Source organism: Sphingomonas sp. Ag1 (assembly GCF_000980895.1).
Taxonomy (GTDB): domain Bacteria; phylum Pseudomonadota; class Alphaproteobacteria; order Sphingomonadales; family Sphingomonadaceae; genus Sphingomonas; species Sphingomonas panaciterrae.
In genome coordinates this window covers 54,459-168,264 of the sequence record NZ_LAZX01000093.1, presented here as the reverse complement: position 1 = coordinate 168,264, position 113,806 = coordinate 54,459, and the positions used below count along the sequence as shown (strand labels likewise).

The window sequence follows — 113,806 nt, the reverse complement described above, 5'->3', positions numbered from 1 at the left end:
TAGAAGCGCCACTTCTTCGCGCCGGTGCCGGCATCATAAGCGGTGACATAGCCGCGCACGCCGAACTCCGCGCCGCCATTGCCGATGACGACCATCCCCTTCACCACGCGCGGCGCGCCGGTGATGGTGTAGGGCTTTGAATTGTCGGTGGTCTGGACCGACCAGTCCTGCTTGCCGGTCGCCGCGTCGAGCGCGATCAGGCGGCCGTCGATCGTGCCGACGTACAGCCGCCCTTTCCACGCCGCGACACCGCGGTTGACCACATCGCAGCAGGCCTCGACACCCTTCGCCTTGTCGACGCCGGGGTCGAACTCCCACAATTTCTGCCCGGTTCCCGCGTCGTAAGCGAACACCTTGGACCAGGGACCCGTGACGAAGAGCTTGCCGTCGATGACGACCGGGGTCGCCTCCTGACCGCGCGCGTCGGGCATGTCCGCATACCAGGCGAGGCCCAGTTGACCGACATTGCCGGCGTTGATCTGGGTCAGCGGGGAGAAACGCTGTTCCTGATAGTTGAAGCCGGCCATCGCCCAATCGCGGCCGTCGCCGCCGGTGGTCAGAAGCGCGCCATCGACCTTGCCAACGCCGGTGGCGGCGCTGCGATCGGCTGCATTTTCGGTGGTTGTCGCCGCCTTGCACGCCGTCAGCGCGAGCGCCGCGACCAGCGCATATCCAAGCCGCATGTTCCTCTCCCCCGCCCCTTGCTGAGGCTTTGGCGCGGGAGACTGACGCAGGTTGGTTCGGAAGGGAAGTGGCGATCACCTGTCACAATGGACAGGTGATCTTAGTCAGCGCGCCGCCCTGAACGGCGCGGCGACGGTCCGGTCAAAGATACGGCGGCTTGTGCAGACCGGCGGGCGAGAGCGTGAAGATTTCGCATCCGTCCTCGGTGATGCCGATCGAATGCTCGAACTGCGCCGACAGCGACCGGTCGCGCGTCACCGCCGTCCAGCCATCGTCGAGCAGCTTCACATCGGGCCGCCCGATGTTGATCATTGGCTCGATGGTGAAGATCATCCCCGGCTTCAGCTCCGGCCCCGTTCCCGGCCGCCCGACATGAACCACTTCCGGCGCGTCGTGGAACAGGCGTCCCAGGCCATGGCCGCAGAAATCGCGCACCACGCCATAGCGGTGCGACTCTGCATGGCGCTGAATGACATGCGCCACATCGCCCATCGTGTTGCCCGGCTTCGCCTGCTCGATGCCGAGCATCAGGCATTCATAGGTCACGTCGACCAGGCGCCGCGCCTTCAGCGGCACGTCACCAATCAGGTACATCCGCGACGAATCGCCGTGCCAGCCATCGACGATCGGGGTCACGTCGACGTTGACGATGTCGCCCGACTTCAGCGTCTTGTCGCTGGGAATACCGTGGCAGACGACATGGTTGATCGAGATGCAGCAACTGTGCGTGTATCCGCGATAGCCCAGCGTCGCCGGCACCGCCCCACGGCTGGTGATGAAATCGTACACCAGCCGATCGATCTCGGCCGTGGTCACGCCGGGCACCATGTGCGGCACGATCATGTCGAGCGTTTCGGCCGCCAGCCGGCCGGCGGCGTGCATCCCGGCGAAGGCCTCTGGTCCATGAAGCTTGATCGCTCCATTGCGTCCCAGCGGCGCGTCGCTGGTCACGGTCACATATTCGGTCATGCCCGCGGATATAGCGTGACGGGCGCACTTTTGCGAGGCTATGCCAGTGCCGCATGGAAAGCGAACGCATCTGGACCGCCGCTCTCGTGGTGATCGGGGACGAGATTCTCTCCGGACGCACGCAGGACAAGAACGTCGCGCAGATCGCGCAATGGCTGAACGTCCAGGGCATCCGCCTGGTCGAGGTTCGCGTGGTGCCCGACCGGCAGGAGGCGATCGTCGAGGCGGTCAACATCCTGCGCGCGCGCAACGATTACCTGTTCACCACCGGCGGCATCGGGCCGACGCATGACGACATCACCGTCGATGCGATCGCCACGGCGCTTGGCGTCGGCGTCGTTCATCACCCCAAGGCGGTGGCGGTGCTGGAACGTTATTATGGATCGCGCGGCGGGATCACCGATGCGCGGCTTCGCATGGCGCGCGTGCCCGAGGGTGCGAGCCTGATCGAAAACCGCATGTCGGGTGCACCGGGCATCCACATCGGCAACATCTTCATCATGGCGGGCGTGCCCAACATCACGGCCGGAATGCTCGATTCGCTCACCGGCACGCTGGAGGGCGGCCGCCCCGTCGTCAGCCGGCAGATCGGTTGCTGGGTGGCGGAAAGCGAGATCGCGGAGCTACTCAGCCACGCGGAGCGCACCCATGCCGGCGTCGCGATCGGCAGCTACCCGTTCTTTCGCGAGGGGCGCACCGGCGCGAACTTCGTCGTTCGCTCGTCGGATCCTGCCGCCGTCGACGCCTGTGTCACCGATCTGACCGCCGCGCTGGAAGCGGCCGGCCACACGGTCTTTCCCGACGGCATCTGACTGCCGCTGCGCCGGTCAGATGCGCAGCTCCGCACTGCTCAGAATGCGGGCACGCCCGCGATGCTTCGCCTCGTACAGCGCTGCGTCCGCCCGTCGCGTCGCCTCGTCGAAGGTCCCGCGCGATGCAGCGGTGGTGCCGGCGGAGAAGCTGAGCGGCCGGTCCCCGACATGCGCCAGCGGATCGGCGCGCAGCCGCTCCGCGATCCGCATCAGCACAGCCTGCGCCACCGCCTCGGTCGCACCGGGAAAATAGATCAGGAATTCCTCGCCCCCCCAGCGCGCCACCATGTCCGTCCGGCGCACGGCGGCAACCAGCCTGTGCGCGAAATCGTGCAGCACCCGGTCGCCCGTCTCATGGCCAAGCAGGTCGTTGACCAGCTTGAAATGGTCGAGGTCGACCAAAGCCAGGGCGCCGGCGGTATGATGTTCGGGCATGGCGTCGAGCTGCGCCAGCAGGCCGCGGCGATTGAGCACGCTGGTCAGCGGATCCTGCACAGCGTCGCGCTGAAGCGACCGCATCCGTTCGGCGGTCGATTGCGCCGCGCGGTTGATCCCGGCGAGCAGGCGCGCGACCAGATCATTGCCCGATACCAACGGCACGCTCGGCACCTGGCCCTCCTCCGCCTCGTTCAGCGCCTTGGCCGCAAGATGGATCGGTGCGAGCAGCGCGAAGATACCCGCCAGCGCCAGCGCCAGACCCAGCACCGTCGCGCCGACGACCACCAACACCCCCGTCGGATCCAGCCGATGCGTCGCCGCCGCCCAGATGATGAAGCCCAGCAGCGGAAGATGAGTCGCAACGAAGCAGACGGCAAAGATCCGCAGCTGCAAGCTTCGTGGGAAAATGAATGAGCTTGCCCGGTACAAGCGCATACGAACCAGATCCTCCGTGCACACGCCAGTCTCAGCGTTGCCTGGCCGGCATGGCGACGCGAACCTTACTCAAAGATTGACGGTCAGCCGAGGATGCGGCCGAATGCGACCAATCGTTTCAGCTTTCGACCAGTCCCATCATCCGCTCCATCGCCTCGGCGAACTCCAGCTTGAAATCCTGCACCACTTGCCCCGCTGGCCGGACCTGATCGACAAGGCCGACGCCCTGCCCCACGAAGTATGTCACCATGTCGCGCGCGGCCGGGTCCCCTTTCTGCGCCGCGATATCGCACGCGCGGATCGCAGGTTCGCTGATCAGGCTCTGGTACGGCATCGGCAGCGGTCCGGGCGAGTTCGGCCCTTCCCACGCATCGGTCCACGCCGAGCGCAGCTGGCGGGAAGGCTTGCCGGTGCGGCTCTTCGACCGCACCGTGTCGCGTGACGTCGCCTCGACCATCTTCTCGCGGAACACGTCCGAACATTCGCTCTCCGGCGTCGCGAGCCAGACCGATCCGGTCCACACGCCGTCGGCCCCCATCGCCATTGCCCCCGCCATCTGGCTGCCGGTCATGATCCCACCCGCGGCAAGGATCGGCACGCGCTTCCCTTGCGCCTCCAGCGCGCGGATCACCTCGGGCACCAGCACCATGGTAGAAACCTCGCCGCAATGGCCGCCGGCCTCGCCGCCCTGCACCACCAGAATGTCGACGCCTGCGTCCACCTGCCGTAGGGCATGTTCCTTCGCCCCGACCAGCGCCGCGACCGGCACGCCGCGCTCGCGCCCCATGTCGATCATCGCCTGCGGCGGCACGCCCAGCGCATTGGCGATCAGCTTGATCGGGTGGCGGAACGCCACGTCGAGCATCGCCAGCGCCAGATTGGGATCGAACGGCGCCGGTGCGTCGCTGTCAGGGTGCTCGGGCGGCAACGAGAAGTGATGCTTTTCCGCCAGTTCGCCGACGAAGGCGCGGTGCTGCGGCGGCACCTTGTCCATGATCGACGCGCGGGTCAGCCCCTTCGCACCGCCGGTCGCGAGATTTTCGGGGATCAGCACGTCGAGGCCATAAGGCTTGCCGTCGACATGCGCGTCGATCCACGCCAGCTCGGTCTCTAGGCTTTCCAGCGTGTGCCCGGTCGCGCCCAGCACGCCAAACCCGCCAGCGCGGCTGACCGCGGCGACCACGTCGCGGCAGTGGCTGAAGGCGAGCAGCGGGAAATCGATTCCCAGCATCGCGCAGATTGGCGACTTCATACATCATCTCCCACGGTGTTTTGCAGCTTTGTTGCCGTTTCAGCGGGGGAAGAAAAGAGACCTCGTCATGAAATTTTGCGCCGGGGTGCAGCCCCGCTTCAGCGGGCTGAATTCCCGGCGCCTGTTGTCAGAAGCTGATCGCCAGCCGTGCCGACACCTTGTCGCCGGTGTGCCGCGGATTGGCGAAGGGGGAGGCGAGCACGCGATCATCGATGTCGGTGCCGGTGTACAGCACGCCGATGCTGAATGGCCCGGTGATATGGTCGACGCCCAGCGACCAGTCGGTGTAATTTCCGCCGGGGCGAAGCCGCGCCGCGCGCTGCCAGTCATCCACGCTGCCGGACGAATGCCCGACGGAGGCGTTCACGGTAAACGGCGTCGCCGGCACGCCCACGCGCGCGCGCGCGCCGATCCATAGATTGTCGCCGCCGATCGCGGACTGGCTGGGTGCGTAGCGCGCGTCCACGCCAAGCTCTGCCGGGCCCAGCGCATAGCTCGCGCCAAGGCCGCCCTCGACATAGTCCATGCCGCCCCTCGCCCCGGCAAACAGGTGCCCGGCGACGAAACCGTCCAGCCGCAGCCCGCCGCCAATGTCACGCGTGAAGCCGCCCGTCACGTCGAACACGGCGTCAGCGCCGCCATGTCGTGGGTCGCCCCGCGTGCCGGTGGCCCGCACGCCCAGGTCCAGCCCGAACGGCACACTGGCCCGCACGCTCGCCGCGGGCGCCACCTTTCCGTCGCTCCAGCTGATGCCACGACGACGCTCATCCGTCGCGATCTCGACACTGCCGCCAACCGCAACCTGCGCGATCGCGGGCGAGGCCAGGGCACACAGGCCCGCGGCCGCCATCATCCCGACTGCGCGCACTTAGCTGCGCCCCGCGGCATGGGCGGTATCAAGCTCTAGCGCCAGAACCTCACGGTCCCGCTCAGCCACCGCGAGAAGATGCGCGCGCGTATCTGCGCTGCGGGCCGCAATGTCCTGCGCGATCGCGCCGCGCTGCGCCGAGCACCAGCCCGCGCGGCTGCCCTCCACCGGCGCATCGCCAGCGATCGTGCGGGCGAGAACATGGCCCGCCGTGCTGCGCGCCTCGCGTGCGACGCTGACGTTGGCACGCCAGACGCAACGCAGCGTGCTGCCGCGCCCGGCGGCGCCCACTGCGCCGACCTGCTTATGGATGACGTCAGTCGCGCTCTGGTACGTCACGTCGACCCGCTGGCCCTGATGATCAATCTCGACGTGGTGCGCCTCCGGCTGAGGCGCGCCGAGCAACAGCCCGGCAAGGATGGCAACATTCATGTTCGGTCTCCTGCGGTGCGTCCGGCTTGGTGCCCGATCGCCACTGCCGCACCGACCCGTGCAGCAATCCTCCCATGGCGCAGCGTCGCCGGGGGTTCAATCTGCGCCCCGTAACGCAACGATTTGATACACCCACCCTGTTCACGGACCGGCTGCTTTGTTAGCCCGCCGTGCATGATCCTGCGCACCGCCCTTGCCGCCCTCGCCCTGCTCACCACCGCCGCCACCAGCGCGCCGGAAAAGCGGATGGGGGAGGTGGTCGCGAGCGAAGCGCCGCGCCACGAGGCCTTGCTGGAAAAGCTGGTGCTGCAGAATTCGGGCAGCCTCAACCTTGCCGGGGTGAAGGCCGTCGGCGAGATGATGCGCGCCGAACTGGCGCCACTTGGCTTCACCGTTGACTGGATCGACATGACGGCGACGGGCCGCGCAGGCCACATCGTCGCGACCCACAAGGGTAACGGCCGTGGCAAGCGCATCCTGCTGATCGGCCACCTCGACACCGTGTTCGAACCCGACAGTCCCTTCACCGGCTGGAAGCGGGAGGGCGACCGCGTGACCGGCCCCGGCGTTGGCGATGACAAGGGCGGGCTGGTGGTGATCGTCGCCGCCTTGCGTGCGATGCAGGCCGCCGGAACCCTGCGCAATGCCGATATCAAGATCGTCCTGACCGGCGACGAGGAAAAGACCGGCGCCCCGCTGGAGGTCGCCCGCCGCGATCTCGTCGACGCCGGCAAATGGGCCGACATCGCACTGGAATATGAGAATGTCGCCCGCGATGGCGACCAGGAATATGCCACCACCGCGCGGCGAAGCTCGACCAACTGGGAACTCGTCACCACCGGCAAGACGGGCCATTCCAGCGGCATCTTCAATGCGTCGATGGGCTATGGCGCGGTGTACGAGATGGCGCGCATCCTCGACGAATTCCGCCGCACGCTGGCGGAACCGAACCTCACCTACAATGCCAGCGTCGTCGTCGGCGGCACGCCCGCCGCGCTCGACGATGCCGGCGTGAAGGGCACCGCGGAGGGCAAGACCAACGTGATCCCCGCCCGGGCGGTCGTGCGCGGCGATCTGCGCAGCCTGACGCCGGAACAGGATGCCAAGGCAAAGGCGGCGATGACGGCAATCGTTGCCCGCCACCTGCCCGGCACCCAGGCGTCGATCCGCTTCTTCGAAGGCTATCCCTCGATGCCGCCGACCGCGGCCAACCGCGCGCTGATGAACGAGCTGAACGCGGTCAATCGCGACCTCGGCCTGCCCGAGATGCTGGAAATGGACCCCGCCAAGCGCGGCGCGGCGGATTCCAGCTTCGTCGCCGCGGACGCGGTAACGCTGGGCGGCATGGGCGTGGCCGGGGGCGGCGCGCATGCGGTGGGCGAGTGGGTCGATCTCACCAGCCTGCCGCGCCAGGCGCTGCGGAGTGCGGTCCTCATCTCGCGCCTCGCCGCGCAGCCGCGCGGGAAATAAGCGCCGCACGCGGCGTTTGCGATCGGCCGGCCCCTCGGACATCTCGACCACCTTTAAGGACCACTTCATGCGCGACACCGTGATCTTTGACTTCGGCGGGGTAATCACCTCTTCGCCTTTCGAGGCCTTCAACCGGCTGGAGCGCGAACGTGGGCTGCCGGAGGATCTGATCCGGCAGATCAACGCCACCAACCCGGACGAAAACGCCTGGGCCTTGTTCGAGCGGGCGGAAATCGATGCTGCCGGTTTCGACGCGCAGTTCGCCGAAGAAGCGCGCGCCCTGGGCCATGAACTGCGCGGCGAGGATGTCCTGCTCCTGCTCTCCGGCGACATCCGTCCCCGCATGGTCCACGCGCTCGATTGGCTGAAGCGCAACGGCTATCGCCTTGGCTGCATCACTAACAATGTGCCCGCTGGCGAAGGTGCCGGCATGTCGCGCAGCGCCGAAAAGGCAGCCAAGGTCGCCGAGATCATGGCGCGGTTCGATCATGTGATCGAATCGAGCAAGGTGGGCATCCGCAAGCCCGATCCGCGTATCTATGAAATGATGCTCGAAACGCTGGGCAAGCCAGCCGACAAGTGCGTGTACCTCGATGACCTCGGCATCAACTGCAAGCCGGCTGCGCAGCTCGGCATTCACGCGATCAAGGTAAGCGACGAGACGCAGGCGCTGGCCGATCTTGCCGACGCCCTTGGGGTCGATCGCGCGGTTTTCTGATCGAGGGGCGGCACTACGCCAATGGCCCGGCGGGGCGCCTCGCCGGGAGGTTGGCTCTTGCCGCCGCTCGCCCGCGCATCTCGGCCGAGCCCGCCGCCTTGAACCCCTTTCGCCCAGCCGCTAACCGGCGCAAACCAGCGAAAAGAGGCGGCGTTTCATGAACAAGCTCTATCCCGATGCCGCGGCGGCGCTTGATGGTCTGCTGCATGACGGGATGTTGATCTGCGCCGGCGGCTTTGGCCTGTGCGGCATTCCCGAACGCCTGATCGACGCGGTGCAGGCGTCCGGCGTGAAGGATCTCACCGTCGCCAGCAACAATGCCGGCATCGATGGCGAGGGCCTCGGCAAGCTGCTGCGCACACGCCAGATCAAGAAGATGATATCCAGCTATGTCGGCGAGAACAAGGAGTTCGAGCGCCAGTATCTGTCGGGCGAGCTGGAGGTGGAATTCTGCCCGCAGGGAACGCTGGCCGAGCGGTGCCGCGCTGGCGGTGCGGGCATCCCGGGCTTCTACACCAAGACCGGCGTCGGCACGCTGGTCGCCGAGGGCAAGGAAGTGAAGGTGTTCGACGGCGAGGAATATATCCTCGAACGGGGCATCCGCGCTGACCTCAGCATCATCAAGGGCTGGAAGGCGGACGAGAGCGGCAACCTCATCTTCCGCAAGACGGCGCGCAACTTCAACCAGCCGATGGCGACCGCCGGCCGCATCTGCGTCGCCGAGGTGGAGGAAATCGTTTCCGTCGGCAGCCTTGATCCCGACGCGATCCACCTCCCCGGCATCTACGTCAACCGGCTGGTCGTCGGCGCGCCCTACGACAAGAAGATCGAATTCCGCATGACGCGTCCTCGCCCCACCGGCACTGCCGCGTGAGGAAGGTTCTGGCGCTTGCCGCCGCCGCATCGTTGGCGGGCTGCGCGACCATGCCGGCGCCGTCGCGCAGCGCCCGACCGGCGGTCGTGCCCGGCGCCATGCAATTTCTCTACGGTTCGGCTGAGGCGGCAGCGTTGAGCGAACAGGCCTATAATGCGCTGGTCGACAATGTCCGGCTGCGCATTGCCGGGCGGCGGCCCTCGGAATCGGCGATCGTGCTGCCAGCCGACGGTGCGCCGGTTGCGGTGCCGTGCGGCGACAAGCCCTTTGCCGCCGTGTTCGACATGGATGAGACCGCGATCCTCAATCTCGGCTACGAATATAACGATGCCGTGAGCGGCGCGGCATTCGACGCCGGTCGCTGGGCGCGGTGGGAAGCGGGTGGAGCCGACAAGGTGGTCGCAGTCCCGGGCGCCACGGCCGCCTTCGCCGCGCTGCGCGCGATGGGCGTGACGCCGATCATCAACACCAACCGCAATGTCGCCGCCGCAACGGAGACCGCTGACGCTCTGGCGCGCGCCGGTCTCGGCAGCTTCGTGCATGGCGAGACATTGTTCCTGAAGGGTGACGCAGACGGCAAGTCCGCAAAGGACGGCCGCCGTCGCGCGATCGCCGCGCGCTGGTGCGTGCTGGCGCTGGGCGGTGACCAGATCGGGGATTTCAGCGATGCGCTGGAGGGAACACCGGCAGCACGGCGCGTGGCCGCCTCGTCGCCCCCTTATGCGGCGCGCTGGGGCAGAAGCTGGTTCATCCTCCCCAATCCCGTTTACGGCACCGGCCTCGGCAGCGGCTGGGACGATACCTTCCCGGCGGACAAGCGCTGGACCGACATGCAAGGAGCGAAGTGATGGCGTGGGATCGCAACCAGATGGCAGCGCGCGCCGCCCAGGAATTGCGCGACGGCTATTATGTGAACCTGGGCATCGGCATCCCGACGCTGGTCGCGAACAACATCCCGGACGGCATGACGGTGACGCTGCAGAGCGAGAACGGCATGCTCGGCATCGGGCCGTTCCCCTATGAAGGCGAAGAGGATCCGGACCTCATCAACGCCGGCAAGCAGACGATCAGCGCACTGCCAAGCAGCGTCTATTTCGGCTCCGACCAGAGCTTCGCGATGATCCGCGGCGGGCATATCGACCTGACCGTGCTCGGCGCGATGGAAGTCGCGGAAAACGGCGACATCGCCAACTGGATGATCCCCGGCAAGATGATCAAGGGCATGGGCGGCGCGATGGATCTCGTCGCTGGCGTGAAGAAGATCATCGTCGTGATGGAGCATGTCGCCAAGGACGGCAGTCCGAAGTTCATCCCGGCATGCACGCTGCCGCTGACGGGCAGGAATGTGGTCGACATGATCGTCACCGACCTCGCCGTTTTCCAGCGCCCCGATCACCAGAGCCGCTTCCGGCTGGTCGAACTGGCGCCCGGTGTGACCGTAGAGGAGATCGCCGGAAAGACGACGGCCGCCTACGACGTCGCGCTCTGATCACCGACAGAAGGGCGGAAGGCGAACAGCTCGGCGCAATCTTTGTGCAGCGCAACGCCTAACGCTCTTCCATTTGTTGCGCATCTGCGGCTAAAGCGCGCGCGTCATGGCCAGTCGTTCGCTTACCCTCTACGAAAAGGTCTGGGCCGCGCATGTCGTCGAACGACGTGACGACGGCACGTGCCTGATCTACATCGATCGCCACCTCGTTCATGAGGTTACCAGCCCGCAGGCGTTCGAGGGGCTGCGCGTCGCCGGCCGCCGGGTGCGTCGTCCTGACCTGACGCTCGCCGTTCCCGATCACAACCTGCCCACGACGGCGCGGGTCGACGCCGAGGGCCGCGAACTGCCGATCGCCGACGCCGAAAGCGCGACGCAATTGTCGGCGCTGCGGCAGAATGTCGCTGACTTCGGCGTGCCGTACATCGATGCACTCGCTGCTGAACAGGGCATCGTCCATGTCGTCGGACCCGAACAGGGGTTCACCCTGCCCGGCACCACCGTCGTGTGCGGCGACAGCCACACCTCGGCGCACGGGGCACTCGGCGCGCTCGCCTTCGGTATCGGCACCAGCGAGGTGGAGCATGTGCTCGCCACGCAGACATTGCTGCTCAGCCCGTCGAAGACGATGGAAGTGCGGGTAGAGGGTACGCTCGGCTTCGGCGTGACTCCGAAGGACGTTATCCTGGCGATCATCGGCCGCATCGGCGCGGCGGGCGGCACCGGCTATGTCATCGAATATACCGGCAACGTCATCCGCGAGATGTCGGTCGAGGGACGGCTGACCGTCGCGAACATGTCGATCGAGGCGGGCGCGCGCGCCGGCATGATTGCCCCCGACGAAACCACCTTCGCCTATATCAAGGGGCGGCCGATGGCGCCCAAGGGCGCGGATTGGGACAAGGCCGTCGCCTGGTGGCGAACCCTCGCGACGGATCCGGGCGCGCGCTACGATCGCACCGTGGTGATCGACGCGTCGGAAATCGCGCCGGCGCTCACCTGGGGCACCAGCCCGGAGGACGTGGTGTCGATCACCGGCACCGTGCCGGAACCCGACAGCTTTGCCGATGCGTCGAAGCGCGAGGCAGCCAGGAAATCGCTCGACTATATGGGCCTGACGCCCGGCACCCGGCTTCAGGACGTCCCCGTCCAGCATGTCTTCATCGGATCGTGCACCAACAGCCGGATCGAGGATCTGCGCGCCGCCGCTGCCGTCGCGGATGGCCGGCGCGTCGCCGATGGCGTGCGCGCCATGGTGGTCCCTGGCTCTGGTCTGGTGAAGCGCCAGGCAGAGGCGGAGGGGCTCGATCGCATCTTCACCGCCGCCGGCTTCGAATGGCGGGAGCCGGGTTGCTCCATGTGCCTCGCGATGAACCCGGACAAGGTGCCGCCGGGCGAGCGCTGCGCCTCCACCTCCAACCGAAATTTCGTTGGCCGTCAGGGTCCTGGTGCGCGTACGCATCTGCTATCGCCCGCGATGGCCGCCGCCGCGGCTGTCACGGGGCACCTCGTCGACGTTCGCGAGTTGATGGCTTGAACAGGGGCTTGGCAACATGAAGAAAGTATTCGTCCTGCTGATCGCAGGCTCGCTGCTCAGCGGCGTCGCGGCCTATAGCGCGATCGCTACCCCCAGCACGCTGGCCACGGTCCAGCAACGCTGATGGAGGCCGTTCGTACCGTTGCGGGCAAGGCCTATCCGTGGGGCGCGAAGAACATCGACACCGATGTGATCATTCCCGCCCACTGGCTGAAGACCATTACGCGCGCCGGCCTTGGCCGCGGCGCGTTCGAGACGGTGCGCGCGCAGCCCGGCAACATCTTCGACGATCCCGCCTATGCCGGCAGCCCGATCCTGATCGCTGGCGACAATTTCGGCTGCGGATCCAGCCGCGAACATGCCGCCTGGGCGCTGGGCGACATGGGCATTAAGGCGGTGATCGCGCCCAGCTTCTCGGACATCTTCTCGGGCAACGCGTTCAAGAACGGGATCGTACCCGTTGTTCTGCCGCAGGAGGCGGTGGACCGCCTGATCGAAGTCGCAAAGACCGATGAGATCACCATCGACCTGGAAACGATGACCGTCACCACGCCCTTCCAGGATCGCTTCACCTTTGAACTGGACCCGTTCCGTCGCCAGTGCCTGATGGAGGGGCTGGACGAGGTCGGCCTGACGCTGGCAAGGGATACCGCGATTTCGAAATACGAGACGATGCTTGATGAGCATCGTCCGTGGATTGCGGGAGAGACGAATGCGAGCATTGCTGTCGAGGGCGCCGGGCGGACCTGAAACGCTGGAGATTGGGGAGCTTCCCGATCCCGTTGCCAAACCCGGTGAAGTGATCGTCGCCGTGAAGGCATGCGCGATCAATTATCCCGACGTGCTGATCATCCAGGACAAATATCAGTTCAAGCCGCCGCGCCCCTTCGCGCCGGGCGGTGAGGTGTCGGGCGTCGTCGAAAGCGTCGGCGAAGGCGTGACGGCGTGGAAGCCGGGCGACCGGGTGATGGGCAACACCGGCAACGGTGGCCTCGTCGAGAAGATCGCGATGAAGGCAGACAACATCTACGCCATCCCCGACGAGCGTTCGTTCGAGGAAGGGGCGGCGATGCTGCTCACCTATGGCACGACCATCCACGCGCTGGTCGATCGCGGTAACATCAAGGCGGGCGACAATCTGCTGGTCCTGGGCGCAGCGGGTGGCGTCGGCCTGGCCGCGGTCGAACTTGGCAAGGCGTTCGGCGCACGTGTTGTCGGCGCGGTGTCGAGCGAGGAAAAGGCACAGGCGGTGCGTGATGCAGGCGCCGATGACGTCATCATCTATGGCCGCGCGCCCTTCTCCAAGGACGAGAGCAAGGCACTGGCCGATACCTTCAAGGAAAAGGCCGGCAAGAACGGGTTCGACATCGTCTATGACGCGGTCGGCGGCGACTATGCCGAGCCTGCGCTCCGCTCGATCGCCTGGGAAGGCCGCTATCTCGTGATCGGCTTCCCCGCCGGCATTCCCAAGATCGCGCTGAACCTGACGCTGCTGAAGAGCTGCGACATCCGCGGCGTGTTCTGGGGCGCTTACGCGGCGCGCGAGCCGGTGAAGAACCGCGCCAGCATCAAACAGCTGTTTGATCTGTGGGCAGAGGGCAAGATTGCGCCCAAGGTGACCGAGATCTTCCCGTTCGACCGGGGCGGCGATGCAATCGCGAAGATGGAAAGCCGCGCGGCAATCGGCAAGCTGGTGGTGCGCGTCGCCGATTGATCGGCTCGCGCCCTCGCGGCGCGGCTGAGCAAACAAGGAAGAGCCCCTCCTCACCACGAGGAGGGGCTCTTTTTCTGGTCTAGCGGCCGAGCAACACCCGCGCTTGGCTGGCTACCTGCGCCAGCATCGCGGCGCTCGGTGCGGCAGCGCCGCGTGCGCGGCTCACCACGGCGGTGAAGCGGGCCACGGCCGCCTCATTCTCCGTCAGCCACGCATCCACCGCATCGATGTCGGCGCGATTGTCGCGGGCGAGGAAATCCAGCCGCATCTGCTCGAAGTCACGGGCGAGCCCCGCTACCAGCAGCCGCTCCCACGGGTCGGCCGGCACCAGCCGCGCCGCCATCGCCTGGGCCCAGTCGATGCCCAGCGCTGCGCCCAGCCGCGTATAAGCGCGGGTGAGCTTGGTTTCGTCGGTGTGGTTCTTGCCGCTCAGATCGACGAGGCCGATCGCGCCGTCCATTTCATGCAGCCGGACGACCCGCGCCACCAGCGACGCGGGCGCGCCGGTGGCGGTCAGCGATTCCGCCATCCGCGCGCTGGCGGCACGTGCCTCCTGCAGCAGCAGCTCGCTCGCCTGCCCTTCCAGCTTGGCGACGCCGCCGCCAATCCGCTTCAGCACCTCGCCCGGCATCGTGCCGGGATCGACCACCCGCAACAGGTCCGCCACCTGCCCGCGCACGGCGCGCGCCACGCCTTCGAACAGCGCGAGGCGGCCGTCCTCCGACATGGCGGTCGTCTCGATGTCGCGCCACAGCGCGCCGAGGTCGAACAGCCGCTCGACCACGACGAACATCGACGCCACATCGCCGAGTGCCGCGCCTTCCTCTTCCGCCAGTTCGAACGGGTTGAGCAGGCCGATGCGGTTGACAATGCGGTTGGCGAGCTTCGTCGCGACGATCTCGCCGCGCAGCTGGTGCTCGTCGATCGCCTTGCCGAACTTCTCCTGCATCGCCGTCGGGAAGGCTGCGCGCAGGTCCGGCTCCAGCAAGGCGTCGGCACCAAGGCCCGCCTGCTCGATCGCATCCTGAAGCGCGAGCTTGGCGGTCGACAGCAGCACCGCCAGTTCGGGCCGGGTCAGCCCCTCACCCTCCGCCGCGCGGCGCGACAGGTCGGCGTTGGACGCCAGCCCCTCGACGCGTCGATCCAGCCGGCCCGCCGCCTCGAAGATCTCGATCGCGCGGATGTAGCTGGGCACGGCGCGCACGCCGCCACGCTCGGCGATCGACAGCGCCAGCGTCTGGAGCCGGTTATCCTCCAGCACCAGATGGGCGACATCGTCGGTCATCGCCTCGAGCAGCGTGTTGCGATCGTCGAACGCGAGCCGCCCTTCGGCCATCTCGCGATTCAGCGCGATCTTGATGTTCACCTCATTGTCCGAACAATCGACGCCGGCCGAATTGTCGATGAAGTCGGTATTGATCCGGCCACCTTTGGCCGCGAACGCGATACGCGCGGCCTGGGTGACGCCCAGATTGGCCCCTTCGCCAACCGCGATCGCGCGAAGGTCCTCCGCGTCAACGCGCAGCCGGTCATTGGCGGGATCGCCGACGGTCGCATTGTTCTCCGACGCCGCCTTCACATAGGTGCCGATGCCGCCGAACCAGATGAGGTCGACCGGCGCCTTCAGGATCGCCGAGATCAACGCCGTGGGCTCGATCTCGTCCACCGCGATGTCGAGCGCCGCCTTCACCTCCGGGGTCAGGCGGATGGTCTTCGCGGTGCGCGAGAAGACGCCGCCGCCAGCCGAGATCAGCCCCTTGTCATAATCCTCCCAGCTCGACCGTGGCAGCGCGAACAGCCGCGCCCGTTCGGTCCAGCTTGCCGCCGGATCGGGATCGGGATCGAGGAAGATGTGACGGTGGTCGAACGCCGCGACGATCTTGAGCGTCTTGGACAGCAGCATGCCGTTGCCGAACACGTCGCCCGACATGTCGCCGCAGCCAACCACGCGGATCGGCTCGCGCTGCACGTCGACGCCGCGCTCCGCAAAGTGGCGCTGTACCGATACCCAGGCGCCCCGCGCGGTGATGCCCATCGCCTTGTGGTCATAGCCGTGGCTGCCACCGCTGGCGAAGGCGTCGCCGAGCCAGAACCCACGCTCCAGCGCAATCGCATTGGCAACGTCACTGAACGTCGCCGTGCCCTTGTCCGCCGCGACCACGAAATAGGGATCCTCGCCGTCGTGGACCCGCACGCCGTCCGGATGCACCACCTTGCCCGCGACCACATTGTCGGTGATCGACAACAAGGTGCGGATGAAGATGCGGTAGCTCTCGGTACCCTCCGCCAGCCATGCATCGCGATCGACCGCCGGACTGGGCAATTGCTTCGGATAGAAGCCGCCCTTCGCGCCGCTCGGCACGATGACCGCGTTCTTGACCCGCTGCGCCTTCATCAGGCCGAGGATCTCGGTGCGGAAATCGTCGCGCCGGTCGGACCAGCGCAGGCCGCCGCGCGCGACCGGGCCGGAGCGCAGGTGGATGCCCTCCACGCGCGGGGAATAGACCCACACCTCGCGCCACGGCAGCGGTGCCGGCAGCCCGGGGATGCGGCTGCTGTCGAGCTTGAACGCCAGCGCCTCTGCCGCCGCCGGCGCGAAGGCGTTGGTGCGCAGCGTCGCGGCGATCACCGCCTTGAACGCGCGCAGGATGCGGTCGTCGTCGATCGCCACGATCGTGTCGAGGCCGGCCGCGATTTCCGCATCGATCGCCTCGACATCCCCGGTCGCGGCAGGATCATGCGCCAGCGTGAAGCGGTCGATCAGCGCCTTGGCCAGCACCGGTGCACGGCCGAGCGCATCGGCCACCGTCGACAGGCCGTAGGTCATCCCCGCCTGACGCAGATAGCGGAACCAGGCGCGGTACAGCAGCACCGCGGACGGGGTAAGGCCAGCCACCAGCATCAAGCGGTTGAAGGCATCATTCTCCGCCACGCCCTTCAGCACCGCGGTGATCGCCTCTTCCAGGACGACGCGGTCGATGTTGGCGACATCGCCCTGCGGCTGAACCATGAAATCGTGGACGAAGCTGTCGCTGTCATCGCGCAGCCGCGTCGGCAGTTCGCCGATCACGCGGTAGCCGAAATTCTCCAGCACCGGCACCGCTTCGGACAGCGCCAGCGCGCCATGCGACTTGTAGATCTTCAGCCGGTGATCATCGCCCGCCACCGTCGGGTAGATGTGCACCGCCCGATCATTCTCGTCCGCCAGGTCGGAGACGCGCAGCACGTCCTCCGCCGCTTCCTCCGCGGTCGACAGGTTGCGATAGTTGGGCGGGAAAGCCCCGGCCCAGCGGATCGCCAGCCGGGCCGCGCGCGAAGGCGTGATACGCTCGGCCAGCGCCGCCTCCACGTCGCGCTCCCAGCCGCGCACCATCTTTTCGAGCCGCGCGTCGAGCGGCGCGACATCGGGAACGACGCCGGACTGGCGTAGGTCGATGGTGTAGCGGATTAGCGCGACACGGCCGTCCTCCAGCGCGATCGACCAGTTGAGGATCGACCCGTTGGCCGCTTCCGCCAGCATATCGCCGATCGCCACGCGCCGCGCGGTCGACAGGTCGTCACGCGGCACCCAGGCGAAGGCGAACAGGTGCCGGCCCAGTGCGGAGCGGACCAGCACCAGCTTGGGCCGCGGGCGATCGGCAAGGCCCATTGCCGCGAGCGCCAGTTCCTCGACCGATTCCGCGGACACGGCGGTGACCAGATCGTGCGGCAGGGTGGCCAGCGCGTGGGTCAGCGCCTTGCCGGTATGGCCGAGCGGATCGAACCCGAGCTTTGCCTCCAGGTCAGCCAGCCGCTGGCGCAGCACCGGCACGCTGCGCGGCGGGGCGTTGAGCGCGGCCGAAGTCCACAGGCCCGCGTGGATCGACAGCCCGGCGACCGTCGCGCCGCGACAGATCGGCACGACGACCAGGTCAAGCGGTACGCGCCGGTGCACCGGCGACAGCAGGCTGGACTTGAGCAGCAATGGCGCGGACTTGCCGCTGTTGAAGTAATCCATCGCCAGCCGGCGCGACCGTTCGGCGAGCAGCGGCGGCTCATGCTCATGACGGCTGATGCCCAGCGGCTCGCCATCGCTGCTGCCGTCGGCGAGCCAACGCTCGTGACCCAGCAGGGTGAAATGCCGATCGAGGAACCAGCGAATCAGCGCGGCGCCTTCCGCATCGCCGCCAACATCCTCGATGCTGGCGGCATCGGCCGCGAGCGTCGCCTGCATCCGGCGCCAATCGGCCACCGCCACGCGCACATCGGCCAGAGCGGCCGTCAGATCGTCAACCAGTTCACGTCGTTCACGCGCATCGGCGCGCTCGGTTTCGATATAGATCATCGATTCGCGGTTGCCCGCTTCGTCCACGCTCTCCAGCGCGCCGTCGGCATCGCGGCGCACCGGCACCACGGGATGAAGGATCCGGTCGATGGCAAGGCCGTGCGCCCCGATCATGCCGGCAATCGAATCGACCAGGAAGGGCATGTCGTCATTGACGATCGCCAGCCGCATCCGGCGCTGGGGGCCGTCGCCCGGCAGCTGCTCCAGCGTTACCGCCGCAGTCCCCGCCGCGCGGGTCTGCGCGGTCGCGGCAAGGAAGGCGGCCGCCTCCATCCGCTCGTCCGGACCGAAGCCGTCCAGTTCCCCCGGGAGAGCGCCCTTTGTGAGCCGCTCGGCTAGCGCTTGCGTCAGCGCCTTCATCGAAGCTTTCGACATGGCCGCGGCCTATGCGCCGCCCTGTCGCGGGGCTCAACCCCAGTTAGGTGGCGCGGGGTCTTATCAACGGCTTCGGAAGCAAAGTTCAGCCGATCGTCGTCGATACCCGCCGGATCAGGTCCTGGTCCTCACTGACGCTGCCGATCACATCGAACATGCCATCGCCGCGCGCCTTCGCTAGCAGCACGACCATCTGGTCGGCTGCCGAGGGCAGGTCGAGCGCCAATGTCGCCAGCGGGGTGCGCGCAGGGGGCGCCTCTGCCTCGCTGCCGCGCGACGCGCCGGGGCCATCTGCCCAGACGGCGCCGACGACCTCATGGCGCGGTGCGCTGCGCACCGCCGCGTCGAGCTCCGCGGCAAGCATCGCCTGCTCCTCGGCGCCGACGATCTCCTTCCAGTTAATCACGCCATAGACGAAGTCGATCGTTTCGCCGTTGGACGTGAACGGCATCAGGATGCCGCGATACAGCGTGTTGTGGCCGCGGGTGCCGACGAACTCGGCCTCGAAGCCGATCGGCGCACGGTTGGCGATGATCTTCAGATAATGATCGGTCAGCCGCGACAGCAGCGAGCGTGCGGGCACCTGCCCGATGCGCGAGATCGCACGATCGACACCGCATTCCTCGCGCAGCGCGTCGCCCAGGAAGGTGATGACCGGATCGTCGAGCCCGTCGGTGAAATCGAGCAGGACGCCGTGCGCGCCGAAATCCATGTTGCCGGCGGGATCAAGGTCACTGATACGCGGATAGGCACCGCCCTTCAGCAGCGACACCCAATGGTTGTACGCGCGCACGTGCATGCGCCGCTCATCGGCGCCGATCGCAAACGTCGCCTCGCCGATACCCCCATCGGTGGGATCACTGCCCCGGTCCGCGCCGGGCCGATCGAAGCCGCGGTTATCCATGCCATCATCCCTCTGGACGTGTTGTCCGTCCCGCCTTGTGCCACGACCATGGTAAAAAGCGCGTAAATTCTCGGCCGTGCCCATGTGAGCGACAGCCACTTGCGCGCCACGCAAACCCCTGCTAGGCGCCCGCTTCCAGCGCGCTCGCCAGAGCGCCCGTGCCGCTTTAGCTCAGCTGGTAGAGCATCGCATTCGTAATGCGGGGGTCACAGGTTCGAGTCCTGTAAGCGGCACCACCTTCTTTATGGCACTTCTGCGAACGCGCACGGCGACCGGGTGATTGAAGCATAAGTTGCTTTGGCGCCGTCGCCTAAAGCAGTCCTGGGCGCACAAGAGCTTCCTGCCGCTGGTCGTGCCTAGCCGCTATCAGGCCGCGTCCGCCTTCTCGGCAAGAGAACACCGCCACCACGCTGTAATGCAGGTGCTGCCATCATCGATGTCGCCGTCGCAGACCCAGTTTTATCGCCAGCATGATCCAAGTCAACCACCTGACGTCGTAACAAGCATAAGAAAAACCCGCCTTATTTTCACCAACAACGACCGCTCATCATGGCGCGCTTCCAAGACGGAACCGCATTAATGATGACGGGGGTCAGTGAAACAAGATCGTCCCAGCCGCAGGCTCTCCTCCACGGTTACGTGGCATCTTAGAACCGCTTTCCTCACCAATTGTCTGCTTGTTGCGAATGTCGCCCCCGCTCAGGAGGTGGAGATCGGGCACAGCGCCACGCCAGCGGACGCATCGGCGGAACAAGGCACAGAACCGGACCGCGACATCGTTATCCTTGGCCGACGCGTCGCCGGAACTGCGATCGCCGACGTTGCGCCGATTGCGGTACTTGACCAGGACGCCATCCGCTCGATCGGCGCGACCAGCCTGAAGGAACTGATCGAGCGGCTGAAGCCATTGACGTCGTCGGTGGATGGTAGCGAGCCGGTCTATTTGTTGAATGGCCGCCGCATCTCCGGCCTTGCCGAGCTGGACACGCTGCCGCCGGAGGCGATCGAGCGTACCGAGGTGCTTCCGGAAAGCGAGGCGGCAAGGTTCGGTTTCCCGCCGACCGTGCGCGTCTCCAACTTCGTGACCAAGAAGCACTTCCGCGGACTGCTGATCCAGCAGCTTGCCGGCTCTACGACGGACGGTGGCGGGGAGACCAATTATGTCGAGGCGAACGCAACCCGGATCGACGGCCCGCGCAGGCTGTCGCTCAGTGCGGCGATGTTCCGTCACAATCCGGTGCTTCAGTCGGAGCGGGACATCGCCCCCGATCCCGATGCGCCGTTCGCGACCGGCGGCATCGTCACCGGCGTGGACGGGGGAAGCGTCGATCCCGCGCTCGACGCCCGCGCGCGAACGCCGGTGATGCGGGCACCGGTCCCATTCGATGCCGACGCCCGACAGCGGTTGAGCGGCTACCTTCCCGGCGAACATACGTTGCCCGGCACCGATATCGGCACATTTCGAACGCTCGCGCAGCGTCAGGACATGGTCAACGCCAGCGCCACCCTCGCGTCCCCCATCGGCAAGGCGATCGACGGGTCGCTTAACCTGTCGATGGAGGCGCAGATACATCGCGGGCTCAACGGCCTCGCGCCCGCAATCGTGCCGGTGCCGGGTGACAGCGGCTTCCTGCCCTTCACGCAGGATGTGTTGCTCTATCGCTACCTGCCCGGCATCCCGCTGCGACAGCGCAACAGGAACCTCAACCTGCATGCTGGCGGCACGGTGCAGGGCGGGATCAGCCGGTGGAGCTGGAACGTCACCGGCAGCTATGATCGCTTCCGCAGCAAGGCGCGCTCCGACCAGGGAATTGTCCTTGATCCATTCATTGCTGCCGTGGCGGCCGGCGCAGATCCGCTCGCTCCGATCCCCGTGGACGGCAGCAATCACTTGCTGGTCGATCGCCGCGACACCGTAACCGACACGTTGGTCACCAAGGCCGTGGCGAACGGCCCATTGCTGCGCCTGCCCGCCGGGGATGCTCAACTAACGGTGTCGGCGGACCTCGCCCGCTCCAGCAGCAGCGGCGACCATTTCGTCACCCCGGGCCAACGCGTCGGTTTCGCCAGAACCGTCAAGACCGGCAGCCTGAGCGCCGCCCTGCCGATCGCGTCGCCCGACCGTGACGTGCTGCCATTCCTCGGGCGGTTTGCGCTCAGCGGCATGATCGGCATCACGGACGTCTCGCGTTTCGGACAGCTGGTAAATTACAGCTACGGCGCGACATGGTCGCCGGAGCGGCGGGTCCAGCTTAGCGCGACGATCAGCGATGCGCTGACACCCCCGGCGATCGCGCTGTTGACCAACCCGCTGGTGACCAGCCCGAACACCCCCTTCTTCGATTTCACCAATGGCAGCAGCACGTTCGTGACCACGCTGACCGGTGGGCGCGCCGAGCTGTTGCCAGAACGGCGGCGCAGGTCACAGTTCGGGATCGCGCTGTCACCGATCAGGAACAAGGAACTGCGGCTCAGCCTCGATTATATCGACACAAGCTTCTCCAACCAGACCGCCAGCCTCGGCAGCGCGACGCCGGCGTTCCAGGCCGCCTTCCCGGACGCGTTCATCCGCGATCCCGCCGGCCGCCTGGTCAGCGTCGACCTGCGCCCGGTGAACCTCGCCAGTGAGCGGGACCGTCAGCTGCGGCTCGCGTTCAACCTGTCGACCCCGATCGGCAAGGCCCCGCCACCGCCGCCTGCGACCGACGATGCTCCTGCCGGGTCGCCGCCACCGCCGCCGCCCAAGCCGCGGCCGACCATCAGCGCCTTCGTGACGACGACGCTGCGGCTGGAGAATCGCCTGGTCCTGCGGCCGGGCGCCGCCCCGCTCGATCTGCTCGACGGCGCGACCCGGGACGGCACCGGTGGGCGCCCCAGATGGGAGACCGAGATCGACCTGCGCGGAACGGCCGGGCCGCTGAGCCTTGGCCTCTACGGCCGCCTCAGGGGCGCGACGCGCATCCGCAGCGAGCTTGCCTCCGCGGACCTGTTCTTCTCGCGCCGGACGTGGCTTGTCGCCTATGGCTCGCTCGACGCAAGCAAGGTCGTCAGCGAGCCCTGGGCCAGGAACGTGTCGCTGATGTTCACGATCGAGAACCTGCTCAACGACCGGATCAACGTCACCGACCGAACCGGCGCCACCCCCAACCGCTTCCAACCCGCCTATATCGATCCGCTCGGCCGCTCGATCCGGCTGGGTGTCAGGAAGAAATTCTAGGCGCCGACGGTCACGGCACCGGGTGTGTCTCGCGCTGGCCCGCCCCGGCCGGGACGCCGCGGCGCATCGTGGGACAAACACGTAACGCTCGTTCCATGTCCTGCGGGTTACACTCGCCCGCAGCACCCTCTTGTTGCCGTCCACCTGGCCCGATCGGCGCCGCCGCGCCCAACATGAAGTCGCCCGTGATGACACGCATTCAACGGCTCCGACTGCGGATCCTGGAAGTCGATCCCTCGCTCCTTGCCCTGCGCATGTCGGGGTGCGTCGTCGTGTCGATGATCGTCGTTGCCGGCGTCATGACGCTGATCGGCAAGGCCTATCCCCTGCCCCGCCCCGCCTATGTGCTGGCGTTGATCGCGACCATGCAGGGGACGCTGCAGGTCAACGACCGGACCGAATCTGCGCGTGCGAAGACCCGCATCTATGCCGTCATCGCCTCGTTCGTGGCCATCGCAGCGATCGCGGCGGCGCACGATTCGCTGCGGATCATCAACATCCTGCTGGTGATCATCGTCTTTGCCGCCAGCTATGCTGCACGCTTCGGCACGCGCTGGCGCGCGGTCGGCGTGTTCGCCTTCATGTGCGCGACGGTCGCGGCCTTCCTGCAAGAGGATGAGCGGGACCTGTGGTCGGCGGCAGCGGCCTTGGTGATCTCCGCCGCGGTGGTTCATGTCCTGCGCCATTTCATCATGCCGGATGATCCGGCGCGCGAGTTCAGGCACCTTGTCGCAGCGGCCCTGTCCGTATCGAAGCAGCTGCGCCGGGTCGCCGGCAGCGCCATGCCGCCCAAGGCGGCGAGCCCACGCGCCGGAAAGAGGCAGATGGCGGACCTTCACCTCGTCACGCGCACGCTCGGTGCGGACATCAGGGCGTGCCAGGCGTCGCTCCCGCTGGAGGTCCCCGACCAGCATTCCGCCGTGACCGCGATCACCCTGCGGCTGCTCGACCTGCATTTCGCGGCCGAAACGCTGGTCGCGCGGATCACTCGACGAGAACGAGAGGCCGCGGACTACCACGAGGGCAGCATCGCAAAGGCGCTGCAGGACGTGCAGGATGCGGAGGGCGCGCTGAACGCTGCCGTCGCCACGCTGCCGCCGACATTTACCGCGGCCGGTGGCGCCAAGGCGCCGCCCGCCCCCACCGGCATCCTGCCGCGACGCGGGGAATGGCTGCGCGACCAGACGCTGCGGCAATCGCTGCAAGTGACGCTCGCCTGCGCGCTCGCCGCGGTGGTGGGGGAGGCGGTTTCCAGCCAGCGCTGGTTCTGGGCCGTGATCGCCGCGTTCATGATCTTCAACAACACAAAATCGGGCGCGGCGGTGGCGATCAAGGGGCTGGACCGCGCCTGGGGTACCGCAATCGGCATCGTCATCGGCATCGCGCTCGCGACGCTGACCCACAATCACCTGTTCTGGCTCAGCGCCGCGCTGGCGATCTCGATCTTCGCCACCTTCTTCATCGCGCGCGTCTCCTATGTCGCGATGAGCCTGTTCCTCACCATCGCGCTGTCACTAATCTACGGCCTGATCGGCATCTTCACCCCGGAACTGCTGGTCCTGCGGCTGGAGGAAACCGCGGTCGGCGTGGCGTCAGGGATGCTCGCCGCGCTGCTGCTGCTGCCGATCAGCATCCAGCAGCAGGCAACCACGGCGATGAACGCGCTTCTCTCCGCGCTTGGCGACCTGCTGCTCTCCGCTGCCGAGACGCCGGAAGGGAGCGAGGGTCACCCGCTGGCGCTGAAGGCAACCGCGGTCGATCATGCGCTGGAGGGCGTACTGACCGCCTTCGCGCCGCTACGCACCGCATGGTCGTTCGGCACGATGCTCACCTCCGGCCGCGACGTGCTGAGGCAGGCGCAACTCATGACCTACACCGCGCGTCGGCTGGAACGCAGCATCCGTCATCATCCACCAACCCCGGACGAGATCCAGGCAATGCGCGCGCTGGGGGAGCGCCTGAAGGCGGCGGCCGGTGCCCCTGCGAGTGCCGAAGCGCGCGGGACGTCAGCACCCACCGGTGCGGCGGCCAACATGTCGGGACCGGATGACATGACCGCATCGTCGCTCGCCATCCTGACGCGAACCCTCGATAAGATCGAGACCGAGCGCCACGCCGCTCCCTGAGCGCCGCCCCCTTCTCGGTGCCCCCTGCACGGTGCCCCGCGCTCAGATCCACAGCCAGAGGCCGGCGATCACCATCGTCGCCAGCGTCACCAGGCAGCCCGCCTTGGAAAACTCGCCGCCCGATATCCGCACCCCGCGATCCTTCGCCTGCTCGACGATGATGATCCCCGCAAGGCTGCCGAACACGACCAGGTTGCTGGAGAAATGCGTCCCCAGCGACAGCGCCGCGCCCAGAGCATTGGGATCGGCATCGGCATGAAGATACGGCACCAGCATCATCACCGCGGGATTGTTGCCGACCAGGTCGCTGATGACGCTGCTGATCAGGAAGAGGACCGGCGGGTCGGCAAGGTTGATGCCCTGCGACGCAAGGTCGGTCACCAGTTTCTGCGGCAGTCCGGTGGCGGAAAGCCCGGCGTTGACCACGAACAGTCCCATCACCAGTAGCAGGAGATCGCCGTCCACCTCATGCAGCAGCGACCGGGAGGACACCTTGCGGCTGAGCAGCAGGAAGCCCGCCGCGGTCAGCGCGATGGTCTCGCGCGGCCAGTCACTGAAAATGAAGGCCAGGATCACCGCGACCGCCGTGACCGCCGCCTTCAGCGTCTCGCCAAGCGAGAAGGGCGGCGGCTCGGACGTCTCCACCGTCTTGGCCGACGCTGCTTCCGCCCCGGCGCCCCGACCTGCGCCCGCCTCCTGATTTGCCGCCGGCAGGGCCCAGCGATTGCGGTAGAGCATCGAAATGACGCCCCAGATCACCGGCAGCGACAGCAGGGCGGGCCCGACGGTGATCTCGGACAGGCCGGCGAAGGACAAATGCAGCTTCTGCGCGGCGATGATGTTCTGCGGGCTGCCGATGATCGTGCCCGCCGCGCCCGTGTTGACGGCAAAGCAGAAGCCGAGGAGGAACGGCACCGGGTTCAACCCGCGCGCCATGGTGATCGACAGCAGCAGCGGGCACATCGATACCGCGACGACATCGTTGGTCAGGAATGCCGCCATCACGCCGCCGACCACGATCAGCAGCGCGAGCAGGCCACGTTCCGACATCTTCGAGCCCGCGGCCTTGCGCGCGAGCCAACCGTAGAAACCCGACACGACAAAGGCCGAGGACACCACCATCAGCCCGAACAACATGCCCATCGTCGAATAATCGATCGCGCTCCACGCCTGCCGAGGCGTGATGCTGCCGACCGTCATCATCGCCATGCCGCCGATCAGCGCCGCGCCGGTGCGCCCCACCCGGAAGAACGGCAGCGCACCCAGCCCCATCACCAGATACACGAGGAAGAAGATGACGAGCGTCAGGTCCATGGCATCACCGATTGCACCTCAGGGGGCAGGCGGATCATAGGGCGGCGCGTGCAACCGGCGCCCGGCCGCCAGATGACGAACCGCGATCATTCAGGCTTGCCGGATTTCATGCCCCACAAGGCGAAGGCGCTCTCCCCGTAGAATGGCTCGTCCAGCCCCTCGCGCTGCACCTCCACCGGCACGCGCAGCTTGCTCAGCTTGTCGAGCAGGAACAGGATGATGGTGGTGATGATGACGGCGTAGATGACGACGATCGCCACCGCGATCGCCTGGACCGACAACTGCCGGCCCCCTGCCGCCACGGCGTTGATCGCCGGGCTTGCCAGCACGCCGATCAACAGCGATCCGGTGATGCCGCCGATGCCATGCGCGCGGAACACCTCCAGCGTATCCTCCGCCTTCAGCCACGACTGGATGTACTTGGCGAAATAACAACAGGTCGCGCCGATCGCGCCGATCAGCAGCGCCGACATCGGCTCCACATATCCCGATGCGGGGGTGATCGTGGCCAGACCCGTCACTGATCCGACCAGCACACCCGAGAATGTCGGATGCCCCGCATCGCGCCATTCCCAGAACATCCACACCAGCATCGCCATCGATCCGGCGAGCATGGTGTTGGTGAAGGCATAAGCCGCAAGGCCATCGGCAGCGTAAGCGCCGCCTGCGTTGAAGCCGAACCATCCGAACCATAACAGGCCGGCACCAAGAGCAACCAACGGCAGGCTCGCCGGAATCGGCCCGCTATCTCCCGTTGGCCGCCGCCCAAGATAGATCGCGGTCACCAGCGCCGATGCGCCGGCTGAGGCATGGATCACGATCCCACCAGCAAAATCGACGACGCCCAGCTGCGAGAGGAACCCGCCACCCCAGATCCAGTGGGCCACCGGCAGATAGACGAAGATCGTCCACAGCGCGACGAACCAGAGGAACGGGCCGAACCGCATGCGCCCGACGAAGGCGCCGGTCATCAGCGCCGGCGTGATGATCGCGAACATCATCTGATAACCGAACACCAGGATGAACGGCACGTTGGCGGCATAGGTGGGATCGGCCGCAACACCGATGCCATGCATCCCGAAATAAGTACGGACGTCACCGATAAAACCGCCGATCGATGGGCCAAACGCCAGGCTGAAGCCGCCGAACACCCAGATGATGCCGACCACGCCGATACAGACGAAGTTCTGGATCATCACCGACAGAACGTTCCGTTCCCGAACCAGCCCCCCGTAGAACAGCGCCAGCGCCGGCGTCATCATGAGGACGAGCGCCGTACAGGCGAGCAGAAAGGCGGTATCGCCCGGTTCAATTCCTCTCATCAGCGCTTCCTTTCAGGATTTGGCTCTCAGGATGGATTGGTTGCGGCAGTGGCTCTCGTCTCGGGAGTGGGATCGGCAGGCGCGTGAGCGGCCGGGTTCAGCGCATGATCGACGACCGGCTTGTGCGGATGCGGCGGTGCGAATTTGCGCGGCGCGATGAACAGATACATCGTCAGCACATAGGCCGCGGTGAAGGATGGCAGCCCGATTGGCGCGAGGATCAGGTCGAACGCGGCCTGCAGGAACACCGTCACGATCACGCCCAGCGCGGCATAGCCGATCACGACCGGCGACGGCTGAACGAACACGACGCTCAGCGCCATCGCGGCCAGCACTGGGCTGAACCCGTACAGCCCCTGCGACACCAGGCTCGGATCGGCGCGCATTACGAACGCCGTCCCCATCGCCAGCAGCGATCCGCCCACCGCCGCCACCCCGGCCGCACGCGACGCGATGAAGATGCCAAGCAGGATGATCGCCCCGGAGATCCAGCTGCCCAGCAAATAGACCTGCCCGATGTTGCGGAAGAAAATCTCGACCGCCTCCACCAACCCCGGCAGCGACGCCGCACCCAGCTGGTAATCGCTCGCCAGCTTCTGCGTCTCGCTCAGCACGCGCAGCGATCCGAAGGAGTAAGCGCCCGCGAGCATCAACCAGGCGATCAGCACGAACGGGCCGGTTGATCCCGGCACGCCCCAGCTCTTGGTCAGCGTCGCGGCAAAGGCAGCGGTGACGATCGTGGTGAGCGCCGCACCGACGATGATGTATAGCCACAGCTCGGGCGATGGCGCGACGAAGGTCGGCAGCGCGACGCCGATCAGGATGCCGTTGAACCCGAACAGGCCCGATGCGCGCGAACTGGCAGCGAAATCGAGCATATAGGCAACCGCGGTGGCCACGATCACGCCGACGATCGCGCCGATCGACGTCGCCCACGACTGGCTGACGAACGAGGCATAGAAGATCGCGACCAGGAACAGCGCGCCCGTGATCACATTCTCCATGAAGAAGACCTGTGAGGCCCCCTTCAGGCAGACCGTGATGAAATTGCCGTTCTCGCCACGCATGATCATTCCCTCAGAATGTCATTGCCACAGGAAATCGTCGGGCAGCGTTCGCCCCCGCGCCTCTTCGCGCACCACGGTCCAGAAGCGCTTCACCTCCGCTCGCACGTCATAGCTTTCGACGCCGACCGCCCGGAACATCAGCCCTGCACCATTGGGCAGTCGCGACACGCCCGACATGGCGCGCGGATGGCCCGGCGCGGCGTTGATCGTCATCCGTTCGTCGATCCGCGCCGCCGTCTCGGGCGGCGTCAGGCACAGCACATTGGCAAAGGCGTCATAGCCCCGCGCCACCGCCGGCAGGTCGAGCGTGTCATTGCCCTGTTCGATCAGCAGCTTCTCGGCGAACAGCAATCGCCCATCGGGCCGCCGTGCGCGCACCCGCATCGACAGAAGGTCAAAGCCGAACCGCTCCAGCGCATGGTGATGCTTGCGCCCGGTCATCGCCATCTCGGCATAAAGCACGGTCGCGGTCTCATCGGCGGTGATCTCGGTCTCGCTGACGAAGCGCGAGGTACGATAGGGAATGGTGAAGTTGGGCAGAAACTCCAGATAGGATCCCGCCGCCGCGCGTATCTCCTGATGCTGCGAGGCGTAATTGGCATCCATCTGATGGATACGGTTTGCGCCCTGCGAGGTGACATGCGCTGATGCCCCCTCCGCCACGTCGATCGCGATATGGTAGCGATCGCCCTGCAGGATGCCGCCGCCGACCGAGATTACCGAGACGATCGGCAACTCCGGCATCGCCTCGTCCCAATAGAGCGCCTGCTGCACGAGCAGCGGCGCCACCCGGTACAAGTCGTGCAGCACGGAACGGCCGTCGCGTAGCGAGAAGCCCAGCCGCAATTCGCCAATCTTGCCCGGCCCGGCCGCGCGCATCTGCGCTGGCTCGGTCTGGAACCCGGCGAGTTCCCGGTAGCGGTCGATCCGCGCCAGTTGCTCGTGGAGCGCCATCGCCTACCCTTGCGCCCCCGCCATCGCCGGCGCCGTCGTTGGGGTCGTCGCCGGCGGGCTCACGTCGAACAGCGCCATGTCCATGATCATGTCCATCAGCGTCTCGACGCCCTCACCGGTCTTGCAGTTGGTGAACACGAACGGCTTGGTGCCGCGCATCAGGCGTGAATCGCGGTCCATCACCTCAAGGCTGGCGTCGACGTAGGGCGCCAGGTCGATCTTGTTGATCACCAGGATGTCGGACTGGCAGACGCCGGCGCCGTTCTTGCGCGGGATCTTGTCGCCCGCCGCGACATCAATGACGTAGATGTAGAAATCAGCGAGCGCGGGGCTGAACGTCAGCGTCAGATTGTCGCCGCCGGATTCGATCAGCACGACGTCGCTGTCGGGATAGCGCCCTTCCAGTTCCTCGACCGCGGCGATGTTCATCGACGGATCCTCGCGCACGGCGGTGTGCGGGCAGGCGCCGGTTTCGACGCCGACGATCTTTTCCTCGACCAGGATGCCGTTCAGCGTGCGCCGGACCTGCTTGGCGTCCTCCGTGGTCACCACGTCATTGGTGATGATCAGCGGCCGGACACCGCGCGCGATGAGCCGCGGGGTGATCGTCTCGATCACCGCGGTCTTGCCGGAACCGACCGGTCCCCCGATGCCAATGCGCGTGATCTTCTTCATCGAATGCTCCTGATTAGACAGGTCAGTTCATGAACAGGCGCAGGTGCGTCCTGGTGTGATGGGCAACGACGACTTCGAACACGGGGGCGAAGCTCGACATTTCCTCAAGCTCCAGCGCCCGCGCGCCGCGGTACTGGTCGTGGGTGGCGGCTTGCGCCTCGAACAACAGCCGCTGCGTCGCGACATGATCGATCCGCATCAGCCGAAGCGCGGCGTTCAGGATCATCGACGCCAGCCCATATTGGTGGACGGCGAACGCCTCCGCCTCATGCGCGCCAAGGCCCGTAAGCACGATCCCCTGCGCGACCGGCAGGCATCCGGGCGTCGCATTGCTGCGTATATCGTCCAGCCAGCGCGTCAGCAGCGGCGACGGCGCGATGGCGGACGCGAGCTCGGCGAACTTCTTGCCCATGCGCGCCAGCATCATCTGCTGCTCCTCGCCGACACGGCGGATCCACAGCGCGCTGTCGGCGGCCAGCAGCGCCGCGTAGTCGCCGCGCGCCGCCGCGCGGCAGGCATGGAGCAGCGCGACGCCATCCATATGGGCCGCCTGCCGGAGGATGAGCGTCAGGTAATCCCGCAGGCTGTCGGCGTCGGTGACGATGTGCAGCTGGACCGCGGATTCCAGCCCCTGGGAAAAGGAGAAGGCACCGACCGGCAGGGTGGAATCGGCAAATTGCAACAAGCGCGCGAGGCGACCCACATCGGGGCCGATCGCCTGCGCCGCGAGCTTCATAGGGCCCTGCCCTGCCCCTGCCCCTGCCCCTGCACCTGGCCGTTGCCATGATGATGGTGCGGGGTGGCGTCCGCGCCGCCGAACAGCAGCCGGATCTCGCTCGGCTCCAGGCGCTGCGCCACCGTCTCGCCCGGCTCGAAGCGGATCGACGCATGCTGGAACGCATGGGTCTTCATCACCGACAGCATGACCTTCCGGTCGACCGACAGCGGCACGTAGATCGTCTGCCCCTTGATGACGGCGGGCCAATGCTGGTTGCCGAGCGCGTGGCCCAGCTCGAACACCAGCCGCAGCATCTCCGCCTGCGGCATCAGCGCCGGCAGGTCCAGGTCGATGACCATCACTTCCTTCAGCGGGATGCGGGCAACCACGATCCGGCGATTGTCAGGATCATGGTAGAGGACGTCGCCGTCGTGCAGATGCTCGGACCGCGGCAGCGAGATGGCGAGCTCGATCCCGCTCGGCGTATTCTTGCGCAGCCGGCTCTTCGGCGCTTCCCATTGTTCGAGAACGAGATCCTCGACACTCGCACCCTCCCACCCCTGATCCCTGACATTGCCGAGCGTCTTTTCCACCAGGATCATCATTCTCTCCGATTGGCGTCGATCTCTGTTCTCGCGGTCAGCTGAAGAAGTGCAGTTGCGTCAAAGGCAGCGATTGCGCCGGCTCGATCGTCGCGTGCGTGCCATCCACCGTCACGGCGAACGTCTCCGGGTTCACCTCGATCACGGGAAGCGCATTGTTGCGTACCATGCTCGACTTGCCGATCGTGCGGGTCGCGTACACCGGCATCACCTGTGACTGCAGGTCGTACCGGTCGACGATCCCGTCCTCGAACGCCGCGCGCGAGGTGAAGGTGACGCGCGTCTGCGCCAGCGCCGACCCCATCTGGCCGAACATTGGGCGATAGGTCACCGGCTGGGGCGTCGGCAGCGATGCGTTCGGATCGCCCATCAACGCCCAGGAAATGAACCCGCCCTTGATCACCATCTTGGGCTTGGCGCCGAAGAAGGCGGGCGACCACAGCACCAGATCCGCCATCTTGCCGACCTCGACCGATCCGATGACCTGGCTCACCCCCTGCGCGATCGCGGGGTTGATCGTCACCTTGGCAACGAAACGGAGCACGCGTTGATTGTCGTTGTTCGACGTGTCGCCCGCATAGGCCCCGCGCCGCGCTTTCATCAGATGCGCCATCTGGACGGCGCGCAGCCAGGATTCTCCGACCCGCCCCATCGCCTGGCTGTCGCTGGAGATGATCGAGATCGCGCCCAGATCATGCAGCACGTTCTCCGCCGCGATCGTCTCCGGCCGCACGCGGCTTTCGGCGAAGGACACGTCGGTCGGGATCTTGGGGCTCAGATTGTGGCAGATCATCGTCATGTCGAAGAGTTCGGCCTGCGAATTGACGCCATAAGGCAGCGTCGGGTTGGTCGAACTCGGCAGCACATTGGGCTGTCCCGCCACGCGGATGATGTCGGGCGCGTGCCCGCCGCCGGCACCCTCGGTGTGATAGGTGTGGATCGTGCGCCCTTCGAAAGCGGCGATCGTATTCTCAACGAAGCCCGCCTCGTTGAGCGTGTCGGTGTGGATGCAGACCTGCACGTCGAACCGGTCGGCAACCCCCAGTGCGGAGCGGATCGCCGCGGGGGTGGATCCCCAATCCTCGTGGATCTTCAGCCCCATCGCGCCCGCGATCAGTTGCTCCTCGATCGGTCCTGCGGTCGAACAATTGCCCTTGCCCAGCACGCCGGCATTGACCGGCCAGCCATCGAACGATCGCAGCATCGCCTCGATGTTCCAGGTGCCCGGCGTGATCGTCGTGCCGTTGGTACCATCGGTCGGGCCGATGCCGCCGCCGAACAACGTGGTAATGCCGTTGCTGAGCGCCGCCTGCGCCTGCTGCGGCGAGATGAAGTGGACGTGCGCGTCGATGCCGCCCGCGGTCAGGATCAGATGCTCGCCCGAGATCGCGTCCGTCCCCGGCCCCAGTGCCAGCGAGGGCGTCACATTCGGCATGATCGACGGATTGCCGGCCTTGCCGATGCCGCAGATCAGGCCGTTCTTGATCCCGACATCGGCCTTGATGATCCCCTGGATCGCATCGACGATGGTGACGTTCGTGATGACAAGGTCGGGCGCACCGCCAGCGCTGGTCAGTTCATTGTCGAACCCCATGCCGTCGCGCAGCGTCTTGCCGCCGCCATAGATGACCTCTTCGCCATAAACCCGCAGGTCCTGCTCGATCTCGATATACAGGTTCGTATCGCCCAGCCGGATCTTGTCGCCGGTGGTGGGGCCATACAGGTCGGCATATTGCCGCCGGGAGATGTTCGCCATGGTTCAGCTGCCTGTTCTGGAGGGGGCGAAAGGATCGGCGATGCTCACGCCTTGTCCTTGAACCCGTAGCGCGCGACCCGCTCCTTCGCGTCGGCAAGCCGCGGGCGGAAGGCATCGTAGCTCTCGTTCCCGACCCAGCCGTTGACGAGGCCGTTGAACCCCACCGCGCGCTGACGGCCCTGCAACGGGATCAGCACCACTTCCTTCTCGTCGCCCGGTTCGAACCGGACGGCGGTGGTCGCCGGGATGTTCATCCGCTGCCCGAACGCCTGCTCGCGCGGAAAATCCAGCGCCGCGTTCACCTCGAAGAAGTGGAAATGCGATCCCACCTGGATCGGCCGGTCACCGGTGTTGCGCACCTTGATCGTGGTGGTCGGGCAGCCGGCGTTGATCTCGATTTCGCCCGCGGCGAGGATAAGCCCGCCGACGGGCGCGGTCTGCGTCTTGGGGTCTGTCTTCGCCGCCATCGCGCATGTCCTTCGTGGTGGAGGGGGCCTATTGGATCGGATTGTGGACGGTCACGAGCCGGCTGCCATCGGTGAACACCGCCTCGACCTGGACATAGGGGATCATGTCGACGACCCCCTCCATCACGTCGCTGGTGGTGATGGTCTTGCGGGCAAGCTCCATCACCTCCTCCACCGTCTTGCCCGCGCGTGCATTGTCGAGCGCAGCTGCGGCGATCAGCGAGACCGCCTCGGGATGATTGAGCTTGAGCCCGGCGTCCTTGCGGCGCTGCGCTACCATCGACATCATGTAGATGAGCAGCTTGTCGTTTTCTCGTGGCGTCAGATGCATGTCCAACCTCAAGAGCCTGGGCGCGCCTCTTCGTCGCTTTGTTTGGCGACGAATGGAGCAACCTTCGGAACAGCTGATGTTCCCTGCTCCAATACTTTATGCCCCCGCCAACGCCGTCTGTGTTTACTACGTACCCCCTGTCACAAGTCCGTGAGCGGCGGCAGAAAACCGGCTGCGATTCAGCGCTACGCCTTCCGCGCGCCAATCACGTCGCCCACCCTCACGCCAGCGAGCACCAGCACGAATCCGACCACCAGATTGGCCCCGACATAGGCAAGGCCCACCCCTGCACTCAGCGCCGATCCGGCGAGCAGGACGTAGGTGGCATAGACCAGGCTGGAAAAGGTCGACATGCCGCCGCACAGCCCGGTGCCTAGCAGCAGGTTCGCCTTCGCGCTCAGCGCCTGGCGCGCGTGCAGGCCGGTTATCAGCCCGAGGATTAACGAGGCGACCACGTTGGCGACGAAGATCGACCAGACGAAGCCGTCCCGCGCCGTCGGCACGCCCAGCATCAGCAATTCGCGCATCACCGCCCCGGCCGCGCCGCCGACGAAGACCAATATGATCGCCTGCGCCATGTCAGCGTCCTTCCGTCCGGCGCGCGCCCGAGCGAGTCGCTCCCGCCTCAGCCCGCCGCATGTGCCAGCCCCGCGCCAAGTCCGGCGACCGCAATCCCCAGCACCGTCTGGCCCAGGATATAGCCGGTTGCCGTGCCGGCACCCGCACCAGCCCCGGTGGCCCCGGCCATCTTCGCGGTATCGAGCTCCATCGTGCTGAACGTCGTGAACCCACCCAGCACGCCGGTCAGGATCGCAGCCTTCAGGAAGCTGCCGTACCGGTCGTGCCATTCGATCGAGAACAGCACCGACAGATAGCCGATCACGAACGCTCCGATCAGGTTGACCGCTACGGTCGACCACGGAATGCCGCCCCTGGCCGGGCTCGTGAGCAATTTGCCGACCAGCCAGCGCAGCAACGAACCGGTGCCACCGCCCAGCGCGACCAGCGCGATATCGCTCAGCACCATAAGGCGTCTGCCGTGGAAACTGCGATGACCATCAGCATCGGCTCCCTGTCCCGTGTCGTTGACGCACTCCCCCGTCCACGACGGCGCGCCGCGCAGCGCGTCCGGCTACGCATCAGCGTGACGGCTGGCTGCGGCCCGGCGGCGTGCGGGGCAGATTAGCGGCGCGCGCGCTCCCCCACAGCATCGGTTTTCCCTGATCCCGTTCGCCGAGGCGGTGCGTCATATCTTTGCGCGGAATCTGCATATCGATGGAGCGATAGGATGACTCGTAATTCCTCCCGGGCGCTGAACAATGCGATCCGTCTTGTCGGCTCCGGCCTGCTCGTGCTGCCCGGCGCGGCTTTCGCCCATCCAGGGCATGAGGCGGCCGGCGGGGGCGGCGTCCAGGGCCTCATGCATCCGTTCACCGGGCTCGACCACGCGCTGGCAATGATCCTCGTGGGCCTGTTCGCCTATCGGCTCGGCGGCCGGGCGCTGTGGATGCTGCCGCTCGCCTTCCTGGCGGCGATGGCGGCGGGCGGCATCCTCGGTTTTGCCGCTCCGGCGACTACCCTGGTGGAGGTCGCGATCGCCCTGTCCGTCATCCTGCTCGGCATTGCCGTGGCGTTCAACATCAAGGCGCCGGTCGCGGTCGCCGCGGGGGTCGTCGGGCTGTTCGCCATCTTCCACGGGTTCGCGCATGGCGCGGAGATGCCGGCCGGTGCCGGCGCGCTGCCCTATGCCGGCGGCTTCCTGCTCGGGACGGCGACGCTGCTTGCGATCGGCCTTGGTGCGGGCGCTGCGCTGACCAACACGGTCGTCGCGCGAGGCGGCCATGCGATGCGTTCTGCCGGAACGATCGCCGCCGTGGTGGGAGTCGGGCTGCTGAGCGGCATCAGCGGCTGATCAAGAAGACGTGCCGGGCGCCGCGCCGCCAGCGTTATGGCGTGGCGGCGTCCCCGGTAACGCCGTGGGTCAGCGCATGGACGCGCAGCCGCGGGAATACCTCTTCCAGCGGCTTGCTGTCGGGCAGCACATAGACATAGCCGCCACCCTTCTGGAACAACGGGCGCAGCTTGCTGCCGTAAAAGGCACGCGGCACGTTGATGCAGCCAAAGGTGATGCGGTTGTCATCCGGCGTCTCGGACAGCATGCGCTCGCGCCGCTTCTCCTTCTTCGCCGCGTCGGCCGGGATCGGGTGAATGGCGACGCTGTTGGTGTAATCCACCCACAACACCTGCTGCTTGCCAAAGGCATAGCCGAACTTGGCGAGAAAACGCCCTGCCGGCGTGGTCTTTTCCGCCGGGCCCAGATCGCCCAGCTTCTTGCTGCCAACGCCCGGGCTGGCCTCGTCACCGAGCGCGATACCGATCAGCGTCGGCTCCTGGGCAAGCGGCTTACCCTTGGCATCATACAGGATGAGCGATGCCGCCTTCTTGTCGAGGACGACATAGGGGAGCTTGCGATTGTCGCCGGAGGCGAGAACCCAGGACGCGACCAGCCGCGCCTCGGCGGACGGATTGATCTCGACCGGCGCGGCAGAGGCAGCCGCCGGCTTCGCCGCGGCGCGCGCCTTCTTGGCCTTGCCGGCGGACGCCTTCTTCGGTGCGGCGTGCGCCCCCGTCGTCGTCCCGATCATTGTGCCAGTAATCGTCAGCGCCGCAGCGGCACCCATCAAAAACGTCTTGATCATCCGTTCCCAGGTGAAGGGTGGCCGCCCGCCATCGGGCAGCCACCATGTCAGTCATTGCGCAAGATGCGGCGGCTGACGCCCACGGCCTCAGTGGCGCGGGCGCTTGCCCCGACTTTCCTGCTGCATCATCCGCTGCTCGACACCGTCGACCCGGCCGTTCAGCTGGTCGAGCCGCTGCCCGTTCTGCTGCGCCATGCCCGATGCGGCCTGCGCTTCGGCCAGCGCCTGCTTGGCGGTGCTGTCGGTCGCCTGGAGCTGGGTCTCGATCGCGTCGACGCGCTGCGCCACTGGGGCCACCTGTTCGCGCACATAGGATTTGGTCGCACATCCGCCGAGCACGGTGGCTGCCGCCATAATCGCAATTGCGGGGGCTACTTTGGTCATCGCTGGGAGCATTGCTCTTCTTCCATCATTATTAGCCAAGTGACGGAGCCCAAGCTGACACATTCCTGCAATAGAGCAGGCGGCGAATTGGGGCGATCACACGATGAAATGATCTCTTCCTCACCCTACCACTCCTCGTTAACTTAGTCATCGTTAGTATTATTGCTTAGGTTAACTGCACGCCTGAACCAAGGCTGAACCATCTAGGGGCGCGATACTACCTTTTCGAATCGCGCCGCTGCTTCGCGGCAAACGGATCCAAGGGGATCCGCCCGTCGTCCTTGGCCGCCTTCGTCGCCTTGGCCGGCGTCGCGCGATACACGTCGACGCACTTGCGCAGTTCCGCGATCGCCGCACCGCTGCCGTCCAGCGTCAGCTCCTCCACCGGCACGTCGCCGCGCCGCACATGAAGAAAGGCGGAGGTGGCCAGCGTGCGTGGAAAGGCGTCGCCGAAGCTGGTCACGAACCCCTTGCGGCCGCTGGCGGCAATCCCGATCGCCGCGCGGTTCGGAAAGGCGGCGCCCGAAAAGCGATAGGTCAGCCGCAGCTCCTCCTTCTCCCGGATCGACGACCAGTTCGGGTTCAGCAGCGTCAGCCGGTTGCTCCCGTCCGTGTCGAGCCCGAACAGCAAGGTGGTCTGCCGCGGCCCGCGATAGGTGCGCGTCAGGAAGCACCCGCTGCGGTCGCTGCTCGGGGCCACCGTCCAGTCGCCGACATCGCGCGTCGCATATTCCTGCGCCGATGCCGCGCTGCCAGCCGACAGGCCGATCGCCATCGCCGGCAGCAACAGCCACGCCCACTGGCGCCGGCCGCCGGTCGCGGGGCGCCTTGATACGGGCGCCGGGCAGGCACCATCGCGGCGGGCGTGCGGGATGATCGGAACGGCAGGCAACGGGAACTCCTTCAGCTGCAGATGATGCGCGGGCATGTTGATGCACACCAACGCACCGGCCGCCATATCATTCCCGTTGATGAACCGCGGCTGGGCGACGCCCCGTGCGCACGGCTCGACCGCCAGCCCCGGCGGGGACCAGCGGTCGTACATCCTTCCTCATCCGGTCAGCGGCAGATCACCTGGTCCTGGTCGATCGCCGTGCCCAGCGCCGCACCAGCCCGGGCGCCGATCAGCGCGCCGAGCGGACTGGAATCGCCGTTGCTGAGCAACCCGCCCAGGATCCCGCCGCTGATGCCGCCGATGATCAGCCCCGTCGTGCCGTCGCTGCGGCGGCAATAATAGCGGCCGTTGTATCCGCGATAGATGCGGTCATACGGCCCCAGCCGGCGGGGCCGGTAATAGCGGCCGTCGCGATAGAAATGGTCGGCATAATACCATGGCTGCCCGGGCGGCGGGCGATCGAAGTCATAGCGCCGCCACTGGTTCCGGTTGCGCCCCCAACCGGGCGGCAACGGCGCGGGCGGGCGCGGACGGGCACCGGGCGGCTGCATTCCTGGCGGACGGGCACCCGGCGGCTGCATTCCCGGCGGACGGGCGCCGGGCCCGCCATCTGGTCGCCACGGATTGCCCGGCGGCGGTCCTGGTGGCGGGCCGCCCTGCGGCGGACGGATGCCCGGTCCGCCCGGGCGTCCGGGCGGGGGTCCTGGGGGCCCCTGCGCCTGGGATGGCAGCGCAAGGACGGTGGTCGCGATCAGGGCTCCGGCGACGATCAGACGCATCTTACTCTCCCAGCGTAATGGCCGGGAGCATCGACCCGACGGGCCGGCTTGCCGATGCGATAATCTACGTACCGGCACACCGGGCAACCACCGCCGCCCGGCGCAGCGCCGGCATCAGCGCGCGGGCTGCTGCTCGAACAGACGGCGCAGGAACACCGTTTCCACCTCGCGGCGAAGATCGTTGTTCGGCTTCTTCAGGAAACCATGGCCTTCGTCGGCGAACAGCACGTACCAGGTCTCGTTGCCGTTCGCGCGCAGCTTCTCGACCACCTGGTCGGACTCAAGCTGCGGCACGCGCGGGTCGTTGGCGCCCTGCATCACCAGCATCGGCTTCTTGATGCGATCGACGTTGGTGATCGGCGACACGCGCTGCAGCACGGCGCGCATCTTGGGATCACGCTCGTCGCCATATTCGGCGCGGCGATTGTCGCGGCGATAGGCCTCGGTATTCTCGAGGAAGGTGATCCAGTTGCTGATGCCATAGCGCTCGACGCCGCCGACCAGCCGGTCGGAATAATGCGTCATCACGGCAAGGCTCATGTAGCCGCCATAGGACTGGCCATAAACGGCGACGCGATTGGCATCGAGGTTCGGCTGCTGCCCGATCCAGTCCAGCAGCGCGCCGATGTCCTTCACCGAATCCTCGCGCTTCTCGGCGTTGTCGAGATTGAGGTAGCGCTTGCCATAGCCGTCGCTGCCGCGGACGTTGGGGAGGATCACCGTCGCCTTCAGCACGTCGGCGAAATATTGCGCGCCATAATTCCAGATCGGCCGCGTCTGTGCCTCCGGCCCGCCGTGAATATCGATGATCACCGGGGTCCGCGTCCCCGCCGGCACGCCCTTCGGTCGATAGACGAAGGCCGGCACCGACAGCCCGTCGAACGACTTGAAGCGGATCAGCTCCGGCTCGGCGAGCTGCGCGGGATCGAGATCGCCCAGTTCCGACGTCGTCCAGCGCGTCAGCTCCCCGCCATCGACGTCCCAGCTCCACACGTCCCCGGCCGAGGTGGCGGAGGTCAGGCCGATCGCCAGCTGCTTGCCATCGGGCGAGAATTTCAGCGCCGTCAGCACGCCCTTGGGCAGCGTCGGCTGCGGCAGCGCGCGCCGCGTGATCCGATCCTGCACGACGATGCGCGAGAAACCGTCCTCGTTCACCGCATAGGCCAGCACGCGGCCATCGTCGGTCAGGTCATAGCTTTCGACGTCCCACGTCAGCCCCGGCGTCAGCACCACCTGCGCGCCGGTGGCGAGGTCGATCTCGACCAGCTGGCGCGTGTCGTTGCCGCGGTCGGAGATGGCGATGATCTTCTTGCCGCCCGGCAGATAGCGCGGCGATTCATACACCGCCGCTTCCGCCTTGGGCGCGATACGCCGCGCCTTGCCGGTGGCGAGATCGAGCTCGAACAGCTGGTCCTCGCGGTTGGACAGGCTGCGCACGAAGATCAGCCGCGACTTGTCCGGTGCAATATCCGCCGGGGCCACTGCGCCATCCGCCTGATACAGCGTGCGCGGCGTGCCGCCCGCCTTGGGGTCGACGCCCAGGATCGTATAGGCCGCGCTACCCTTGGTGGCGCGCGCCCAGGCGAGCAGGCTGCCGTCCTTGCTGAACACCGGCGATCCGTTGCGCGTGCCCGCCTGCGTCAGCTGCTGCGCCGTGCCGGTCAGGCCGCGGGTGTACAGCTGGAACCATTCGTCGCCGCCGGTATCACGCGTCATCACGAAGCGGTCGGTGCCCGGGACGACGGTGGCGCTGGCGATCGGCTCCGCACCGAAGGTGACCTGCGTGCGCGTCGCGCCAGGCTTCGCCACATGATGCAACTGCTGCGTCGCGCCGAACCGCGTCGCGATCAGCATCGAGCCGTCGGGCAGCCAATCCTCGAACTGCGCCGCGCGGCTGTTCTGATAGCGCTGCACCGCCTCGCGCACATCGGCCGGGATTTCCGGCACGCCCGACAGCGTGGCGCTGCCCACCTGCCGCTGGGCGACTGGCTGGGCGCCGGCGGTCTGCTGGCCGATGGTCTGGGCGGACGCGCCGGCGGCGAGCGCGGCGAGCGTGAGCGAGGCAGCGAAGTGCTTGAACATGCGTCCCTGATCGAACAGCAAGTGTCCCAGCGTCAAGCCATCGTGGCGGTCGGGGACGCAGCGGCGCTGCCCCCTGCCGCCACCCGCTCCCCACCGATCCAGGTGCCGCGCGGCCGGAAGTCCGCGCCCAGCCACGCAAGGTCGGCGCGCATCCCCGGCAGCAACGCGCCGCGATCGCCCAGCCCCAGGAAGGCCGCCGGCGCGCCCGACGCCATCATTGACGCATCCGCCACATCCAGCCCCAGCAGCCGCACCGCATTGCCGACCGCCGTCGCCATGTCGAGCGCCGATCCCGCCAGCGTCCCATCCTCCTCGACGCACACGCCCTGCTCGATGCGGATCGTCTTGCCCTGCAGCACGAAATGATCGGCATCGGTGCCGACCGGCGGCATCGCATCGGTGACCAGCATAAAGCGGTCATGCGGCCGCGCGGCAAGCGCGATGCGAAGCGCGGCCGGCGCGACATGCCGCCCGTCGACGATGAGCCCGGCATAGGCCGTCTGATTCTCGATCGCGGCCCCCACCACGCCGGGCTTGCGATGATGCAGCGGCGACATGGCGTTGAACAGATGCGTGACGCCCGTCACCCCGGCATCAAACGCGCCGCGCATCGTCGCATAATCGGCGTCGCTATGCCCCGCCGCGACGATCACCCCCGCCGCCACCAATTCGCGAATATGCGCCGTCGTGGTCATTTCCGGCGCCAGCGTCACCAGCGTGCGCCCATGCGTCAGGCTGGACAGAAGCGCGATCTTCTCCGCGTCGAGCCGGGTGAAATGCGCCGCATCATGCGTGCCGCGCCGGCGCGGGTTCAGGAACGGCCCCTCGATATGGATGCCCAGCACGCCGGGCACGCCCGCCGCGATCGCCTGCTCGGTCGCGCGCATCGCGCGGTCGATCTTGTCGATCGTGTCGGAAATCAGCGTCGGCAGGAAACCGGTCGTGCCAAACCGCGCATGCGCCGCGCCGATGGTGGCGATCGTCGCCACGCTGGGATCGTCGTTGAACAGGACGCCGCCGCCGCCATTCACCTGCGTGTCGATGAACCCGGGCAGCAGCCACCCGCCCCCCAGGTCGACCCGCTCCGCGCCTGCGGCATCGGTGCCGGCATCCGCGACGCGGCCGCCCTCGATCAGCAGCTGGTCGGCGACACGGCCCTCGCCGAGCACGACCGTGCCGTTCTCGAACAGGATCTTGCTCATCGCGTCTCGGTCACTTTCCTCAAATGCGGCGGCGCGTCGGGATCGTTCCCGCGCGCGATCGCCAGCGCATTCACCATCCGGTAAAAGCTCTGGATCTGCAGGATCGGCTCCAGCACCGGGTCGCAGGCAAGGGCCGGCAACACGCCCTTCCCCCCGGCATCCGCCAGCAATGTGACCGCGCCGCGCTCGGCGAACAAGGCCGCCGCGTCGCGCACATCGTCGCCGCTCGCATCCGAACTGGCAAAGCCCAGTACCGGAAAGCCGCGCCGGACGATCGCCATCGGCCCGTGCCGCACCTCGGCTGCGGAAAACGCCTCGGCATGCAGCCCGCAGGTTTCCTTGAACTTCAGCGCCGCCTCCAGCGCCACGGCATAGCCATAGCCGCGCCCCAGCACGAACAGGTCACGCGCGCCGACCAGCGGCGGGATCGCCGCGCCCCAGCGTAGCGCAAAGGCGCGCGACAGCGCATCGGGTAGCGCCGCCAGCCGCTCCTGCAACGCTGCGTCGCTCGCCCATGCTGCTGCCAGCGCGGCCTGCGCGACCAGCGTCGTGATATAGGATTTGGTCGCCGCGATCGATCGCTCCGGCCCGGCGCACAGCGGCAGCACCTCGTCGGCGCACGCCGCCAGTGGCGATTCCTCGTCATTGACCATCGCGACGACCAAGGCGCCACCGGCCTTGTAGGCCGCCGCCGTCGCCAGCAGGTCGGGGCTGCGGCCCGATTGCGAAATCGCCAGGCACAAGGCGCCCTTGGCCTCCAGCGGCGCGCGATATAGCGACGCGATCGACGGCGCGGCGGAGGCGACGGTGATCCCCGTCTTGGTCTCGAACAGATATTTGCCGTACGTCGCCGCATGATCGGATGATCCGCGCGCGCAGGTGACGATGAACGGCGGCGGGTCGCGCCGCAATCGCGCCGCCAGCCGCGCGATCGTTGCGCTGTTGCGCGCCAGGAAGCGGGCGGCGGCTTCGGGCGCCTCACCCGCCTCGTTGTGCATCAACGTGCCCGCCGGATCGGGCTTGGCCGGCGGGGCGGCGATCGGCACCGGGCGCATGGTGGCAGGTCGGCGCAGCGCGGCGCGCAGCCGCGCCACTTCCTCCCAGTCGGTGGTGCGGGCAAGCTCGCTTTCAAACCCCAGCCGCAGCGCCGGGGCCCAGGCGACACGCGGGCGGGATGCGGCGGCATGAACCGCGCGAACGCCGGTCTCCTCGACCAGCGCGGCGACGTCTGTCGCCCGGATCGTACCGCCCGCCATGATCTCCACCCGGTCGCCCGCCTGCGCGCGCATCCGGCCAATGGTGGCCGCCCCTGCCGCCGCGGTGCGGGCGCCACCGGACGTCAGGATGGTGGCGATGCCAAGCTCGGCGGCGATCTCCACCGCAGCCACCGGGTCGGGCAGCAGGTCGACCGCGCGATGCAGCGTCACGTCCATGCCGACCGCCCGGGCGACCATCTCCTCCAGCAACGCCACGTCCAGCTCGCCGTCGGGGGTCAGCGCGCCAATTACCACGCCGCTCAGGCCCTCGGCACGCGCGACATCGATATCGTGCAGCATCGCGGCACGCTCCGCCGCATCATAGGAAAAATTGCCCTCGCGCGGCCGGATCATCGCGCGCACCGGGACCGGCGATTGTGCGGCTTGCCGCAGCAGGCCTGGCGTCGGCGTCAGCCCGCCCAGCGCCAGCGACGAACATAGCGCGATGCGGTCGGCGCCGCCGGCGATGGCCGCGGCCAGCCCTGACGCATCGTCGACGCGGATTTCGATCAGGACGTTACTCATGCCCTCAGCCTTCCGTCCGCTGCGCCGGAACGCCGCGCAGCGTATGGCGGCGCCACCTGCCCGATAAGCGTCCCCGCCGTAATAGCGGATATGCGCATCCGCAGCGCTGCTTAGGCTTCGGGCGTTCATGCCGCCGAGTTATGACTCCAGGCACCCTCCTCCTGCGCCGCTCCTGCGCTGCTCCTGTGCCGCCTGCGGGTTGCCTTCCGCGCGAACGCCCGCCTAATCAGTGGCCATGATCGCGCGCGACACCGGACCATGCCGCCATGCGCCGTGATGCACGCGCCCGGCGGGAAGCGCTGCTGGAGGCCGCCGCGGCGTGTTTCGACGCCGACGGCTTCGGTGTCCCGCTGGAGGATATCGCTGCGCGCGCCGGCGTCGGGCGCGGCACCCTGTATCGCAATTTCAAGGATCGGCTCGACCTCGCCTTCGCCATCTTCGAACGGCAGGTGTCCGCGTTCGAGGAACGGTTCGATCCCACCAAGCCGATCGCGCAGCTGTTGCCGCTGCTGGTGCGCGACGGGCTGTTCTCCTGGCAGCTGTTCACCCGCCTCCGGCTCGACATGCAGCTGTCGCGCGACAATCTCGCCGCCTTTGCCGCGCTCGGCGACCGGCTGGAACGGCTGTTCGCCACGGCGGTGGAACGTGCCATCGCGGCGGGGGAGCTCAGGCCCGACGTCACCGCGCGCCACCTCGTCACCGCGATGCGGATGATGTCGGGCTTCATCGTCGACAAGCAGGTGAATGACGCGGTGGAGGCGGAAATTGCCGAGGCGCTCGATCTCCTGCTGCGCGGGCTCGCCCCGCGCTAGCGGGGGATCAGCTACCCGCCGGGCTGCTCCCCGCCTGCCACCGGCGCCCATCCCAGCCCCAGCGCCTTGTTCACCGCGACGAAGCTGTTGGTCAGCTGTGCCTTGGCCTGCGCCACCGCCATCGCTGCGGACAGTCGCTGCCGCTCGACATCGAGCTGGTCGATCAGCGTGCTGGTGCCCGCCTCCACCCGCTGCCGGTTCAGCGCGGCGGCGCGCGATGCCGATTGCTCGGCGCTCGCCAGCCGGGCGAGCTGCCGCCGGGTGGCGGCGAAACGCGACAGGCTCGTCTCCGCATCCTGCAAGGCGGTCAGAACGGTCTGGCGGTAATTGGCCTCTGCCTCGTCGCGCTGTGCTTCGGACTGGCGGACGGCGGCGGCGGTGCGCCCGAGATCGAGGAACGACCAGCTGATCTGCGGCGCCAGCAGCGTCGTCAGATTGCCCGGGTCCAGCACATCGCCGGGCGACGTACCACCCATGCCCAGGATCCCCATGAACCGGATCGCGGGATAGCGTTTCGCCTCGTTCACCCCGATTGCGGCGGTGCTGGCGGCAAGTGCTCGTTCGGCGGCACGGATGTCGGGCCGACTGGCGATCAGCGCGGCGGGATCGCCCACCGCCACCTTGGCCGGGGGCAGCGGCACCGGCACCGGCGCGGCGAGCGTCGCATCCAGCGCGCCGGGCGTACGGCCGGTCAGCAACGCCAGCACGTCGCGATATTCGTCCGCCTGCGCGGTGAGCGGGATCGCCTGCGCCTCCGTGCTTTCCAGGTCGGTCTTCAGCCGTTCGACCTGCAGGGCCGACACCGTGCCCGCCGCCAGCCTTTGCTCCATCAGCGCCAGCGACTGGCGCTGGAGCTCGGACGAGCGGGCGTTCAGCGCGATACGCTCCTGCGCATCGCGATAATTGACGTACGCCTGCGCCACCTGCGCGGTCAGGCTCACCTGTGCATCCGCCAGATCGGCGTAACGCTGCCCGACCGCGGCGCGCGATTGTTCGATCCCCCGGCGCACGCCGCCGACCAGATCGGGCTCCCACGAGGCATTCAGGCCAAGGTTGTAGAAATCGAGGCCATTTGACTCCGATCCTGACCCGCCACCGCCCGATCCCCCGCTGTCGTCGGCCAGATCGATGCCGGGCAATTGGGCGCGCAGATAGGTGCCATTGGCGCTGATGCTCGGCGCCTGATTGGCGCGTTGCTGCCGCGCCTGCGCCTGCGCCTGCCGGATCCGCGCCTCTGCCGCAGCGATGCTCGGGCTGTACGCCAGCGCGTCATCGACCAGCCGGTCGAGCGTCGCATCGCCCAGCGTCTCCCACCACCGCGCCACGCCCGGCGACCGCACCGCCGCCTCGTTGCCGCGGACGAACTGCCCCCGCGCCGCCGCATCGGCCCCGACCGCCGGCGGCCCCTTATAGTCCGGCCCGACCGTACAGGCGCCGAGCAGCAGGAGGCAGAGCAAAGCAGATGTACGCATCAGTGCATCGCCGCTGGCGCGGCGTCCTTGGGCAGTGGACGAAGGAACAGGACCAGCGGCAGCACGATCAACGTACCCACCCCCATGATCCAGAAGATATCGTTATAGGCGATGACCAGCGCCTGCGCCTGAACCTGCTGCGCGATCATGCCGAGTGCTGCGGGGGTGCTGCCGAGCGACTGGCTGAGCCCGCCGACATAATCCTGCACCATCGGCGAATTGGCGTTCAGCGTTTCTTCCATCCGGCGCGAGTGCAGCCACAGCCGCTGCTCCTGCAGGATCGAGATGCCGGCCAGCGCGAAACTGCCGCCCAGGTTGCGCACCGCGTTGAACAATCCCGATGCATCGCCGGCGTCGGCCGCGGGCACGGATCGCACCACTGCCTGGCTCAGGAACAACATGCCCAGTATCTGCCCCACGCCGCGCATCAGCTGCGACACGGTGAAGTCGCTGCCGCTCGTCTCGGTGGTGAGGCCGGAGTCGAGAAAGGCAGATCCCGCCATGATCAGCAGTCCCGCGCCCACCGCCAGCCGGATATCGACGCTGCGCAGCAGGAACGGCACGATCGCCATCATGACCAGGCTGGGCAGGCCCGACAGCAGCACGACCTTCCCCGATTGCAGGGCATTGTAATCTGCCAGTGCAGCGAGGAACTGCGGGATGACGTAGGATGTGCCGTACAGCACCATGCCGAGCACCAGTCCCATCAACGCGACCGAGCCGAACTGACGGTCGAGCAGCAGGCTGAGCTTGATGATCGGCCGGGTTGCCGTGCGCTGCCCGATGAACAGCAGCACGAAGCCGACCAATGATATCAAAGTCATCAGCCGGATCAGGCCGGAATCGAACCATTGTTCGCGCTGCCCGTCTTCCAGGAAGACGGTGAGGCCGCCCAGCCCGAGGGTGAGGCCCGCAATGCCCAGCCAGTCGGCATTGCCCAGCTCGGTCATGTCTGCCTTTTCATGCTTCAGCCCGACGAGCAGCATGGTCACCAGCACGGCGCAGATCGGCACGTTGATGAAGAAGGCATAGTGCCAGCTGATATTCTCGGTCAGCCACCCGCCGACCAGCGGACCCACCACCGGGCCGAGGATCGCGGTCACCCCGAACAAGGCGATGCCGATCGGCTGCTGGCGCGGCGGCAGGCGCTGCGCGATGATCGTCTGCGCCGTCGGGATCATCGCGCCGCCAGTGAAGCCCTGCCCCACCCGCCCGATGATCATCATCGTCAGCGTCGTGGCAGTACCGCATACGACCGAAAACAGCGTGAACAGCCCCGCCGCGGTCAATAGGAACGTGCGAAGCCCCAGCAGCCGCTGTAGCCATGCTGCCATCGGGATGACGACGATCTCCGCCACGAGATAGGCGGTGGCGACCCATGTCCCTTCGGTGCCGCTGGCGCCGATCTCGCCCTGGATGACGGGCAGCGCGGAATTGACGATGGAGATATCGAGCGTCGCCATCAGCGCGCCTAACGTGCCGGCCGCGACCGCCACCCACGCCGACACATCGGCGCGTTCAGGTGGCGCCGCCGCTGGCGAGATCGCCGCGCTCGCCATGCTCAGCGGCTCCGTTCCGACAGCCGCTTCTGCTCCGACCGGATCTGATCCAACTGTCCCTTGGCGCTGCGCGTGTCGACCGTCACCGTTACCGACAGGCCCGGCACCAGCAGGCGACGCGCGGCGGGGCTCGCCTCAAGCGCGATCCGCACCGGCACCCGCTGCACGATCTTGGTGAAATTGCCGGTCGCATTTTGTGGCGGCAGCAAGGAGAATTGCGCACCCGTTCCTGGCGACAGGCTGGCGACGCGTCCGCGCAGCTCAGTACCGTCAAGGGCGTCAACCTTGATCGTCGCCGGCTGGCCGGGACGCATCAGGGCGAGCTGCGTTTCCTTGAAATTGGCGGTCACATAAATCTGGCGCAGCGGCACCACCGACATCAATCGCGTCCCGGCCGTGGCGAACTGGCCGACCGTCGCGGTCTTGTCGCCGATGCGACCTGCCACGGGCGACCGGATGACCGTCGACGACACGTCCACGTTCGCCGCCGCCAATTGTGCCGCGGCACCCTGCCGCTGGGCGCGGGACTGGCCGATCTGCGCCTCCAGTGTCGCGACCTGGCGCTGCTGCGCGGCAAGCGCCGCGGCCTGCGCGCGTGCATTCGCCGCCGACTGATCGGCCGCAGCGCGCAGCTGGGCGAGTTGCTGCCGGCTCTCGGCGCCCGACTCGGCGAGCGGCGTATAGCGGCGCACCTCGTCCGCATCGTAGCGTGCCTTGGCCTGCGCCGCGGCGAACTGGGCCTGCGCCTGCTCAATCGCCGCGCGCTGCTGCGCAATCTGGGCACGGCTGGCGTTGGCACTCGCCTCCGCCTGCGCGATCTGCGCTTCGGCTTGCGCCGCCTGCGCGCGGTAGGATCGCGGATCGATCCGGACGAGCGGCTGCCCCGCAGTCACGTCCTGATTGTCGGCAACGAGCACCTCGGCGACATAGCCGCTCACCTTGGGCGCGATGGTGACCAGATCGGCCCGGATGTAGGCGTCATTGGTCTCCTGCATGAATTTGCCGCTGGTCTGATACCGCACCAGCCACAGCGCGCCGCCGAGTATCGCTGCCAACAGCACTAGAAGAAGAATCAGGCGGGCGCGTCCGCTGAGGCGACGGCGCGGCGTTGTCTCACCCTGTGCCTCCGGCGTCTCGATGATCGACGTGTCGCCGGCGGTCTGATGCGGTTGGTCGCTCATGAGGCCTTTTCATGCTGCCGATGCCGCGGCGCTATAAGCGGACATTCTGTCCGCTATCAACCCGCCACGCGGCAACATCACCCAACATGGTTTGCTCGCCACGGTCAGTTGTTCCCCAGTCGCCATGACCCGTGTGACCGTAAGCGCGATAGACGCGTTCTTTGGGCAGCTCCCTCGATCAAGCAGGTTTTCGTGGTTCGTACCTTCCGGCAAATTCTTCTGCTGCTGCTGATTGTCGCGGGGGCCCCGGCCGTCGCACCCGCGCAGGAAACCGCCCCATCGAACAGCACCGCGCCTGCAGTACCGGCCGATCCTTTCGGTCGTGAAACACCGCGCGCCGCGGTCACTGGCCTGATCGAGGCGCTGGCCAAACGCGATTACGCGCGGGCGGCCAATTATTTCGACCTGCCGGTGCAGCAGGATCCGCGCGTTCTGGACGGCGCGTCGGAGCTTGCGCGTCGTCTGCAGCGGCTGCTCGATAGCGGCGGGTCGCTGACGCCCTTTGCCGGCCTGTCCAACGAACCCGGCGGCAGGATCGACGACAATCTGCCGGTCGACCGTGAACTGGTCGGCGACCTGCGGATCGGTGAGGGCGAGGCGCCGATCTTCCTGGTCCAGCGCGAGGCCGACGGGCGGCGCGTCTGGCAAATTTCACACGACACGATTCGCCGGTTGATGACGGTCCCAGCCGCGCAGGTCGTGCCGCTTCAGCCGACCGCCGTGCCAAGCGTCACCGTGGCGGGTGCGCCGGCGGAGGATTGGGGGCTGCTCGTCGGCATCGCGGCGCTCAGCTTTGTTGTTCTTCGGTTGCTCGCCACGCTGGCGCTGACGCTGATGCGGCGCGGCATCACCGATCCTGATTCCAGCGGCGTGTACCGTTTCTTCCACGCCGCGCTGCCGCCCTTGAGCCTGTTCATCGCGGTCATCGCCTTTTACGGCTGGGCGGAGCGGCTGGAGGTGGCGATCGTCGCCCGGCAGACGCTGCTTCGTTACGCCGGCGGTGTCGCGGCGATTGCCTTGGTATGGTTCGGGCTGCGACTGGTCGACGCAATCGCCGACGTCACGATCGCGCGCATGACACGGCGCGCACGACGCCAGGCGGTGTCGGTCGTCACCCTGCTGCGCCGCGCGGCCAAGATCCTGCTGCTGGTGTTCAGCATCGTCGCGGTGCTCGACACGTTCGGGATCGATGTGACCACCGGCATTGCTGCTTTGGGTATCGGCGGTATCGCGCTTGCGCTCGGCGCGCAGAAGACGGTCGAAAATCTTGTGGGCAGCGTCACGGTCATTGCGGATCGTCCGGTGCAGGTCGGTGATTTCTGCCGCGTCGGCGATGTCGTCGGGACCGTTGAAGACGTGGGGATCCGTTCCACCCGCATCCGCACCAACGATCGCACGATCGTCACCATCCCCAACGGCGATTTCTCGTCCCGCCAGATCGAGAACTTTGCCAAGCGCGACCGCTTCCTGTTCAATCCGGTGATCCGGCTCGATTACGACACCCCGCCCGACAAGATTCGCGCAGCCGTCGACCTGATCGAGGGGGCGCTGAAAGGCCACCACAAGGTGCTGCAGGACGGCCCGCGCGCCAGGTTCACCAATTTCGGCGAGAACGCGCTGGAGGTGGAGATCTTCGCCTATATCGCGGTCAGCGACTTTGGCGAAAGCACCGTCATCCGGCAGGACCTTTTGCTGTCGATCTATGAGGGGCTGAACGATGCCTCCATCCGGCTGGCGGTACCCGCGCGGCGGCTGTTTTTCGCCAATGATGATCGCGCAGAGGCCAGCGATGATGCCGGCGAGGCACCATCAGGCGATCTCGACCGTTCTTCATCATCTTCTACTCGGAATGGGGTGACCTGATGAAAGCAGCGGACGTCTTCACCACGCTGGATATCGAGCTGAAACCCGATCCCTCCCGCACCGTGATCCGCCCGTTCAGCTTCGACTATCCCGACGACATGGCGGACGGGCGCCCCGCCCGCATGAAACAGGTTGCGCAGCGGCTGCTGTCGCTGCCGCCAGCACTGCGCGCCCGGATGCGCATGCTGCTGGCCGTGCCGATGCACGAACGCCATCGCAACGCCGACGAAACCTTCCTGCGCCGCTATGACGAGGTTGCCGCCTCCCTTGATCTCAACGGTACCATCGACAGCACGGACCGACTTCTGATCGGAGCATATTTCAGCCAGGAATATGCCTTCGAATCCGCCGCATTGTTCAATCCCAGCATCATCCGAGTCCCCGACGCCAGCCCCGATGATGAGGCGATGCCCTTCCTCCTGTCGCTGCGCGGGATCGGCGAAGGTCATATCTCCTCCGTGACGTTCCGAACCGGCACCTGGGACGGCAGCGACCGCATCGAGGTCAATCCGGCCAGCCAACACGGCATCCCGCCCCGCATCGATCATGAGCATGATGGCTGGACGCGTCTGTTGTGCAGCGACAGCGACGACGTGTCCGAGACCGTGCTGTTCCCGGTGCTGCCGAGCCAGCGTTCCGGGATCGAGGATCTCCGAATGGTGAACTTCACCGATGATGATGGTGCCCGAAGCGTCATCGGCACCTATACCGCTTATGACGGCATGCACGCCCGCGCCGAGTTGCTGCGCGGGGTTGACCTGCGCACGGTGGAGATGCGCGCGCTGACCGGCCGCTTGGCCCCATACAAGGGAATGGCGCTGTTCCCGCGGCGGATCGATGGCAAGTTCGTCATGCTGGGTCGCCAGGACAATGAGAATATCTGGTTGCTGCGCTCTGACCGGCTCGACCATTGGGACGAGGGGCAGCAGATCATGGGACCGAAATACCCGTGGGAGTTCGTCCAGATGGGGAATTGCGGCTCCCCGATCGAGATTGACGAGGGCTGGCTGGTATTCACCCATGGCGTCGGGCTGGTGCGCGGCTACAGCATCGGCGCGTGCCTGCTGGACAAGGCGGATCCATCGCAGGTGCTGCTGCGCACGGCATCGCCGCTGCTGTTCCCGAGCGCGGAGCAGCGCGGTGGCTATGTGCCCAACATCACCTATAGCTGCGGCGCGCTGCTCCACAAACGGCGCATCCTGCTGCCCTACGCGATCGGTGACGAATATAGCGCCTTCGCCATCGGCAACGTCGACGACCTGCTATCGGTTATGGTCAAGGCCTGACGCGCGATCAGAGGTTGGTCGGCACCGCTGCGGTGGATTCCCGCACCACGAGCCGCGCCGACACCTCCACCGGCGCACGGTCGCGGGCGTCCGCGGCGGTGGTGATCAGCAATTCGGCGGCACGCGCCGTCACCTCGGCGATCGGCTGCGCGATGGCGGTGAGCGGCGGATGATGGAAGCGGACGACGGGCGTGTCGTCGAAGCTGACCACGGACAGGTCGCGCGGTACGTCCATGCCGCAATCACGCGCCTCGGCAATCGCGGCGAGCGCCATCTGATCGTTACTCGCGACGATGGCCGTGGCACCGGCCTCAATCAGTTGCTTCGCCGCCGCAATGCCCGAGGCATAGCTGAAATCGCCGTTCGCCAGCAGGCCATCGGCGGAAAGCCCCGCCGTCTCCATCGTCCAGCGCCAGCCCTCGACCCGCCAATGGCTTAGCTCATAGTCGGTGGGTCCTGCGATGAAACCGATACGCCGGTGCCCCAACCCGACGAGGTGCATCGTCGCATCGCGCGCCGCCACCTCGTCACCCATCGTCAGCCGGAACCCGCCCCCGTCACGCAGCGACCCGATACGCGCAAAGGCGATCCCCGCCTTTTCCAGCAGGTCTGTGATCATGGGGTTGTGCGAATGCGGCGGCGTCAGGATCACGCCATCGGGTTGCAGCGCGGCGAGCGCGGCCGACAACTCCCGCTCGATATGGTCACTGTGCGTGTCGACCAGCTCAAAGATCATGCGATAGCCATGCTGCGCGCAGGTCAGCATCCCACCGAGCAGCATCTGGTCGATCCAGTCGGACCCCTCGCGCTTGCGCCAGTCCGCAATCGTGCGGTCGCGATCGTTCAGAGCCAGCAGAAGATAGGATCGCGAACCGCCCATCCGCTGCGCCGCGATTGACGGCACATAACCAAGCGCCGCGATCGATTCCTGCACGCGTTGCATCATCTCGGGCCGGACATTGGGCTCCTTGTTGATGACACGGCTGACCGTCTGCAACGACACCCCCGCATGGGCGGCGACATGCTTGATGGTGACCGACTGCCGGCGACGCCCCATGACGATCCTCAGGCAGCGCTCTGGCGCGCGCCGGCGCAATAGCGGGCGACATAATCGGCATGGGCCGGCAACCCATTGACCGTGCGCGTCACCTGGGCACGCAGCGTCTGAAGCAGCCGCGCCAGTTCCTCGTCGGTCAGCTTGCCGGTGATCGGATGCCAGGCATGCGGCTCGATCCCCTGCCCCAGCAGCACCTGCAGCCAGCTATGCTCCGCGAACAATTCCTCGTTGCGGCGGAACACACGCGCCGTGTCGCGGAACAGCTCGATCTTCTGTTCGAGACTGTCGGGGATCGGCATTGCGGCGCATTGCCGCCAGAACGCGCTGTCGCGCCGGTCGGTGGCCTTGTAATGCAGGATCAGGAAGTCGCGGACCTGCACCATGTCGGCGTGCTGCTGATCATTGAACTCGGCAATGTCGCGCGGGCTGATCGGTCCGGCTGCCGGCATCATCCGGATCAACCGCAGGACGGCGCGCTGGATCAGGTGGATGCTGGTGGACTCCAGTGGCTCCATGAACCCGCCCGACAGGCCGACGGCAACGCAATTGCGATGCCATTGGCGACGCCGCACCCCTGTGGTGAAGCGCAGGTGATTGGGCTGCGTCAGCACCTCACCCTCGACGTTGCCGAGCAGCCGTTCCAGCGCGTCTTCGCGTGACAGATAGCGACTGCACCACACGATGCCGTTTCCGACCCGGTGCTGCAGGGGGATGCGCCACTGCCATCCGGCATCATGGGCCATGGCGCGGGTGTAGGGCACCGCCGGCCCCACGCTCGCCGTTTGCACCGCGATCGCGGAATCGCACGGCAGCCAATGGGTCCAGTCATCGAAGCCGGCGTGCAGCGCGCCCTCGATCAGCAGGGCGCGAAATCCTGTGCAGTCGAGGAACAGGTCGCCGGCGATCGCGGTGCCATCCTCCAGCACCAGCGCCGCGATGTCTCCGCTGTCGCCATCCAGCTGTACCGTGGCGATCTTGCCCTCGATCCGTACCGCCCCGTCGCGCTCCGCCATCCCGCGCAGGAACTTCGCATAGAGGCCGGAATCGAGCTGGTAGGCATAGTTCAGGCGATCGTCAGGCAGATGCGCGAACTTCCCCGCCAGCGCCGCCTGGAGCTCAACCGAATAATCGCCAAATGGCGCCTGATGCCCCTTGGCGCGCCCAGCGAGCCAGAAATGCTGAAATCCCGCTGCCCAATGATCCTTGCCGGTCAGGCCAAAGGCGTGAACGTAGCGATCGGTGCCATTGCGCCAGCCATCGAACACGATACCAAGTTTGAAGGTGGCATTGGTCGCCGCCATGAACTCGGCTTCGTTGATGCCGAGCAAGCGATTGAAGCCGACGATCGGCGGGATCGTGCTTTCGCCGACGCCGATCGTTCCGATCGCCTCAGATTCGACCAGCGTCACTTGTGCCGCGCGGCCCATGGTGCGCGCGATCGCCGCCGCGGCCATCCAGCCGGCGGTGCCTCCGCCCGCAATGACGATCCGGCGCGGCGTCACTTGCTGAGCTGCCGCAACAGGAAGCCGCGGATCCGCCCGGCCGTTTCAGGATCAAGCGGGCCGAGCACGCTTTGTGCCTGCGCCGGGATGTGCGCACGCGGAAGATCGGGGTCACCGAACACGTAATAATCGAACATGTCGCGCCAATACGCCCGTTCGTCCACCGGCAACTCGCGAATGGACATGATCGCGTGGTTCAGCGCGTCCTGCGGTTGCCCCAACCAGCGCGGCGTTTCCCGCCACCAATAATTTACCAGCACATTGAAGGGGTCGAGGCCCTCCACGTGATGCCACCAGAGCGACGGTATGTAGAGCGCGTCGCCCGGCTCCAGCACCACGGTCTGCGCCGCTTCCGCCGCCTGCGCGAAACGCGGATGCGCGGCGAGGTCGGGATTGTGGAAATCGACCATGCTGACCGCGCGGCCGGCCGGCGTGTTGTCGATCGGTCCCAGATACAAATTGCGGAACTGCTCACGCGAAAACAGCGTGAAGCGCCGCCGTCCCACTGCCACGCAGGCCAGATTGTGCGGAAAATCGTTGTGCGCGGCGATGCGCGTTCTGGTGCCGATCCAGATGCTCTTCAGCAGATCGCGATCACCGAGCGCGAGCGGATTGTCGCTGGTCAGGCCAGAGAAGAAAGCCTTCATGTCGATCGACGCAAGGTAGATCGGCGGGGCGTCCGGCTGGTCCTCGACGCTGGCGATGTGGCGGAAGATGTCGTGCAGCTTGCCCCGCCCGACGCGAAAGTTCATCGCCATCGTGTCGTCGTAGAACAGCCGCCCTCCGCTGCCCGGCTGGCCCACGGAGACGGTGAACGCGACGTCCTTGGCGCGTGCCGCGATATAGTCGCGCGCGGCCTGTGCGGATTGCTGCCCCGCCTGCACCAGCGGCCAGTCACGCACCAGGCCGCGCACGACGAAGGGGGCGGTGGCATCCCGCAATGCCGCATCTAGCGCGGCCGCATCAGCAACCGAGCGTTCGGGCACCGCCGCCATGCGCGCAAAGATGCCGGGCGATGCGGCCGGATCAGCCATGGCCGTCGCGCTTGTTCTTGCGCGCGACGAGCGCCCGCAGGTTGCCGAGCGAGGCGAGGGCCATGAAGATTGGCATCAGATGGCCCTCTCCATGAAGCTCGGTCAGCGCCGCGCCGTCGAGTGCGCGCAACCGGCCTTCGTCGATCACGTGAAAGCCGACCAGTCGGTGCGTCGAACCATCGTTCAGCGTCACTTCAAGGGTCAGCGGCTCGAGAAGATCATGCCAGCGAAGCGCGGCGAAAAATGCCGCCGACTCCTCAAAACCGGTATGCAGCGCACCGAGCCGGTCGGCAATCGTTTCGAGAAATGGCGTCGGCGTACCTTCCGGCTCGAACACGCGCACGCCCTCTTCGCCAGCAATGCGCGGGCTGCCGAGGTCGATATGGACCTGTCGCGCTCCGGACGCGTCGGGGCCACCGATCAGGAAGGGCTGCACATCCAGCGCGAGCGGCACGTAATCGGCGTCCCAGCGCGCGCCCTCCAGGAACAGATTTTCTGCGGTCTCAAAGCCGAAGATTGCGTGCGCGGTGAAATCGTCACGCTCCGCATTCAGCCGGAAGAGAATTGGGTAATGCTGCTGCGCATCGCGGAACTCCGCCGGCATGACGACGCTGGTCATCACGCCGTCACCCAGTGCTACGTCGCGATCGATGCGGACGCGCAGGTCGCGATGGGCCTCGGGGGTCAGAATGGCGTGATGGGGGTTCATGCGATGATCTCGTTCTGCCGATCTGCGCGCAGGACGTCGAGATAGGCACGATTGGTGGGAAGGCTGGCCGCAAGCGCGCGCGCGCGCTGCGCCGCCTGCCGGAGTGCAGCGCTCGCGGGGGGCACGCCCTCGATCCGCATGGGACCGGGCGGGGGCGGCGCCATGCCCATGCCGTACAGCACATATTGATAGCTGGCCGCGGGAAACACCTCGTCCACCATGCCAAGGTCGTGCCCGCTGGGTGGTTGCTCACGCCAGATCGCCAGCAGGCCGGCAAGGCTATGCGGAATCGACGAGCGATCGCGATTGTCACGCCAATAGGGCTGGCCGCGGTCGCTGAGCACGTAGTGAAGTTTCAGGAAGTCGACGATGCGGTCCCAGCGATAGCGGAACAGTGCGTTGAACCGGTCGGCATGCGCATCCATGCTCGCGCGGGTTGCGGGAAAGTTCGCCACAAGCGCATCCAGCGCCAGTTCGATCGTCACGATCGCCGACGCCTCCAGCGGTTCCAGAAAGCCGCTCGACAGGCCGATGGCGAGGCAATTGCGCTCCCAGAACCGCGTGCGATGTCCCGAACGGAACGTCAGCTTTCGCGGGGCAAGTGCGTCCAGATTGGCAGCGGGCGTGGTCCGCCCGAGATACGCGCGCAAGATTCCCTCTGCCGCGTCATCGGTGAGGTGCGCCGACGAATAGACGCATCCGACGCCACGCCGCGTCGGCAGGCCGATGTCCCAGATCCAGCCTGCCTCATGCGCGGTGGCATTGGTGGTTGACGCGATGGCACTTCCCGCCGCCACCGGCACCTGCACGGCCAAGGCGCGGTCGTTGAATAGTTCGTGGCCACGGTCGATGAAGTGCACGCCGAGCGCGCCGCCAATCAACAGCGCGGCATGACCGGTGCAATCGATAAACAGATCGCCCTCCATCGCGCCATGATCGCGGCAGCGAACGGCGGCGATGTCCCCGTCGTGGCGGCGGTCGACCGACAGTACATGATCGCGGACATGGCGCACGCCAAGCCGCTGGGTCGCATGGCGACGAAGCAGCGCAGCCAGCTTCACCGCGTCGAGATGATAGGCGTAGTTCAGCGCACCGGCATAGTCCGGCATTGCCCGCTGCCTTGGTGCGAGATCCAGTGCGCAGGCCCGCGCCTGCGGCGTGACGGCCGCCGCAAAGCCTTCCTCTTCGCCGGCCTGCCACGCGGCGACGAGCGCCCGCGGATCGGCCTCGACCGGGGCTGAAAAGGGGTGAAGGTAGGAATCATCCGGCGCCCCATTGCGCCAGCTGTCAAAGCGCGACCCCTGTTTGAACGAAGCGTCGCAGGCGAGCAGAAATTCCGCCTCGCTGATCCCGATGCGGGCGAGCGTACGGCGGATTGTCGGCCAGGTCCCCTCCCCGACACCGATCGTCGGCACGTCAGGGGATTCGATCAGCGTGACCTGCACGGGAGGTTGCGCAGTAGGATCGGCGCACGCCGCGATCGTGGCGGCCGCGAGCCATCCGGCGGTGCCCCCGCCGACGATCACGATGTTGGCGACCTGCCGTTTCACGCCCACGCTCACCTCTGTCGGCGCACCAACGCGCCGTTTCACCCATAAGAGCCGCCCGTCCATCGCGGAAGGGCGGCTCTCCGGGCGTCCGATCAGAAGTTGAAGCGGACGCCTGCGCTGTAGCGGGCAAAGCCCGGCTGCGAGAAGGTGACCATCCGGTCCGATCGACGATGCCCACGGCGCGCTTCGCCGGTCAGGTTGATCGCCTCCCCGAACACGGTGAGTCCAGGGATGAACTCATAGGCGACGCTCGCGTCCAGCTGGCCGTAGGATTCGACATAGGTCGGATCGAAGCCGTTGCTGCTGTTCAGGAACGACGCGCGCCAATTGTACGCAGCACGTGCCTGCAGCCCGAACTTGTCAAAGAACAGCACGGCGTTCGCACTGTCGCTCAGACCCACGAGCGCGAACTGGCTGGTGTTCGGGTTCAGCGCGTTGTTGAACTTCGCGTCGCCGTTCACGATCGTGTAGTTCAGGATCGTGCCGAAGCCCGTGTCCCAGAACCGGTGCTGTATCGCGAATTCCCAGCCGTTGATATTGGCGGTCTGGTCGCTGTTGAACGGCTGGTTGATCTGGAAGTTGAACAGATTGTCCTCGGGCAGGCCGAAGATGTTGCCGTTCAGATAGGTCACCCCGCCTGCTTCAACCTGGCCGGTGACCTGCGAGGATCCCGGGAAGTTGCGCAGAATGTAGTCGCGGATCTGGATCGCATCCGTCGTGCCGCCCAGAGCCGCCTGTGCGGCGCGATACCGCGGGCCGTCAGCAGGGTTGCGCAGGCCGAACGCCGACTGGTCGATCTGCGTGGTGCCGATGAAGTTCTGCACGTCCTTGTTGAAGAAGCCGACCGAGATGTAGCTTTCGCGGTTGTAATACCACTCGGCCGACACATCGATATTCTTCGACTTGAACGGGATCAGGTTCGGGTTGCCATTGGTGCCGGTGCCGCCGCCGATGCGCGGGTTCGACGCCAGTTCAAGCCCGCCCTGCAGCACGCCATAGTCGGGGCGCGTGATGGTGTGGCTGTACGACGCACGCAGCTTCACGTTGCGGATCGGCTCCATGTCGAAGTCGATCGCTGGCAACCAGTTCTGGTAGCTGCCCTTGGACGTGATGAACGAGCGCTCCGGCGCATAGACCAGCGCGAATTCGTTCGCTGCCGTCCAGCGGGTTCCCGTCGGCACCTGTACCAGCGCGTTGGAGGTAACGGTGGTCTGGTCGTAGCGGACACCAGCGATGATGTGCGCCGCGCCGGCCAGGAGGTCGAAGCTCGAGTTCACCTGGACGTATGGCGAGATCGTCTTTTCGCGCAGGCGACGGTCGGTGGTGAAGTCGGCAAGGCAGGTACCCGGCTGGGCCGTACCAACCTGCGGCGCACCACAGATGTTGTACTGGCCACGCAGCAGCTCTGCCATGCGTTCGAAGTTGAAGCCCAGGATTTGCTGCGGCAGCGCCGCGTCGCCGGCGCCCGGCACGCCGCGGAACTTGTCCGGCAGGCTGATCAGGCTGAACAGATCGTCCGGCGTCGCTGCCGCACCGAAGCTGGCGCCGCGCGGGTCGATGCCGCCCCAGGTGTCGTTCTGGATGAAGCCATAGGCCGACCGCACTTCGTTATCGATGTACGAGAAGCCGAAGTCGATCGAGTCGAGGAACGCGCCCTCATGCTCGTACCGGCCCTTCAGCTGGAACTGGTTGATCTCGTCACGGAAATACGCGTTGCGGAACGAATTGCCGGTCGGCGTGACCAAAGATGCGTTCAGCGGGTCGATGCCGGGCTGCATCGAATAGGAAATGATCGGCAGCGCGTTGCGGAAATCGATCGTCTGGCGCGCCACACCGAACACGGCGCTGCCAATGTTGGTGCTGGTGCCATAATCGTTCGTCGGGCGCGATTCCGCGGTCGAGTGATGCGCGTCGAACGACACGGTGACGCCACCCGGCGCTTCCCAGTTCAGGTTGAAGCCGAGCGACTTGTTCTCGCTGACATTGGCGCTCAGCGCGCCGCTGTACGACAGGTCCTTACCCGGGCCGAAAGCCTCGCTGTAGAACACCGGACCGGCGACCGGGCCGTCGGTCCACTCGCTCGACACGTCGCCGAAGTTGAACCACACGCCAACGCTGTTGGAGCGCACTTCAACCTTGTTGCGCGAATAGGTGAAGTCGGCCGTCGCGGTCAGCGTGTCGGTCGGCTTGATCTGCAAGACGGCCTGGCCGTTGATACGCTCACGGTCGATGTCGCGGACGTTGTACGATGCTTCCTGGGGAATCTCGTAGACGTCATTGCCGGAGGGGCGGTTCACCTGCGCCGGATTACGCGGCAGCGAGCCCCAGTCGTCCTGCGAGCCGAGGAAGCCGTCGCGGAAGCCGACGAACGCCTCGTTCGCGCTCGCCTTGCGGCGCTGGTACACGCCGTTGACCATGATGCCGATGCGATCGTCAGCGAAGGTGGTGGAGAAGATGCCGGAAACTTCCGGCAGGATCTGGTTCTTGCCGTTCTGCGAGGAGTCTAGAACGCCGCGCGCGGCAATGCTGCCACGCATGCCCGGCTTGTCGAGCGGGCGCGGGGTGCGGATGTTGATCGACGAACCGATGCCGCCCGACGGAACAGCCGCGCGGCCGGTCTTGTACACCTCGACGCCAGCGATGCCCTCGGAGGCGAGGTTCGCAAAGTCGAACGAACGCGAAGCCGGCGCGCTGGCACCATCACCCAGCGTCGACGTCGGCATCTGACGGCCGTTCAGCGTGACGAGATTATATTCCGGGCCGAAGCCACGGACGGTGACGAACGAACCTTCACCGTTCGACCGATCGATCGACACGCCGGTGATGCGCTGAAGCGACTCGGCGAGGTTGGTGTCCGGGAACTTGCCGATGTCCTCGGCCGAGATCGCATCAACGACGCCCTGTGCGTCGCGCTTGATGTCGATCGCCTGGCGCAGCGAGGCACGGATGCCGGTGACGACGATATCGTCCTCGCCCTGCGTCGGCTCGGAAGCCGTGGCGGGCGTTTCGGCAGGGCCGGTGCTGCCGACCGTTGCTGCCGCGTCCTGCGCCCAGGCCATGCCCGGGGCGGTCGCCAGTGCCGCAACCGATGCGCCAATCACCAGGCGCGAAAGCGAGCGAGCCGCAAAGCTCCCCATCAGAAAGTCCTCCCCTGTACCCTGCGTACGTCGAACGGTCCGCAAAATGCGGACTGTGAACGTTCACTTCTACCGCGCTCCATGCGGTGTCAAGAAGTCGCGGCCGAAACTTGTGAACGTTCCCAAATTGTGTTGTTGGCGTGCCACAATGGGCCTTTCCGGACAGCATCAGGGGGATATCGACATGTTCAGGAACAAGCGTACTTGGCTCGGCGCCTCCGCTATCGTGATGCTGGCTCTTCAGCCGCTTGCCGCGCAGAGCGGAACGCCCAGGGCGGGCAGTGCGCGATCCACGAGCACTGCCGATGCGCGGCAGCGAGCGCAGTCGATCGTTGATCGCATGACGCTCGATGAGAAGATCCAGCTGCTGCACAGCCTGTTCCCGCCGATGGCCGGGGGCAAGACCACCAACGAACTGATCCCGTCAGCCGGCCATATCGATGGCATTCCGCGCCTCGGCGTGCCGCTGGTTCGTGGAAGCGATGCGTCGCTCGGCGTCGCCAATCAGGTCGAACAGCGCAAGGGCGATGTCGCCACCGCCCTTCCCTCCGCACTCGCCACCGCCGCCAGCTTTTCAACCGATATTGCGCGGGCGGGCGGCGCGATGATCGGCGCCGAGGCGCGGGCGAAGCGGTTCAACGTCCTTCTCGCCGGTGGCGTCAATTTGACGCGCGATCCGTGGAGCGGCCGGAACTTCGAATATCTCGGTGAGGACCCCCTCGTGTCGGGCCTGCTGGGCGGCGCGCATATTGCTGGCGTCCAGTCGAACAAGATCGTGTCGACGGTGAAGCATTTCGCGCTCAACTCGCAGGAAACCGGGCGCATGATCCTCGACGCGCGGATCGCGGAGGCCCCGCTGCGCATGAGCGACCTCCTCGCCTTCCAGATCGCCATCGAACAGGGCAAGCCGGGCTCCGTCATGTGCGCCTATAACAAGGTCAATGGCGACTGGGCGTGCGAGAACGACTTCCTGCTCAACAAGGTGCTGAAGCAGGACTGGGGCTATCGTGGCTGGGTGATGAGCGACTGGGGCGGCGTACACTCGACCGTGAAGGCGGCCAACGCCGGCCTCGACCAGCAATCGGGCCAGGAACTCGACAAGGCGATCTTCTTCGGGGAGCCGCTGAAGGAAGCGGTGCAGGAGAACGCCGTGTCGCAGGCGCGCGTCGACGACATGGTCGTCCGGTACCTGACCGGCCTGATCGAAACCGGCACCTATGATGCACCGATGCCTGCGACCGCACAGACGCCGCCGTACAGCCGCAACGCGGACGTGGCGCAGCGCACTGCCGAGGCGGGGATCGTCCTGCTGAAGAACGACCGCGACGTCCTGCCGATTGCCCGGACTGCGAAGAAAATCGTCGTCATCGGCGGGGCGGCTGATCTCGGCGTCCTGTCGGGCGGGGGGTCCAGTCAGGTGCGCTCCGTCGGCGGTGCACCGATCGAAATCCCGCTATCCGAAGGACCTGCTTCGTCGTTCGTCCGCATCACCTACCATGCGTCCTCACCGCTGGCGGCGCTGCGCAAGGCGCTGCCGGGGGCGCAGATCTCGTTCCTCGACGGCCGTAACCACAATGCCAACATTGCTGCGGCAAAGCAGGCCGACCTCGCCATCGTGTTCGCCACCCAATGGACAACCGAGGCGGAGGACGTGCCCAACATCAAGCTGCCCGACAATCAGGACGCGCTGATCGCCACCGTTGCCGACGCGAACCCGAACACGGTGGTGGTGCTCGAAACAGGCGGCCCGGTGCTGATGCCGTGGATCGACAAGGTGCCCGCCGTCGTCGAGGCCTGGTACCCGGGCCAGCGCGGCGGCGAGGCGATTGCTGCCATCCTGACGGGAGCCGTTAACCCGTCCGGGCGCCTGCCCATCACCTTCCCGGACTCGATCGGCCAGCCGCCGCGGCCCGCGCCGGTGGGCCTCGACATGTTCAATGCGGCGGAGCTTGCCGCCGCGGCCAATTCAGCAGCGACGCCGGTGCCGGCGCCAAAGAGCTTCCCGGTCGATTATCAGGAAGGCGCAGACGTCGGCTACCGCTGGTACGAGAAGAAGGGATTGAAGCCGCTCTTCCCGTTCGGACACGGGCTCAGCTACACCAGCTTTGCCTATCGCAACCCGGTGGTCAGCGGTGGTGACACGTTGCGCGTGACCGTCGACGTCGTGAACACCGGCAAGCACGCCGGCGCCGACGTGCCGCAACTGTACGTCGCGCGCGAAGGTGCGGGGCCGATGCGCCTCGCCGCGTTCCAGCGGGTCGAGCTGAAGCCTGGTGAGATGCGTCGAGTCACCCTGACGGCGGAGCCGCGCGTGGTGGCCGATTATGACACCAAGTTGCCGGGCTGGCGCATCGCTGCCGGCACCTATCGCGTGGCGATCGCACGCGACGCGACCGATCGCACGCTGGTCCGCACCACCACGCTGAACGCCCGTACGATGCGGCCCTGATCAGCTGCCCTCCCTCTCCCCGCGGCGCGGGGAGAGGGAAGTAGCGATTATCCCGCCATGCGGTGCATCGCACACAGCTTGTTGCCGTCCGGATCGCGCAGATAGGCAAGGTAGAGGTTGGCAAAGCCACCCTCGCGAACGCCGGGTGCGTCCTCGATCGCGGTGCCACCATTTTCGACACCCGCCTGGTGCCATGCGTTCGCCTGCTCCGGCGATTCCATCGCGAACCCGATCGTGCCGCCATTGGCGTGCGTCGCGGGCTGCCCATCGATCGGCTTGGTGACCAGGAACAGGCCGCCATTGTGCATGTAGATCAGGCGGCCCTTGTCGTCCTGCATCGCCGGCTTGCCGCCGACCGCGCCGAACAGCGCGTCATAGAATTTTTTCGACCGATCAATGTCGTTCGATCCCACCATCATGTGGCTGTACATTCACCCTCTCCCCTAGAACGCCGGTCATGCGCCGGCACGAACCCCATAGTCCGCGCCGGCGCCAGCGTCATCCCGGCTCAGTAAACCACGACGCTGCGGATGCTCTCGCCCGCATGCATCAGGTCGAAGCCCTTGTTGATCTCGTCCAGCGTCAGGCGGTGCGTGATCATCGGATCGATCTCGATCAGGCCATTCATATACCAGTCGACGATCTTCGGCACGTCGGTACGGCCGCGTGCGCCGCCGAATGCCGTGCCCTTCCAGACGCGTCCGGTGACAAGCTGGAACGGCCGCGTCGCGATCTCCTTACCGGCCTCGGCGACGCCGATGATGATCGATTCGCCCCAGCCGCGGTGCGCCGCCTCCAGCGCCTGGCGCATCACCACCGTGTTGCCGGTGCAGTCGAACGTATAGTCGCCGCCACCATCGGTCATGGCGATCAGGTGCTGGACGATATCGCCGACGTCCTTCGGGTTCACGAAGTCGGTCATGCCGAACTTGCGGCCCCATTCCTCACGATCGGGGTTGATGTCGACGCCGACGATACGCGCGGCGCCAGCGAATTTCGCACCCTGGATCACGTTGAGGCCGATGCCGCCCAGGCCGAATACGATCACCGTCGCGCCCGGCTCCACCTTCGCGGTGTTCACCACCGCGCCAACGCCGGTAGTGACGCCGCAACCGATGTAGCAGCTGGTGTCGAACGGCGCATCGGGACGGATCTTGGCGACCGCAATTTCCGGCAGGACGGTGAAGTTCGAGAAGGTCGAGCACCCCATGTAATGGAAGATCTGCTGGCCCTTGTAGCTGAAGCGGCTGGTACCGTCGGGCATCAGCCCCTTGCCCTGCGTTGCGCGGATCGCGGTGCACAGGTTGGTCTTCTGGCTGAGGCACGACTTACACTGGCGGCATTCCGGCGTGTACAGCGGGATGACGTGATCGTCGGGCGCGACGCTGGTGACGCCGGGGCCGACCTCGCGCACGATGCCGCAGCCCTCGTGGCCGAGGATCGAGGGGAAGATGCCCTCACTGTCCAGGCCGTCCAGTGTATAGGCGTCGGTATGGCAGATGCCGGTCGCCATGATCTCGACCAGGACTTCGCCGGCCTTGGGCCCTTCGAGATCGAGCTCGACGATCTCCAGCGGTTTCTTCGCCTCGAACGCGACGGCGGCACGGGTCTTCATGGAGCGCTCCTTTGCTGATGCGCCGCCCTTTAGAGAAAAGCCCTAGCCCCCGTCACCCCGCGACAGCCGCAATCCAATGTACGATCAGGCGAGCGCCGCGCGAAGGACGGCGCGGGTGCCGCGATGGGCGACGTCATATTCCACCGTCGTCTGCAGGCTCTGCGCCATCGCGCGGATCAGCTTGGTGCCAACGCCCGTGCCGCCCGGCGAAATCCCGCCCGACATGCCGACGCCGTCATCCTCCACCGCCAGCAGAAATACGTCGTCGCCGTCACGATGGAGCGCCACGCGCACCTCGCCGCTGCCGCTGGGATAGGCATATTTGCAGGCGTTGCTGACCAATTCGGTCACGATCACACCGAGCGATACCGCGCGATCGGTGGGCAGCTGGATCGGATCAGCGACGAGGCGCAGCGCGCGCGGCTGTTCCGCGGTTGACCAGGTCTGGCCCAGTTCGTCGACCAGCGCGCCGAGATATTCGCGCATGTCGACATGCTCGACATCGCCGCCGGTATAGAGGCGTCGGTGGACCTGGGCGATCGCGCTGATTCGCCGCTGCGTGTCTTCGAGGGCCGCGCGGGCGGCCGGATCGGAGAGCGCGCCGGCCTGCAACCGGACCATGGCGGAGACCAGCTGGAGAGAATTGGCCACGCGGTGATTGACCTCGGCCAGCAACGCCTCGAGCCGGCGATTGGACAGGCGCAGCTCCTCTTCGGCCGCCGCCTTCTGCCGTTCGAGCTGCGCGCGGGCGACCACCGCCTTGAACGACGCGTCGAGCAGATCGAAGAAATCGTCGCCGACCGACTTCACGACATATTCCGACGCGCCGGCGCGCAGCGCGGCGACGGCAACGCGCTGTTCCTCCGAGCCGGTCACATAGACGACGCTGGGCGGGTCGGGCAGCTCGCGCAGACGGGCGAGCGTTTCCAGCCCGTCGATGCCGGGCATGTAGTGATCGACGGCGACGAGATTGAACTTCTGCTCGGCCGCCAGCCGGACGCCGAGCTCGCCGCCATCGGCGGTCGTCACGTCCCATCCACGACGCGCAAGGGCACGCGACGCCAGCCGCCGAATGCCCTCGTCATCGTCGATGTAGAGAATCCGGTTCATCAGTCGGCGACGTCGGGAACCTGGATCACCGACAGGAACAGGCCGAGCTGACGGATCGCCTGCGCGAAGCTCTCATAGTTCACCGGCTTGGTGATATAGACGTTCGCGCCCAGGTCGTAGCAGCGCTGGATCTCGCGGCTGTCGTCCGTGGTGGTCAGCACCACCACCGGCGTGCGCTTCACCGGGCCGTCGGAGCCCTTGATCTTCGCCAGGATGTCCGTCCCGCTCATGTCGGGCAGGTTGAGATCGAGCAGCACCAGCGCCGGGCCGTTCCGCATCGGCCCCTCGGGCGAGTTGAACAGATAGTCGAGCGCCGACGTGCCATCGAGGAAATGCTTGATGTCATTGAGGATGCCGGCACGACGGATGTTCTTTTCGATCAGCCGGGCGTGACCCTCATCGTCCTCGATCATCACGATGCTGACGGATTGATGTGCGTTCATGGTTTTTCCTGCAGGGTCAGCGTCTTTGGAAGCGATACGCGGAAGGTGGCCCCTTCGCCAAGCGCGGACCGCAAGGTGATCGTGCCGCCCAGGCGATAGGCCAGGGCGCGGACATGTGCCAGACCAATGCCCTCGCCGGGCTGATCCTGGGTGCCGGAGCGCCGGAAGAGATCGAACACGCGTTCATGGTCGCGCGGGTCGATGCCGCGGCCATTGTCCGCGACCTCGATCCAGATCCGGTCGCCAACCGTCCCGCCGCTGACGTCGACCTCAACGGGTCGATCGGGGCTGCGGTACTTCACGGCGTTTTCGATCAGGTTGGACAGGATCTGCTCCACCGCCACCCGGTCGCAGACGATGCTGGGCAAGGTGCCGCGGATCGTCAGCGTCGCACCGGTTTCATCCAGCTTGTGCGCCATCGAATCGCGGATGCTGTCCACCAGCCGCGTCAGATCGAGCGGCTCGGGCGCGAGAACGCGGCGCCCCTGACGCGACAGCGCGAGGATCGCATTGATCAGGCGATCCATCTTCTGCGTCGAGGTGCGGATGAAGTTGATCGATTCCGGCAGATCCTCGCGCGCGGCGAGCCTTGCGTCCTCGGTCAGAAGCTCGGGCGCCTCGGCCTCCACGCTGTCGACCAACGCGCCCAGCGCAGTGGTGGCCGCCTCCAGCTCCGAGGTGAAGCCCATGACGTTGACCAACGGCGAGCGCAGGTCGTGGCTGACGATATAGGCGAACCGCTGAATCTCGTCGTTCGCGCGCGAAAGGTCCGCCGTGCGATCGACCACGATCGCCTCCAGGCTTTCGTTCAGCTGCTGAAGCTGTTCGCGCGACTGCGTCAGATCACTGGTATAGCGGACGACGACCAGCAGCGAGGCGATTGCCACGGCGAGCAACAGCAACCCGGCGACGGTGAGCACCGAGTAGAACAGGTTGATGCCGCGTTCCTGCTGGCGATCGCGCTCAATCAGCAGGACGCGTTCCTCCTTCGACATGGTGTCGAAGATGTCGCGGATTTCGCGCAGCCGTGCCGCGCCCATCTCCTCGCGGAATTCCGCGTTCGCCTGCGCGACCTCGCCATTGGCGACCAGATCGACCGAGCGTGCGCGCAGATCGAGCAGCTGCGACAACTCGCCTTCCAGGCGCGTGATGTTCGCCTGCTGTTTGGGATTGTCATAGGTCAACTGGCGCAGCCGCTTCGCGGATCTCGGCAGCGCATTGGCAGCCTCGCGATAGGCCTGCAGGAAGCCGGGGGTCTCGGGCGCCAGGATATAGCCGCGACGGGTGGTTTCCCCCTGCTCGATCAGCCGCCGCATGTCAGCGATCGCCAGTTCCACCTCATAGGTGTGCGACACGGCCGCGCTGTGCCGGGAGAATTCGCGCGTCATCCAGGCGGCGGCAATGCCCGCGGCGATCAGCGCAACGAAGCCCACCGCCATGAAGGCGATGAGCACGCGTCCGATCCGCCCTTCGCCAACGGCGAAGCCTTGCCCCTTTTCCGCTACCATCGTTGATGCGTCTAGGGACGTGCCGCCAGGAACACCAGAGCCGCTGCCCTATGATGGATCAAAGAAGGAGGTCCTGCGCGCTCATCCGACCGACCATCCCGCCGCCCCGGCGCCGCGCCAGTTCGGTTTCCGCGGTGAAGCGGACATCGGGATCGCGATCGGTGAGGAACTTCACGAGGCTTTCCTCCTCGATCTCGTTCCACGGCTTGCCGCGATCGGCACCGAAGCGAACGCGCGGCAGGAGCGCGGGGATGCTCGACCATTCGATCAGCTGGGCAACGCTCGCCTCGTTCAGCTGATCGCGCAGATGATGGGCGGTGACATAGGCGTCGGGAAAGGCACGGTGCGCCGGCAGCCCGCGTTCATGCTCCAGCCCGTCGGGCTTGCGCCAATAGCGCAGCACCTGGTTGGAGAAACTGGGGCTGTCGGGCCACAGACGCAGCGCGCATTTCCAGGTGCAGATCCATTGTGCGCCGTGAGTCATCGCCGGGGTGCAGAATTGCTGTTCGAAATCCGCCCGGTGCGCCGCCAGCGCGACGCGCCGGGGATAGGGATCAAGCACCGCGCGCGCGACATCGTGCCACCAGGGCGCGTCGGCGACATCCTCGTCACGGATATGGTGGATCGCCTGGGTGATCGGGGGCATCGAGCGGCCCGGATTGACCAGCCGGCTGCCGCCCTCCCCGTACAATTCCCAGCGGCCGTCGGCGCCCAGCGCGACATCCTGCCAGCCGATCTCGCACACGCCATGGGTGGGTGGGGCGTTGCCGGTGGTCTCCAGGTCGATGACGCGAATGATGCTGGGTTGCTGACGCATGGACCCCATGTGGAGATTGCGAGGGTTCCTGTCATCACCTGCGTGTCAGCCGCGCCGACGCCGGGCCGGGCGGCGCGCCCTGCGGCGTCACGCTGTGAGGCGGTGCGGGGCTGAACTCAGGCGCGCGACACGCCGCTTTGCGCCAGTTGCGCGTCGATCGCCGCGATCAGTCGGCCGAGCGCCTCCTCGTCGCGTGCCTCGGCCCGCGCGGTCAGCATCGCCTGGGTGTTGGAGGCACGCAGCAGCCACCATCCGTCCGGCGTCGTCACGCGTGCGCCATCGGTGCGGTCGACCTGCGCGCCTGCGGCGGCGAGCCGGGCAAGTACCTCCTCGACGACCGCCTCGCGGCGATCCTCCGCCACCGGGAAGCGCAGTTCCGGGGTGGAGACAAGATCGGGCAAGGCATCGCGCATCGCACTGAGCGACACGCCGCTTTCGGCGACGGCGCCGATCAGCGCGACTGCCGCGTAGAGCGCATCGTCATGCCCGCCCAGTTCGGCGAAGAAGATATGCCCGCTCATCTCCCCGGCGAGCGGGGCGCCGACCTCATGCATCATGGTCTTGATGTTGCTGTGGCCGCTTTTCCACATCACCGGCCGGCCACCGAGTTCGGCAATCCGGTCGAACACCGTCGCACTGGCCTTTACATCGGCGACGATCGGCGCGCCGGGCGCGGTGCGCAGTACCGATTCCGCCAGGATCGACAGCAATTGGTCGCCCGCGATCACCCGCCCGTGCCCGTCCACCACGCCGATGCGATCACCGTCGCCATCAAAGGCGAGGCCGACGTCGAGGCCCTTGTCCGCCACCAGCGCGCGCAGGGCGGCGAGGTTTTCCTCCTCCGTCGGGTCGGGATGATGATGGGGGAAGCGGCCATCGACGGCGGTGAACAGCAGATGATGCTCGCCCGGCAGTGCCGCCGTCAGCCGCTCGATCGCCGGCCCGGCCGCGCCATTGCCCGCGTCCCAGCCGATGCGGAACGACGGCAGGTCGCGGCCGCGGGCCAGCAGGATCGCGACATAATCGTCCAGCACGTCGGCCTCATCGACCGTGCCGCTGCCGCTCGCCAAGTCACCCTCCGCCGACAGAAGCGCCAGCGCCTCGATATCGCGGCCGAAAAAGGGGCGATGGCCGAGGACCATCTTGAAACCATTGTCGTCGCCGGGATTGTGGCTGCCCGTCACCTGAATGCCGCCGTCGACCGCGGCGTGACGCTCTGCATGATAGAGCATCGGTGACGGGCCGATGCCGATGCGCAGCACATGGATGCCGCTTTGCGTCAGGCCACGGACCAGGGCCTCCTCGAGCATGGGGGAGGACAATCGGCCGTCGCGCCCGACCGCGATGCGGGTGCCGCCGCGCTGGGCGACGATCGTTCCGAACGCCCGGCCGATCGCGGCTGCATCGTCGGCGCCGAGATTGCGGCCGACCGTGCCCCGGATGTCATATTCCCGCAGGATGGAGGGGCACAGGCGATGGTTCATCGCGCCAGCCTAGAGAGGGGCGACCCGGACCGCCATGGCCCGTCGCCACGGACGGTCCCAAGATTGGGCACGTTCCGGCGCGCCGACGTCAAGGCGCGCCACATGGGGGCCGGGCGGGCGGGCATTTCGCTATGCCGCCCGGCGGGGGTGTCCGGCGCGACCTGCACGCCGGCCCTTCCCTTATCGGCCGGTCTGCTTCTGCGCAGCCGGATCGACCGACGGCGCGCCGCTTGCCGGCGTCGCGGCATTGGCGATGTCACCGGTTTCGCCGCGCACGTCGGTGGCGACCGCGTCGACCGCATTGGCCGCTTCCGGCGCAGCGCCCTCGACCGCATTGCCGCCGTCGGTGGCCGGTGCCTCACCCGCCGCCGGTGCTGCCGGCAGCGGCAGGTTCGAGCCCTGCTGGTTCATGTACAGGATCAGATTGGCGCGATCCTGCGGGTTCGACAGGCCGGCAAAGGTCATCTTGGTGCCCGGCGCGAACTTACGCGGGCTGGTGAGCCACGCGTTCATCTTGTCGAAATCCCAATTGCCGCCGACCTTCTTCAGCGCATCGGTGAAGGCAAAGCCGCCGCGGCCATGCGCGACCGGATCGCCCATGATGGCGTACAGGTTCGGCCCGATGCCGTTGGCGCCACCCTGATTGATGGTGTGGCAGGCAGCGCACTTCTTGAAAACGTCGGCGCCCTTGGCGGCATCCGCGCTCGCCAGCAGGGTCGCAATCGGAACCTCGGCCGCGCCGCCGCCGCCAGCCTCCTCGGCTGCTTCGATCGGGTAGCCCTGCTTCTCCACTTCGCCCGAATGGAAGATCATGCCACCGGCGATCGACAGCCCCAGCGCGGCGCCACAGGCAGCAAGAACCCAGCCTGCAATCGTGTTGGTGCGATCATCCATTGTCTAAGGTCACCCCTCCAAAGTCGTGCGTCCATAGAAAAGCCCTTGGCGAACGGCAAGCGCTTGAGACGAACAAGATCGTCGCTTAGCGGTCAGAACGATGGAAAACTTCGCAGCGCCAGCCCGTCCGATCGTCGCCAGCATGATCGCGGCCGCCGAAAACGCGCCCGAACGAACGGTGGCTTTTCAGGGAGCTCCGGGCGCAAACAGCCATGTCGCGGTGCGCGAAGCCTTTCCCGACGCGCTGCCGCTGCCGTGCTTTTCGTTCGAGGATGCGATCGACGCGGTGAAGCGCGGGATCGCCGATCGCGCGATGATCCCGATCGAGAATTCGCTGCACGGGCGCGTCGCGGACATCCACTTCCTGCTGCCCGAATCCGGGCTGGTCATCACTGGCGAGCATTTCCTGCCGATTCGCCACGCGCTGATGGGGGTGGGCGAGCGGGCCGATGTGCGCGAGGCGATGAGCCATCCGCAGGCGCTGGGGCAATGCCGCCACTGGCTGAAGGCGCATGATATCCGCCCCGTGGCCTATCCGGATACGGCGGGCGCCGCCGCCGAGGTGGCGGAGCGCAACGTGCCGTCGATCGCCGCGCTCGCCCCGCCCGCGGCCGCCGACATCTACGGGCTGAACCTCCTCGCCACCGACATTGCCGACGCGGATCACAACATGACCCGTTTCGTGGTGCTGGCGCGTGGCGGCAAGCCGCCGGTCGGCGACGGGCCGTGGATGACGACGTTCATCTTCGAGGTGAAGAACGTGCCTGCCGCGCTCTACAAGGCGCTGGGCGGCTTTGCCACCAACGGCGTCAACATGACCAAGCTGGAAAGCTACCAGCGCGGCGGGACCTTTGCCGCGTCGGATTTCTACGCCGATGTGGAAGGGAAGCCCGGTGACCTGAACTTCGACCGCGCGATGGAGGAACTGGGCTTCCACACCAAATGGATGCGCGTGCTGGGCACCTATCGGCAGGCGCGCAAGCGCGGCTGAGCCGGGCGGCTTGCGTCCTGCCGCGCCTGTCGTATCACAAGCAACGACATGGCGTGGGGGTTGATGATGCGGAAGATGTTGCTTGCTGGCGTGGCCTTCACTGTGGCGGCCAGCGCCGCTGCGCAGATGCCGGCCCCGCCGCGGCCGGCGAAGAAGCCGCATCAGGTCACCTCGCCCAATGGCACGCGGACCGACGAATATTACTGGCTGCGCGACGACACCCGGAAGAACCCGGAAATGCTCGCCTATCTGAACGCGGAAAACGGCTACACCGATGCCGCGCTCGCGTCGCTGAAGCCGCTGCAGGACCGGTTGTACCAGGAGACGGTCAGCCACATCAAACAGGACGACAGCAGCGTCCCCTATCGCAAGAACGGCTATTGGTATCAGACGCGGTTCGAGACCGGTGCCAATTACCCGATCATCGAGCGCCGCAAGGGCGAGAAGACGGCGCCGGCCGAGATCCTGTTCGACCAGCCGGCGATGGCGAAGGACCGCAGCTTCTTCGCGCTGAGCGACTGGCAGGTCAGCCCGGACAATCGCCTGGTCGCCTATGCCGAAGATACCGTCGGCCGCCGTCAGTACACGCTGAAGGTGAAGGACCTCGCCACCGGGCAATTGCTCAGCGACACGATCACCAACGCGGAGCCCAACATCGTCTGGGCCGGTGACAATCGCACGATCCTGTATGTCGCCAAGGATCCGACCACGCTGCGCGGCTACAAGGTGATGGCGCACGTTCTGGGCACGCCGGTGGCGCAGGACAGACTGCTCTATGAGGAGAAGGACGACACGTTCCAGATGGGCATCGGCCGCACCACGGACGATCGCTTCATCTGCGTCTTCGTCCAGTCGACCGTCAGCAACGAGCAGCGTTGCGCGCCCGCTGCGACCGCGCCGGCCAGCTTCCAGACGATCGCGCCGCGCAAACGCGATCTGCGCTATTCGGCCGATCACATGGACGGCCGCTGGATCATCCGCACCAACCTCAATCACAAAAATTATACGCTGATGACGGTGGCGGACGATGCGGTCGCCGGCGGAACGGCGGCGTGGAAGGCGCTGACGCCGGCCAGCGACACCGTCTTCATCGAGGATTTCAAGCCGTTCGCCGGCTTCATCGCGATCGACCAGCGCGAGGGCGGGAACCGCATGATCCGCCTGCTCGATGCCGCGGGCACGTCCATCCCGGTCAAGGCGGACGAACCAGCCTATCGCATGACGCTGGACGTCAATGAGGAGCCGGACACGCCGTGGGTGCGCTACACCTACGGATCGCTCGTCACACCGACGACCACCTATGAGGTGAATGCGAAGACGGGCGAGCGCCGCGTGCTGAAGGTAGCGCCCGTTCCCGGCTATGATCCGGCCAATTATGTCACCGAGCGGGTCTGGGCGACGGCGCGGGACGGCACCAAGATCCCGGTCAGCCTGGTGTACAAGAAGGGCGTGAAGCGCGACGGCACCGCCCCGCTCTTCCAATATGCCTATGGCAGCTACGGATCCTCGACCGATCCGTCGGTCGATCCGGGCCGCATCGGCCTGCTCGATCGCGGTGTCGTCTATGCCATCGCGCACATCCGCGGCGGGCAGGAAATGGGCCGCCAATGGTATGACGACGGCCATCTGCTGAAGAAAAAGAACAGCTTCACCGACTTCATCGACGTGACGCGCCATCTCGTCGCGCAGAAATATGCCGCCAAGGACCGTGTCGCGGCGATGGGTGGTTCGGCCGGCGGCCTGCTGATGGGCGCGGTCGCGAACATGGCGCCCGAGGATTACAAGGTGATCGTCGCTCAGGTGCCGTTCGTCGACGTGGTGACGACGATGCTCGACGCCTCGATCCCGCTCACCACCTTCGAATATGACGAATGGGGCAATCCGGCGCAGAAGCAATATTACGATTATATGCTGAGCTATTCGCCCTATGATCAGATGGCGGCGAAGAATTATCCGTCGATGTACGTCGGCACCGGCCTGTGGGACAGCCAGGTGCAATATTACGAGCCGGCCAAATGGGTCGCCCGCCTGCGCGAGAAGAAGACCGACAGCAATCCGTTGCTGTTCCGCGTCAACATGGAGGCGGGCCACGGCGGCAAGTCCGGCCGCTTCGAACGCTATCGCCAGAACGCCGAATGGGGCGCGTTCGTGCTGCAGCAGCTGGGCGCCGCGGAATAACGGCGCCGTTCCTGCCATCATCCCGGGCCAGCCCCGGGGTGATGGCCGGGCATCATCCCTACGCTGCCCAGCGGGTCAGCAGCGTATGGGCGATGGCGTAGTTCGGCGGCGCCACGAACGGTCCGTCGCCGGCAAGCGCGGCGCGCACCTCGTCACGGGTGAACCATCCCGCTGTTTCCAGCTCATTGTCGTCCAGCGTGATCGCGTCATCGTCGGCGATCCCGATGCAGGCGATCATCAGCTGTGAGGGGAAGGGCCAGGGCTGGCTGGCGACATAGCGCACGCCGGAGACGCTGACGCCGGCCTCCTCCTGAATCTCGCGCGCGACCGCTTCCTCGATCGATTCGCCCGGTTCGAGAAAGCCCGCCAGCGCCGAATAGCGCCCTGCCGGCCAGCTCGGCTGGCGGCCCAGCAGCGCCCGGCCGTCATGTTCGGCGATCATGATCACCACCGGGTCTACGCGCGGGAAATGCTCGGTCGCGCAATTGCCGCACTTGCGCCCCCAGCCGGCGCGGAAGGATTCGGTCAGTGTGCCGCAGTTCGCGCAGAAGCGATGCCGCGCGTTCCAGTCGAGCACCGAACGCGCCATGGCATAGGTCGCCGCCTCACCCGCCTCCAGCTGGTCCAGCGCCCGGAACAGCGCGGGCGAGCGGAGCGGTGGCGCTGGCACCCCTTCGGGCGCGGCGGCGAAGCGCGGCCGTCCCTCGTCGAAGCCGAGAAGCACGATATGGGCGTCGTCGGGCGCCTCGGTCACCATCGTCCAGCCGAGGCGGCCATCCTCGGTGATCTCCGGGTCGTAACCATCGAGCTTCAGCAGCCGCGCGCGCCAGTCGCCCATCGCGGCGGCGAATGCCTCGGCGTCGTTGCGATGGTCGGCGACTCGGCTCAGCGTGCCGCCGGTAAAGCCCGGCATTGCCTGTGCCCCGCTCACTTCGCGCGCATCCGCATCGTGTCGCGGGCAAGCGCCGCAGGGATGCTCTGCCGCAGGCCCCATTTCTCGGCCGGAAAATATTGCACCATCACCGTGCCGCGCATCTTTCGCGCGGGATCAACCCAGGCGATCGTCCCCGCCGCGCCGCCCCAGCCGTACGTGCCCTTCGACGGTCCACCGTTGGGGGCATCCTCCAGATAGACCGATCCGCCCGCGCCGAACCCCATCTTGGCTGACATCGCGCCGCCAGTGCCGCCGCCGATGCCACCAAAGGCAACGCCCGGCGGCAACAGGTTGGACATCGCCAGCGCCGCCGTCTCCGGCTTCATCACCTGCTTGCCGTCCAGCGTCCCGCCGTTGCTCAGCATGTGGAGGAACCGGTCGTAGTCGCGCGCGCTCGAGACGAGGCCTGCGCCACCATAAGGGAAGCTCGGCGGCTGGAGGTAGACGGAGGTCGCTCCCGGGTCGATCGGGGTGCGATTGTCGCCCACGAACACGTAATTGGTCGACAGCCGCCCGGCCTCGCTCGCCGGCACGCTCCAATAGGTCGATGTCATGCCCAGCGGATCGAGCAGCCGTGTCTGGACGAACCGGTCGAACGGCATGCCGCTCGCCTTCTCGATCACCGCGCCCATCACGTCGAGGCCGATCGAATAGACCCATTTGGTGCCGGGCTCCGCGATCAGCGGCGTGCTGGCGACGCGGTTCGCGAACTCCGCCAGCGTGGCGGGGCGCGTCGTGCGTGCCTTTGCCTCCAGCTGCGTGTTCACCTGCGCCGGCAGGATGCCCAGCCGCTCATATTCCTTCAGCAGTGGCCCCTTGGCCGAGATGTTGTAGCCGAGGCCCGCCGTGTGGGTGAGGAGGTTGCGGATCAGGATCGGGTTCTTTGCCGGCACGCTGTCCAGCGACGTGTCGGGGCTGGTCAGCACCCGCATGTTGGCAAAGCCGGGAATGTATTTGCTGACCGGATCGTCGAGGCTGATCTTGCCGTCCTCCACCAGCAGCATCGCCGCGATGCCGGTGATCGGCTTGGTCATCGAATAGATGCGCCACAGGCTGTCCGGGCCGGCGGCGGGCGCATTGGCGCCGTCCGCGATCTTCCCGGCTGAGACGAACTGCGTGGGGAAATCACCAATGCCGAACGCGCCGACGATGCCGGGCATCTTGTTCGATTGGACCAGGCCATCGAACAGCGCCTGCGTTTCGGTCAGCAGCGGATTGCCGCGCTGTGCGCCGGTTGCGGGTGCGGGTTGCGGGCTGGGCTGCGGGGCAGGCTGGGCTTGCCGGGCGGAGCCGACTCCCGCCGCCAGCGCCACTGCCGCCACTGTACCGAACAGCCACTTGCCCCTCATCATTCCCTCCCTATCGCCGCCGCCGCTTTGGCGAACACCGTCGGCAATCCAGCGCCGGCGAGTTCATCCACCGGCCACCATTCGCCATCGGCCGACGCTGAATGCGCGTCCAGCCGCGCGACGGCAAGCGCGAGTTCCAATGTGAAGTGGGTGAATCCATGGGCGACACTTTGGTTCAGCATCAGCCAGTCGGCCGCTACGGGCGCACCGCTGAGCCCGGGCTGGCTGTCCTCCCACGGCCCGGTCGGCAGCGCGCGCATGCCGCCGAGCAGGCCCTTGGCCGGGCGGCGGACCAGCAGTACCTCGCGTGCGCCGTCGGCCTGCTCGCGCTCCAGCCAGAAGATCGTGCCGAACCGCGCCGGTCGCGGCTTCTTCGCCGGCTTCACCGGGTACGCTTCTTCCTCGCCCGCGGCATGCGCGGCGCAATCCCTCGCCAGCGGGCAGAGCAGGCACTTCGGGCGCGTGGGGGTGCAGATTGCCGAGCCGAGGTCCATCATGGCCTGCGCGAAATCGCCCGCGCGCCTGTCAGGCGTCACCGTATCCGCCGCGGCGCGCACGGCGGGCTTCCCGGCTGCCCGGAACAGCCGCGCCACCACCCGTTCGACATTGGCGTCCACCACGACCGCGCGGCGGCCAAAGGCGATCGCCGCCACCGCCGCCGCGGTATAATCGCCCAGCCCCGGCAGCGCGCGCAGCGCCTCCTCGGTATCGGGCAGCGCGCCGCCATGATCGGTCGCGATCGCGCGGGCCGCACGTACCAGGTTGCGGGCGCGGGCATAATAGCCGAGCCCTGCCCAGGCGGCCATCACCTCCGCCTCGTCGGCCGCGGCCAAGCTCGCCGCGTCGGGCCAGCGCGCCACCCACGCCTCGAATCGCGGACGCACCGTCGCCACCGTCGTCTGCTGCAGCATCACTTCGGACAGCCACACGCGATAAGGGTCGGGCCGCTCGCCCGGCGCCGCGCGCCACGGCAGCGTGCGGCGATGACGATCGTACCAATCGAGCAACTTGTCGGCGATCGAGCGCTTGGCGTCCACGTACCGGCTATGGCATGGGACGCGGGATGAGCAAGCGGGTCCGCGCCTCCGAAGCCGAACCGGCACGATCCAACCGTTCGCGCCAGGTTTCCGAACTGCTGCCCGCCGTCGGCGGCGCGGCGTTCCGTCGCTTCGGCTTCGTCCAGTCGTCGATCGTCACGCGGTGGCCGGAAATCGTCGGCGAGAAGCTGGCCGCGGCAAGCGCCCCCGAATCGATCAAATTCCCCGTCGGCAAGAAGCAGGACGGCACACTGACGCTGGTGGCGCGCAGCGCCCATGCGGTGATGATCCAGCACGTGACCCCCGAGATCATGGAGCGGGTGAACCTATTCTTCGGCTATCCCGCCGTTGCCAAGGTCGCGATCCGCCAGGGCGACGTGGCCGCCCGGCCGAAGCCGCGCGCGGTGCCCGAACCGCGGCCGGTGCCGGCGGAACTGGGCAACAGCCTGAAGACGATCGAAGATCCTGAATTGAAGGCCGTACTGGAGGCGCTTGCCGCCGGGATCGGCGCCACCAGTGGATTGCCCAGCATCAGATGAAGAAGCTTGCCCTGCTCGCCGCCATCGCCGTCACGGCGCCCCTGTCTGCCGCTACGCAGCGCCCCTGGGCCGATGTCGCCACCCCTGCACCGCAGGGAAGCTATGTCATCGGCAATCCCGCCGCGAAGGTGAAGCTGGTCGAATATGTCAGCTACACCTGCCCGCATTGCGGCCATTTCACCCGCGATTCGGCCAAGGTGCTGAAGGGGCAGATGATCGCGTCGGGCTCCACCAGCGTGGAGATCCGCAGTTCGGTGCATGATCGCTACGATCTGGTCGCCGCGACGCTGGCGCGCTGTTCCGGCCCCCGGCTGTTCCCCAAGATGCACGAGATGCTGTTCGACCGGCAGGAGGAATGGCTGAACAAGGCCGTCGCCTTCGATCCGGTCGGTGGGCAGAATCCGGCTGGCAACAACCAGGGCGAAAAGATGCGCACGCTGGCCAAGGGCGCCGGGCTGATCGACATCGCCAAGGCGGCCGGCATGACCGATCCTGCGATCAACGCCTGTTTCAGCAACGAGGCGAACGTCAACGCCACGCTGAAGGTGGCGCAGGCGATGCAGGGCAAGATCAAGGGCACGCCGACCTTTGAACTGAACGGCAAGCTGATCGAGAACGCCGATTGGGCGGCGCTCGAACCGATGCTGCGCAAAGCGGGCGCCAAGTGACGCCCGACACCCGAACCATCTGTTCAACGGAGTAAAAGCATGAACCTGCGTCTTGCCGCCACCGCGCCGATCATGGGCGCCATGCTGGCGCTGCTCGCTGCTTGTGGCGACGGCAACACCACCAACACCGCAGCGCCCAATTCGATCGCCGCCGCGCCGGCGCCGGCCGGGCAGGACTGGACCCAGACGGTGTCGAAGACGGCGGACGGCGGCTATGTGATGGGCAATCCCAACGCGCCGCTGAAGCTGGTCGAATATGGTTCGCGCACCTGCCCCACCTGCGGCAATTTCGGCCGGACCGCGACGCGCCCGCTGGAAGACAATTACATCAAGAGCGGCAAGGTTTCGTACGAGTTCCGCGACTTCCTGGTCCATGCGCCGGACCTTGGCGTCGCGCTGCTCGGCCAGTGCGCCGGCCCGGCACCGTTCTTCGGCATGCTGGAGCAGATGTTCGTCGACCAGGACCAGTTCCTGTCCAAGCTGGAAAGCGTGCCGCAGGACTTCCAGCAGCGCCTGCAGAGCATGACGCCGGCGCAGCAGGCAGCGGCCTGGGTCGAGCATCTCGGCTATCTCGATTTCGTGAAGCAGCGCGGGCTGACCGAGGCGCAGGCGCGCCAGTGCCTAGCCGACACCAAGGGGATCGAGGATCTGGCCAAGGTTTCCGAAGTCGCCATGCGTGACAAGCAGGTCACCGGCACGCCCACCTTCTTCCTGAACGGCGAGAAGATCGACGGCGCGTCCTGGCCGCAGGTCGAGCAGGCGCTGAAGGCCGCCGGCGCTTAACCCATCATCGCTCCCGCTGCCGCCCGCGGGGCGGCGGCGGGATCAGATGCGCGCCCAGGCGTCGATCTCGTCCGCCCGGCGCTCCGTGACGATCAGGTCGCGTGCGCGGCCGTCCTCTACCGTCACCGACCCCGACCATTCGAAGGTCGCATTGCCGCTGAGCGTGACCATGCCGTCCGCCGAGGCGGAGGCGCGGACCAGCCCGCCGCGGTTGCGCACGGTGATCGGCTGGTCGAACGGCAGCCGCCCGGTCAGCCCCGCGACGAAGATCGACGCGCCCATCGCGCTGCCGCAGGCGTTGGTGAGGCCGACGCCGCGTTCGAAGGTGCGGACGTAAACTTCTCGATCATTGCGCATGTGAACGAATGACACGTTCGCGCGGTTGGGGAGCCAGTCGGGCGCGGCCTCGCAGATCGCGCCGATACGGACCAGCTCCGCCTCGTCCACCTCGTCGACGAAGGCGATGAGGTGCGGATTGGGGATGGCGACCGCGGTGAACGCGAGCGTCGGGGACAGGCGCGCGATCGGGCGGTCGATGATCTGTTCCCCCTCGCCATGAAGCGGCCAATCCGCCACGGCGAGCGTCGCGGGGCCGGCGGTTTCGCGCACGGTATAGACGCCGGGCGCCAGATCGGCGTCGCGCGCGACCTCGGCCTCGCTGGTCTTCAGACGGACGGTCGCCGTATCCAGCCCAAGCGCTTCCAGCCCCGCACGCGCGACGCAGCGCAGGCCGTTGAGGCAGGTTTCGGGCTCCGACCCGTCAGCGTTGAAGATCCGCATGCCGAAGGCAGCCGCGCCGGCGCCGTCGGTCAGCAGGAGGATACCGTCGCCGCCGACCGGCCCCGCGCGATCGGCGAGCGCACGGGCGACATCCGCCCAGGCGGTGTCGGGGAGGTCCAAGCCACGCGCGTCGATCAACGCGAAATCGTTACCCGAGCCGTGGCATTTGATGATGTCGAAGCGCATGGCGGCGGCATATCGGCCGCCTGCTTCCGGTACGCAAGCAGCGGCGGGGGACACACCGCAGGTGCCGGGCGCTGCGACTATGGCAGCCGATAATGATCGGCGAGGCGATCGAGCGCCATGGTGAACACCAGCCGGCCCGAGCGCGCCGGCCAGCCGAGCGCCTTTTCGGCGACCGGCAGCCCCTCGCCTGCGCACACCACCCGCCACAGCACGTCGGAGAGGCCGCGTCCGACGCCGGCCATCGCCGCATCGAACCGCCCGCGCGCGGCGAGATGCGCGCTGGTCGGATCGAGGCCCGTCCCTGCCCCGCCATCGACGCGCGCGGACCAGCGCATGGTGACCGATGGCGCGATCGCAGCCCGCTCATAATCAGTGCGCAACCGCTCCCCCGCCTCCACCTGCCGCGCATCGACGAGGCCGCGCGCGCTGAGCCAGGACAGCGGCGATTCGGCGACATTGACGGTGACGCTTCGCCCGCCGCGGCGCCGCGCCAACAGCCGCCCGTCCGGCGCGATCCCGCGCTCCTCCAGCATCCGCATCGGCAATGTTCTCCTTGTGTTCCGCACAAGCTCCTGCCACGGGGCGGCGCCTGTAGGACAGCGGAGACGATCGGCGCACGCGCTATACGCCGGGAACGGCGTCAGGCGTGGGGGCGCAGCCGCAGCCAGGAACCCAGCGCCCACCAGGCGAGCGCCCACAGCGCGCCCGCGCTCCATCCGGCCAGCACGTCGCTGGGCCAGTGCACCCCCAGATAGACGCGGCTGAACCCGATCAGGCCGACGAGCAGGATCGCGGCGCCAAAGATGTACCAGCGCGCGGCAGGGCGCGAGACGATCTGCATCACCATCAGCGCAATGGTGAAATAGACGATCGCGCTGTTCCCGGCATGGCCGCTGGGGAAGCTGGCGGAGGCGACCTCCACCAGATGATCGACCAGCGCCGGCCGGTCGCGCCCGACCACTGCCTTACCGAGCGAGATGGCGAGCGAGCCCGAGATGGTGCCGCCCAGGACGAGCGCGGCGGTGAGGAAATGGCGGCAGGCGAGGAGCAAGCCGATGGTGAGCGCTACAAGCAACGTCAGCACCGTGCCGCCGCCCAGCGCCGTGATGTCGATCATCGACCCCTGCAGCCACGACGGGCCGATCGGAATTGACTGGTCGCCCGCGGTACGCAGCGCGAGCATGATCGCATGGTCGAAATCGAACTGCGTGCCGCGCGCGATCGTCCCGCCGAGCAGCGCGACGATCAGCACCGCCCCCGCCAGCGCCGCAAGCGCGATAAAGGCATAGGGTGGATGGGTGATCCCCTGCGGCGCGGTCTGATCCGGCGTGGCGGGCGTGTCGGCAAGATGCGCGAGCGGGGATTCGGGAGCCATGCCGGGGGGTGTAGCAGGGAAAGGCGGGTGCGCAGTCCCCTTGTTAGGGGGGCGGGCGGCGGCGGGTCGTTGAGCCTTGGGCGGCGTGTTGCTATATTGGTATAGCAGGAGGCTCAGATGCTGGCAGTACGATTGCCCGACGAAACTGAACGGCGGCTCGAAGCGCTGGCGCGGCGGACTGGCCGAACCAAGACCTTCTATGCGCGCGAGGCGATCGAGGCGCACCTGGATGACCTCGAGGATTTCTACCTCGCCGAGGAGCGGATGAAGGATTTCCGTTCTGCCGACGCGATTCCGCTCGCTGCGCTGAAGGCCGAGCTTGGCCTGGACGATTGAGTTCGTTCCGGCCGCGGCAAAGGAACTCAAGGCGCTCGACCGGCAGGCCGCCCGGCGGATTGTCAAAACGCTGGAAGAGCGGATCGCGGCCGCCGACGATCCCCGCACGATCGGCAGCGCATTGGTTGGGGAGCACGCGGGCTACTGGCGGTGGCGGGTCGGTGACTATCGCGTGATCGCGCAGATCGAGGATGAGCGGGTGACGATCCTCGTCGTGCGGGTGGCGCATCGCCGGGAGGTTTATCGGTGAGGCAAGTGACCCCGCCTGCGACGGTCGAGCCATTCTGCGAGATTTGATGTATCTGCTGAAACGGCGACGATCGGCGGGGGCTGGGACGCGTCAATGTGCTGATCAAGGAATGCCAGCGTGACGCGTTTCGCGGCACCGGGAAGCCCGAGCCGCTCGGCGGGAACCTGACCGGCTGGTGGTCCCGCCGGATCAATCGCGAACATCGGCTGGTGTACCGGGTGAGCGGCAGTGGCGACGCGCAGACGCTGGAGATCGCGCAGTGCCGGTATCATTATTGAGGATGGCGCGGGGCCGCGGCGCGGGCAGCGGCCCTTCTGCACCTCCGATCGGCAGACAGCTGGCGTCTTATTCGACGTAGATGCCGGCGACCTTCCAGGTCCCGCCTTCGCGATTGAGCGCAACCGTTTCGATGGCGCCTTTCCTGTTGGCGAAATCGGTGCGGAACTGGACGGTGCGATTGCCATTGGGCGGCGCGGGCGTGTCGATATCGCTGATCAAGGTGCGGGACACGACCTTGCCGAGCGGCAGGCGCACCTTCTGCGCGGCGGATTGCCAGTTTTCGAGTGTGCTGGCGGTGCGGAAGGACTGGGCGGTGGCGGCATAGCTGTCCCGCCAGTTGGCAGCGTCACCAAGCTCCAGCCATTCCCGTGCGGCCTTCGCGCCCTCGCTTTCGGTCAGGGGCACGGTGGCGGCTGACGGGGATTGGTCGGCGGGCTGGGTGATGGGACTGGTCAAGGCCAGCAGGGCAGCGGCGATGGTGATCATGGCAACTCCTCCGATCGCCCAGCCAGTCGCTCGCGACGATCGCGGCGTTGGTGGGGATAGAGGCTCATGGTGTTGATCGTGGCCGGGCTGCGCACCCCGTAATCCGGTGTCCCCGAGGATTTCGGGGGTCGTGCCTTCCGCCTCGCGGAGCAGCCGTGCGGCTTCCTTGCTGCTGGAGACGGCGAGCTTTCGGCGTGCGTCGCGCAACCGCTCGTTGATCGTATGGACCGATAGATCGAAGTGCCGCGCCATCGACTTGGCGTCGTGCCCGACGAGGAGCAGGCGAAGCGTCTCCTTCTCCTTTTCCGTCAGCGCCTCAACTCCGGGAGCCATCAAACCTCACGCTGTCCCACCTGATCCTGACACTGAGGCTAGCGGAGCGACCGGCAAGCGTGACCCCCAAAACGATTGTACCCGCGGCTGGTGGGCCGCGGGTACGGGAGAAACAATCGCGCGTGCGGTGTCAGTCGTGTTCGCGGTCACCGGCGCCCATGTAGAGCTCGCGGCCGGTTTCCTCGTAGACGTTGCTCATCTTTGCCATGCCGGCTTCCGCCTCTTCGGTGGCGATGAAGCCTTCGCTGCCCTGGTTCTGCAGCCGGGCGAAGTCGCGCACTTCCTGCGTGATCTTCATCGAGCAGAACTTCGGCCCGCACATCGAGCAGAAATGCGCGGTCTTGGCGCCCTCCGCGGGCAGCGTCTGATCGTGGTACTTTTCCGCCGTGTCGGGATCGAGGCTCAAGTTGAACTGGTCGCGCCAGCGGAATTCGAAGCGGGCGCGCGACAGGGCGTCGTCGCGCATCTTGGCGGCCGGGTGCCCCTTGGCCAGATCGGCGGCGTGGGCGGCGAGCTTGTAGGTGACGACGCCGACCTTCACGTCGTCGCGATCCGGCAGGCCGAGGTGCTCCTTGGGCGTGACGTAGCAAAGCATCGCCGTGCCATACCAACCGATCATCGCCGCGCCGATGCCGCTGGTGATATGGTCATAACCCGGCGCGATATCGGTGGTCAGCGGCCCGAGCGTGTAGAAGGGTGCCTCACCGCACGCCTCCAGCTGCTTGTCCATATTCTCCTTGATCTTGTGCATCGGCACGTGGCCGGGGCCCTCGATCATCACCTGAACGTCCTGCGCCCAAGCGCGCTTGGTCAACTCGCCCAGCGTGTAGAGTTCGGCGAACTGCGCCTCGTCATTGGCGTCGGCGATCGAGCCGGGGCGCAGGCCATCGCCCAGCGAGTAGGCGATATCGTACGCCTTCATGATCTCGGTGATCTCGTCGAAGCGCTCGTAGAGGAAGCTCTCCTTGTGGTGCGCGAGGCACCATTTCGCCATGATCGAGCCGCCGCGGCTGACGATGCCGGTCACGCGCTTGGCGGTGAGCGGGACATACGGGAGGCGGACGCCGGCGTGGATGGTGAAATAGTCGACCCCCTGTTCGGCCTGCTCGATCAGCGTGTCGCGGAAGATCTCCCATGTCAGATCCTCGGCGATGCCGCCGACCTTCTCCAGCGCCTGGTAGATCGGCACGGTGCCGATCGGCACGGGCGAGTTGCGGATGATCCATTCGCGCGTGTCGTGGATGTTGCGCCCAGTGCTGAGGTCCATCACCGTGTCCGCGCCCCAGCGGATCGCCCAGACGAGCTTGTCGACCTCGGTCGCCACGTTGCTGGCGACGGCGCTGTTGCCGATGTTGGCGTTGATCTTGACCAGGAAGTTGCGACCGATCGCCATCGGCTCGGATTCGGGGTGGTTGATGTTGTTGGGGATGATCGCGCGGCCGCGGGCGACCTCGTCACGGACGAATTCGGGCGTGACGTAATCCGGGATGGCGGCGCCGAAGCTTTCGCCGTCGCGGGCGTATTCGCGCAGCATCTCGCGGCCGAGATTCTCGCGCGTGGCGACGTACTCCATCTCGGGCGTGATGATGCCGCGGCGGGCGTAGTGCATCTGGCTGACGTTCTGGCCCGGCTTTGCGCGCAGCGGGCGCTTCACCACATTGGGGAAGGGCTGGACGCCGCCCGAGCGGTCGGGGCCGAGCTGGCCGTTATCCTCCGGGCGGATTTCGCGCGCGTCATAGGCCTCGACGTCGCCGCGGGCCATGATCCACTCGCGGCGCAGCGGCGCGAGGCCGGCGTTGATGTCGATGCGGACGGTCGGGTCGGTGTACGGGCCCGACGTGTCATAGACGTTGAGCGGGGGTTCGCCGCAGCCCGGCTCCAGATCGATCGCGCGCATCGCGACCTGCACCTTCGGGTTTCCGGGGACCGCAACGTGGATCTTGCGGCTGCCGCGGATCGGGCCGGTGGTGACGCCGATGGCGCCGCGTGCTGCTTCGATGGGGGAATCTACGTCGGCCATGTCTCACTCTCCAATAGCCGAAGAGCGAAAGACGGATTGCCGGTGGTGGCGCGCCGCTCCCTCCCTCCGCCGGTGTCAACCGGATCAGGTTCAGCGGGTCGGGGGCTCGTGCCCCCCTCTCAACCGCCGTCAGCGGTCCCCCGGGGATATGGCCGTTCTACGCGCCTTGCGGGACGCGGTAAAGCCGGGCGCGATCGGTACCGCGTCCGGGAGCAGGTCAATTGGCCGCGCTGGTCTTCACGTCGCCGTTCAGCCCGGCGGGGAAGAAGCCGCCCGACGAGACCGCGGCCTTGTTGAGGTAGAGCACGTTCAGCACCTGCGGCGCCGAGCGGCTGAAGGTGATGCCGTTGCCGTCCGCCGGCGTGATGTTCGCCGCGCCGTTCGCGCCGACCACGCCCTGGTCGAGATCGGCCCCGCCATCGAGCGAGTCGCGATAGTTGCTGAGCGTCACGGTCTGCGCGCGGATCGCGGGCCGTTCGTAGATCGCGGTGCGGATGAAGCCGGCATGATAGGCCTGCGCGCCGGCGATTCCCGTGAACGCCTCACGCGTGGCGTTGAGGTTGGCGAGCGCGACCAGCCCCTTGTAGGCGGTGACGATCACGTCCTGCAGGAAGAAGGCGCCGAGGAGGAAATTGTCCTCATTGGCATAAGGGTTGAACAACTCCCCTGCGCCGACCGTGGTGGCATTGCGCGCCGCGGTGGTGAAGGCGCCGTCGGCAGCGCCGGAAATGTTGATCGCCGGCTGCGCGACCCCCTCCGCCGCGATCAGGGTGCGCAGCGCCACGACGCGGGCGCGGGCATCCTGCGCGATCTCGCGCGCGCAGGCGGCGATCACGGCATCGGTGAAGGGCACGGTCGACCCACCGGTGACGGCGCCCGGCGTGCCCGTGCCGGTCAGCAGCGCCGCATCAAGGCCCGCGCCGGTGGTCGCATAGGAGAAATATTGCGCCTGGAGATATTCGAGCTGCAGCGCGAAGTTCAGCGCCGCGCGATCGGCGTTGCTGGTCGACGTCGGGGTCGGCGTCGGGCTGGGCGACGGATTGGGCGCGGGGCCGTTGTCGTCGTCGTCATCGCCGCCGCAGGCCGACAGCAGCGCAAGGCCCCCGGCGGCGATCGAGGCGCCCCCGGCAAGCTGGAGGAAACGGCGGCGTTCGGCGCGGCGCGCGGCGGCAGCGTCGAGCATCGGGGGAATGGTGTCCTGATCGGTCATGGCGATGGGATCCTGGAATCGAATACAGACGGGCGCGGCGCGCGCGGCCTCAGCCGGCGGTCGGCGAGGCCGAGGGCGTCGGGGTCGGGGTCGGGGTCGGCGCGGCCGTCGTCTTGATCGTGCCGTTCAGCCCGGCCGGGAAGAACCCGCCGGTGGAGATCGACGTGGCGGCGTTGAGATACAGGATGTTGAGCACCTGCGACGGGGTGCGCACAAACACCTGCCCCTTGCCGTTGAGCGGCGCCACATTGGCGACCGTCGCGCCCGAGGCGTTGGTGGTCGGTCGGACCCCCTGGTCGAAATCGCTGGTCGTGCCGTCCAGCGTGTCGCGATAATTGGAGATCGCCTCCGTCGCGTCGATCAGCGACGGCAGCGTCAGCCCGCGACGATAAAGGGCGAGGCGCACGGTGGCGGCATGTTCCGCCTCCACCTGCAGGATGCCGGCCACTGCCTCCGCCGTGGTCGGGGTGCCGAGGAAGCCGAGCACGCCGGCATAAGCGGTGACGCTGACGTCCTTCAGCATGTAGAGGCCGAGCAGGAAATCATTGTCGGTGCCATAGGGATCGAAGCCTGCCCCGGCGCCGACGAGGCCGGCCGCGCGCGCGAGCGTGCTGAACGCGCTGGTCGCCCCGGTGCCAAGGTCGATCGCCGGCTGCGCGACGGCATAGACCGTGCTGGCCTGCGCGCGCAGGAACTTCACATGCGCCAGCGCATCGGCAGCCATTTCCTGCGCGATGGAGGCGAGCGCGGGATCGGCAAAGGTCTTCTGCCGGCCGCCGTTCGCAGCGCCCGCCGTGCCGGTGCCCGAGGTATCGGCCGCCACCAGCGTCTTGCCGGTGGTGGCGACGGACAGGAAATTGGCCTGCAGATATTCGAGGTTCAGCGCAAAGTTGATCGGATCGACCTCTCCCAGCGACTGGGCGCTCGCCTTGGTGCCGAGCGCCAGCGCGCCCGCCCCGACCGCAGCGGCGCCGGCCACGGCAGTGAAGAAACCGCGGCGGTGCACCCCCGCAGCGCCGGACGCCTGCGGCGCCTCAATCAACGGATCGGTCTGCGACATCGCGGCTTCCTTCTTCCTGTGCGCGCGCACCGGCAGGCGCGTCACCGCCGGTGCGTAACTTCGTTCGCTGTCGGGTTCCTGAACGGATCGACAGCTTATCCTGTATCGCTAGCGGGAAACGCGGCGGAGGGGAATGACTTACGCATCGACCGGGCGCGTCCGCGCGCCCGCTACGGCTGGCCAGATGGCGCGATCAGGCGTCGGCCCAGCGGCGCAGCAGGTTGTGATAGACGCCGGTCAGCTGAATCACTGCCGGATCGCCCTGCCCCCGGTCGGCGCCGATCGTCTGCACCGCGCGGTCGAGATCGAACAGGATCCGCCGGTCGCCATCGTCGCGCACCATGGATTGCAGCCAGAAGAAGGACGCGACCCGCGTGCCGCGCGTGACCGGCGTCACGTGATGGAGGCTGGACGAGGGATAGACCACCGCATGGCCGGCGGGCAGCTTCACCCGCTGCACCCCGAACAGATCCTCGATCACCAGCTCGCCGCCGTCATAGTCGGCCGGATCCGCCAGGAAGAGGGTGCAGGAAATGTCGGCGCGGATGCGGAAATCGGTGCCGCGCTGGATACGGATCGCATTGTCGACATGCGTGCCGAACGTCTGGCCAATGCCGTAGCGGTTGAACAGCGGCGGAAATACCTTCAGCGGCAGCGTCGCCGCGAAGAACAAGGGCGAGCGGCCGAGCGCGTCGAGCACCATCTGCCCCGCCTCGCGCGCCGCCGCGCTGTCCTCGGGCAATTGCTCGTTGCGCTTGGCCAGCGCCGACTGATGGCCTGACGTCACATTGCCATCGACCCATTGCGCGGCGTCGATGATGCCGCGCAGCCGCGCGACCGCGGCGGCATCGAGCAGGTCGGGGATCGCGATCAGCATGGCGTGGCGTTCATCCTTGGCGGTCGGCGGGCGGAGGAAGGACGCGCCCTCCCCCCGCCCGCGCGATCAATAGCGGTAGGCGACGGTCAGCACCGCCGAGCGCGCGTCGCCCGGCGTCGCCCAGCCATTGTTGCGGATCCGCGTGAAATACAGTTCGTCGCCGATGTTCTTCACGTTCAGCTGCGCGGTCAGGTTGGGCGAGATGTCATAGGCCAGATAGCCGTTGTGCACCCAATAATCGTCCGAGCGATAGATCGTCGGCGCGGTCGCGGTCGGCAGGTTGAAGGCAAACATCCCCTGATAGGTGACGCCATAGCCGATCGTCAGCCCGAACGGCAGGCGATAGGTGGTGAACAGGCTGCCCGAATGATCGGGCGTGTTCTGCAGCGGCGCACCGCGCGCAGGATCGGGATTGGCGGGCGTGTTGCCGCATGCCGCGCCGGGATTGGCGAGGCAGTAATCGGACACCGACTGGAGCAGCTTGGGCTTCAGATAGGTGTAATTGGCGGTGATATCCCAGGCGGGCGTGATCTTGCCGGTCGCACCCAGCGAAATGCCATCGACACGTGAGCGGCCGTCCAGCGCCTGATCGGGCACGGTCGGATCGTTGGAGGCGACACGATATTTGTCGCGTTCGTTGCGGAACGCCGCCGCGGTCAGCAGCAGCCGGCCGCCGAACAGCTCCGCCTTGGCACCGATCTCGTAATTCTTGGCGGTTTCGGGATCGACGTTGCAGGTGGCGACGGTGCAGGCACCGTTCACGGCGTTCTGCGACGGCGTCATCGCATTGCCATAAGCGGCGTAGAGGCTGACCGCCTCGACCGGCTTGTACACCAGCCCGACGCGATAGGAGAACAAGGTCGCATTGTTGGTGAGGCGCGGGCCGGGGATGATCGGCCCTTGCGGTGTCGTCGCCGTTGCGCCGGTGTTCGCGGCCAGCGCGTCGGTCCGGTAATTGCCGCGATTGTCCTCCAGCCGCAGCCCGCCGTTCAGCTCGACCTTGCCGAGCTTCATCGTGTCGAAGAGGTAGACCGCCCAGTTGCTGAGCTCACCCCGCTGGCGGCCCGATTCCAGCCGATTGATCGGACCGGTATAGACGTTGCTGCCGTATACGCGGCCGGCGGGACCGGGCACCACGACATTTGGATTGGTGTAGTTGATCAGCGGGAAGGAGGCATAGGCCGCGGTGCCGTTCGGATTGCGGTACACGTTGCCGGTCGACAGCGTGAACTCCTCCCAGCTGTACGATCCGCCGAGCACCAGCGTATGTTCGATCGCGCCGGTGCTGACCGTCGCGCGCAGATCGAGCTGGTCATACATCAACAGGTTGGTGACATCGCGGTAATTGCCGCGCGGGCCGCCGATCAGATAATAGCCGACGGGTGTCGTCGTCGGGCAGGCCGCGCCGGTCGGCTGGACGTTGCCCGGCAGGCAATAGGTGCCCTGCGGCGGGCCGACGATCGAGAGCTGCTGCACATTCTGCCAGCGCGCGAGATTGCGCAGCGAGACCCGGTCGCTGAACTCATGTTCGAAGATCAGCGTCGCACGGTCGATCGTGATGTCCTGCGTGTCGACGTTGCGATAGCCGAAATAGTCGCTGCGATCGACGCCGGGCAAAGGCCCGTTGTTGAAGGCGTTCTTGTAATAAGGAACGCCATATTGCGGGATATTGTCGTCTTCCTCGTGGAAGTAATGCAGCGTCAGCCGCGTCGGCCCGCCCAGGCCGAGCGTGGCGGACGGCGCGATGCCCCAGCGCTTGTTATACTCGACATCGCGGCCCGGCACGTCATTGCGATGTGCCATGGCGTTCAACCGCAACGCCAGCGTATCGGTGGCGCGCACGTTCGCGTCGATCGTGGTGCGGTAATAATCGTCGGTGCCGATCCCTCCATCGACGCGGGTCGCGGTCTCCGCCTGCGGCAGCTTCGTGACGAGGTTGATCGAGCCGCCGACCGAACCGGCGCCCGAATAGACGGAATTGGCGCCGTTCACGACCTCCACCTGTTCGATCACGAACGGGTCGCCGCGGGTATATTGCCCGCTGTCGCGCACGTTATCGACGGTGATGTCGCTCGACGCCGAATAGCCGCGCAGCGTGATCTGGTCGGACGGCGCCACGCCGCCTTCCGCCGCGCCAAAGGTGATCCCCGGCACGGTCGACAACACGTCGCGCAGGGTGAGCAGGTTCTGCTCCTCGATCGTCTTGTTGGTGAGGATGGTGACCGTCTGCGGCGTGTCGCGCACCGGGCGCGTCGCCTTGGCGCTGGCCTGTTCGGAGGTCACCTGCTGCCCGGTGACGATGATGTCGTCGCGGCGGCGATCCTCGGTCGTCACCTGCTGCGGCGCGGGCGTGCCTGCGCCTGGTGCTGCCGTGCCCGCTGCCGCCTGCGCCGGCGCGCTGGCAATGAAGCCGACCGCTGCCAATGCGAGGAATGACGGCGCCCCCGCCGAACCCACCCGTTCCATCATCTCTCATGCCCCCCTGAACTGTATCAAATTGTGTCCGGGCAGCTATTGAGAGTCGTTCGCACTGTCAACGATAATGCGACTGATTATTACTTATTGTCCGCTTCCGACAGGATCCAGCTCCGCAGCGCGCTCGCTAGGTTGGGGGGGTCGTCGGCCGCGATGCGCAACGCATCGACCTGCGCCACGAGTGCCGACAAGGGCAACGCGCGGCGGACGGCGGCGCGCTCCAGCGCCTGCCAGAACATCGGTTCGAGGCTAATCGACGTGGCGTGGCCGGCGATGGTGATCGATCGCTTGACCGGGCCCGCGAAGCCCCCTGCCGGCGCGTTGATATTGGTCATGGCTGGATTGCATCGTGCGCGGGCAGGTGCTCGGGGCGGAGGGGCATCGCACGACCGTACAGCGAGGCGGCGGCGCAGCCTAGCCGCGCCGCCGCCGGGGACGCCGCGCTATTCGAGGTCCGCTTCGCTGACGACGATCGGGTTGGCGTCGGAATTGCGCGACAGCGCCGACAGCGCAGCGTCGCTCACCTGGTCGATGAAGCGATTGAGCATTTCCACCCCGTCGCCATCGGGCCGGTCGCCGCTCAGCGCCTCGAGCAGGTCATATTGCACGGCGAACTCGTAATCGTCGCCGTCGACCTCCGCGGTGAATTCCACCAGTTCGGCATCGATGTTGTCGAGAATGCTGTTGTTGTCGATTTCAATCTGGCCTTGCGCCATCCTAGTCCATCCTTCCGTGGGTCGATGTCCATGTCCGTTGCGGGCACGCGGTCAGGCCGGCAGCACCCGCACCAGATCGCCGATGCCATCCCCTTCGAACCTGTCCAGCGGCATTTCGGGGATCAGCCACACCGGACGCTCCAGCTTCAGCACCGCGTCGGCGCGCATCGCGGGGTCGAGATCCTGCCAGGCACGCACCGCCGTCTCGAGGCTGGTGACTTCGGGCACCGCCGCGTCGCCGCGCGGCACATTTTCCAGCGAGGCGCTCATCTTCCAGTCGATCGGCGGGGGGGTCGCCTCGCCCCAGGTTGCTTCGGCCATTCCAGTCTCCGGCTCGCTGCGGTTTCTTTCCAATTGCCTTATCGCCGGAGACGGCGGCACGGTTCCCGCGCGGTCGCACTGGAGATGGCAACGCGCATCGACTAGGGCGCGATCGAAACCGCCCGGCAGGCGTTGACGGTCAGGCGCGCAAGAGAGGATCGATCATGACGCGGCATCTTCCCTGGATTGCGCTGGCCATCGTCGGTGCCGTCAGCCTGGGCGTGGTCGCCACCGTCCGGGGCGAGCCGATCAACGCGCTGTGGATCGTCGCGGCAGCGATTTCCGTCTATCTCATCGCCTATCGTTATTATGCGCTGTTCATCGCGCGCGCGGTGGTCGGGATCGACCCGTCGCGCCCGACCCCGGCGGAGCGGCGCGCGGACGGGCTGGATTTCATCCCCACCGACCGGCGCGTCCTGTTCGGCCATCATTTCGCGGCCATCGCCGGCGCAGGGCCATTGGTCGGCCCGGTGCTGGCGGCGCAGATGGGCTATCTGCCCGGCACCTTGTGGATCCTCGCTGGCGTGGTGATTGCCGGGGCGGTGCAGGATTTCATGATCCTGTTCATCTCCATGCGGCGCGACGGCCGCTCGCTCGGCGAACTGGTGCGGATGGAGATGGGCGCGATTCCGGGCACGATCGCGCTGGTCGGCGCCTTCATGATCATGGTCATCATCCTTGCCGTGCTGGCATTGATCGTGGTGCGCGCGCTGGCCGAAAGTCCCTGGGGGCTGTTCACCGTGGTCGCCACCGTGCCGCTCGCGATGCTGATGGGCGCCTATACCCGCTGGATCCGCCCCGGCGCGATCGGCGAGGTATCGGTGATCGGCCTCCTTGGCCTCATCGCGGCGATTATCCTCGGCCAGTCGGTCGCGGAAAGCGCCGTCTGGGGCCCGATCTTCACGCTGACGCCGGTGCAATTGTGCTTCGGCCTCATCGCTTATGGCGCCATCGCCTCGTTGCTGCCGGTGTGGCTGCTGCTCGCGCCGCGCGACTACCTGTCGACCTTTTTGAAAATCGGCGCGATCGCCGCGCTGGCGATCGGCATCGTCGTGCTCGCCCCGCCGCTGCGCATGCCGGCGCTGACCGAGTTCGCCTTCTCCGGGACCGGCCCGGTCTGGGCCGGGCCGCTGTTCCCGTTCCTGTTCATCACCATCGCCTGCGGGGCCGTCTCCGGCTTCCACGCGCTGATTTCCAGCGGCACCACGCCCAAGCTGATCGCCAATGAGCGCGATGCGCCCTTCATCGGCTATGGTGCGATGCTGATGGAAAGCGCGGTCGCGATCATGGCGCTGATCGCGGCGTCGATCCTCGATCCCGGCATCTATTTCGCGATGAACGCGCCGACCGCGATCACCGGCGGCGACCCCGTCACCGCAGCCGCCGCGGTAACGGCGATGGGCTTCCCGGTGTCGGCGGAAACGCTGGCGAACACCGCGCGCGAGGTGGGCGAGACGACGATCGTCAGCCGGGCGGGCGGCGCGCCGACGCTGGCGGTCGCGATGGCGGAAATCTTCAGCGCGATCCTCGGCGGGCCGGGCATGAAGGCCTTCTGGTACCATTTCGCCATCCTGTTCGAGGCGCTGTTCATCCTGACCGCGGTCGATGCGGGGACGCGCGCCGGCCGCTTCATGCTTCAGGACCTGCTCGGCCTCGCCGCGCCGCGCTTCAAGGAAACCTCTAGCTTCCTGCCCGGGCTTATCGCCACCCTGCTGTGCGTCGGTGCCTGGGGCTTCTTCCTCTATCAGGGGGTCACCGACCCGCTGGGCGGGGTGAACACGCTTTGGCCGCTGTTCGGTATCTCCAACCAGATGCTGGCGGCCGTTGCGCTGATGCTGGCGACGGTGGTGCTGTTCCGTATGAAGCGCGATCGCTTCGCCTGGGTGACGATCGTTCCCGCCGGATGGCTGGTGCTGTGCACCGGCACGGCGGGGCTGATGAAGCTGTTCCACCCCGATCCCAAGATCGGCTTCCTCGCGCACGCTCAGGTCTTTTCGGACGCGATCGCGCGCGGCGAGGTGCTGAAGCCGGCGGCGTCGATGGCGGAGATGGGGCGGATCGTGTTCAACGACCGGATCGACGCGGCATTGTGCGCGCTGTTCCTCGTCGTGGTGGCGGCGATCCTGTTCTACACCGTGCGCACCTGCGTGGCGGCGCGGCGCATCGCCTCCCCAAGCGTGAGCGAAATCCCGCCCGCGCTGGAGATCGCACGATGAGCTTCCTCGGGCGCGTAGCCGAGACCGCACGGCTGATGGTCGGCCTGCCCGACTATGACACCTATTGCCGGCACATGGCCGATCGCCACCCGGAGCGCACACCGATGACCCGCGCGGAATTCTTCCGCGACCGGCAGCAGGCGCGGTACGGCAGCGGCGGCGGGCGCTGCTGCTGACCCGCCCGCCCGAACAGAACGTCTAGCTGAGGTTCGGCCGCAGCCAGCGTTCGACCTCATCCTTCGGCCGGCCACGACGCGCGGCATAATCGGCCACCTGGTCCTGCCCGATCTGCGCCACGCCAAAGTAAGCTGCGTCGGGATGGCCGAAGTAGAAGCCGGAGACTGCCGCGGTCGGCAGCATCGCCATGCTTTCGGTCAGCGTGATTCCCGCGACATCGCTCGACCCGTCAGCCAGCATTGCGAACAATTCCGGCTTCAGCGTGTGATCGGGGCAGGCGGGATAGCCCGGCGCCGGGCGGATGCCGCGATATTGCTCACGGATCAGCGCCTCGTTGGTCAGCTGCTCGTCGGGCGCATAACCCCATAGGGTGGTGCGGACATGCTGGTGCAGCCTCTCGGCAAAGGCCTCGGCAAAACGGTCGGCCAGCGCCTTCAGCAGGATGTCGTTGTAATCGTCGGTATCGGCCTTGAACCGCGCCAGATGCGGATCGATGCCGTGGATGGCGACCGCGAAGCCGCCCATCCAGTCGCCATGCGGATCGATGAAATCGGCGAGGCACATGTTGGCGCGCCCTTCCCGCTTCGCGACCTGCTGGCGAAGGAAGCACAGCCGGCGGCTGTCCTCGTTGCTGCGATTGAGGTCAGGCACGCGGATATATTCGGGCACGCTGCCGCCATCGGGGGTGCGATGGTCGTCCGAATGGCGATGCTGGACGAACACGTCGTCGCCATGGCGGTGACACGGCCACAGCCCGACGACGCCGCGCGCGGTGAGCCACTTCTCCGCGACGATCGTGTCGAGCATCGCCTGCGCATCGGCGTAAAGCGATCGCGCGCTTTCGCCAACGATCGCGTCATCGAGGATCGCGGGGAAATTGCCCGCCAGTTCCCACGAGCGGAAGAAGGGCGTCCAGTCGATCACCTCGCGCAGGTCGGCGAGATCCCAGTCGTCGAACCGGTGCACGCCGGGCTGGAGCGGTTCGGCAGGCTTCAGCGCCATGTCCGCCACGAACGCATTCTCGCGCGCCTTCTCCAGCGACACCAGGTTCGATCCGCTGGCGTTGGCGCGCTTGACGCGCACCTCGTCATATTCGGCCTTCGTCTTGGCGACGAACTCGGTCGATTGCGTGTCGGAGACCAATTGCGTGCACACGCCGACCGCACGGCTGGCGTCGAGCACATGGACCACCGCGCCCTTGTAGGCGGGGTCGATCTTCAGCGCGGTATGGACGCGGCTGGTCGTCGCGCCGCCGATCAGGAGCGGCATCGTCATGCCGGCGCGCTGCATTTCCTCCGCCACCGTCACCATCTCGTCGAGCGAGGGGGTGATGAGGCCGGACAGCCCGATCATGTCGGCATCATGCTCCACCGCCGCCTCGAGGATCCGGGTCCACGGCACCATCACGCCAAGGTCGACGATCTCGAAGCCGTTGCACTGGAGCACCACGCCGACGATGTTCTTGCCGATATCGTGGACGTCGCCCTTCACGGTCGCGAGCACAATCTTGCCCTTGCCCTTGGCCCCCGGCTCCTTCGACGCCTCGATATACGGCAACAGATGCGCCACCGCCTTCTTCATCACGCGGGCGGATTTCACCACCTGCGGCAGGAACATCTTGCCCGATCCGAACAGGTCGCCGACGACGTTCATGCCGTCCATCAGCGGGCCTTCGATCACCTCGATCGGCTTTGCCGCCTGCTGCCGCGCCTCCTCGGTATCCTCGACCACGAAGGCGTCGATGCCGCGCACCAGCGCATGTTCCAGCCGCTTGGCGACCGGCCAGCTGCGCCATTCCAGCGCGGCGCTGTCGTCGGCGACGGCGCCCTTCTGCCCGCGGAACCGCTCGGCGATCGCGATCAGCCGCTCGGTCGGCGTCTCGTCCGCCGAGCGCGCCGGGCGGTTGAGGATCACATCCTCGCACGCCTCGCGCAATTCGGGGTCGATCTGGTCATAGACGTCGAGCTGGCCGGCGTTGACGATCGCCATGTCGAGGCCCGCGGGGATCGCGTGGTAGAGGAACACCGAGTGCATCGCGCGGCGCACCGGCTCGTTGCCGCGGAAGCTGAACGACAGGTTGGAGAGCCCGCCCGAGAAATGGACGTGCGGGCAGCTCGCCTTGATGCGCTTCACCGCATTGATGAAATCGACGCCGTAATTGTTGTGCTCGTCGATCCCGGTCGCCACCGCGAACACATTGGGGTCGAAGATGATGTCCTCCGGCGGGAAGCCGATGCCGGTCAGCAGCGTGTAGGCGCGCTGGCAGATCTCGACCTTGCGATCCTCGGTGTCCGCCTGCCCAACCTCGTCGAACGCCATGACGACGACGGCGGCGCCATAGGCCATGCACTTCCTGGCCTCGGCGAGGAATTTCTCCTCGCCCTCCTTCATGCTGATCGAATTGACGATCGGCTTGCCCGACACGCATTTCAGCCCGGCCTCGATCACCTCCCATTTGGAGCTGTCGATCATCACCGGCACGCGCGCGATGTCGGGTTCGGCCGCGATCCGCTTCAGGAAGGTGGTCATCGCCTCGACCGCGTCGAGCAGGCCCTCGTCCATGTTGACGTCGATGATCTGCGCGCCGTTCTCGACCTGGTTGAGCGCGACGGTGACGGCGGCGTCATAGTCGCCAGCCATGATCAGCTTCTTGAACGCCGCCGATCCGGTGACGTTGGTCCGCTCACCGATGTTGACGAACTGGGTGGAGGAGGTGGGTTGGGAAGCCATGATATCCAGTATTTTCCGTGCGTGCCGGGCGTGCCCGCGACACGGCCGCGCGGGGGCGGCCGGCAACAGGGAAGCCGCGCCTAGGCGGCCATGGTGAACGGTTCGAGCCCGGCGAGCCGCGTGCGCACCGGCGGCACCGGGATCGCCCGCGGGGCCAGACCGCGCACGGCGTCGGCAATCGCCTTGATATGCGCCGGCGTCGAACCGCAGCAGCCGCCCAGCACGTTGACCTGCCCCGCGTCGGCCCATTCCCGGACCAGCCCGGCGGTCGTCTCCGGCGCCTCGTCATAGGCGCCCAGTTCGTTGGGCAGGCCGGCGTTGGGATAGACCATGATCAGCGTGTCGCAGATCTCGCTCAGCGTCTTCACATGCGGGCGAAGCTGCTGCGCGCCGAACGAGCAATTCAGCCCGATCGTCACTGGCTTCGCATGGCGCACGGCGTGCCAGAACGCCTCCACCGTATGGCCCGACAGATTGCGACCCGACAGATCGGTCAGCGTCATCGACAGCATGATCGGCACGTCGCGCCCGATCGCGGCGCCCGCCTCCTGCGCGGCCATCACGCCGGCCTTGGCGTTCAGCGTGTCGAACACCGTCTCGATCAGGACGAAGTCCGCCCCGCCCTCGATCAGCGCATCCGCCTGTTCGCGATAGACCTGCTTCAGATAGTCGAAGTCGATCTCGCGAAAGCCGGGATCGTTGACGTCGGGCGACAGCGACAGCGTCTTGTTGGTCGGCCCGATCGCGCCGGCGACGAAGCGGCGGCGGCCGTCACGCGCGGCATATTCGTCAGCGATACGGCGCGCCATGGCGGCGCTTTCGACGTTGATCTCGCGCACCAGATTCTCGGCGCCATAATCGGCCTGGCTGATGCGATTGGCCGAGAAGGTGTTGGTTTCCGCGATATCGGCCCCCGCCTCGAAATAGGCGCGGTGGATCGATTCGGGCACCTCCGGCTTGGTCAGCGCGAGGATGTCGTTGTTGCCCTTCTGGTCATGGCCAAGGCCAAGCGTGCCGGCATAATCCGCCTCCGACAGCTTCCAGTTCTGGATCTCGGTGCCGAATGCCCCGTCGGTGACGAGGATACGCTCGCGCGCGGCATCGAGCAGGGCTTCGCGGGCGCCCTCGGGCGCAAGACTGGCGTGGCTGGGCATGAAGCGCAGCATATAAAGATATCTTTATATGTTCAAGCCAGGTGGTCAGAGCCTTTCATCAGGCACGATCACGCGGCGGCCGTCGGCGCGTGCGAGCACCTCCACCCCAACCCCATAAGCCGCGGCGAGGTGCGCATGCGTCATCACCCTGTCGGTGGCGCCATGCGCGAGCACGCGGCCGTCCTTCAGCAGCAGCACCTCGTCGGCGATCGCGGCGGCCTGGGTCAGGTCGTGCAGCACGACGACGACGCCCATCCCGCGCGTCGCCGCATCCCGCAGCAGCGCCAGCGTCTCGAGTTGGTGCAGCGGATCGAGGCTGGCGAGCGGCTCATCGGCGAGCAGCCAGCGCGGCTCGCCGGCCAGCACCCGCGCGAGCAATACACGCGCGCGTTCCCCACCCGACAGGCTGCGCACCGCGCGCTCGGCCAGATCGATGGTGTGCGTGGCCGCAAGCGCCCGCTCCACGGCCGCCGCGTCGCCGTCGCCGTGCGGCAGGCGGCCGAGCGCGACCAGATCGCGCACACGCATGTTCCAATGCACCACCGAATCCTGCGGCAGGTAGCCGATCGCCTTGGCGCGCTCGCGCGGCGACAGCGCGGCGACAGCGGCGCCGTCGATGCTGACCGCGCCACCCTCCACCGGCACCAGCCCGGCGGCGGCGCGCAGCAGCGTGCTCTTGCCCGCGCCATTGGCGCCCAGCACCACCGTCACCCGGCCGGGCGCGAAGGCAGCGTCGACGCCGTGGAGGATTCGCCGCTGCCCGAGCGTGACGGCCAGATCGCGGGCGATCAGCCCCATGACCGCCCCCGCTCGCCCAGCAGCAGGGCGAGGAAGAAAGGCGCGCCGATCAGCGCCATGGCGACGCCCAGCCGCACCTCACCCGCGCCGGGCACCAGCCGGCAGAGCGTGTCTGCGCCGAGCACCAGTGCCGCGCCGCCCAATGCGCTCGGCACCAGCAGCGCAGAAGGCCGCGCCCCGACCAGCGGGCGCAGCAGATGCGGCACGACCAGCCCGACGAAGCCGATCACGCCAGTCACTGCGACACCCGCGCCCACCGCCAGCCCCGTTCCCGCGATGACCAGCGCCTGCAAGCGCCTGAGGTCCACGCCCAGCGATCGCGCGGCGTCGCTGCCCAGCGTGAGCGCGTCGAGGCTGCGCCCGGTCAGGAGCAGCAACACCGCGCCCGCCAGCATGAACGGCGCGGCATGGGCCAGATCGGCGAAGCTGCGATCGGTCAGCGCGCCCATCAGCCAGTCGAGCACCTCGGCCACGACATAAGGATTGGGCGCGATCGAGATGAGGAAGGCGGTGAGCGCCGCGGCAAGGCTGGCGAGTACCGATCCCGCCAGCACGAAGGCGGCCGGGCTCTCCGCCCGCCAGGTGAGCGCGGCGAGCAACGCCATCGCCCCGATCGCCGCCGCCATCGCCGCAGCGAACACGCCCCACTGGCTCGCCACCCCCAGCACCAGCGCGGCGACCGCCCCTAGCGCCGCGGCGGAGGAAACCCCCAGCACGCCGGGGTCGGCGAGCGGATTGCGCAGCCATCCCTGAAGCACCGCGCCCGACAGGCCAAGCACCGCGCCAAGCACCGTCGCCAGCAACGCGCGCGGCAGCCGCAGTTCGGCGATGATCATCCAGCGCGGATCGCCCGACCACCAGGCGTCCAGCGGCACCCACGCCTTGCCCGCCATCAGCGAGCCGGCGAACAGCAGGAGGACGAGCAGCAGCAGCGCGGCGTTCAACGGCACGCGGCTCATGCGCCAAGGCTCCGGCGGATCGCGGCAAGCCGCTCCAGCGCGAGCGGGATCGTCGGCCCGCCGCAATTGACGAGCGTGCGGGGAAAGGACGCCTCGCGGGTCGCTGCGCCGCTCGCCGCGAGCAACCGGCGGCGCATCGTCGCGGTGCGCCCGCCAGCGTCGGAGGACAGGATCGCCGCGGGTGGATCGGCAACGATCGTCTCCACCGGCAACCGCCCGGTCATGGCGAGGCCGTAATCGGCGGCGGCATCGCGCAGCCCGACGTGGCCCATCATCTCGTGCAGCAGCGTGCCGTCACCATTGGCAAGGTCGCCGCCGATGAACAGCAAGGCGGACGGGCCGGGCCCGTCGCCACGTGTCGCTGCCAGCGCGCCGGCGATTCGCGCGTCGAGCGCTCCGCCCCGCCGCGTTGCGCCGACAGCGGCGGCGACCTCGGCGATCTGCGCGCGGCTGGCGGCGATCGTCGTGGGGGAATCGAGGTACAGGGTCCGCAGCCCCGCGCGCTCAAACGCCGCGCGGGTCGCGGGCGGCGTGAAGCTGCTCGCGATCACCAGATCGGGCGCGAGCGCGATCACCTCCTCCGCCGTTCCTGCGGTGGCGCGAAACTGGCGCGCCACGTCGAGCGGGAGCGAGGTGGCGCGGGGATCCTGCGAATAATGGCTGATCGCGGCGATCCGCTGCGGCGGCACCAGCGCGAGCAGCAACTGGTCCGCGCACGGGTTGAGCGAGACGATCCCGCCACCCCGCTCGCCGACGCGCGCCGGCGCCGCGCCGGAACAGCCGGCGAGCAACAGCGCAAGGAGCAGGATCAGCCGCATCGATCGTCAGCCTACCGCTCCCGTCCCCGCCCCGTCGCGATCAAAATGAACGCGAGGGGGCGGCGGCGGGCGCGGTGACGCCTCAGTCCAGCTTCACGCGAAGGCCGCCATAGGCCGCGCGCCCGATCGTGCCGTAATTGGCGACCACGCGGTAATCGGCGTCGAACACATTCTCGACCCGGCCATAGATCGACAGGCGGTCGTTCAGCGGCAGCTCGGCCCGCAGGTTCGCCAGCGTATAGCCGTCGAGCCGCACCCGGTTGGCCGCATCGTCGAAACTGCCGCCTACGGTCAGCACGGTCGCGCCCAGCGCCAGCCCGAAGGGGAAACGATAATCGGCCGACACGCTGACGCTGTCCGCCGGCCGGCGCGCCAGATCGTTGCCGACCAGCCCGGCGCTGCGGTTCTCGCTGTCGACATGGGTATAGGCGGCGTTGATGGTGAAGCGATCGACCGGGCGCATCAGCAGCGCGAACTCGGCGCCCTTGGCGCGCGTGCGCGCGATGTTGCTGTAGGTGAAGGTCAGCGCGTCGAAATCGATCTGGTTGCGCGTGTGGCGATTGAAATAGGTCGCGCTGGCAACCAGCCGGTCGTCGATCAGCCGCTGCTCGATCCCTGCGTCCCAGCTCTTCGCGGTTTCCGGGTCGAGCGTCGGCGTGCCGTAGAAGGGCGCATACAGCTGGTACAAGGTCGGCGCCTTGAACCCCTCGGCATAGCTGGCGCGCAGCGTCGTGCCGGTCGGCAGCGTATAGGCGGCATTGGCGGCAAAGGTGGTGCGCCCGCCAAAGGCATCGTCATCGTCGTGGCGCACGCCCCCGGTGATGGCGAGTCCCGCGACCGGCGTCAGGATCACCTCGCCCCACACGCTCGTCGTGCCGCGGCTGAACCGGTCGGTGCCATCGGCAAGGCGGGTCGTCTCATGCTCCGCGCCGAGCACGACGCGGATCTGGTCGGTCGCCTGTAGATCGCCCTTGTAGGTGTAGCGTTCGCTGCGCCCGCGCGACAGGAACAATGGCGCGGCGCCGACATCGGGATCGTAATTGTCGCGGTCGATATCGGCGATCTGGAACGCCAGCACGTTGCGGAACCGGCCGTCGAGGAAATCGGCGTTCAGCCCGGCATAGCCGTACAATTCCTGCGCGGTGGAATATTCGCGCGTATCGGCAAAGGCGAAGGCGGGCGCGGGAAAGCCGTCGAGGTCGGTACGGCTGTCCGCCCAATACCCACGCAGGTCGAGCCGGATGTTGGGCGCTAACGCCACTTCCACCCGCCCGCTGGCGCCATATTGGCGATAACCGTCCCGCTCGGTGCCGCGATCATAAGCGGAGATGCCATCGGTGCGCAGGTACCCGCCGGTGAGCGCACCGGTCACGATCCCGCTGCCGCCCGAAATGCCGCCGCTGGCAAACAGCGTGTCCATCGCGCCATATTCGACATTGCCGCGTGCGCGCAGCTGCTGCGTCGGCGCCTGGGTGATCACGTTGACGACACCGCCGATCGCCTGGCTGCCCCAGGGCACCGAATTGGGCCCGCGCACCACCTCGACCCGCTCGACCGAGGCGGTGAGCAGATTGGCGAAATCGAACGCACCGCCGGGCGAGGAGGGGTCGTTGACGCGTACGCCGTCGATCAGCGTCAGCGTCTGGTCGGCCTCCGCGCCGCGGATGCGCACGTAATTGACCGTGCCAACCCCGCCGTTGCGAGTCATCGTCACGCCCGGCGTCGTCTGCAACAGGTCGCTCAGCATCACTGTCTGCCGCTGTTCGATCGTCTCGCGGTCGATGATCGTCACCGCCTGGCCGGTGGTGTCGACATCCTGCGGCACGCCGCTGGCCGTCACCACGATATCGCCGCGCGGCGGCGCTTCCTGTGGCCCCTCCTGCGCCAACGCAGGTGCGGCGATCAGGGTGGCGGATGCCGCCAGCCAATGCATGGTCTTCATTGTTCTTGCCCCAACAAAAGGGCTGCGGCCGGCGCCTTGCACAGCGCCGCCGGTCAGCCGATCCCTCTTGTCGTTCGCTCGAGGGTTTCGGCCTCGTCCGCCCGGCACACCCCGTCCGCGCGATGGATCGACGTGCGACCGGCAGGTCTCCTGGCTCTCGGTTCACCGTGCCGCCCGGCCTTCCCGGAAGCCTCAAGCCTCCAGTGGCGCGGATGGGCGACACTCGCCGATCACAGTTGCGGGGGCAGCGCGGGATCAGGCTGTTGGCCCTTCCCGACTTCCCTTTTCATCCCGTCTCCGGGAACCGTTCGCGGCCGCGCCCCTAGGATCAGCGGCCGGGGCGCGTCAATATTCGACGCCCTTTTGCGCGTTGAAGCCGGCGTTGAACGGGTGCTTCACCTCCCCGAACTCGGTCACCAGATCGGCGATTTCGACCAGCTCTGCCCGCGCGCCGCGCCCGGTGATGCAGATATGCTTGGTCAGCGGCCGCTCCTTCAGGAACGCCAGCACCTCCGCCGACGGCAGCGTATCGTCGGCAAGCACGATGTTGAGTTCGTCGAGAATCACGAAGTCGATCTCGGAATCGAGGATCAGTTCCTTCGCCCGCTCCCAGCCGCGGCGCGCGGCGGCGATGTCACGCGCGCGATCCTGCGTGTCCCAGGTGAACCCCTCCCCCATGCTTTCGAAGCTGACGAGGTCGGACGGGTGATCGGTGAAGAAGTTGCGCTCGCCGGTTTCCCACGTGCCCTTCACGAACTGCAGGATCGCCACGCGCATCCCCCAGCCGATCGAGCGGATCGCCATGCCGAAGGCGGCGGAGGACTTCCCCTTGCCGTTGCCGGTGTGGACGATCAGCAGCCCGCGCTCGAGCGTGCGGCGCGCCTGCATCTTGTCGCGCGCCACCTTCATGCGGCGCATCCGGTCATTGTGGCGGGCGTGATCGTCGGGTGCGTCGGTCATCCGCGCGCTATCGTCATGTGCCGCGCGGCTGGCAACCGGCGGCTCATTTCGCCGCGGCAGGCGCCTTCTTGTAGGGCACGAAATCGCCGAGCACGACGAAGCCGCGCGGGATGCGCGACGTACGATCGAGCAGCTGGAGCGAATCGGTCCGGCACAATTGCGGGCCGGCCCAGCGGTTCAGCAGCGCGTCGAAATCGTTGAGCTGGTCAGCGCCGGTCTGCGGCTCGTTGACATACAGGGTGCTGCCGACGCGGTAGATGATCGCTTTCTTGTCGATGATCTGCGTTGACGTGATCGCGGTGGTGCTGATGCAGCGCACCGGCTCCCCGGCGACGCGCCCGGCGAGCGCCTTTTGCAATTGCACGTCCGGCGTGTCGCGCGGGGCTGCGGTGGCGGGAGCGGCCAGCACGGCCGCGGCGAGAAGGGCGGGTGCAAACATATTCATGCGGGAAGGCTGCGCCCGGCTTGCTGAACGCACGCTGACCATCGACAGGCCGGCGGCGGCACGATCAGCAGCGTGCGCAGACCTGTTTCGCCATCGGCGGCACGCCCTCGCCGTCCAGCGTCACCAGCGCGGCGTTCAGGTGAAGGCTGGTGGTCGACAGCCCCAGCATGTCCGCCATGCGCAGCGCCTCGCGGATGACATCGATCAACGGCCGGCCGGCATCGGCATATAGGTCAGGGGAGCACAGGTCGGATTGCATGGCGCGCGCCCTAGCCGCGTCGGCACGGCGCGGGAACCCCGCGGGCGGTAAATACCGCCGGGCGGAACGTTCCACCGGCCAGGCTGCTCGATCGCCCGCACAGCAAAGCCCTCCCCTCACGGATGCGGATGACGGATAACCTGCATTGCACTCGCTCGGGCGCTGCCCCACATAGCCGGGTAACACACCAACGGGGCAACAATGGCTGATCCATATTCGACGCTCGGCGTAGCGCGTGGCGCCTCCGAGGCCGAGATCAAGAAAGCATATCGCAAGCTCGCAAAGGAGCTGCATCCCGACCGTAATCAGGACAATCCCAAGGCGGCGGAACGCTTCAGCCAGGTCACCAATGCCTATGACCTGCTGAGCGACAAGGACAAGCGCGCCCGGTTCGACCGCGGCGAGATCGATGCCGATGGCAATCCCACCTCGCCCTTCGGGGCGGGCTTTGGCGGCGGCGGCTTTGCCGGCGGGCGCTCCGCCGGCGGCGGTTTCCGCAGCGAGGATTTCGGCGGCGCCGAGGGCGTCGACATGTCCGACATCTTCGAAGGGCTGTTCGGCGGCCGCGCCGGCGGGGCTGGCGGCGGCTTTTCCAGCGGCTTCGGCCGGCGGCAGCGCGCCGCGCCGCGTGGCGAGAATGTCGCCTATCGGCTGCGCGTCCCCTTCGTCGATGCCGCCGCGCTGGAGCCGCAGCGGATCACGCTGGCCGATGGCAAGACGATCGACCTGAAACTGCCGCCCGGCGTCGAGACGGGGACGCAGATGCGCCTGTCCGGCAAGGGTGAGCAGGGTCCGGGCGGCGCCGGCGATGCGATCGTCACGATCGACATCCAGCCGCACCGCTTCTTCACCCGCGATGGCGACGACGTTCGCCTCGACCTGCCGATCACCCTGGCGGAGGCGGTGAACGGCGGCCTGGTCAAGGTGCCGACGGTGCAGAAGCCGGTGATGCTGACCGTGCCCAAGGGATCGTCCTCGGGCCGCACGCTGCGGCTGAAGGGCAAGGGCTTCCACCGCAAGGACGGGACGCGCGGCGATCAGCTCGTCACGCTGATGATCCAGATTCCGGCCGACGATGCCGCGCTCGCGAGCTTCGTCGAGGGCTGGTCCGGCGGCGGGAACCCGCGCGCCGACATGGGCGTCTGACCTTTCCTACAGGATCGGGTCGTGCAGCAACGGGGGCGATAGGTTGAGCGAGGAAGCGGGATCACTGACGCCGGAAGATCGCAAGCATCACGGCGCCGCCCGCACCAAGCTCGACCATCAGCTCGCCAAGGTCCGGCCCGGCAGCTACGCCTATGAAGTGGTGAAGCGCGCCTGCGTGGGCGTCTACAATGACGGGTTCATCCACGCTGGTAACCTTGCCTATCTGGCGCTGATGACGGTGTTCCCGTTCTTCATCGTCGCCGCCGCCGTGCTCGGCGCGCTGGGGCAGGATCAGGGCACGCGGCAGGCGGTGGAATCCTTCCTCCATGTCCTGCCGCCAGACGTCGCGAGCATCCTGCGCAAGCCGATAGCCGATGTGCTGGCGGCGCGCACCGGCGCCTTGCTGTGGCTGGGCGCGCTGATCGGCCTGTGGACGGTGGGCAGCTTCGTCGAGGCGATCCGCGAGATCTTCCGCCGCGCCTATGGCACGCGCAGTTCGCAGTCGCTGTGGCGGTCGCGCCTTGGCCTCACCTTCGGCATCGTCGTATCCGTACTGCTCGCGCTGATCTCCTTCCTGGTGCAGGGCATCCTGACCGCGACGGAACAGTTCATCTACAATCTGCTGCCCTTCGCGCAGGACATTGCCCGCTGGGTCGGGCTCAGCCGCGCGATCCCGGGGGTCGTGATGTTCGGCGCCTTGTGGATGCTGTTCTACTTCGTGACGCCGTCCAAATATCGCTATTCGGGCAACCGCGTGTGGCCCGGCGCGCTGTTCACCACCGCCTGGTGGGTGGGCATGACGGCGGGCCTGCCCTTGGTCTTGTCCAACCTTGGCGGTTATGACCTGACCTACGGCAGCCTGGCGGGGGTGGTCGTCATGCTGCTGTTCTTCTATCTGATCGGTCTTGGTCTCGTGTTCGGCGCGCATCTCAACGCGGCGCTGGCGGAACCACCGGAGAACGGGCTAGAGGGAGTCCCCCCGGTTTCGGAAGCAAGGGCAACGACGTGAATGGATTGATGGCGGGCAAGCGTGGGCTCATCATGGGCCTGGCCAATGACAAGTCGCTTGCCTGGGGGATTGCGCAGAAGCTGGCGCAGGCAGGCGCGGACCTTGCCTTTTCCTACCAGGGGGAATCGCTGGCGAAGCGGGTGCGCCCGCTCGCCGAGCAGCTCGGCTCCAGCCGGCTGATCAATTGCGACGTGTCCGACATGGCCGCGCTCGACGCGGCGTTCGATGAACTGGCGCAGGACTGGCCGACGATCGACTTCGTCGTCCATGCGATCGGCTTTTCGGACAAGAACGAGCTGCGCGGCAAATATGTCGACACCAGCCTCGACAACTTCCTGATGACCATGAACATTTCCGCCTACAGCTTCGTCGCGGTGGCCAAGCGGGCGCGCGCGATGATGCCGGAAGGCGGCAGCCTGCTGACGCTGAGTTATTATGGCGCGGAGAAGGTCGTCCCCCATTATAACGTGATGGGCGTGGCGAAGGCGGCGCTGGAAACCAGCGTGAAATATCTCGCCACCGATCTCGGGCCGGAGAACATCCGCGTCAACGCGATCAGCGCCGGGCCGATCAAGACGCTGGCGGCGAGCGGCATCGGCGATTTCCGCTACATCCTGAAGTGGAACGAGCTGAATTCGCCGATGCGTCGCAACGTGACGATCGACGATGTCGGTGGCGCCGGCCTCTACCTCCTGTCTGATCTGGCGAGCGGCGTGACGGGCGAGATCCACCATGTCGACGCCGGCTATAATGTGATCGGCATGAAGGCCGAGGACGCGCCCGACATCGCGCTGTCGTAACGCCGTGACCATCGCGATCCGCCCGGCCGCCGGCGGCGATGTCGCCGCGATCGATGCACTGCTGCGCACCAGCTTCCCCTATCCGGAGGAGGCCGACCTGGTGCGCGACCTGTGCATCGCGGGCGACATGGTGCTGACGCTGATCGCGCATGACGAGGATGCGGACGCGCTGGCCGGCGCGATCGTATTCAGCCGGATGGACGTGACGGTCGCGGGCAAGCAGGTGCCCGCCGTTGCCCTCGCCCCGCTCGCCGTTGCGCCCGCCTACCGCCGGCAGGGCGTGGCGGAGGCGCTGGTCCAGGCAGCGCATGAACAGCTGGAAAGCGCGGGCGTGGTGCTGAGCTTCGTGCTGGGCGATCCCGCCTTCTACAACCGATTCGGCTATGACGCCGCGGTCGCGCGCAATTTCGATTCCCCTTACGCAGGGGACAATTTCATGGCGCTGCCGCTGCAGGGCGGGCTGACGCCGTGCGGCGTGCGCGAGGCGGCGCACCATGCCCCCGCCTTTGCGCGACTGGGGGCGCAATGAGCTTCAACACCTTTGGCCGGATGTTCCGCTTCACCACCTGGGGCGAATCGCACGGGCCGGCGCTGGGCGCGGTGGTCGACGGCTGCCCGCCGGGGATCGGCTTGAGCGAAGCCGATATCCAGCCGTGGCTCGACAAGCGGCGCCCCGGCACCTCGCGCTTCACCACCCAGCGGCGCGAGCCCGATCAGGTCCGTATCCTGTCGGGCGTGTTCGAGGGCCGCACCACCGGCACCCCGATCAGCCTGATGATCGAGAATGTCGACCAGCGGTCGAAGGATTATTCGGAGGTCGCGCTCGCCTATCGTCCGGGTCACGCCGATTACGCCTATGACGCAAAATACGGCTTTCGCGATTATCGCGGCGGCGGTCGGTCCTCGGCGCGCGAGACGGCGGCGCGGGTAGCGGCGGGCGCAGTGGCGCGCGCGGTGATCCCCGGCGTTCGGATCCGCGCCTGGGTCGAGGCGATCGGCGGCGATGCGATCAACCCCGCCGCATTCGATGATGCGCAGATCGATGCCAATCCGTTCTTCTGTCCCGATGCCGCCGCCGCGGCGCGCTGGGAGCAGAAGGTTGATGCCGCGCGCAAGGCTGGCTCCTCGCTGGGCGCGGTGGTGGCGTGCGAGGCAACCGGCGTTCCCGCCGGCTGGGGCGCACCGCTTTATGCCAAGCTCGACAGCGAGCTTGCCGCCGCGATCATGTCGATCAATGCGGTAAAAGGCGTGGAAATCGGCGACGGCTTCGCGGCCGCCGCGCTCTCGGGCGAGGAAAACGCCGATCCGATGCGTCCCGGCGAGGGCGCGCCTCTGTTCCTGGCCAACCATGCGGGCGGCATCGCCGGCGGGATCGCTACCGGCCAGCCGATCCGGGTGCGCGCCGCGTTCAAGCCGACCAGTTCGATCCTCACCCCGGTGGATACGATCAACCGCGAGGGTGAAGCGGCGCAGATCGCCACCCGCGGCCGCCATGATCCATGCGTCGGCATTCGCGGCGTACCGGTGGTGGAGGCGATGGTGGCACTGGTCCTCGCCGACCAGTTCCTGATGCATCGGGGACAAACAGGCGCCGACATCTGAGTTTAGTTTTCAGCACCGACAATGGTCGCCCAACGCCGTTATTCGGCGCCTCCGGGATGAATTGAGCCGAATCCTGCGACGACTCGAAGAACTTTCCGTGATCCCGTGCATTCTACTCTCAGCACTTAAGAACAGCAGGAGAGTATGACATGAAGTATTTTGGCCTCGTTGCCGCTGCTGCGCTTGTCGTCCCCACGGTCGCCGTGGCGCAGACCGCCCCCACCGCGCCGCAGTCGGCGCCGGGCAGCACGACCACGCAGGGTGACACCACCGGCACGACAATGACCGAAGACAGCACGACGACGCCGTCGACCCGAACGCCGACGTCGCCATCGACCACGCAGTCGACGATGGATCCGAATGATCCGACGGGCACGACGACCAGCCCGACCGCTGATCCGTCGACCACCCAACCCACGGTGCCGCCGCGCGGCTAATCGCCCCACGGCGCATTACGGACGGGGCCCGGCAGCAACCCTGCCGGGCCCCAGTCGTTTGGGGCTTCCGCCCTTTGTCTCCCCCTCCCCCGCGAGATCATCGTTCATGCGTCTTGCCGCGACCGTCAGTGTCACGCTGATCGCCCTTTCCACCGCCGCTCTGGCCCAGATGATCGACCCGGCGCGCCAGCATGCTTCCAGCCCGGCCGTCACTGCGCCGCGCACCGCAGCGCTACCGGTCCCCGCGCCACTGCATGGCCAAGCCGCCGGGGAACGCCGCACCCAGCCGCGTTAACCAATAAGTGTTCGATCATCGGACACTGACCCCGACCGCGCACTGAATCAGCAGGCGCGCACGACCACCTGATCCGGTACAGCCCGCGCATGGCGTTCCCCCATCGGACCGGACAAGACTGATCATGACCGTCGCGCTGCACCCGAGCGAGCGCGCGGCGCTGCGCCGTCGGCGCGCACCCGATCCATGGCGCCTGTGGCGAGAGGCGGCGGTGATCGCCGTGCCGATCACGCTGGTCCTGGCAGCACTGATGGCGGCGGCACTCGCCTGGTCGGGGGCGTTCGCGCTGGGGGGTGGCACACCGCCCCAGACACGCACCGCTGGCAGCCCCGCACAGTCCTCCCCCGGCAGCGGGACGACCGGCACGGCGCCGCTTCCCGCCGAACCCGCCGGCCGCCCGATGCCCGCCTCCGCGACGGCGACCGGGGTCACTCCCGCCGCGCCGTTCAGCCTGCGCAGCGCCAGCGCGCTCGACCGCGCGCGCGCCACCGAATGCCTCACCGCCGCGCTTTATTACGAGGCGGTGTCGGAGCCGGATGACGGGCTGCGCGCCGTCGCGCAGGTGGTGCTGAACCGGGTGCGTCACCCCGCCTTCCCGGCCAGCGTGTGCGGCGTCGTCTATCAGGGCGTCGAGCGGGGCCAGGGCGGCTGCCAGTTCAGCTTCGCCTGCGACGGCGCAACGACGCGCGTGCCGGTGCGGTCCGGCTGGGCGCGCGCGGCGCGGGTCGCGGCGGGGGCGCTCGGCGGCTACGTCTATGCGCCGGTTGGCCTGGCGACGCATTACCACACCTATGCCGTGACCCCGGCGTGGAACCGCACGCTGGTGATGACCGACGTGGTCGGCGCGCATTTCTTTCACCGCTGGAAGGGGTTCTGGGGCACCGCCGCGGCCTTTCACCAGCGTTATGCCGGGTCCGAGCCGGCGCTGGGCCCTGCCCCGCGGCTGGCAACGCCGGTGATCGCGCTCAACCACCCGGTCGCGGTGGCCCCGCTCACACCGGTGGTGATCCCGGCGACGCAGGTGCAGCCCGCCTTTCGCGACAGCGGCACGCCGCTGGAGCCTGAGGCGGCGCCGGCGCCCGCGCCCGAATCGCAGATCCTCGACCGGTGGAAGAACAGCGGCAAGCCGCTGCGCTGAGCGGCAGCCCGCTTATTCCATGCCGATGCGGATCGCCGCGGCCGCCACGAAGGGCGCACCGGCAACCAGCAGCAGGCTGACCGCGCCGAGCAGCTTCAGCCCGCCCGCGCCGCCGTCGATCGCCCCCGCGCCAAAGATCAGCAGCGGAATGGCGAGCGGCAGCAGCACCAGCCCGGCGATCGCCCCCGCGCCGCGCAGCCCCGCCGTCAGAGCACCCGTCGCCACCGCCAGCGCCGCCAGCCCGGGTGTGCCGATCACCAGCCCCGCCTCGACCAGCAACAACGTCTCCCCGTCTACGCCCATCAGCCCGGCGACGATCAGCGCGGCGACCATCACCGTCGGCGCAAAGGCGAGCCAATGCCCCAGCATCTTCGCCGCCGCTGCCGCGGCCAGCGACTGGCCGCGCACCGCGAGCTGATCGAATATGCCGGCCTCCAGATCGGGCGCGATCAGGCGATCGACCGGCAGCAGCGCCGCCAGCAGCGCCGCCGCCCAGATCACCCCGCCGCCGATGCGCGACAGCAATGCGGCGTCCGGCCCGATCGCGAAGGGGAAAAGGATTGCGACCAGCAGGAAGAAACCCACCGTCATCGCCGCCCCCCCGCCGGCATAGCCCCGCCGCGCCTCGCGCAGCACCAGCGCGATCATGCCGCCATCTCGCAATGTGCGGCGAGGTCGAGCATGGCGGCACCGGCAAGGTAGAGCGGCTGGTGAGTCGCGACCACCACGATCCCGCCGCCCGCGCGATGGAGTGCCATCGCGGTTTCGAGCAGCGCGATCGATCTTGTGTCGAGGCCGGTCGCCGGCTCGTCGAGCAGCCAGATCGGTGCCTGCGTGGCGATCACTCGCGCCAGCGCCGCGCGCCGTCGCTGGCCGGTCGACAGCATCCGCACCGGAATGTCCGCCAGGTCATCAAGTGCCACCATCGCCAGCGCCTGCGCGACCCGCTCGCCAGGCGCGGGCAAGGCATCGAGCCGCGCCCACAGCAACAGCGCCTCGCTCAGCCGGCGCTCGGGATCGAGCGCGCTCGCCTCGCCGAGCAGCGCGAGCCGACCCTCAGCCGCAACCGACCCGGCAAAGGGCGGGAGCAGGCCGGCGGCGAGCCGCAGCAGGCTGGATTTGCCACAGCCATTAGCCCCCGTCACCAGCGCCGCGCCGCCTGCCGCAAGGCTCAGCGATACGCCTGCGAACAACAGCCGCCCGCCGCGGCGACAGGCGACATCCTCCAGCGCCAGCGACGCGCTCAATCGCTCACCGCGTCCTCGAGCGCGTGCATGTCATCGTCGCTGAGGCCGAAATGATGTCCGATCTCATGGATGGTGACATGCGCCACCAGATCGTCGAGCCGCACGCCCGTCTCGCACCATTCGGCGAGGATCGCCTGGCGGTAGAGGTGGATGCGATCGGGCGCCGCGCCGCTGTCGAATGCCGATTTCTCGCCCACCGGCCGCCCATGGTACACACCGGTCAGCTCCAGCGGATGCTCCAGCCCGAGGCTGGCGAGCGTCTCCTCATCCGCCTCCTCCTCGACCAGCAACACCACATCGCCCAGATGCGCGCGAAAGGCAGCAGGTAGCCGATCGATCACGCCAAGGGCATGGTGTTCGATCGCTGCCAGCGAGGGCGGTTCGCCCGGAAGCTCTTGTCCGCTCATGCCGCCCGCCATAGGCGTTGCGCCTTGGATGCGACAAGCTTTTGGGAGCGCAGCGATGGTCGATCAATTAAGCGAAGCCGAACGCGCAGAGGCGCTCGATGCCCTGCCTGACTGGGATTATGACGAGGGTCGCGATGCGATCAGCCGGTCGATCGTGTTCACCGATTTCGCCGAGGCGTTCGGATTCATGACCCAGGTCGCGCTGATCGCGGAGCGCGCGGATCACCATCCCGAATGGACCAACGTGTGGAACCGCGTCGAAATCACGCTGACCACGCATGATGCGGGCGGCCTGTCGGCGCGCGACGTCGACCTCGCCACCGCGATCGATTCGATCCTGGACGGCTGATCCATGATCCTTCTCGCCATCACGCTTCAGGCCGCCTCGCTCGGCGCCACCAACTATGCCGCCGACGCGCCGATGACGGTGCCGACCAGCCAGCCCAGCTTCGCCGACGAATTCGACGGCAAGACTGTCGATACCGCCAAATGGTCCTATGACACCTCGTACAATGCCAGGGGCTGGTTCAACAACGAGCTGCAATATTATGCCGCCGATCGGGCCAAGAACGCGCGGATCGAGGATGGCGCGTTGGTGATCGAGGCACATGCCGAAGTGGCGGACAAGGCGCGCTTCCCCGATACCGGCGGGCAGCGCTACACCTCGGCAAAGCTGATCGCGAAGGAGCGGCTCGGCTATGGCTTCTACGAGATCCGCGCAAAGCTGCCGTGCGGGCGCGGGGCGTGGCCGGCGATCTGGATGCTGCCGATCGGCGACAAATGGCCGGACGGCGGTGAGATCGACATCATGGAAATGGTCGGCTGGGATCCCAATGTGATCCACGCCACGCTCCACACCGGCGCGTTCAATCACAACAAGGGCACGCAGCGCGGCGCGCAGCGGACCGTGCCCGACGCCTGCACCGCCTTTCACAA

105 protein-coding genes, 1 tRNA gene, 1 pseudogene and 2 riboswitches (2 of these 109 only partly in view) are annotated in these 113,806 nt (G+C 67.2%); of the genes and pseudogenes, 36 read left to right on the top strand and 71 right to left on the bottom strand.

The window, feature by feature from the left end; translation table 11 throughout:
* Together XM50_RS12555 and map are read right to left on the bottom strand one after the other, a co-directional pair.
* Positions 1-683 carry the beginning of a PQQ-dependent dehydrogenase, methanol/ethanol family gene (locus XM50_RS12555; protein WP_046409909.1) on the bottom strand. It extends 1,531 nt beyond the left edge of the window, so only the first 683 of its 2,214 coding nucleotides appear in the window; the start codon lies at positions 681-683; the stop codon falls past the left edge of the window.
* 142 nt (positions 684-825) lie between these two features.
* Positions 826-1,653: a type I methionyl aminopeptidase gene (gene map, locus XM50_RS12550; RefSeq protein WP_046409907.1), complete on the bottom strand. Its 828-nt coding sequence runs from the start codon at positions 1,651-1,653 to the stop codon at positions 826-828.
* Positions 1,654-1,706: 53 nt separating this feature from the next.
* On the opposite strand from map, the gene XM50_RS12545 reads away from it, so the two are divergent.
* Positions 1,707-2,465: a competence/damage-inducible protein A gene (locus XM50_RS12545; RefSeq protein WP_046409906.1), complete on the top strand. Its 759-nt coding sequence runs from the start codon at positions 1,707-1,709 to the stop codon at positions 2,463-2,465.
* Positions 2,466-2,480: 15 nt separating this feature from the next.
* Here XM50_RS12545 and XM50_RS12540 read toward each other — a convergent pair whose 3' ends face one another.
* The 4 genes from XM50_RS12540 to XM50_RS12525 all read right to left on the bottom strand — a co-directional run bounded on the left by XM50_RS12540 (position 2,481) and on the right by XM50_RS12525 (position 5,890).
* A complete protein-coding gene (locus tag XM50_RS12540) occupies positions 2,481-3,296 on the bottom strand; it encodes a GGDEF domain-containing protein (protein ID WP_331386567.1) in 816 nt (271 codons plus the stop codon).
* Positions 3,297-3,456: 160 nt separating this feature from the next.
* On the bottom strand, positions 3,457-4,590 hold the full coding sequence (locus tag XM50_RS12535; protein ID WP_046409904.1) for an NAD(P)H-dependent flavin oxidoreductase: 1,134 nt from the start codon (positions 4,588-4,590) through the stop codon (positions 3,457-3,459).
* A gap of 127 nt (positions 4,591-4,717) precedes the next feature.
* Positions 4,718-5,458 (bottom strand): TorF family putative porin, encoded by a 741-nt coding sequence (locus tag XM50_RS12530; protein ID WP_231621966.1) that lies wholly within the window; start codon positions 5,456-5,458, stop codon positions 4,718-4,720.
* Positions 5,459-5,890 (bottom strand): hypothetical protein, encoded by a 432-nt coding sequence (locus XM50_RS12525; protein WP_052742565.1) that lies wholly within the window; start codon positions 5,888-5,890, stop codon positions 5,459-5,461.
* Between the two features lie 174 nt (positions 5,891-6,064).
* On the opposite strand from XM50_RS12525, the gene XM50_RS12520 reads away from it, so the two are divergent.
* The 8 genes from XM50_RS12520 (at position 6,065) to XM50_RS12485 (ending at position 13,692) form a co-directional block, all read left to right on the top strand.
* Positions 6,065-7,360 (top strand): M20/M25/M40 family metallo-hydrolase, encoded by a 1,296-nt coding sequence (locus tag XM50_RS12520; protein ID WP_046409900.1) that lies wholly within the window; start codon positions 6,065-6,067, stop codon positions 7,358-7,360.
* Between the two features lie 67 nt (positions 7,361-7,427).
* The gene (locus XM50_RS12515; protein WP_046409899.1) at positions 7,428-8,078 is read left to right on the top strand and encodes an HAD-IA family hydrolase; all 651 of its coding nucleotides are present in this window, start codon (positions 7,428-7,430) and stop codon (positions 8,076-8,078) included.
* A 157-nt stretch (positions 8,079-8,235) separates the two neighbouring features.
* A complete protein-coding gene (locus XM50_RS12510; protein WP_046409897.1) occupies positions 8,236-8,952 on the top strand; it encodes a CoA transferase subunit A in 717 nt (238 codons plus the stop codon).
* 50 nt (positions 8,953-9,002) lie between these two features.
* Positions 9,003-9,800: an HAD family acid phosphatase gene (locus XM50_RS12505; protein ID WP_046410039.1), complete on the top strand. Its 798-nt coding sequence runs from the start codon at positions 9,003-9,005 to the stop codon at positions 9,798-9,800.
* The gene (locus tag XM50_RS12500) at positions 9,800-10,441 is read left to right on the top strand and encodes a CoA transferase subunit B (protein ID WP_046409896.1); all 642 of its coding nucleotides are present in this window, start codon (positions 9,800-9,802) and stop codon (positions 10,439-10,441) included. The genes XM50_RS12505 and XM50_RS12500 overlap by 1 nt, the downstream gene beginning before the upstream one ends.
* Positions 10,442-10,547: 106 nt before the next feature.
* Positions 10,548-11,978, top strand: coding sequence for a 3-isopropylmalate dehydratase large subunit (leuC, locus tag XM50_RS12495; RefSeq protein WP_046409895.1), 1,431 nt, complete (start codon positions 10,548-10,550; stop codon positions 11,976-11,978).
* Between the two features lie 123 nt (positions 11,979-12,101).
* Entirely contained in the window at positions 12,102-12,728 is a 627-nt protein-coding gene (gene leuD, locus XM50_RS12490) for a 3-isopropylmalate dehydratase small subunit (protein ID WP_046409894.1), read from the top strand.
* Positions 12,691-13,692 (top strand): NADPH:quinone oxidoreductase family protein, encoded by a 1,002-nt coding sequence (locus XM50_RS12485; protein ID WP_125944102.1) that lies wholly within the window; start codon positions 12,691-12,693, stop codon positions 13,690-13,692. The genes leuD and XM50_RS12485 overlap by 38 nt, the downstream gene beginning before the upstream one ends.
* A 79-nt stretch (positions 13,693-13,771) precedes the next feature.
* Here XM50_RS12485 and XM50_RS12480 read toward each other — a convergent pair whose 3' ends face one another.
* Entirely contained in the window at positions 13,772-18,391 is a 4,620-nt protein-coding gene (locus XM50_RS12480; protein ID WP_046409891.1) for an NAD-glutamate dehydrogenase, read from the bottom strand.
* An 85-nt stretch (positions 18,392-18,476) separates the two neighbouring features.
* A complete protein-coding gene (locus XM50_RS20545) occupies positions 18,477-19,295 on the bottom strand; it encodes a PAS domain-containing protein (RefSeq protein WP_052742564.1) in 819 nt (272 codons plus the stop codon).
* Between the two features lie 160 nt (positions 19,296-19,455).
* Between XM50_RS20545 and XM50_RS12470 the strand changes: the two genes are divergently transcribed.
* The 3 genes from XM50_RS12470 (at position 19,456) to XM50_RS12460 (ending at position 24,638) form a co-directional block, all read left to right on the top strand.
* Positions 19,456-19,531, top strand: a tRNA-Thr gene (locus XM50_RS12470).
* Between the two features lie 470 nt (positions 19,532-20,001).
* A complete protein-coding gene (locus tag XM50_RS20125) occupies positions 20,002-22,512 on the top strand; it encodes a TonB-dependent receptor (RefSeq protein ID WP_052742563.1) in 2,511 nt (836 codons plus the stop codon).
* Positions 22,513-22,700: 188 nt separating this feature from the next.
* Positions 22,701-24,638, top strand: a complete 1,938-nt coding sequence (locus XM50_RS12460; RefSeq protein ID WP_156167251.1) for an FUSC family protein — start codon at positions 22,701-22,703, stop codon at positions 24,636-24,638.
* Positions 24,639-24,680: 42 nt separating this feature from the next.
* On the opposite strand, the gene XM50_RS12455 is transcribed toward XM50_RS12460, so the two are convergent.
* The 12 genes from XM50_RS12455 to XM50_RS12400 form a co-directional block, all read right to left on the bottom strand.
* Entirely contained in the window at positions 24,681-25,952 is a 1,272-nt protein-coding gene (locus tag XM50_RS12455; protein WP_046409888.1) for an SLC13 family permease, read from the bottom strand.
* Between the two features lie 86 nt (positions 25,953-26,038).
* Positions 26,039-27,274 carry an ammonium transporter gene (locus XM50_RS12450; protein WP_046409887.1) on the bottom strand — a complete coding sequence of 412 codons (1,236 nt, stop codon included), beginning with the start codon at positions 27,272-27,274 and terminating at the stop codon, positions 26,039-26,041.
* Between the two features lie 26 nt (positions 27,275-27,300).
* Positions 27,301-28,341, bottom strand: a complete 1,041-nt coding sequence (gene yut, locus XM50_RS12445; protein ID WP_046410033.1) for an urea transporter — start codon at positions 28,339-28,341, stop codon at positions 27,301-27,303.
* Positions 28,342-28,359: 18 nt separating this feature from the next.
* Entirely contained in the window at positions 28,360-29,295 is a 936-nt protein-coding gene (locus tag XM50_RS12440) for an urease accessory protein UreD (protein ID WP_046409885.1), read from the bottom strand.
* 3 nt (positions 29,296-29,298) lie between these two features.
* A complete protein-coding gene (gene ureG, locus XM50_RS12435) occupies positions 29,299-29,970 on the bottom strand; it encodes an urease accessory protein UreG (RefSeq protein WP_046409883.1) in 672 nt (223 codons plus the stop codon).
* Between the two features lie 22 nt (positions 29,971-29,992).
* Positions 29,993-30,706 (bottom strand): urease accessory protein UreF, encoded by a 714-nt coding sequence (locus XM50_RS12430; RefSeq protein ID WP_046409882.1) that lies wholly within the window; start codon positions 30,704-30,706, stop codon positions 29,993-29,995.
* Positions 30,703-31,290: an urease accessory protein UreE gene (locus XM50_RS12425; protein ID WP_046410031.1), complete on the bottom strand. Its 588-nt coding sequence runs from the start codon at positions 31,288-31,290 to the stop codon at positions 30,703-30,705. The genes XM50_RS12430 and XM50_RS12425 overlap by 4 nt, the downstream gene beginning before the upstream one ends.
* 37 nt (positions 31,291-31,327) lie before the next feature.
* The gene (locus XM50_RS12420) at positions 31,328-33,046 is read right to left on the bottom strand and encodes an urease subunit alpha (protein ID WP_046409881.1); all 1,719 of its coding nucleotides are present in this window, start codon (positions 33,044-33,046) and stop codon (positions 31,328-31,330) included.
* Between the two features lie 44 nt (positions 33,047-33,090).
* Positions 33,091-33,513 carry an urease subunit beta gene (locus XM50_RS12415; RefSeq protein ID WP_046409879.1) on the bottom strand — a complete coding sequence of 141 codons (423 nt, stop codon included), beginning with the start codon at positions 33,511-33,513 and terminating at the stop codon, positions 33,091-33,093.
* Between the two features lie 28 nt (positions 33,514-33,541).
* Positions 33,542-33,844, bottom strand: coding sequence for an urease subunit gamma (locus XM50_RS12410; RefSeq protein WP_046409877.1), 303 nt, complete (start codon positions 33,842-33,844; stop codon positions 33,542-33,544).
* Between the two features lie 185 nt (positions 33,845-34,029).
* A complete protein-coding gene (locus XM50_RS12405; RefSeq protein ID WP_046409876.1) occupies positions 34,030-34,422 on the bottom strand; it encodes a CrcB family protein in 393 nt (130 codons plus the stop codon).
* A gap of 47 nt (positions 34,423-34,469) precedes the next feature.
* The gene (locus tag XM50_RS12400) at positions 34,470-34,871 is read right to left on the bottom strand and encodes a fluoride efflux transporter FluC (RefSeq protein WP_046409875.1); all 402 of its coding nucleotides are present in this window, start codon (positions 34,869-34,871) and stop codon (positions 34,470-34,472) included.
* A gap of 261 nt (positions 34,872-35,132) precedes the next feature.
* On the opposite strand from XM50_RS12400, the gene XM50_RS12395 reads away from it, so the two are divergent.
* Positions 35,133-35,756 (top strand): HupE/UreJ family protein, encoded by a 624-nt coding sequence (locus tag XM50_RS12395; protein ID WP_125946637.1) that lies wholly within the window; start codon positions 35,133-35,135, stop codon positions 35,754-35,756.
* Between the two features lie 34 nt (positions 35,757-35,790).
* On the opposite strand, the gene XM50_RS12390 is transcribed toward XM50_RS12395, so the two are convergent.
* From XM50_RS12390 to XM50_RS21045, 7 genes are all read right to left on the bottom strand, one after another.
* Positions 35,791-36,489, bottom strand: coding sequence for a hypothetical protein (locus tag XM50_RS12390; RefSeq protein ID WP_443024664.1), 699 nt, complete (start codon positions 36,487-36,489; stop codon positions 35,791-35,793).
* 141 nt (positions 36,490-36,630) lie between these two features.
* A complete protein-coding gene (locus XM50_RS12385; RefSeq protein WP_164518990.1) occupies positions 36,631-36,927 on the bottom strand; it encodes a hypothetical protein in 297 nt (98 codons plus the stop codon).
* Between the two features lie 217 nt (positions 36,928-37,144).
* Complete coding sequence (locus XM50_RS12380) at positions 37,145-37,972, bottom strand: hypothetical protein (protein ID WP_231621965.1); 828 nt, start codon at positions 37,970-37,972, stop codon at positions 37,145-37,147.
* Between the two features lie 14 nt (positions 37,973-37,986).
* Entirely contained in the window at positions 37,987-38,373 is a 387-nt protein-coding gene (locus XM50_RS21050; protein WP_052742562.1) for a glycine zipper 2TM domain-containing protein, read from the bottom strand.
* Positions 38,374-38,715: 342 nt separating this feature from the next.
* Positions 38,716-40,683 (bottom strand): S9 family peptidase, encoded by a 1,968-nt coding sequence (locus XM50_RS12370; protein ID WP_046410024.1) that lies wholly within the window; start codon positions 40,681-40,683, stop codon positions 38,716-38,718.
* A 32-nt stretch (positions 40,684-40,715) separates the two neighbouring features.
* Positions 40,716-41,885 (bottom strand): N-acetylglucosamine-6-phosphate deacetylase, encoded by a 1,170-nt coding sequence (gene nagA, locus XM50_RS12365; protein ID WP_046409868.1) that lies wholly within the window; start codon positions 41,883-41,885, stop codon positions 40,716-40,718.
* Positions 41,882-43,666: a copper homeostasis protein CutC gene (locus XM50_RS21045; protein ID WP_186313886.1), complete on the bottom strand. Its 1,785-nt coding sequence runs from the start codon at positions 43,664-43,666 to the stop codon at positions 41,882-41,884. Before XM50_RS21045 ends, nagA begins: the two co-directional genes overlap by 4 nt.
* A 266-nt stretch (positions 43,667-43,932) precedes the next feature.
* On the opposite strand from XM50_RS21045, the gene XM50_RS12355 reads away from it, so the two are divergent.
* Positions 43,933-44,478: a TetR/AcrR family transcriptional regulator gene (locus tag XM50_RS12355; protein WP_052742561.1), complete on the top strand. Its 546-nt coding sequence runs from the start codon at positions 43,933-43,935 to the stop codon at positions 44,476-44,478.
* Positions 44,479-44,489: 11 nt separating this feature from the next.
* On the opposite strand, the gene XM50_RS12350 is transcribed toward XM50_RS12355, so the two are convergent.
* The 3 genes from XM50_RS12350 to XM50_RS12340 are packed head-to-tail and all read right to left on the bottom strand — an operon-like array spanning position 44,490 to position 48,690.
* Positions 44,490-45,950, bottom strand: coding sequence for an efflux transporter outer membrane subunit (locus XM50_RS12350; RefSeq protein WP_046409866.1), 1,461 nt, complete (start codon positions 45,948-45,950; stop codon positions 44,490-44,492).
* Complete coding sequence (locus tag XM50_RS12345; protein WP_046409864.1) at positions 45,950-47,509, bottom strand: MDR family MFS transporter; 1,560 nt, start codon at positions 47,507-47,509, stop codon at positions 45,950-45,952. Before XM50_RS12345 ends, XM50_RS12350 begins: the two co-directional genes overlap by 1 nt.
* A gap of 2 nt (positions 47,510-47,511) precedes the next feature.
* Entirely contained in the window at positions 47,512-48,690 is a 1,179-nt protein-coding gene (locus tag XM50_RS12340; protein WP_082103040.1) for an HlyD family secretion protein, read from the bottom strand.
* 192 nt (positions 48,691-48,882) lie between these two features.
* Here XM50_RS12340 and XM50_RS12335 point away from each other — a divergent pair, with 192 nt between their 5' ends.
* Together XM50_RS12335 and XM50_RS12330 are read left to right on the top strand one after the other, a co-directional pair.
* On the top strand, positions 48,883-50,553 hold the full coding sequence (locus XM50_RS12335) for a mechanosensitive ion channel family protein (protein WP_156167250.1): 1,671 nt from the start codon (positions 48,883-48,885) through the stop codon (positions 50,551-50,553).
* Entirely contained in the window at positions 50,553-51,839 is a 1,287-nt protein-coding gene (locus XM50_RS12330; protein WP_046409861.1) for a glycoside hydrolase family 130 protein, read from the top strand. The genes XM50_RS12335 and XM50_RS12330 overlap by 1 nt, the downstream gene beginning before the upstream one ends.
* A 7-nt stretch (positions 51,840-51,846) precedes the next feature.
* On the opposite strand, the gene XM50_RS12325 is transcribed toward XM50_RS12330, so the two are convergent.
* The 6 genes from XM50_RS12325 to XM50_RS12300 all read right to left on the bottom strand — a co-directional run bounded on the left by XM50_RS12325 (position 51,847) and on the right by XM50_RS12300 (position 60,828).
* Positions 51,847-52,896 carry a LacI family DNA-binding transcriptional regulator gene (locus XM50_RS12325; RefSeq protein ID WP_046409860.1) on the bottom strand — a complete coding sequence of 350 codons (1,050 nt, stop codon included), beginning with the start codon at positions 52,894-52,896 and terminating at the stop codon, positions 51,847-51,849.
* Positions 52,897-52,904: 8 nt separating this feature from the next.
* The gene (locus XM50_RS12320; protein ID WP_269430570.1) at positions 52,905-54,398 is read right to left on the bottom strand and encodes a tryptophan halogenase family protein; all 1,494 of its coding nucleotides are present in this window, start codon (positions 54,396-54,398) and stop codon (positions 52,905-52,907) included.
* A complete protein-coding gene (locus XM50_RS12315; protein ID WP_046409858.1) occupies positions 54,395-55,432 on the bottom strand; it encodes a cupin-like domain-containing protein in 1,038 nt (345 codons plus the stop codon). Before XM50_RS12315 ends, XM50_RS12320 begins: the two co-directional genes overlap by 4 nt.
* Entirely contained in the window at positions 55,425-56,141 is a 717-nt protein-coding gene (locus tag XM50_RS12310; protein WP_046409856.1) for a SapC family protein, read from the bottom strand. The genes XM50_RS12315 and XM50_RS12310 overlap by 8 nt, the downstream gene beginning before the upstream one ends.
* A complete protein-coding gene (locus XM50_RS12305; RefSeq protein WP_046410014.1) occupies positions 56,138-57,691 on the bottom strand; it encodes a tryptophan halogenase family protein in 1,554 nt (517 codons plus the stop codon). Before XM50_RS12305 ends, XM50_RS12310 begins: the two co-directional genes overlap by 4 nt.
* Positions 57,692-57,783: 92 nt before the next feature.
* A complete protein-coding gene (locus tag XM50_RS12300; RefSeq protein WP_046409854.1) occupies positions 57,784-60,828 on the bottom strand; it encodes a TonB-dependent receptor in 3,045 nt (1,014 codons plus the stop codon).
* Between the two features lie 184 nt (positions 60,829-61,012).
* On the opposite strand from XM50_RS12300, the gene XM50_RS12295 reads away from it, so the two are divergent.
* Positions 61,013-63,277 carry a beta-glucosidase gene (locus XM50_RS12295; RefSeq protein WP_046410012.1) on the top strand — a complete coding sequence of 755 codons (2,265 nt, stop codon included), beginning with the start codon at positions 61,013-61,015 and terminating at the stop codon, positions 63,275-63,277.
* Between the two features lie 47 nt (positions 63,278-63,324).
* Here XM50_RS12295 and XM50_RS12290 read toward each other — a convergent pair whose 3' ends face one another.
* From XM50_RS12290 to XM50_RS12255, 8 genes are all read right to left on the bottom strand, one after another.
* Entirely contained in the window at positions 63,325-63,708 is a 384-nt protein-coding gene (locus tag XM50_RS12290; RefSeq protein WP_046409852.1) for a VOC family protein, read from the bottom strand.
* Between the two features lie 77 nt (positions 63,709-63,785).
* Positions 63,786-64,892 (bottom strand): S-(hydroxymethyl)glutathione dehydrogenase/class III alcohol dehydrogenase, encoded by a 1,107-nt coding sequence (locus XM50_RS12285; RefSeq protein ID WP_046409850.1) that lies wholly within the window; start codon positions 64,890-64,892, stop codon positions 63,786-63,788.
* A gap of 84 nt (positions 64,893-64,976) precedes the next feature.
* Positions 64,977-66,002, bottom strand: a complete 1,026-nt coding sequence (locus XM50_RS12280) for a sensor histidine kinase (protein WP_046409848.1) — start codon at positions 66,000-66,002, stop codon at positions 64,977-64,979.
* The gene (locus XM50_RS12275) at positions 66,002-66,445 is read right to left on the bottom strand and encodes a response regulator (protein WP_046409846.1); all 444 of its coding nucleotides are present in this window, start codon (positions 66,443-66,445) and stop codon (positions 66,002-66,004) included. Before XM50_RS12275 ends, XM50_RS12280 begins: the two co-directional genes overlap by 1 nt.
* The gene (locus XM50_RS12270; protein WP_046409844.1) at positions 66,442-67,953 is read right to left on the bottom strand and encodes a sensor histidine kinase; all 1,512 of its coding nucleotides are present in this window, start codon (positions 67,951-67,953) and stop codon (positions 66,442-66,444) included. The genes XM50_RS12275 and XM50_RS12270 overlap by 4 nt, the downstream gene beginning before the upstream one ends.
* Positions 67,954-68,011: 58 nt before the next feature.
* Positions 68,012-68,770 (bottom strand): exonuclease domain-containing protein, encoded by a 759-nt coding sequence (locus XM50_RS12265; protein WP_046409843.1) that lies wholly within the window; start codon positions 68,768-68,770, stop codon positions 68,012-68,014.
* Between the two features lie 116 nt (positions 68,771-68,886).
* Positions 68,887-70,254 (bottom strand): phosphoglucomutase/phosphomannomutase PgmG, encoded by a 1,368-nt coding sequence (pgmG, locus tag XM50_RS12260; protein ID WP_046409841.1) that lies wholly within the window; start codon positions 70,252-70,254, stop codon positions 68,887-68,889.
* A 180-nt stretch (positions 70,255-70,434) separates the two neighbouring features.
* Positions 70,435-71,148, bottom strand: coding sequence for a c-type cytochrome (locus tag XM50_RS12255; RefSeq protein WP_046409839.1), 714 nt, complete (start codon positions 71,146-71,148; stop codon positions 70,435-70,437).
* A gap of 100 nt (positions 71,149-71,248) precedes the next feature.
* Here XM50_RS12255 and XM50_RS12250 point away from each other — a divergent pair, with 100 nt between their 5' ends.
* Entirely contained in the window at positions 71,249-72,139 is an 891-nt protein-coding gene (locus XM50_RS12250; RefSeq protein WP_046409837.1) for a prephenate dehydratase, read from the top strand.
* Positions 72,140-72,205: 66 nt separating this feature from the next.
* Positions 72,206-74,317 carry a S9 family peptidase gene (locus tag XM50_RS12245; protein WP_082103052.1) on the top strand — a complete coding sequence of 704 codons (2,112 nt, stop codon included), beginning with the start codon at positions 72,206-72,208 and terminating at the stop codon, positions 74,315-74,317.
* A gap of 58 nt (positions 74,318-74,375) precedes the next feature.
* On the opposite strand, the gene nudC is transcribed toward XM50_RS12245, so the two are convergent.
* From nudC to XM50_RS12230, 3 genes are read right to left on the bottom strand one after another with little or no spacing between them, the layout of a single operon-like run.
* The gene (gene nudC / locus XM50_RS12240; protein ID WP_046409833.1) at positions 74,376-75,230 is read right to left on the bottom strand and encodes an NAD(+) diphosphatase; all 855 of its coding nucleotides are present in this window, start codon (positions 75,228-75,230) and stop codon (positions 74,376-74,378) included.
* Between the two features lie 14 nt (positions 75,231-75,244).
* Complete coding sequence (locus XM50_RS12235) at positions 75,245-76,600, bottom strand: serine hydrolase domain-containing protein (protein ID WP_046409832.1); 1,356 nt, start codon at positions 76,598-76,600, stop codon at positions 75,245-75,247.
* Positions 76,600-77,637, bottom strand: coding sequence for an A/G-specific adenine glycosylase (locus XM50_RS12230; protein WP_046409830.1), 1,038 nt, complete (start codon positions 77,635-77,637; stop codon positions 76,600-76,602). The genes XM50_RS12235 and XM50_RS12230 overlap by 1 nt, the downstream gene beginning before the upstream one ends.
* Before the next feature lie 26 nt (positions 77,638-77,663).
* Here XM50_RS12230 and XM50_RS12225 point away from each other — a divergent pair, with 26 nt between their 5' ends.
* From XM50_RS12225 to XM50_RS12215, 3 genes are read left to right on the top strand one after another with little or no spacing between them, the layout of a single operon-like run.
* Positions 77,664-78,176, top strand: coding sequence for a DUF721 domain-containing protein (locus XM50_RS12225; protein WP_231621964.1), 513 nt, complete (start codon positions 77,664-77,666; stop codon positions 78,174-78,176).
* Positions 78,173-78,844: a DsbA family protein gene (locus XM50_RS12220; protein WP_046409827.1), complete on the top strand. Its 672-nt coding sequence runs from the start codon at positions 78,173-78,175 to the stop codon at positions 78,842-78,844. Before XM50_RS12225 ends, XM50_RS12220 begins: the two co-directional genes overlap by 4 nt.
* Before the next feature lie 39 nt (positions 78,845-78,883).
* Positions 78,884-79,627: a thioredoxin domain-containing protein gene (locus XM50_RS12215; protein WP_046409825.1), complete on the top strand. Its 744-nt coding sequence runs from the start codon at positions 78,884-78,886 to the stop codon at positions 79,625-79,627.
* A gap of 42 nt (positions 79,628-79,669) precedes the next feature.
* Here XM50_RS12215 and dapF read toward each other — a convergent pair whose 3' ends face one another.
* The 3 genes from dapF to XM50_RS12200 all read right to left on the bottom strand — a co-directional run bounded on the left by dapF (position 79,670) and on the right by XM50_RS12200 (position 81,968).
* Positions 79,670-80,593: a diaminopimelate epimerase gene (gene dapF / locus XM50_RS12210; RefSeq protein WP_046409823.1), complete on the bottom strand. Its 924-nt coding sequence runs from the start codon at positions 80,591-80,593 to the stop codon at positions 79,670-79,672.
* A 77-nt stretch (positions 80,594-80,670) separates the two neighbouring features.
* Entirely contained in the window at positions 80,671-81,132 is a 462-nt protein-coding gene (locus tag XM50_RS12205; RefSeq protein WP_046409821.1) for a DUF6456 domain-containing protein, read from the bottom strand.
* Positions 81,133-81,233: 101 nt separating this feature from the next.
* The gene (locus XM50_RS12200; RefSeq protein ID WP_082103033.1) at positions 81,234-81,968 is read right to left on the bottom strand and encodes a phosphatase PAP2 family protein; all 735 of its coding nucleotides are present in this window, start codon (positions 81,966-81,968) and stop codon (positions 81,234-81,236) included.
* A 117-nt stretch (positions 81,969-82,085) separates the two neighbouring features.
* Here XM50_RS12200 and relB point away from each other — a divergent pair, with 117 nt between their 5' ends.
* The 3 genes and pseudogenes from relB to XM50_RS12185 form a co-directional block, all read left to right on the top strand.
* A complete protein-coding gene (relB, locus tag XM50_RS12195) occupies positions 82,086-82,304 on the top strand; it encodes a type II toxin-antitoxin system RelB family antitoxin (protein WP_046409818.1) in 219 nt (72 codons plus the stop codon).
* A complete protein-coding gene (locus tag XM50_RS12190; protein ID WP_046409817.1) occupies positions 82,288-82,554 on the top strand; it encodes a type II toxin-antitoxin system RelE family toxin in 267 nt (88 codons plus the stop codon). The genes relB and XM50_RS12190 overlap by 17 nt, the downstream gene beginning before the upstream one ends.
* Before the next feature lie 77 nt (positions 82,555-82,631).
* Positions 82,632-82,832 (top strand): annotated as a pseudogene (locus XM50_RS12185) (Txe/YoeB family addiction module toxin); the annotation flags it as partial.
* Positions 82,833-82,899: 67 nt separating this feature from the next.
* Here XM50_RS12185 and XM50_RS12180 read toward each other — a convergent pair.
* The 9 genes from XM50_RS12180 to XM50_RS12140 form a co-directional block, all read right to left on the bottom strand.
* Positions 82,900-83,652, bottom strand: coding sequence for a helix-turn-helix domain-containing protein (locus tag XM50_RS12180; protein WP_046409815.1), 753 nt, complete (start codon positions 83,650-83,652; stop codon positions 82,900-82,902).
* A gap of 130 nt (positions 83,653-83,782) precedes the next feature.
* On the bottom strand, positions 83,783-85,672 hold the full coding sequence (thiC, locus tag XM50_RS12175; protein WP_046409814.1) for a phosphomethylpyrimidine synthase ThiC: 1,890 nt from the start codon (positions 85,670-85,672) through the stop codon (positions 83,783-83,785).
* 44 nt (positions 85,673-85,716) lie between these two features.
* Positions 85,717-85,825: riboswitch (TPP riboswitch) on the bottom strand.
* Positions 85,826-85,889: 64 nt separating this feature from the next.
* Positions 85,890-86,882 carry a ferritin-like domain-containing protein gene (locus XM50_RS12170; RefSeq protein ID WP_046409813.1) on the bottom strand — a complete coding sequence of 331 codons (993 nt, stop codon included), beginning with the start codon at positions 86,880-86,882 and terminating at the stop codon, positions 85,890-85,892.
* Positions 86,883-86,931: 49 nt separating this feature from the next.
* A complete protein-coding gene (locus XM50_RS12165) occupies positions 86,932-87,942 on the bottom strand; it encodes a ferritin-like domain-containing protein (protein WP_046410007.1) in 1,011 nt (336 codons plus the stop codon).
* 193 nt (positions 87,943-88,135) lie between these two features.
* Positions 88,136-88,819, bottom strand: coding sequence for a Fe2+-dependent dioxygenase (locus XM50_RS12160; RefSeq protein WP_046409812.1), 684 nt, complete (start codon positions 88,817-88,819; stop codon positions 88,136-88,138).
* Positions 88,820-88,885: 66 nt separating this feature from the next.
* Entirely contained in the window at positions 88,886-91,285 is a 2,400-nt protein-coding gene (locus tag XM50_RS12155) for a TonB-dependent receptor (protein ID WP_046410005.1), read from the bottom strand.
* An 89-nt stretch (positions 91,286-91,374) separates the two neighbouring features.
* On the bottom strand, positions 91,375-91,629 hold the full coding sequence (locus XM50_RS12150; protein WP_046409811.1) for a ribbon-helix-helix domain-containing protein: 255 nt from the start codon (positions 91,627-91,629) through the stop codon (positions 91,375-91,377).
* Between the two features lie 108 nt (positions 91,630-91,737).
* Positions 91,738-92,010, bottom strand: a complete 273-nt coding sequence (locus XM50_RS12145) for a hypothetical protein (protein ID WP_046409810.1) — start codon at positions 92,008-92,010, stop codon at positions 91,738-91,740.
* Positions 92,011-92,061: 51 nt separating this feature from the next.
* Positions 92,062-92,331 (bottom strand): hypothetical protein, encoded by a 270-nt coding sequence (locus tag XM50_RS12140; RefSeq protein WP_046409809.1) that lies wholly within the window; start codon positions 92,329-92,331, stop codon positions 92,062-92,064.
* Positions 92,332-92,495: 164 nt separating this feature from the next.
* Between XM50_RS12140 and XM50_RS12135 the strand changes: the two genes are divergently transcribed.
* Together XM50_RS12135 and XM50_RS12130 are read left to right on the top strand one after the other, a co-directional pair.
* Positions 92,496-94,547, top strand: coding sequence for a carbon starvation CstA family protein (locus XM50_RS12135; protein WP_046409808.1), 2,052 nt, complete (start codon positions 92,496-92,498; stop codon positions 94,545-94,547).
* Positions 94,544-94,723: a YbdD/YjiX family protein gene (locus tag XM50_RS12130; RefSeq protein WP_046409807.1), complete on the top strand. Its 180-nt coding sequence runs from the start codon at positions 94,544-94,546 to the stop codon at positions 94,721-94,723. Before XM50_RS12135 ends, XM50_RS12130 begins: the two co-directional genes overlap by 4 nt.
* A 22-nt stretch (positions 94,724-94,745) precedes the next feature.
* On the opposite strand, the gene metH is transcribed toward XM50_RS12130, so the two are convergent.
* The 9 genes from metH to XM50_RS12085 form a co-directional block, all read right to left on the bottom strand.
* Complete coding sequence (gene metH, locus XM50_RS12125; protein ID WP_046409806.1) at positions 94,746-97,454, bottom strand: methionine synthase; 2,709 nt, start codon at positions 97,452-97,454, stop codon at positions 94,746-94,748.
* An 80-nt stretch (positions 97,455-97,534) separates the two neighbouring features.
* On the bottom strand, positions 97,535-98,608 hold the full coding sequence (locus tag XM50_RS12120) for a homocysteine S-methyltransferase family protein (RefSeq protein ID WP_046410003.1): 1,074 nt from the start codon (positions 98,606-98,608) through the stop codon (positions 97,535-97,537).
* A 45-nt stretch (positions 98,609-98,653) separates the two neighbouring features.
* On the bottom strand, positions 98,654-99,406 hold the full coding sequence (locus XM50_RS12115; protein ID WP_046409804.1) for an ABC transporter ATP-binding protein: 753 nt from the start codon (positions 99,404-99,406) through the stop codon (positions 98,654-98,656).
* Positions 99,397-100,365 carry a FecCD family ABC transporter permease gene (locus XM50_RS12110; protein ID WP_046409802.1) on the bottom strand — a complete coding sequence of 323 codons (969 nt, stop codon included), beginning with the start codon at positions 100,363-100,365 and terminating at the stop codon, positions 99,397-99,399. The genes XM50_RS12115 and XM50_RS12110 overlap by 10 nt, the downstream gene beginning before the upstream one ends.
* Positions 100,362-101,183: an ABC transporter substrate-binding protein gene (locus XM50_RS12105; protein ID WP_046409801.1), complete on the bottom strand. Its 822-nt coding sequence runs from the start codon at positions 101,181-101,183 to the stop codon at positions 100,362-100,364. The genes XM50_RS12110 and XM50_RS12105 overlap by 4 nt, the downstream gene beginning before the upstream one ends.
* 82 nt (positions 101,184-101,265) lie before the next feature.
* On the bottom strand, positions 101,266-103,125 hold the full coding sequence (locus XM50_RS12100) for a TonB-dependent receptor plug domain-containing protein (protein ID WP_046409799.1): 1,860 nt from the start codon (positions 103,123-103,125) through the stop codon (positions 101,266-101,268).
* 122 nt (positions 103,126-103,247) lie between these two features.
* Positions 103,248-103,449, bottom strand: a riboswitch (cobalamin riboswitch).
* A 21-nt stretch (positions 103,450-103,470) separates the two neighbouring features.
* Complete coding sequence (cobO, locus tag XM50_RS12095) at positions 103,471-104,085, bottom strand: cob(I)yrinic acid a,c-diamide adenosyltransferase (protein WP_046409797.1); 615 nt, start codon at positions 104,083-104,085, stop codon at positions 103,471-103,473.
* A 43-nt stretch (positions 104,086-104,128) separates the two neighbouring features.
* The gene (locus tag XM50_RS12090) at positions 104,129-104,530 is read right to left on the bottom strand and encodes a hypothetical protein (protein WP_136452110.1); all 402 of its coding nucleotides are present in this window, start codon (positions 104,528-104,530) and stop codon (positions 104,129-104,131) included.
* Positions 104,531-104,594: 64 nt separating this feature from the next.
* Positions 104,595-104,789 (bottom strand): hypothetical protein, encoded by a 195-nt coding sequence (locus XM50_RS12085; protein ID WP_046409795.1) that lies wholly within the window; start codon positions 104,787-104,789, stop codon positions 104,595-104,597.
* 201 nt (positions 104,790-104,990) lie between these two features.
* On the opposite strand from XM50_RS12085, the gene XM50_RS12080 reads away from it, so the two are divergent.
* The 7 genes from XM50_RS12080 (at position 104,991) to XM50_RS12045 (ending at position 111,216) form a co-directional block, all read left to right on the top strand.
* Positions 104,991-105,935, top strand: a complete 945-nt coding sequence (locus tag XM50_RS12080; RefSeq protein ID WP_046409793.1) for a DnaJ C-terminal domain-containing protein — start codon at positions 104,991-104,993, stop codon at positions 105,933-105,935.
* Between the two features lie 43 nt (positions 105,936-105,978).
* Complete coding sequence (locus tag XM50_RS12075; RefSeq protein ID WP_046409791.1) at positions 105,979-106,944, top strand: YihY/virulence factor BrkB family protein; 966 nt, start codon at positions 105,979-105,981, stop codon at positions 106,942-106,944.
* Between the two features lie 8 nt (positions 106,945-106,952).
* Positions 106,953-107,744, top strand: coding sequence for an enoyl-ACP reductase FabI (fabI, locus tag XM50_RS12070; protein WP_197075528.1), 792 nt, complete (start codon positions 106,953-106,955; stop codon positions 107,742-107,744).
* 4 nt (positions 107,745-107,748) lie between these two features.
* Positions 107,749-108,273, top strand: coding sequence for a GNAT family N-acetyltransferase (locus XM50_RS12065; protein ID WP_052742560.1), 525 nt, complete (start codon positions 107,749-107,751; stop codon positions 108,271-108,273).
* Positions 108,270-109,346 (top strand): chorismate synthase, encoded by a 1,077-nt coding sequence (gene aroC, locus XM50_RS12060; RefSeq protein WP_046409787.1) that lies wholly within the window; start codon positions 108,270-108,272, stop codon positions 109,344-109,346. The genes XM50_RS12065 and aroC overlap by 4 nt, the downstream gene beginning before the upstream one ends.
* A gap of 149 nt (positions 109,347-109,495) precedes the next feature.
* Positions 109,496-109,783, top strand: a complete 288-nt coding sequence (locus XM50_RS12055) for a hypothetical protein (RefSeq protein WP_046409785.1) — start codon at positions 109,496-109,498, stop codon at positions 109,781-109,783.
* 419 nt (positions 109,784-110,202) lie between these two features.
* Complete coding sequence (locus XM50_RS12045; protein ID WP_046409782.1) at positions 110,203-111,216, top strand: cell wall hydrolase; 1,014 nt, start codon at positions 110,203-110,205, stop codon at positions 111,214-111,216.
* 12 nt (positions 111,217-111,228) lie between these two features.
* Here the strand turns inward: XM50_RS12045 and XM50_RS12040 are convergent, their stop codons facing one another.
* From XM50_RS12040 to XM50_RS12030, 3 genes are read right to left on the bottom strand one after another with little or no spacing between them, the layout of a single operon-like run.
* A complete protein-coding gene (locus XM50_RS12040) occupies positions 111,229-111,864 on the bottom strand; it encodes a heme exporter protein CcmB (protein WP_046409779.1) in 636 nt (211 codons plus the stop codon).
* Complete coding sequence (gene ccmA, locus XM50_RS12035; RefSeq protein WP_046409777.1) at positions 111,861-112,463, bottom strand: heme ABC exporter ATP-binding protein CcmA; 603 nt, start codon at positions 112,461-112,463, stop codon at positions 111,861-111,863. The genes XM50_RS12040 and ccmA overlap by 4 nt, the downstream gene beginning before the upstream one ends.
* The gene (locus XM50_RS12030) at positions 112,460-112,870 is read right to left on the bottom strand and encodes a metallopeptidase family protein (protein ID WP_231621962.1); all 411 of its coding nucleotides are present in this window, start codon (positions 112,868-112,870) and stop codon (positions 112,460-112,462) included. The genes ccmA and XM50_RS12030 overlap by 4 nt, the downstream gene beginning before the upstream one ends.
* Before the next feature lie 55 nt (positions 112,871-112,925).
* Between XM50_RS12030 and XM50_RS12025 the strand changes: the two genes are divergently transcribed.
* Positions 112,926-113,219 carry a 4a-hydroxytetrahydrobiopterin dehydratase gene (locus XM50_RS12025; protein ID WP_046409773.1) on the top strand — a complete coding sequence of 98 codons (294 nt, stop codon included), beginning with the start codon at positions 112,926-112,928 and terminating at the stop codon, positions 113,217-113,219.
* Positions 113,220-113,222: 3 nt separating this feature from the next.
* Positions 113,223-113,806, top strand: the 5' portion of a protein-coding gene (locus tag XM50_RS12020) for a glycoside hydrolase family 16 protein (protein WP_046409771.1). It continues 235 nt past the right edge of the window; the window shows 584 of its 819 coding nt (coding positions 1-584); the start codon lies at positions 113,223-113,225; the stop codon falls past the right edge of the window.

What these genes read in the sequence shown, in the direction of transcription:
- map (WP_046409907.1), bottom strand. Translation starts at nt 1,653, where the DNA reads ATGACCGAATATGTGACCGTGACCAGCGACGCGCCGCTGGGACGCAAT.
- XM50_RS12545 (WP_046409906.1), top strand. Translation starts at nt 1,707, where the DNA reads ATGGAAAGCGAACGCATCTGGACCGCCGCTCTCGTGGTGATCGGGGAC.
- XM50_RS12535 (WP_046409904.1), bottom strand. Translation starts at nt 4,590, where the DNA reads ATGAAGTCGCCAATCTGCGCGATGCTGGGAATCGATTTCCCGCTGCTC.
- XM50_RS12525 (WP_052742565.1), bottom strand. Translation starts at nt 5,890, where the DNA reads ATGAATGTTGCCATCCTTGCCGGGCTGTTGCTCGGCGCGCCTCAGCCG.
- XM50_RS12520 (WP_046409900.1), top strand. Translation starts at nt 6,065, where the DNA reads ATGATCCTGCGCACCGCCCTTGCCGCCCTCGCCCTGCTCACCACCGCC.
- XM50_RS12515 (WP_046409899.1), top strand. Translation starts at nt 7,428, where the DNA reads ATGCGCGACACCGTGATCTTTGACTTCGGCGGGGTAATCACCTCTTCG.
- XM50_RS12510 (WP_046409897.1), top strand. Translation starts at nt 8,236, where the DNA reads ATGAACAAGCTCTATCCCGATGCCGCGGCGGCGCTTGATGGTCTGCTG.
- XM50_RS12505 (WP_046410039.1), top strand. Translation starts at nt 9,003, where the DNA reads ATGCCGGCGCCGTCGCGCAGCGCCCGACCGGCGGTCGTGCCCGGCGCC.
- XM50_RS12500 (WP_046409896.1), top strand. Translation starts at nt 9,800, where the DNA reads ATGGCGTGGGATCGCAACCAGATGGCAGCGCGCGCCGCCCAGGAATTG.
- leuC (WP_046409895.1), top strand. Translation starts at nt 10,548, where the DNA reads ATGGCCAGTCGTTCGCTTACCCTCTACGAAAAGGTCTGGGCCGCGCAT.
- leuD (WP_046409894.1), top strand. Translation starts at nt 12,102, where the DNA reads ATGGAGGCCGTTCGTACCGTTGCGGGCAAGGCCTATCCGTGGGGCGCG.
- XM50_RS12485 (WP_125944102.1), top strand. Translation starts at nt 12,691, where the DNA reads ATGCGAGCATTGCTGTCGAGGGCGCCGGGCGGACCTGAAACGCTGGAG.
- XM50_RS12480 (WP_046409891.1), bottom strand. Translation starts at nt 18,391, where the DNA reads ATGTCGAAAGCTTCGATGAAGGCGCTGACGCAAGCGCTAGCCGAGCGG.
- XM50_RS20545 (WP_052742564.1), bottom strand. Translation starts at nt 19,295, where the DNA reads ATGGATAACCGCGGCTTCGATCGGCCCGGCGCGGACCGGGGCAGTGAT.
- XM50_RS12460 (WP_156167251.1), top strand. Translation starts at nt 22,701, where the DNA reads ATGACACGCATTCAACGGCTCCGACTGCGGATCCTGGAAGTCGATCCC.
- XM50_RS12455 (WP_046409888.1), bottom strand. Translation starts at nt 25,952, where the DNA reads ATGGACCTGACGCTCGTCATCTTCTTCCTCGTGTATCTGGTGATGGGG.
- XM50_RS12450 (WP_046409887.1), bottom strand. Translation starts at nt 27,274, where the DNA reads ATGAGAGGAATTGAACCGGGCGATACCGCCTTTCTGCTCGCCTGTACG.
- yut (WP_046410033.1), bottom strand. Translation starts at nt 28,341, where the DNA reads ATGCGTGGCGAGAACGGCAATTTCATCACGGTCTGCCTGAAGGGGGCC.
- XM50_RS12440 (WP_046409885.1), bottom strand. Translation starts at nt 29,295, where the DNA reads ATGGCGCTCCACGAGCAACTGGCGCGGATCGACCGCTACCGGGAACTC.
- ureG (WP_046409883.1), bottom strand. Translation starts at nt 29,970, where the DNA reads ATGAAGAAGATCACGCGCATTGGCATCGGGGGACCGGTCGGTTCCGGC.
- XM50_RS12430 (WP_046409882.1), bottom strand. Translation starts at nt 30,706, where the DNA reads ATGAAGCTCGCGGCGCAGGCGATCGGCCCCGATGTGGGTCGCCTCGCG.
- XM50_RS12425 (WP_046410031.1), bottom strand. Translation starts at nt 31,290, where the DNA reads ATGATCCTGGTGGAAAAGACGCTCGGCAATGTCAGGGATCAGGGGTGG.
- XM50_RS12420 (WP_046409881.1), bottom strand. Translation starts at nt 33,046, where the DNA reads ATGGCGAACATCTCCCGGCGGCAATATGCCGACCTGTATGGCCCCACC.
- XM50_RS12415 (WP_046409879.1), bottom strand. Translation starts at nt 33,513, where the DNA reads ATGGCGGCGAAGACAGACCCCAAGACGCAGACCGCGCCCGTCGGCGGG.
- XM50_RS12410 (WP_046409877.1), bottom strand. Translation starts at nt 33,844, where the DNA reads ATGCATCTGACGCCACGAGAAAACGACAAGCTGCTCATCTACATGATG.
- XM50_RS12405 (WP_046409876.1), bottom strand. Translation starts at nt 34,422, where the DNA reads ATGGCGCAGGCGATCATATTGGTCTTCGTCGGCGGCGCGGCCGGGGCG.
- XM50_RS12400 (WP_046409875.1), bottom strand. Translation starts at nt 34,871, where the DNA reads ATGGTGCTGAGCGATATCGCGCTGGTCGCGCTGGGCGGTGGCACCGGT.
- XM50_RS12395 (WP_125946637.1), top strand. Translation starts at nt 35,133, where the DNA reads ATGACTCGTAATTCCTCCCGGGCGCTGAACAATGCGATCCGTCTTGTC.
- XM50_RS12390 (WP_443024664.1), bottom strand. Translation starts at nt 36,489, where the DNA reads ATGATCGGGACGACGACGGGGGCGCACGCCGCACCGAAGAAGGCGTCC.
- XM50_RS12385 (WP_164518990.1), bottom strand. Translation starts at nt 36,927, where the DNA reads ATGACCAAAGTAGCCCCCGCAATTGCGATTATGGCGGCAGCCACCGTG.
- XM50_RS12380 (WP_231621965.1), bottom strand. Translation starts at nt 37,972, where the DNA reads ATGTACGACCGCTGGTCCCCGCCGGGGCTGGCGGTCGAGCCGTGCGCA.
- XM50_RS21050 (WP_052742562.1), bottom strand. Translation starts at nt 38,373, where the DNA reads ATGCAGCCGCCCGGTGCCCGTCCGCGCCCGCCCGCGCCGTTGCCGCCC.
- XM50_RS12370 (WP_046410024.1), bottom strand. Translation starts at nt 40,683, where the DNA reads ATGTTCAAGCACTTCGCTGCCTCGCTCACGCTCGCCGCGCTCGCCGCC.
- nagA (WP_046409868.1), bottom strand. Translation starts at nt 41,885, where the DNA reads ATGAGCAAGATCCTGTTCGAGAACGGCACGGTCGTGCTCGGCGAGGGC.
- XM50_RS21045 (WP_186313886.1), bottom strand. Translation starts at nt 43,666, where the DNA reads ATGAGTAACGTCCTGATCGAAATCCGCGTCGACGATGCGTCAGGGCTG.
- XM50_RS12355 (WP_052742561.1), top strand. Translation starts at nt 43,933, where the DNA reads ATGCGCCGTGATGCACGCGCCCGGCGGGAAGCGCTGCTGGAGGCCGCC.
- XM50_RS12350 (WP_046409866.1), bottom strand. Translation starts at nt 45,950, where the DNA reads ATGCGTACATCTGCTTTGCTCTGCCTCCTGCTGCTCGGCGCCTGTACG.
- XM50_RS12345 (WP_046409864.1), bottom strand. Translation starts at nt 47,509, where the DNA reads ATGGCGAGCGCGGCGATCTCGCCAGCGGCGGCGCCACCTGAACGCGCC.
- XM50_RS12340 (WP_082103040.1), bottom strand. Translation starts at nt 48,690, where the DNA reads ATGAGCGACCAACCGCATCAGACCGCCGGCGACACGTCGATCATCGAG.
- XM50_RS12330 (WP_046409861.1), top strand. Translation starts at nt 50,553, where the DNA reads ATGAAAGCAGCGGACGTCTTCACCACGCTGGATATCGAGCTGAAACCC.
- XM50_RS12325 (WP_046409860.1), bottom strand. Translation starts at nt 52,896, where the DNA reads ATGGGGCGTCGCCGGCAGTCGGTCACCATCAAGCATGTCGCCGCCCAT.
- XM50_RS12315 (WP_046409858.1), bottom strand. Translation starts at nt 55,432, where the DNA reads ATGGCTGATCCGGCCGCATCGCCCGGCATCTTTGCGCGCATGGCGGCG.
- XM50_RS12310 (WP_046409856.1), bottom strand. Translation starts at nt 56,141, where the DNA reads ATGAACCCCCATCACGCCATTCTGACCCCCGAGGCCCATCGCGACCTG.
- XM50_RS12300 (WP_046409854.1), bottom strand. Translation starts at nt 60,828, where the DNA reads ATGGGGAGCTTTGCGGCTCGCTCGCTTTCGCGCCTGGTGATTGGCGCA.
- XM50_RS12295 (WP_046410012.1), top strand. Translation starts at nt 61,013, where the DNA reads ATGTTCAGGAACAAGCGTACTTGGCTCGGCGCCTCCGCTATCGTGATG.
- XM50_RS12290 (WP_046409852.1), bottom strand. Translation starts at nt 63,708, where the DNA reads ATGTACAGCCACATGATGGTGGGATCGAACGACATTGATCGGTCGAAA.
- XM50_RS12285 (WP_046409850.1), bottom strand. Translation starts at nt 64,892, where the DNA reads ATGAAGACCCGTGCCGCCGTCGCGTTCGAGGCGAAGAAACCGCTGGAG.
- XM50_RS12280 (WP_046409848.1), bottom strand. Translation starts at nt 66,002, where the DNA reads ATGAACCGGATTCTCTACATCGACGATGACGAGGGCATTCGGCGGCTG.
- XM50_RS12275 (WP_046409846.1), bottom strand. Translation starts at nt 66,445, where the DNA reads ATGAACGCACATCAATCCGTCAGCATCGTGATGATCGAGGACGATGAG.
- XM50_RS12270 (WP_046409844.1), bottom strand. Translation starts at nt 67,953, where the DNA reads ATGGTAGCGGAAAAGGGGCAAGGCTTCGCCGTTGGCGAAGGGCGGATC.
- XM50_RS12265 (WP_046409843.1), bottom strand. Translation starts at nt 68,770, where the DNA reads ATGCGTCAGCAACCCAGCATCATTCGCGTCATCGACCTGGAGACCACC.
- pgmG (WP_046409841.1), bottom strand. Translation starts at nt 70,254, where the DNA reads ATGAACCATCGCCTGTGCCCCTCCATCCTGCGGGAATATGACATCCGG.
- XM50_RS12255 (WP_046409839.1), bottom strand. Translation starts at nt 71,148, where the DNA reads ATGGATGATCGCACCAACACGATTGCAGGCTGGGTTCTTGCTGCCTGT.
- XM50_RS12250 (WP_046409837.1), top strand. Translation starts at nt 71,249, where the DNA reads ATGGAAAACTTCGCAGCGCCAGCCCGTCCGATCGTCGCCAGCATGATC.
- XM50_RS12245 (WP_082103052.1), top strand. Translation starts at nt 72,206, where the DNA reads ATGCGGAAGATGTTGCTTGCTGGCGTGGCCTTCACTGTGGCGGCCAGC.
- nudC (WP_046409833.1), bottom strand. Translation starts at nt 75,230, where the DNA reads ATGCCGGGCTTTACCGGCGGCACGCTGAGCCGAGTCGCCGACCATCGC.
- XM50_RS12235 (WP_046409832.1), bottom strand. Translation starts at nt 76,600, where the DNA reads ATGAGGGGCAAGTGGCTGTTCGGTACAGTGGCGGCAGTGGCGCTGGCG.
- XM50_RS12225 (WP_231621964.1), top strand. Translation starts at nt 77,664, where the DNA reads ATGAGCAAGCGGGTCCGCGCCTCCGAAGCCGAACCGGCACGATCCAAC.
- XM50_RS12220 (WP_046409827.1), top strand. Translation starts at nt 78,173, where the DNA reads ATGAAGAAGCTTGCCCTGCTCGCCGCCATCGCCGTCACGGCGCCCCTG.
- XM50_RS12215 (WP_046409825.1), top strand. Translation starts at nt 78,884, where the DNA reads ATGAACCTGCGTCTTGCCGCCACCGCGCCGATCATGGGCGCCATGCTG.
- dapF (WP_046409823.1), bottom strand. Translation starts at nt 80,593, where the DNA reads ATGCGCTTCGACATCATCAAATGCCACGGCTCGGGTAACGATTTCGCG.
- XM50_RS12205 (WP_046409821.1), bottom strand. Translation starts at nt 81,132, where the DNA reads ATGCGGATGCTGGAGGAGCGCGGGATCGCGCCGGACGGGCGGCTGTTG.
- XM50_RS12200 (WP_082103033.1), bottom strand. Translation starts at nt 81,968, where the DNA reads ATGGCTCCCGAATCCCCGCTCGCGCATCTTGCCGACACGCCCGCCACG.
- relB (WP_046409818.1), top strand. Translation starts at nt 82,086, where the DNA reads ATGCTGGCAGTACGATTGCCCGACGAAACTGAACGGCGGCTCGAAGCG.
- XM50_RS12180 (WP_046409815.1), bottom strand. Translation starts at nt 83,652, where the DNA reads ATGGCTCCCGGAGTTGAGGCGCTGACGGAAAAGGAGAAGGAGACGCTT.
- thiC (WP_046409814.1), bottom strand. Translation starts at nt 85,672, where the DNA reads ATGGCCGACGTAGATTCCCCCATCGAAGCAGCACGCGGCGCCATCGGC.
- XM50_RS12170 (WP_046409813.1), bottom strand. Translation starts at nt 86,882, where the DNA reads ATGACCGATCAGGACACCATTCCCCCGATGCTCGACGCTGCCGCCGCG.
- XM50_RS12165 (WP_046410007.1), bottom strand. Translation starts at nt 87,942, where the DNA reads ATGTCGCAGACCGATCCGTTGATTGAGGCGCCGCAGGCGTCCGGCGCT.
- XM50_RS12160 (WP_046409812.1), bottom strand. Translation starts at nt 88,819, where the DNA reads ATGCTGATCGCGATCCCCGACCTGCTCGATGCCGCCGCGGTCGCGCGG.
- XM50_RS12155 (WP_046410005.1), bottom strand. Translation starts at nt 91,285, where the DNA reads ATGGAACGGGTGGGTTCGGCGGGGGCGCCGTCATTCCTCGCATTGGCA.
- XM50_RS12150 (WP_046409811.1), bottom strand. Translation starts at nt 91,629, where the DNA reads ATGACCAATATCAACGCGCCGGCAGGGGGCTTCGCGGGCCCGGTCAAG.
- XM50_RS12145 (WP_046409810.1), bottom strand. Translation starts at nt 92,010, where the DNA reads ATGGCGCAAGGCCAGATTGAAATCGACAACAACAGCATTCTCGACAAC.
- XM50_RS12140 (WP_046409809.1), bottom strand. Translation starts at nt 92,331, where the DNA reads ATGGCCGAAGCAACCTGGGGCGAGGCGACCCCCCCGCCGATCGACTGG.
- XM50_RS12135 (WP_046409808.1), top strand. Translation starts at nt 92,496, where the DNA reads ATGACGCGGCATCTTCCCTGGATTGCGCTGGCCATCGTCGGTGCCGTC.
- XM50_RS12130 (WP_046409807.1), top strand. Translation starts at nt 94,544, where the DNA reads ATGAGCTTCCTCGGGCGCGTAGCCGAGACCGCACGGCTGATGGTCGGC.
- metH (WP_046409806.1), bottom strand. Translation starts at nt 97,454, where the DNA reads ATGGCTTCCCAACCCACCTCCTCCACCCAGTTCGTCAACATCGGTGAG.
- XM50_RS12120 (WP_046410003.1), bottom strand. Translation starts at nt 98,608, where the DNA reads ATGCCCAGCCACGCCAGTCTTGCGCCCGAGGGCGCCCGCGAAGCCCTG.
- XM50_RS12115 (WP_046409804.1), bottom strand. Translation starts at nt 99,406, where the DNA reads ATGGGGCTGATCGCCCGCGATCTGGCCGTCACGCTCGGGCAGCGGCGA.
- XM50_RS12110 (WP_046409802.1), bottom strand. Translation starts at nt 100,365, where the DNA reads ATGAGCCGCGTGCCGTTGAACGCCGCGCTGCTGCTGCTCGTCCTCCTG.
- XM50_RS12105 (WP_046409801.1), bottom strand. Translation starts at nt 101,183, where the DNA reads ATGCGGCTGATCCTGCTCCTTGCGCTGTTGCTCGCCGGCTGTTCCGGC.
- XM50_RS12100 (WP_046409799.1), bottom strand. Translation starts at nt 103,125, where the DNA reads ATGAAGACCATGCATTGGCTGGCGGCATCCGCCACCCTGATCGCCGCA.
- cobO (WP_046409797.1), bottom strand. Translation starts at nt 104,085, where the DNA reads ATGACCGACGCACCCGACGATCACGCCCGCCACAATGACCGGATGCGC.
- XM50_RS12090 (WP_136452110.1), bottom strand. Translation starts at nt 104,530, where the DNA reads ATGAATATGTTTGCACCCGCCCTTCTCGCCGCGGCCGTGCTGGCCGCT.
- XM50_RS12085 (WP_046409795.1), bottom strand. Translation starts at nt 104,789, where the DNA reads ATGCAATCCGACCTGTGCTCCCCTGACCTATATGCCGATGCCGGCCGG.
- XM50_RS12080 (WP_046409793.1), top strand. Translation starts at nt 104,991, where the DNA reads ATGGCTGATCCATATTCGACGCTCGGCGTAGCGCGTGGCGCCTCCGAG.
- fabI (WP_197075528.1), top strand. Translation starts at nt 106,953, where the DNA reads ATGGCGGGCAAGCGTGGGCTCATCATGGGCCTGGCCAATGACAAGTCG.
- aroC (WP_046409787.1), top strand. Translation starts at nt 108,270, where the DNA reads ATGAGCTTCAACACCTTTGGCCGGATGTTCCGCTTCACCACCTGGGGC.
- XM50_RS12055 (WP_046409785.1), top strand. Translation starts at nt 109,496, where the DNA reads ATGAAGTATTTTGGCCTCGTTGCCGCTGCTGCGCTTGTCGTCCCCACG.
- XM50_RS12045 (WP_046409782.1), top strand. Translation starts at nt 110,203, where the DNA reads ATGACCGTCGCGCTGCACCCGAGCGAGCGCGCGGCGCTGCGCCGTCGG.
- XM50_RS12040 (WP_046409779.1), bottom strand. Translation starts at nt 111,864, where the DNA reads ATGATCGCGCTGGTGCTGCGCGAGGCGCGGCGGGGCTATGCCGGCGGG.
- XM50_RS12030 (WP_231621962.1), bottom strand. Translation starts at nt 112,870, where the DNA reads ATGAGCGGACAAGAGCTTCCGGGCGAACCGCCCTCGCTGGCAGCGATC.
- XM50_RS12025 (WP_046409773.1), top strand. Translation starts at nt 112,926, where the DNA reads ATGGTCGATCAATTAAGCGAAGCCGAACGCGCAGAGGCGCTCGATGCC.